Annotated in this window: 115 protein-coding genes, 3 tRNA genes and 1 pseudogene (1 of these 119 cut by a window edge); 67 read left to right on the top strand and 52 right to left on the bottom strand. The window is 68.6% G+C overall.

Annotated elements, in window-relative coordinates; translation table 11 throughout:
- Positions 1-284, top strand: partial view of an acyl-CoA dehydrogenase family protein gene (locus J7E89_RS01770; RefSeq protein WP_214967360.1) — the 3' end only. Its footprint begins 850 nt before the window's first position; only the last 284 of its 1,134 coding nucleotides appear in the window; the start codon falls outside the window, past its left edge; the stop codon is at positions 282-284.
- 2 nt (positions 285-286) lie between these two features.
- Here the strand turns inward: J7E89_RS01770 and J7E89_RS01765 are convergent, their stop codons facing one another.
- The 5 genes from J7E89_RS01765 to J7E89_RS01745 form a co-directional block, all read right to left on the bottom strand.
- Complete coding sequence (locus tag J7E89_RS01765) at positions 287-631, bottom strand: rhodanese-like domain-containing protein (protein ID WP_214967358.1); 345 nt, start codon at positions 629-631, stop codon at positions 287-289.
- A gap of 40 nt (positions 632-671) precedes the next feature.
- Positions 672-1,571 (bottom strand): J domain-containing protein, encoded by a 900-nt coding sequence (locus tag J7E89_RS01760; protein WP_214967356.1) that lies wholly within the window; start codon positions 1,569-1,571, stop codon positions 672-674.
- 34 nt (positions 1,572-1,605) lie between these two features.
- The gene (locus J7E89_RS01755; protein ID WP_214967353.1) at positions 1,606-3,030 is read right to left on the bottom strand and encodes a DUF2252 domain-containing protein; all 1,425 of its coding nucleotides are present in this window, start codon (positions 3,028-3,030) and stop codon (positions 1,606-1,608) included.
- Positions 3,031-3,165: 135 nt separating this feature from the next.
- Positions 3,166-4,227: a hypothetical protein gene (locus J7E89_RS01750; protein WP_214967351.1), complete on the bottom strand. Its 1,062-nt coding sequence runs from the start codon at positions 4,225-4,227 to the stop codon at positions 3,166-3,168.
- An 88-nt stretch (positions 4,228-4,315) separates the two neighbouring features.
- Positions 4,316-4,398, bottom strand: a tRNA-Leu gene (locus J7E89_RS01745).
- Between the two features lie 414 nt (positions 4,399-4,812).
- Between J7E89_RS01745 and J7E89_RS01740 the strand changes: the two genes are divergently transcribed.
- From J7E89_RS01740 to J7E89_RS01710, 7 genes are all read left to right on the top strand, one after another.
- Positions 4,813-5,688 (top strand): DUF3662 and FHA domain-containing protein, encoded by an 876-nt coding sequence (locus J7E89_RS01740; RefSeq protein ID WP_214967349.1) that lies wholly within the window; start codon positions 4,813-4,815, stop codon positions 5,686-5,688.
- 10 nt (positions 5,689-5,698) lie between these two features.
- On the top strand, positions 5,699-6,208 hold the full coding sequence (locus J7E89_RS01735; protein WP_028810660.1) for an FHA domain-containing protein: 510 nt from the start codon (positions 5,699-5,701) through the stop codon (positions 6,206-6,208).
- Positions 6,209-6,336: 128 nt separating this feature from the next.
- Positions 6,337-7,854 carry a Stp1/IreP family PP2C-type Ser/Thr phosphatase gene (locus tag J7E89_RS01730; protein ID WP_214967559.1) on the top strand — a complete coding sequence of 506 codons (1,518 nt, stop codon included), beginning with the start codon at positions 6,337-6,339 and terminating at the stop codon, positions 7,852-7,854.
- Positions 7,855-7,876: 22 nt separating this feature from the next.
- On the top strand, positions 7,877-9,292 hold the full coding sequence (locus J7E89_RS01725) for an FtsW/RodA/SpoVE family cell cycle protein (protein WP_214967347.1): 1,416 nt from the start codon (positions 7,877-7,879) through the stop codon (positions 9,290-9,292).
- Positions 9,289-10,749: a penicillin-binding protein 2 gene (locus J7E89_RS01720; protein ID WP_214967345.1), complete on the top strand. Its 1,461-nt coding sequence runs from the start codon at positions 9,289-9,291 to the stop codon at positions 10,747-10,749. Before J7E89_RS01725 ends, J7E89_RS01720 begins: the two co-directional genes overlap by 4 nt.
- A 168-nt stretch (positions 10,750-10,917) precedes the next feature.
- Positions 10,918-12,951, top strand: a complete 2,034-nt coding sequence (gene pknB / locus J7E89_RS01715; protein ID WP_214967343.1) for a Stk1 family PASTA domain-containing Ser/Thr kinase — start codon at positions 10,918-10,920, stop codon at positions 12,949-12,951.
- 199 nt (positions 12,952-13,150) lie between these two features.
- A complete protein-coding gene (locus J7E89_RS01710; RefSeq protein WP_214967341.1) occupies positions 13,151-14,179 on the top strand; it encodes a restriction endonuclease in 1,029 nt (342 codons plus the stop codon).
- Positions 14,180-14,255: 76 nt separating this feature from the next.
- Here the strand turns inward: J7E89_RS01710 and J7E89_RS01705 are convergent, their stop codons facing one another.
- The 6 genes from J7E89_RS01705 to J7E89_RS01680 are packed head-to-tail and all read right to left on the bottom strand — an operon-like array spanning position 14,256 to position 18,766.
- On the bottom strand, positions 14,256-14,999 hold the full coding sequence (locus J7E89_RS01705; RefSeq protein ID WP_214967339.1) for a class E sortase: 744 nt from the start codon (positions 14,997-14,999) through the stop codon (positions 14,256-14,258).
- A 52-nt stretch (positions 15,000-15,051) separates the two neighbouring features.
- Entirely contained in the window at positions 15,052-16,422 is a 1,371-nt protein-coding gene (locus J7E89_RS01700) for a class E sortase (RefSeq protein WP_214967337.1), read from the bottom strand.
- Positions 16,419-17,057 (bottom strand): aminodeoxychorismate/anthranilate synthase component II, encoded by a 639-nt coding sequence (locus J7E89_RS01695; RefSeq protein WP_214967334.1) that lies wholly within the window; start codon positions 17,055-17,057, stop codon positions 16,419-16,421. The genes J7E89_RS01700 and J7E89_RS01695 overlap by 4 nt, the downstream gene beginning before the upstream one ends.
- Positions 17,054-17,224 carry a hypothetical protein gene (locus J7E89_RS01690; RefSeq protein WP_214967332.1) on the bottom strand — a complete coding sequence of 57 codons (171 nt, stop codon included), beginning with the start codon at positions 17,222-17,224 and terminating at the stop codon, positions 17,054-17,056. The genes J7E89_RS01695 and J7E89_RS01690 overlap by 4 nt, the downstream gene beginning before the upstream one ends.
- A gap of 58 nt (positions 17,225-17,282) precedes the next feature.
- The gene (locus tag J7E89_RS01685; RefSeq protein WP_214967330.1) at positions 17,283-17,978 is read right to left on the bottom strand and encodes a class E sortase; all 696 of its coding nucleotides are present in this window, start codon (positions 17,976-17,978) and stop codon (positions 17,283-17,285) included.
- Positions 17,979-17,998: 20 nt separating this feature from the next.
- A complete protein-coding gene (locus J7E89_RS01680) occupies positions 17,999-18,766 on the bottom strand; it encodes a DUF881 domain-containing protein (RefSeq protein WP_214967328.1) in 768 nt (255 codons plus the stop codon).
- Positions 18,767-18,908: 142 nt separating this feature from the next.
- Between J7E89_RS01680 and crgA the strand changes: the two genes are divergently transcribed.
- The gene (gene crgA, locus J7E89_RS01675) at positions 18,909-19,169 is read left to right on the top strand and encodes a cell division protein CrgA (RefSeq protein WP_214967326.1); all 261 of its coding nucleotides are present in this window, start codon (positions 18,909-18,911) and stop codon (positions 19,167-19,169) included.
- Between the two features lie 300 nt (positions 19,170-19,469).
- Here crgA and J7E89_RS01670 read toward each other — a convergent pair whose 3' ends face one another.
- Positions 19,470-20,318, bottom strand: a complete 849-nt coding sequence (locus J7E89_RS01670; protein WP_214967325.1) for a rhomboid family intramembrane serine protease — start codon at positions 20,316-20,318, stop codon at positions 19,470-19,472.
- Between the two features lie 126 nt (positions 20,319-20,444).
- Positions 20,445-20,972: a peptidylprolyl isomerase gene (locus tag J7E89_RS01665; protein ID WP_214967322.1), complete on the bottom strand. Its 528-nt coding sequence runs from the start codon at positions 20,970-20,972 to the stop codon at positions 20,445-20,447.
- Between the two features lie 243 nt (positions 20,973-21,215).
- On the opposite strand from J7E89_RS01665, the gene J7E89_RS01660 reads away from it, so the two are divergent.
- From J7E89_RS01660 to J7E89_RS01650, 3 genes are all read left to right on the top strand, one after another.
- Positions 21,216-21,926 (top strand): DUF5324 family protein, encoded by a 711-nt coding sequence (locus J7E89_RS01660; RefSeq protein WP_214967320.1) that lies wholly within the window; start codon positions 21,216-21,218, stop codon positions 21,924-21,926.
- Between the two features lie 163 nt (positions 21,927-22,089).
- Positions 22,090-23,829, top strand: coding sequence for a sensor histidine kinase (locus J7E89_RS01655; RefSeq protein ID WP_214967557.1), 1,740 nt, complete (start codon positions 22,090-22,092; stop codon positions 23,827-23,829).
- A 27-nt stretch (positions 23,830-23,856) separates the two neighbouring features.
- Entirely contained in the window at positions 23,857-24,516 is a 660-nt protein-coding gene (locus J7E89_RS01650) for a response regulator transcription factor (protein ID WP_214967318.1), read from the top strand.
- 369 nt (positions 24,517-24,885) lie between these two features.
- Here the strand turns inward: J7E89_RS01650 and J7E89_RS01645 are convergent, their stop codons facing one another.
- Positions 24,886-25,692 (bottom strand): NTP transferase domain-containing protein, encoded by an 807-nt coding sequence (locus J7E89_RS01645; RefSeq protein ID WP_214967316.1) that lies wholly within the window; start codon positions 25,690-25,692, stop codon positions 24,886-24,888.
- Between the two features lie 77 nt (positions 25,693-25,769).
- On the opposite strand from J7E89_RS01645, the gene J7E89_RS01640 reads away from it, so the two are divergent.
- Positions 25,770-26,198 carry an NUDIX domain-containing protein gene (locus tag J7E89_RS01640; RefSeq protein ID WP_251059954.1) on the top strand — a complete coding sequence of 143 codons (429 nt, stop codon included), beginning with the start codon at positions 25,770-25,772 and terminating at the stop codon, positions 26,196-26,198.
- Here J7E89_RS01640 and J7E89_RS01635 read toward each other — a convergent pair.
- Positions 26,193-28,016: a hypothetical protein gene (locus J7E89_RS01635; RefSeq protein WP_214967314.1), complete on the bottom strand. Its 1,824-nt coding sequence runs from the start codon at positions 28,014-28,016 to the stop codon at positions 26,193-26,195. The two genes, J7E89_RS01640 and J7E89_RS01635, sit on opposite strands and share 6 nt — an antisense overlap.
- 103 nt (positions 28,017-28,119) lie before the next feature.
- Positions 28,120-28,557, bottom strand: coding sequence for a pyridoxamine 5'-phosphate oxidase family protein (locus tag J7E89_RS01630; RefSeq protein ID WP_214967312.1), 438 nt, complete (start codon positions 28,555-28,557; stop codon positions 28,120-28,122).
- A 672-nt stretch (positions 28,558-29,229) separates the two neighbouring features.
- On the opposite strand from J7E89_RS01630, the gene J7E89_RS01625 reads away from it, so the two are divergent.
- The 4 genes from J7E89_RS01625 (at position 29,230) to J7E89_RS01610 (ending at position 32,813) form a co-directional block, all read left to right on the top strand.
- Complete coding sequence (locus J7E89_RS01625; RefSeq protein WP_214967310.1) at positions 29,230-29,808, top strand: hypothetical protein; 579 nt, start codon at positions 29,230-29,232, stop codon at positions 29,806-29,808.
- 3 nt (positions 29,809-29,811) lie between these two features.
- Positions 29,812-30,927: an MAB_1171c family putative transporter gene (locus J7E89_RS01620; protein WP_214967308.1), complete on the top strand. Its 1,116-nt coding sequence runs from the start codon at positions 29,812-29,814 to the stop codon at positions 30,925-30,927.
- A gap of 23 nt (positions 30,928-30,950) precedes the next feature.
- Positions 30,951-32,138, top strand: a complete 1,188-nt coding sequence (locus J7E89_RS01615) for an amidohydrolase family protein (RefSeq protein ID WP_214967305.1) — start codon at positions 30,951-30,953, stop codon at positions 32,136-32,138.
- Positions 32,139-32,258: 120 nt separating this feature from the next.
- A complete protein-coding gene (locus J7E89_RS01610; RefSeq protein ID WP_214967303.1) occupies positions 32,259-32,813 on the top strand; it encodes a hypothetical protein in 555 nt (184 codons plus the stop codon).
- A gap of 40 nt (positions 32,814-32,853) precedes the next feature.
- Here J7E89_RS01610 and J7E89_RS01605 read toward each other — a convergent pair whose 3' ends face one another.
- Positions 32,854-33,690 (bottom strand): helix-turn-helix transcriptional regulator, encoded by an 837-nt coding sequence (locus J7E89_RS01605; protein WP_308315294.1) that lies wholly within the window; start codon positions 33,688-33,690, stop codon positions 32,854-32,856.
- Positions 33,691-34,065: 375 nt separating this feature from the next.
- Here J7E89_RS01605 and J7E89_RS01600 point away from each other — a divergent pair, with 375 nt between their 5' ends.
- The 22 genes from J7E89_RS01600 to J7E89_RS01495 all read left to right on the top strand — a co-directional run bounded on the left by J7E89_RS01600 (position 34,066) and on the right by J7E89_RS01495 (position 51,307).
- Entirely contained in the window at positions 34,066-34,380 is a 315-nt protein-coding gene (locus tag J7E89_RS01600; protein WP_251059953.1) for a transcriptional regulator, read from the top strand.
- Entirely contained in the window at positions 34,377-34,754 is a 378-nt protein-coding gene (locus J7E89_RS01595; RefSeq protein ID WP_308315293.1) for a helix-turn-helix domain-containing protein, read from the top strand. Before J7E89_RS01600 ends, J7E89_RS01595 begins: the two co-directional genes overlap by 4 nt.
- A 57-nt stretch (positions 34,755-34,811) precedes the next feature.
- Positions 34,812-35,393 carry a WhiB family transcriptional regulator gene (locus J7E89_RS01590; RefSeq protein ID WP_214967300.1) on the top strand — a complete coding sequence of 194 codons (582 nt, stop codon included), beginning with the start codon at positions 34,812-34,814 and terminating at the stop codon, positions 35,391-35,393.
- A gap of 62 nt (positions 35,394-35,455) precedes the next feature.
- Positions 35,456-35,815 carry a hypothetical protein gene (locus J7E89_RS01585; RefSeq protein ID WP_214967297.1) on the top strand — a complete coding sequence of 120 codons (360 nt, stop codon included), beginning with the start codon at positions 35,456-35,458 and terminating at the stop codon, positions 35,813-35,815.
- Positions 35,815-36,678: a hypothetical protein gene (locus J7E89_RS01580; protein ID WP_214967295.1), complete on the top strand. Its 864-nt coding sequence runs from the start codon at positions 35,815-35,817 to the stop codon at positions 36,676-36,678. Before J7E89_RS01585 ends, J7E89_RS01580 begins: the two co-directional genes overlap by 1 nt.
- Positions 36,679-36,680: 2 nt before the next feature.
- Entirely contained in the window at positions 36,681-37,409 is a 729-nt protein-coding gene (locus tag J7E89_RS01575) for an ATP-binding protein (RefSeq protein ID WP_251059952.1), read from the top strand.
- Positions 37,406-37,756 (top strand): DUF4326 domain-containing protein, encoded by a 351-nt coding sequence (locus J7E89_RS01570; protein ID WP_308315292.1) that lies wholly within the window; start codon positions 37,406-37,408, stop codon positions 37,754-37,756. Before J7E89_RS01575 ends, J7E89_RS01570 begins: the two co-directional genes overlap by 4 nt.
- Positions 37,756-38,175, top strand: coding sequence for a DUF6195 family protein (locus J7E89_RS01565; RefSeq protein ID WP_214967293.1), 420 nt, complete (start codon positions 37,756-37,758; stop codon positions 38,173-38,175). The genes J7E89_RS01570 and J7E89_RS01565 overlap by 1 nt, the downstream gene beginning before the upstream one ends.
- On the top strand, positions 38,175-39,293 hold the full coding sequence (locus J7E89_RS01560) for a DUF2637 domain-containing protein (RefSeq protein ID WP_251059951.1): 1,119 nt from the start codon (positions 38,175-38,177) through the stop codon (positions 39,291-39,293). Before J7E89_RS01565 ends, J7E89_RS01560 begins: the two co-directional genes overlap by 1 nt.
- An 83-nt stretch (positions 39,294-39,376) precedes the next feature.
- Positions 39,377-39,928 carry a hypothetical protein gene (locus J7E89_RS01555; RefSeq protein WP_251059950.1) on the top strand — a complete coding sequence of 184 codons (552 nt, stop codon included), beginning with the start codon at positions 39,377-39,379 and terminating at the stop codon, positions 39,926-39,928.
- A gap of 778 nt (positions 39,929-40,706) precedes the next feature.
- On the top strand, positions 40,707-40,970 hold the full coding sequence (locus J7E89_RS40470; protein WP_251059949.1) for a hypothetical protein: 264 nt from the start codon (positions 40,707-40,709) through the stop codon (positions 40,968-40,970).
- A 10-nt stretch (positions 40,971-40,980) separates the two neighbouring features.
- Positions 40,981-41,958 carry a bifunctional lytic transglycosylase/C40 family peptidase gene (locus tag J7E89_RS01545; protein WP_214967286.1) on the top strand — a complete coding sequence of 326 codons (978 nt, stop codon included), beginning with the start codon at positions 40,981-40,983 and terminating at the stop codon, positions 41,956-41,958.
- 50 nt (positions 41,959-42,008) lie between these two features.
- Entirely contained in the window at positions 42,009-42,347 is a 339-nt protein-coding gene (locus tag J7E89_RS01540; protein ID WP_214967284.1) for a hypothetical protein, read from the top strand.
- A gap of 3 nt (positions 42,348-42,350) precedes the next feature.
- Entirely contained in the window at positions 42,351-43,661 is a 1,311-nt protein-coding gene (locus J7E89_RS01535; protein ID WP_251059948.1) for a hypothetical protein, read from the top strand.
- The gene (locus tag J7E89_RS01530; protein WP_251059947.1) at positions 43,642-45,273 is read left to right on the top strand and encodes a hypothetical protein; all 1,632 of its coding nucleotides are present in this window, start codon (positions 43,642-43,644) and stop codon (positions 45,271-45,273) included. The genes J7E89_RS01535 and J7E89_RS01530 overlap by 20 nt, the downstream gene beginning before the upstream one ends.
- Positions 45,274-45,279: 6 nt before the next feature.
- Positions 45,280-46,806, top strand: coding sequence for an SCO6880 family protein (locus tag J7E89_RS01525; protein ID WP_251059946.1), 1,527 nt, complete (start codon positions 45,280-45,282; stop codon positions 46,804-46,806).
- Positions 46,803-48,239, top strand: coding sequence for an ATP-binding protein (locus tag J7E89_RS01520; RefSeq protein ID WP_214967282.1), 1,437 nt, complete (start codon positions 46,803-46,805; stop codon positions 48,237-48,239). Before J7E89_RS01525 ends, J7E89_RS01520 begins: the two co-directional genes overlap by 4 nt.
- Positions 48,236-48,622 (top strand): DUF6238 family protein, encoded by a 387-nt coding sequence (locus tag J7E89_RS01515; RefSeq protein WP_214967279.1) that lies wholly within the window; start codon positions 48,236-48,238, stop codon positions 48,620-48,622. The genes J7E89_RS01520 and J7E89_RS01515 overlap by 4 nt, the downstream gene beginning before the upstream one ends.
- Positions 48,622-48,885 carry a hypothetical protein gene (locus J7E89_RS01510; protein WP_214967276.1) on the top strand — a complete coding sequence of 88 codons (264 nt, stop codon included), beginning with the start codon at positions 48,622-48,624 and terminating at the stop codon, positions 48,883-48,885. The genes J7E89_RS01515 and J7E89_RS01510 overlap by 1 nt, the downstream gene beginning before the upstream one ends.
- Positions 48,886-48,924: 39 nt before the next feature.
- Positions 48,925-50,373, top strand: coding sequence for a type IV secretory system conjugative DNA transfer family protein (locus tag J7E89_RS01505; protein WP_214967273.1), 1,449 nt, complete (start codon positions 48,925-48,927; stop codon positions 50,371-50,373).
- Positions 50,370-50,873 (top strand): hypothetical protein, encoded by a 504-nt coding sequence (locus J7E89_RS01500; protein WP_214967270.1) that lies wholly within the window; start codon positions 50,370-50,372, stop codon positions 50,871-50,873. Before J7E89_RS01505 ends, J7E89_RS01500 begins: the two co-directional genes overlap by 4 nt.
- Positions 50,870-51,307, top strand: a complete 438-nt coding sequence (locus J7E89_RS01495) for a hypothetical protein (protein WP_214967269.1) — start codon at positions 50,870-50,872, stop codon at positions 51,305-51,307. The genes J7E89_RS01500 and J7E89_RS01495 overlap by 4 nt, the downstream gene beginning before the upstream one ends.
- 124 nt (positions 51,308-51,431) lie before the next feature.
- Here the strand turns inward: J7E89_RS01495 and J7E89_RS01490 are convergent, their stop codons facing one another.
- Positions 51,432-52,064, bottom strand: coding sequence for an HAD-IA family hydrolase (locus tag J7E89_RS01490; RefSeq protein ID WP_214967266.1), 633 nt, complete (start codon positions 52,062-52,064; stop codon positions 51,432-51,434).
- 174 nt (positions 52,065-52,238) lie between these two features.
- On the opposite strand from J7E89_RS01490, the gene J7E89_RS01485 reads away from it, so the two are divergent.
- The 13 genes from J7E89_RS01485 (at position 52,239) to J7E89_RS01425 (ending at position 64,222) form a co-directional block, all read left to right on the top strand.
- A complete protein-coding gene (locus tag J7E89_RS01485; RefSeq protein ID WP_214967264.1) occupies positions 52,239-53,459 on the top strand; it encodes a helix-turn-helix domain-containing protein in 1,221 nt (406 codons plus the stop codon).
- Between the two features lie 81 nt (positions 53,460-53,540).
- The gene (locus tag J7E89_RS01480) at positions 53,541-53,789 is read left to right on the top strand and encodes a hypothetical protein (protein WP_214967262.1); all 249 of its coding nucleotides are present in this window, start codon (positions 53,541-53,543) and stop codon (positions 53,787-53,789) included.
- A gap of 184 nt (positions 53,790-53,973) precedes the next feature.
- A complete protein-coding gene (locus J7E89_RS01475) occupies positions 53,974-54,441 on the top strand; it encodes an ATP-binding protein (RefSeq protein WP_214967260.1) in 468 nt (155 codons plus the stop codon).
- A complete protein-coding gene (locus J7E89_RS01470) occupies positions 54,441-54,956 on the top strand; it encodes a hypothetical protein (RefSeq protein ID WP_214967258.1) in 516 nt (171 codons plus the stop codon). Before J7E89_RS01475 ends, J7E89_RS01470 begins: the two co-directional genes overlap by 1 nt.
- On the top strand, positions 54,950-55,414 hold the full coding sequence (locus J7E89_RS01465) for a DUF6302 family protein (RefSeq protein WP_214967256.1): 465 nt from the start codon (positions 54,950-54,952) through the stop codon (positions 55,412-55,414). The genes J7E89_RS01470 and J7E89_RS01465 overlap by 7 nt, the downstream gene beginning before the upstream one ends.
- 53 nt (positions 55,415-55,467) lie before the next feature.
- Positions 55,468-55,671, top strand: coding sequence for a DUF5999 family protein (locus J7E89_RS01460; RefSeq protein ID WP_214967253.1), 204 nt, complete (start codon positions 55,468-55,470; stop codon positions 55,669-55,671).
- Entirely contained in the window at positions 55,668-56,315 is a 648-nt protein-coding gene (locus tag J7E89_RS01455; RefSeq protein ID WP_251059945.1) for a hypothetical protein, read from the top strand. Before J7E89_RS01460 ends, J7E89_RS01455 begins: the two co-directional genes overlap by 4 nt.
- Positions 56,316-56,518: 203 nt before the next feature.
- Complete coding sequence (gene fxlM, locus J7E89_RS01450) at positions 56,519-57,757, top strand: methyltransferase, FxLD system (protein ID WP_214967251.1); 1,239 nt, start codon at positions 56,519-56,521, stop codon at positions 57,755-57,757.
- Positions 57,758-57,807: 50 nt separating this feature from the next.
- A complete protein-coding gene (fxlA, locus tag J7E89_RS01445; protein ID WP_214967249.1) occupies positions 57,808-58,014 on the top strand; it encodes an FxLD family lanthipeptide in 207 nt (68 codons plus the stop codon).
- 94 nt (positions 58,015-58,108) lie between these two features.
- Positions 58,109-61,174, top strand: coding sequence for a lantibiotic dehydratase (locus J7E89_RS01440; RefSeq protein WP_214967246.1), 3,066 nt, complete (start codon positions 58,109-58,111; stop codon positions 61,172-61,174).
- Positions 61,171-62,400 carry a lanthionine synthetase C family protein gene (locus tag J7E89_RS01435; protein ID WP_214967245.1) on the top strand — a complete coding sequence of 410 codons (1,230 nt, stop codon included), beginning with the start codon at positions 61,171-61,173 and terminating at the stop codon, positions 62,398-62,400. The genes J7E89_RS01440 and J7E89_RS01435 overlap by 4 nt, the downstream gene beginning before the upstream one ends.
- A 2-nt stretch (positions 62,401-62,402) precedes the next feature.
- Complete coding sequence (locus J7E89_RS01430) at positions 62,403-63,371, top strand: thiopeptide-type bacteriocin biosynthesis protein (RefSeq protein WP_308315291.1); 969 nt, start codon at positions 62,403-62,405, stop codon at positions 63,369-63,371.
- Between the two features lie 500 nt (positions 63,372-63,871).
- On the top strand, positions 63,872-64,222 hold the full coding sequence (locus J7E89_RS01425; protein WP_214967240.1) for a hypothetical protein: 351 nt from the start codon (positions 63,872-63,874) through the stop codon (positions 64,220-64,222).
- Here J7E89_RS01425 and mobF read toward each other — a convergent pair.
- From mobF to J7E89_RS01325, 20 genes are all read right to left on the bottom strand, one after another.
- Complete coding sequence (gene mobF / locus J7E89_RS01420; protein ID WP_251059944.1) at positions 64,201-68,634, bottom strand: MobF family relaxase; 4,434 nt, start codon at positions 68,632-68,634, stop codon at positions 64,201-64,203. The genes J7E89_RS01425 and mobF overlap by 22 nt on opposite strands.
- Positions 68,635-69,287: 653 nt before the next feature.
- Positions 69,288-69,464, bottom strand: coding sequence for a hypothetical protein (locus tag J7E89_RS01415; protein ID WP_214967237.1), 177 nt, complete (start codon positions 69,462-69,464; stop codon positions 69,288-69,290).
- Positions 69,465-69,467: 3 nt separating this feature from the next.
- Positions 69,468-70,118, bottom strand: a complete 651-nt coding sequence (locus tag J7E89_RS01410; RefSeq protein ID WP_308315290.1) for a hypothetical protein — start codon at positions 70,116-70,118, stop codon at positions 69,468-69,470.
- Between the two features lie 44 nt (positions 70,119-70,162).
- Positions 70,163-70,441 (bottom strand): DUF6211 family protein, encoded by a 279-nt coding sequence (locus J7E89_RS01405; protein WP_214967232.1) that lies wholly within the window; start codon positions 70,439-70,441, stop codon positions 70,163-70,165.
- Positions 70,442-70,640: 199 nt separating this feature from the next.
- Positions 70,641-71,249 carry a DUF6349 family protein gene (locus tag J7E89_RS01400; RefSeq protein ID WP_214967229.1) on the bottom strand — a complete coding sequence of 203 codons (609 nt, stop codon included), beginning with the start codon at positions 71,247-71,249 and terminating at the stop codon, positions 70,641-70,643.
- Positions 71,246-71,644, bottom strand: a complete 399-nt coding sequence (locus J7E89_RS01395) for a DUF6181 family protein (protein ID WP_214967228.1) — start codon at positions 71,642-71,644, stop codon at positions 71,246-71,248. Before J7E89_RS01395 ends, J7E89_RS01400 begins: the two co-directional genes overlap by 4 nt.
- A gap of 44 nt (positions 71,645-71,688) precedes the next feature.
- A complete protein-coding gene (locus J7E89_RS41710) occupies positions 71,689-72,114 on the bottom strand; it encodes a DUF6197 family protein (RefSeq protein WP_214967226.1) in 426 nt (141 codons plus the stop codon).
- 62 nt (positions 72,115-72,176) lie between these two features.
- Complete coding sequence (locus tag J7E89_RS01385) at positions 72,177-72,827, bottom strand: hypothetical protein (RefSeq protein WP_214967223.1); 651 nt, start codon at positions 72,825-72,827, stop codon at positions 72,177-72,179.
- Positions 72,828-72,901: 74 nt separating this feature from the next.
- The gene (locus J7E89_RS01380; protein WP_214967221.1) at positions 72,902-74,296 is read right to left on the bottom strand and encodes a DUF3560 domain-containing protein; all 1,395 of its coding nucleotides are present in this window, start codon (positions 74,294-74,296) and stop codon (positions 72,902-72,904) included.
- A gap of 333 nt (positions 74,297-74,629) precedes the next feature.
- Positions 74,630-75,064 carry a DUF6409 family protein gene (locus J7E89_RS01375; RefSeq protein WP_214967220.1) on the bottom strand — a complete coding sequence of 145 codons (435 nt, stop codon included), beginning with the start codon at positions 75,062-75,064 and terminating at the stop codon, positions 74,630-74,632.
- A 107-nt stretch (positions 75,065-75,171) separates the two neighbouring features.
- Positions 75,172-76,062 carry a hypothetical protein gene (locus tag J7E89_RS01370; RefSeq protein WP_214967219.1) on the bottom strand — a complete coding sequence of 297 codons (891 nt, stop codon included), beginning with the start codon at positions 76,060-76,062 and terminating at the stop codon, positions 75,172-75,174.
- Between the two features lie 122 nt (positions 76,063-76,184).
- Positions 76,185-76,544: a hypothetical protein gene (locus tag J7E89_RS01365; protein ID WP_214967218.1), complete on the bottom strand. Its 360-nt coding sequence runs from the start codon at positions 76,542-76,544 to the stop codon at positions 76,185-76,187.
- 60 nt (positions 76,545-76,604) lie between these two features.
- Complete coding sequence (locus J7E89_RS01360; RefSeq protein ID WP_214967215.1) at positions 76,605-77,237, bottom strand: hypothetical protein; 633 nt, start codon at positions 77,235-77,237, stop codon at positions 76,605-76,607.
- An 808-nt stretch (positions 77,238-78,045) separates the two neighbouring features.
- Positions 78,046-79,155 (bottom strand): hypothetical protein, encoded by a 1,110-nt coding sequence (locus J7E89_RS01355; protein WP_214967213.1) that lies wholly within the window; start codon positions 79,153-79,155, stop codon positions 78,046-78,048.
- Positions 79,156-79,531: 376 nt separating this feature from the next.
- Positions 79,532-80,749: a hypothetical protein gene (locus tag J7E89_RS01350; protein WP_251059943.1), complete on the bottom strand. Its 1,218-nt coding sequence runs from the start codon at positions 80,747-80,749 to the stop codon at positions 79,532-79,534.
- 135 nt (positions 80,750-80,884) lie between these two features.
- Positions 80,885-81,307 (bottom strand): hypothetical protein, encoded by a 423-nt coding sequence (locus J7E89_RS01345; RefSeq protein WP_214967210.1) that lies wholly within the window; start codon positions 81,305-81,307, stop codon positions 80,885-80,887.
- Positions 81,308-81,374: 67 nt separating this feature from the next.
- The gene (locus J7E89_RS01340) at positions 81,375-83,147 is read right to left on the bottom strand and encodes a ParB N-terminal domain-containing protein (protein WP_214967208.1); all 1,773 of its coding nucleotides are present in this window, start codon (positions 83,145-83,147) and stop codon (positions 81,375-81,377) included.
- Positions 83,148-83,240: 93 nt separating this feature from the next.
- Positions 83,241-83,705 (bottom strand): DUF6197 family protein, encoded by a 465-nt coding sequence (locus tag J7E89_RS01335; protein ID WP_214967206.1) that lies wholly within the window; start codon positions 83,703-83,705, stop codon positions 83,241-83,243.
- A gap of 30 nt (positions 83,706-83,735) precedes the next feature.
- A complete protein-coding gene (locus tag J7E89_RS01330) occupies positions 83,736-83,978 on the bottom strand; it encodes a hypothetical protein (RefSeq protein ID WP_214967204.1) in 243 nt (80 codons plus the stop codon).
- A gap of 67 nt (positions 83,979-84,045) precedes the next feature.
- On the bottom strand, positions 84,046-84,774 hold the full coding sequence (locus tag J7E89_RS01325; RefSeq protein WP_251059970.1) for a DUF2786 domain-containing protein: 729 nt from the start codon (positions 84,772-84,774) through the stop codon (positions 84,046-84,048).
- A gap of 549 nt (positions 84,775-85,323) precedes the next feature.
- On the opposite strand from J7E89_RS01325, the gene J7E89_RS01320 reads away from it, so the two are divergent.
- The 3 genes from J7E89_RS01320 (at position 85,324) to J7E89_RS01310 (ending at position 86,759) form a co-directional block, all read left to right on the top strand.
- On the top strand, positions 85,324-85,773 hold the full coding sequence (locus tag J7E89_RS01320) for a hypothetical protein (RefSeq protein ID WP_214967199.1): 450 nt from the start codon (positions 85,324-85,326) through the stop codon (positions 85,771-85,773).
- Positions 85,774-85,873: 100 nt separating this feature from the next.
- Positions 85,874-86,398 carry an HNH endonuclease gene (locus J7E89_RS01315; RefSeq protein ID WP_214967197.1) on the top strand — a complete coding sequence of 175 codons (525 nt, stop codon included), beginning with the start codon at positions 85,874-85,876 and terminating at the stop codon, positions 86,396-86,398.
- 40 nt (positions 86,399-86,438) lie between these two features.
- Positions 86,439-86,759 carry a hypothetical protein gene (locus J7E89_RS01310; protein WP_214967194.1) on the top strand — a complete coding sequence of 107 codons (321 nt, stop codon included), beginning with the start codon at positions 86,439-86,441 and terminating at the stop codon, positions 86,757-86,759.
- 120 nt (positions 86,760-86,879) lie between these two features.
- Here the strand turns inward: J7E89_RS01310 and J7E89_RS01305 are convergent, their stop codons facing one another.
- Positions 86,880-88,745 carry a site-specific integrase gene (locus J7E89_RS01305; protein ID WP_251059941.1) on the bottom strand — a complete coding sequence of 622 codons (1,866 nt, stop codon included), beginning with the start codon at positions 88,743-88,745 and terminating at the stop codon, positions 86,880-86,882.
- 103 nt (positions 88,746-88,848) lie between these two features.
- Positions 88,849-88,921, bottom strand: a tRNA-Ala gene (locus J7E89_RS01300).
- A 161-nt stretch (positions 88,922-89,082) separates the two neighbouring features.
- Between J7E89_RS01300 and J7E89_RS01295 the strand changes: the two genes are divergently transcribed.
- A complete protein-coding gene (locus J7E89_RS01295; RefSeq protein ID WP_214967192.1) occupies positions 89,083-89,631 on the top strand; it encodes a DNA-binding protein in 549 nt (182 codons plus the stop codon).
- 31 nt (positions 89,632-89,662) lie between these two features.
- On the top strand, positions 89,663-91,054 hold the full coding sequence (locus tag J7E89_RS01290) for a serine/threonine-protein kinase (protein ID WP_214967190.1): 1,392 nt from the start codon (positions 89,663-89,665) through the stop codon (positions 91,052-91,054).
- Between the two features lie 51 nt (positions 91,055-91,105).
- On the opposite strand, the gene J7E89_RS01285 is transcribed toward J7E89_RS01290, so the two are convergent.
- Positions 91,106-92,467 carry a hypothetical protein gene (locus tag J7E89_RS01285; RefSeq protein ID WP_374196771.1) on the bottom strand — a complete coding sequence of 454 codons (1,362 nt, stop codon included), beginning with the start codon at positions 92,465-92,467 and terminating at the stop codon, positions 91,106-91,108.
- Positions 92,464-92,862, bottom strand: a complete 399-nt coding sequence (locus tag J7E89_RS01280; protein WP_214967184.1) for a hypothetical protein — start codon at positions 92,860-92,862, stop codon at positions 92,464-92,466. Before J7E89_RS01280 ends, J7E89_RS01285 begins: the two co-directional genes overlap by 4 nt.
- On the opposite strand from J7E89_RS01280, the pseudogene J7E89_RS01275 reads away from it, so the two are divergent.
- A pseudogene (locus J7E89_RS01275) lies at positions 92,858-93,127 on the top strand (hypothetical protein); the annotation flags it as partial. The gene J7E89_RS01280 and the pseudogene J7E89_RS01275 sit on opposite strands and share 5 nt — an antisense overlap.
- Before the next feature lie 431 nt (positions 93,128-93,558).
- Here J7E89_RS01275 and J7E89_RS01270 read toward each other — a convergent pair.
- From J7E89_RS01270 to dnaA, 10 genes are all read right to left on the bottom strand, one after another.
- Positions 93,559-93,693 carry a DLW-39 family protein gene (locus tag J7E89_RS01270; RefSeq protein ID WP_003958712.1) on the bottom strand — a complete coding sequence of 45 codons (135 nt, stop codon included), beginning with the start codon at positions 93,691-93,693 and terminating at the stop codon, positions 93,559-93,561.
- Positions 93,694-93,864: 171 nt separating this feature from the next.
- Positions 93,865-93,938: transfer RNA gene (locus tag J7E89_RS01265), tRNA-Ile, on the bottom strand.
- A gap of 61 nt (positions 93,939-93,999) precedes the next feature.
- Complete coding sequence (locus tag J7E89_RS01260; RefSeq protein WP_214967180.1) at positions 94,000-94,629, bottom strand: DUF3566 domain-containing protein; 630 nt, start codon at positions 94,627-94,629, stop codon at positions 94,000-94,002.
- A 93-nt stretch (positions 94,630-94,722) separates the two neighbouring features.
- A complete protein-coding gene (gyrA, locus tag J7E89_RS01255; protein WP_214967178.1) occupies positions 94,723-97,377 on the bottom strand; it encodes a DNA gyrase subunit A in 2,655 nt (884 codons plus the stop codon).
- A gap of 55 nt (positions 97,378-97,432) precedes the next feature.
- Complete coding sequence (gyrB, locus tag J7E89_RS01250) at positions 97,433-99,505, bottom strand: DNA topoisomerase (ATP-hydrolyzing) subunit B (RefSeq protein ID WP_214967176.1); 2,073 nt, start codon at positions 99,503-99,505, stop codon at positions 97,433-97,435.
- A 270-nt stretch (positions 99,506-99,775) separates the two neighbouring features.
- A complete protein-coding gene (locus J7E89_RS01245; protein ID WP_214967174.1) occupies positions 99,776-100,360 on the bottom strand; it encodes a DUF721 domain-containing protein in 585 nt (194 codons plus the stop codon).
- Positions 100,357-101,487 (bottom strand): DNA replication/repair protein RecF, encoded by a 1,131-nt coding sequence (gene recF / locus J7E89_RS01240; protein WP_214967172.1) that lies wholly within the window; start codon positions 101,485-101,487, stop codon positions 100,357-100,359. Before recF ends, J7E89_RS01245 begins: the two co-directional genes overlap by 4 nt.
- Before the next feature lie 34 nt (positions 101,488-101,521).
- Complete coding sequence (gene gnd, locus J7E89_RS01235) at positions 101,522-102,400, bottom strand: phosphogluconate dehydrogenase (NAD(+)-dependent, decarboxylating) (protein ID WP_214967171.1); 879 nt, start codon at positions 102,398-102,400, stop codon at positions 101,522-101,524.
- 106 nt (positions 102,401-102,506) lie between these two features.
- Complete coding sequence (gene dnaN / locus J7E89_RS01230; protein WP_214967169.1) at positions 102,507-103,637, bottom strand: DNA polymerase III subunit beta; 1,131 nt, start codon at positions 103,635-103,637, stop codon at positions 102,507-102,509.
- A gap of 840 nt (positions 103,638-104,477) precedes the next feature.
- Complete coding sequence (gene dnaA, locus J7E89_RS01225; protein ID WP_214967166.1) at positions 104,478-106,214, bottom strand: chromosomal replication initiator protein DnaA; 1,737 nt, start codon at positions 106,212-106,214, stop codon at positions 104,478-104,480.
- 366 nt (positions 106,215-106,580) lie between these two features.
- On the opposite strand from dnaA, the gene rpmH reads away from it, so the two are divergent.
- The 9 genes from rpmH (at position 106,581) to J7E89_RS01180 (ending at position 113,392) form a co-directional block, all read left to right on the top strand.
- Complete coding sequence (gene rpmH, locus J7E89_RS01220; protein ID WP_078606731.1) at positions 106,581-106,718, top strand: 50S ribosomal protein L34; 138 nt, start codon at positions 106,581-106,583, stop codon at positions 106,716-106,718.
- Between the two features lie 18 nt (positions 106,719-106,736).
- Positions 106,737-107,108 (top strand): ribonuclease P protein component, encoded by a 372-nt coding sequence (rnpA, locus tag J7E89_RS01215; RefSeq protein WP_214967164.1) that lies wholly within the window; start codon positions 106,737-106,739, stop codon positions 107,106-107,108.
- Positions 107,105-107,446 carry a membrane protein insertion efficiency factor YidD gene (gene yidD, locus J7E89_RS01210; protein WP_214967162.1) on the top strand — a complete coding sequence of 114 codons (342 nt, stop codon included), beginning with the start codon at positions 107,105-107,107 and terminating at the stop codon, positions 107,444-107,446. Before rnpA ends, yidD begins: the two co-directional genes overlap by 4 nt.
- A gap of 3 nt (positions 107,447-107,449) precedes the next feature.
- Complete coding sequence (gene yidC / locus J7E89_RS01205; protein WP_214967160.1) at positions 107,450-108,685, top strand: membrane protein insertase YidC; 1,236 nt, start codon at positions 107,450-107,452, stop codon at positions 108,683-108,685.
- Between the two features lie 16 nt (positions 108,686-108,701).
- Positions 108,702-109,214: a R3H domain-containing nucleic acid-binding protein gene (locus J7E89_RS01200; RefSeq protein ID WP_214967158.1), complete on the top strand. Its 513-nt coding sequence runs from the start codon at positions 108,702-108,704 to the stop codon at positions 109,212-109,214.
- Between the two features lie 106 nt (positions 109,215-109,320).
- On the top strand, positions 109,321-110,037 hold the full coding sequence (gene rsmG / locus J7E89_RS01195; protein WP_214967155.1) for a 16S rRNA (guanine(527)-N(7))-methyltransferase RsmG: 717 nt from the start codon (positions 109,321-109,323) through the stop codon (positions 110,035-110,037).
- A 253-nt stretch (positions 110,038-110,290) separates the two neighbouring features.
- A complete protein-coding gene (locus J7E89_RS01190; RefSeq protein WP_214967529.1) occupies positions 110,291-111,367 on the top strand; it encodes a ParA family protein in 1,077 nt (358 codons plus the stop codon).
- Positions 111,364-112,467, top strand: a complete 1,104-nt coding sequence (locus J7E89_RS01185) for a ParB/RepB/Spo0J family partition protein (RefSeq protein ID WP_214967153.1) — start codon at positions 111,364-111,366, stop codon at positions 112,465-112,467. Before J7E89_RS01190 ends, J7E89_RS01185 begins: the two co-directional genes overlap by 4 nt.
- Before the next feature lie 307 nt (positions 112,468-112,774).
- The gene (locus tag J7E89_RS01180) at positions 112,775-113,392 is read left to right on the top strand and encodes a GNAT family N-acetyltransferase (RefSeq protein WP_214967151.1); all 618 of its coding nucleotides are present in this window, start codon (positions 112,775-112,777) and stop codon (positions 113,390-113,392) included.
- Positions 113,393-113,446 lie beyond the last annotated feature (54 nt).

The raw sequence follows: 113,446 nt of genomic DNA, 5'->3' as shown, positions 1-113,446 counted from the left end.
CCATGGAAGTCACCCTCTGGCAGGCCGCCTGGCGGCTGTCCACGGGATCGCACGGCGCCCTGCCCGTGACGGGCGATGTGGCGGTGGCCAAGATCTGGGCGTCCGACGGTGTACGCCGCGTCGTGCAGACCGCGCAGCATCTGCACGGCGGTTTCGGCGCGGACACCGACTATCCCCTGCACCGCTACCACGCGTGGGCCAAGCAGATCGAGCTCTCACTCGGCCCGGCCGCCGCGCACGAAGAGGCACTGGGCGACCTCCTGGCCGCCCACACCCTCAGCTGAGATCAGAGAACGAAGGCCGGGCTTCCGCCGTCGGTGACCATCGGGCGTCCGGCGCCGTCCCAGGCGAGCATCCCGCCGTCGACGTTCACCGCGTCCACACCCTGCTGCACCAGGTACTGCGTGACCTGCGCGGACCGGCCACCGACCCGGCACATCACGTGCACCCGCCGACCGTCCTCCACCGCTTCGGTGAGCTCACCGAAGCGGCTCACGAAGTCGCTCATCGGAATGTGCAGCGCGCCCTCGACGTGACCGGCTGCCCACTCGTTGTCCTCCCGTACGTCCATCACGAGGCCGTCGGCCGGCACCGCCGCGGCATCGACCGAGGGAAGCGGGGCGAAATTCATGGGTCATGCCTTCTTTCGTACGTACACAGTGTCCGGCAACCTACTGCACCAGTTTCGCCAGATCCGCCTCGCGCTCGGAGACCCGCGCGAGCAGTTGCTCGGCGATCTCCTCCAGCAGCCGGTCCGGGTCCTCGGGTGCCATCCGCAGCATCGACCCGATGGCGCTGTCCTCCAGCTCCTGGGCGATCACCGACAGCAGTTCCTTGCGCCGCGAGAGCCACTCCAGCCGGGCGTACAGCTCGTCACGCTCGGGCTGCTGCTCCTCGGGCACCGGCCCCGCGGCCCACTCCTGCGCGAGCGCGCGCAGCTGGTCCACATCACCGCGCCCGTACGCGGCATTGACCCGCGTAATAAACTCGTCCCTGCGGCCCCGCTCCGCATCGTCCTGCGCCAGGTCCGGGTGCGCCTTACGGGCCAGCTCCCGGTAGAGCTTGCGCGCCTCCTCGGTCGGCCTGACCCGCTTCGGCGGCTGCACGGTCTGCTCGGTGAGCATCGCCGACGCCTCGGGCGAAAGGCCGTCCGAGTCCATCCAGTCGTGAAACAGCTCCTCGACGCCGGGCATCGGCATGACGACGGCCCGCGCCTCGTCCGCCTTGCGGATGTCTTCCGGATCGCCGGTACGGGCGGCCGTGGCCTCCGCGATCTGGGCGTCCAGTTCGTCCAGGCGCGCGTACATCGGTCCGAGCTTCTGGTGATGGAGCCGGGAGAAGTTCTCCACCTCGACCCGGAAGGTCTCCACCGCGATCTCGAACTCGATCAGTGCCTGCTCGGCGGCGCGCACGGCCCGCTCCAGCCTGGCCTCGGGCCGCTCCGGAGCCTCGGCGGTCTGCGGCTCGCCAGCCTCACGTCCGGCCTCGCGCCCGGCGTCATGCCCGGCCGCGTGCGGGTCCTGCGCGTCATCGTTCCGGGTCGTCGGCTCCCCGTGAGCTTCCTGAGTCACCCGCCCAGCGTACGGGCGGCGGGGCCACCCGTGCTCATACCCCTGCCTCGGCGGCTATTCGCCCGTCCTTGACCGCCGCCACCAGATCGGCGTGATCCGCTTCCGTACGGTCCGCGTACGCCACCGCGAAACGCGCCACCGCCTCGTCGAACTCCTCGTTCTTCCCGCAGTACCCGGCGACCAGCCGGGGGTCGACGCTGTGCGCGTGGGCCCGTGCCAGCAGCGCCCCGGTCATCCGCCCGTAGTCGTCCAGCTGGCCGGGTTCGAGCGCCGCCGGATCCACGCTGCCCTTGCGGTTCCTGAACTGCCGTACCTGGAACGGCCGCCCTTCCACCTCGGCCCAGCCCAGCAGGTTGTCGCTGACCACCTGCATCCGCTTCTGCCCGAGCACCACCCGTCGCCCCTCGTGCCCGGCCACCGGCGCCTCGAAGCCGGCGAGAGGCAGGTAGGGCGCCAGCGCCGAGGCGCGCGCCTCCTTCACCTGGAGCACCAGCGGCTCGCCCCGGTGGTCGAGCAGCAGCACCACATACGACCGCGTCCCGACGCTGCCGGTGCCGACCACCCGGAACGCCACATCGTGGATCGCGTACCGCGCGAGCAGCGGCAGCCGGTCCTCGGGAAGCGTCTTGAGATACCCGCCCAGCGCCGAAGCGACCGCGGCCGCCTCCACGTCCGTCACCCGCCGCAGCACCGGCAGTGCGTCCACGAAGCGCCGTGTCCCGCCGGGCCCCTCGGCCGTCGCCCTGGCGGCGAAGCGGGCGCTGGTGTTGTTACGGGCCTTCTCCGCGACCCGCTCCAGCGTGCCGAGCAGGTCCCGCGCGTCCGTGTGCGAGACGAGCTCCTCGTCGGCGATCGCGTTCCACGCGTCCAGCACCGGCATCCTGGCCAGCAGCCGCATCGTCCGCCGGTACGCCCCGACCGCGTCGAAAGCCGCCTGCCGGCAGATGTCCTCGTCGGCCCCCGTCTGGCGCCCCGCCAGCACCAGTGACGCCGCGAGCCGCTTGACGTCCCACTCCCACGGGCCGACGACGGTCTCGTCGAAGTCGTTCAGGTCGATGACCAGTCGGCCGCGCGCATCGCCGTACAGGCCGAAGTTCGCCGCATGCGCGTCACCGCATATCTGTGCGCCCAGCCCCGTGACGGGCGTACCCACCAGGTCGTGCGCCATCAGTCCGGCCGCGCCCCGCAGGAAGGCGAAGGGGGAGGCGGCCATACGCCCGACCCGTATCGGGGTCAGCTCCGGCACCCGGCCGCGGCTGGACTCCTCGACCGCCCGCACCGCGTCGGGCCGCCGCACCGAGAGCACGAGCGAATCGTGCGAGGCCCTGGGCACCCGCGACCGCAACGCCTTGCCCTCGTCCTTGGGAGACGCGCTGGGCGATCCCTGCGCCGTACAGCGCGCGAAACCGGGCACCTCCGGAATACGCCCCCGGGACAGCACCGTCTCGTCCTCGGCCATGGTGCGCCGCCTTCCCCGCCCTCGCACAGCACCGGCTGCCGGCCGCAGCCGCCAACATCAACTGCTCACGACCGTACCGCCGCCCTCCGACACCCGTCTCACCCTGTGGACAACCAACCGAGGAGGACCGATGACCTACCGCATTGTGACGACCATCGCCGTCCCCACGGGCCCGTCCGTCCCGATCGTGCGTACGTCGGAATCCCGCCCAGAGTCCACCCGCGCCAACCGCGCCAGCCGCTCCAGCCCCGCCGCATCCGGCTGCAGCCGCCCCCGCTCGAAGACGACCAGGCTCACCAGCGTCCCCTCAGGCACTCGGAGCCGCATCTCCCGGTACTGCGCGTACGTCACCGCGTCGCACCCGGAGTACCAGCCGAACTCCGGCTCGTACCCCGTCACCACCAGACACGGCCGCCCCTGCGCCGCCGCCCCGATCTCCCGCGCGACCGGCACCGTCGACGAGGCCAGCCGCGTCGGCCCCGGCATGGCCCCGGCCACGACCTGCGCACGCACCAGCAGGAAGACAACGACCAGCACAAGCCCCGTCGCCCCGATGTCATTGAGGTACTCCGGCACCCGGCGCAAGAACCCCAGCCCGCTCAGCAGCACCAGCACGACCACCACCGCACGCCGCCGCGAAGTCCAGGCGGCCGCCACGAGGTACGTCACCGTCAGCGTCCCCAGCACCAGCACGAGCCCCACCGCACGCAGCGCCCCCACACCGCCGCCCACACTCCCACCAGCACCGCCACCCGCACCACCATCGCCGTACAGCCACAGAGCGAGCGCCCCCAGCGCCGGAAGCCCCACCGGCCGGTAGACGCCCCAGCCGGCGTCCGGCGTCCCGTCCGCCCAGGAGCGCGCCTTGTTCGCGTACACCGCTTCCTCATGACCGAGGTACGGCTCGAAATCCTGCAGCCCCGCCCACACCCCGGCGGCCAGCGCCAACACCCCCACGGCGTACGCCCAGGAAGGCACCCGCCGCAACGCTTCCACAGCCCGCCGCCAGGGCCGGGGTATTCGCTCCCCCCACAGCGGCCGCGATATCAGCCACGCGGGCGCCGCGACGAGCAGATACGGCCACGGCTGCCACCCCGGCAGCCATCCCCCGAACCCCGCCACCAGCAGCACCTGCTGCGCACCGGCGAGCACCGTGAACACCACGGCCACGACACCGGCGGCCTTCCTGCGGCTCACCCCGAGATCCCCCACCCCGAACAGAACCCAAAACAGAAACGGACCCCATCGCGTAAACGATGAGGCCCGGATCATGGGTCAAACTAAGTGCGCGAGGGGGGATTTGAACCCCCACGTCCCTAAGGACACTGGCACCTGAAGCCAGCGCGTCTGCCGTTCCGCCACTCGCGCATGAGTGGTGCCGTTCGAATCTCTCACTGGTTTGTGCGAGCGCCTGACGACATGCAGAAGATTAGCACGGTGGCCAGGGTGGATTCACACCCGTTGTTCGGGGGGACCCGAGGAAGGGAACCAGGTGGGGAACGACGCGGCATCGAGGTGGCAACGGGGCGGGGAGCGACGTGGGCAATGACGTGGGCAGGACGAAGGGAACGAGCAAGAGAACGATCAAGGGAACGCCGCCGCCCGTGACCCACTCCTCCAGAGTGCCCACCGAGTGCGGGACACTGTCAGCAGGCCACCTCTACGATCCCTGTGAGAGGTGACACTCATCCACTGTGCAGACAAGGGGAACCAGCCGATTTCCCGACGCGTGGATACGATCAGTAAGCAGTACCAGGACGACAACGACGGAGGAGGTGCCCCATGGGAGTCCTGAAGCGTTTCGAGCAGCGACTCGAAGGTCTGGTCAACGGCACCTTCGCCAAGGTCTTCAAGTCCGAGGTCCAGCCCGTCGAGATCGCCGGCGCCCTCCAACGCGAGTGCGACAACAACGCCACGATCTGGAACCGCGAGCGGACCGTCGTCCCCAACGACTTCATCGTCGAGCTCTCCACCCCGGACTACGAGCGCCTCAGCCCGTACTCCGGCCAGCTCGGCGACGAGCTCTCCGGCCTGGTCCGCGACTACGCCAAGCAGCAGCGCTACACCTTCATGGGCCCCATCAAGGTCCACCTGGAGAAGGCCGAAGACCTCGACACCGGTCTCTACCGCGTACGCAGCCGCACCCTCGCTTCGAGTACGTCGCAGGCCGCCCCGCCACAGAGCCCGGCCCCCGGCCGGCACACCCCCGCACCCGCCGCACCCCGCGGCGGCGGCTACGGCTACCCGCCGTCGGCCGCCCCCGGAGCGCCCCCCATGCCCGCGGTCCCGCCACCCGGCGCGAGGCCCGCAGGACCGGCAGCCGCGTCCGCAGACCGCAGACCGGCCGCCGCGGGCGCCGGCCCCATGCCCGGCGCACAGACGCGGCGCTGGATCGAGATCAATGGCACACGCCATCAGATGTCCCGCCCGACGCTGGTGCTGGGCCGCAGCACCGAAGCAGACGTGCGGATCGACGACCCCGGCGTATCGCGCCGGCACTGTGAGATCCGGACCGGAACGCCCCCGACGATCCAGGATCTCGGGTCTACCAACGGGATCGTGGTAGACGGACAGCACACCACCCGCGCTACGCTCCGCGACGGCTCGCGGATCGTCGTGGGCAGCACGACCATCGTTTATCGGCAAGCCGAAGGGTGAAGCGGGGGCAATGTCAGAGCTGACCCTGACGGTCATGCGGCTAGGTTTCCTGGCCGTTCTGTGGCTGTTTGTGATTGTGGCCGTCCAGGTCATCCGCAGCGATCTGTTCGGTACGCGGGTAACGCAGCGCGGCTCACGCCGCACCGCGTCCGCCGACGCCAGACCGCAGCAGGCCGGACGCCAGCAACAGGCTGCGGCACCGCCGCAGCAGCGCCAGCGCCGCGGCGCCCCCACAAAGCTGGTGGTGTCCGAAGGCACACTCACCGGCACGACGGTGGCCCTCCAGGGGCAGACCGTCACGCTGGGGCGGGCGCACGATTCGACGATCGTGCTGGACGACGACTACGCGTCCAGCCGTCATGCCAGGATCTACCCGGACCGTGACGGCCAGTGGATCGTCGAGGATCTCGGGTCCACCAACGGCACGTATCTCGACCGGACCCGACTCACCACCCCGACCCCCATTCCGCTGGGCGCGCCGATCCGCATCGGCAAGACCGTCATCGAGCTGCGGAAGTAGTGCCACGTCATGATTGAGCGCGAGCGGAGCGAGCGAGCCGCGGCGGTCCCGACAGCGGATCCCCGATGGCTCCCGACCGGAGGGTGGGCACCGTGCGGATGTACCCGGAGCCGACGGGCGAGGTGCGCATGAGTCTGTCACTGCGCTTCGCCGCCGGATCGCACAAAGGCATGATCCGGGAAGGCAACGAGGACTCCGGTTACGCCGGCCCACGCCTTCTCGCCATCGCCGACGGCATGGGGGGACAGGCCGCGGGCGAAGTGGCGAGCTCCGAGGTCATTTCGACCCTGGTCACGCTCGACGACGACGTACCCGGCTCGGACATCCTCACCTCGCTCGGCACTGCCGTGCAGCGTGCCAACGACCAGCTGCGCATGATGGTCGAGGAAGACCCCCAGCTGGAGGGCATGGGCACCACGCTCACCGCCCTCCTGTGGACCGGTCAACGCCTCGGTCTCGTGCACGTCGGCGACTCACGGGCGTACCTGCTCCGTGACGGCGTACTCACGCAGATCACGCAGGACCACACCTGGGTGCAGCGCCTCGTCGACGAGGGCCGCATCACCGAGGAAGAAGCCACCACCCACCCGCAGCGCTCCCTGCTGATGCGCGCGCTGGGCAGCGGCGACCACGTCGAACCCGACCTCTCCATCCGTGAGGTCCGGGCCGGCGACCGCTACCTGATCTGCTCCGACGGCCTGTCCGGCGTCGTCTCCCACCAGACGATGGAAGAGACGCTCGCCAGCTACCACGGCCCGCAGGAGACCGTGCAGGAGCTCATCCAGCTCGCCCTGCGCGGCGGCGGACCCGACAACATCACCTGCATCGTCGCGGACGTCCTCGACGTCGACGGCAACGACACCCTGGCCGGGCAGCTCAACGACACCCCGGTCGTCGTCGGCGCGGTCGCCGAGAACCAGCTCCAGGCCAACGACGGCGGCGCGATGCAGACCCCCGCGGGCCGCGCGGCCGGCCTCGGCCGGCCCGTTCCCCCGCAGTCTGCACCGGGAGGGGCTTTCGGTCCTCCCGGCAGCGGTGACAACGGCGGTTACGGAGCGGCCCCCGACGGCGCCTTCGGTGCGTACAGCGACGAGGACTTCGTCAAGCCGCGCGCCGGCCGCAGGTGGCTCAAAAGATCGCTCTACCTGGTGCTCGCCCTCGCCGTCGTGGGCGGCGGTCTGTACGGCGGCTACCGCTGGACCCAGACCCAGTACTACGTCGGCGCCAACGACGAGCACGTCGCGCTCTACCGGGGCATCAGCCAGGACCTCGCCTGGGTCTCCCTCTCGGAAATCGAGAAGGACCACCCCGAGATCGAACTCAAGTACCTCCCGCCCTACCAGCGCAAGCAGGTCGAGGCGACCATCACCGAGGGCAGCCTCGCCGACGCACGCGAGAAGGTCGCCGAACTCGGCACCCAAGCCTCCGCGTGCAAGAAGGACGAGGAGCGCCGCAAGGCAGAGCGCGAAAACCGCGAGAAAGCAGCGAGTACGGGCGAGGGCGAGGCGGGCGGCACGACCGGCTCCGGCGCCACGACCCAGACCGCCAAGACCCAGAAACTGCCGACGGCTACAGCTTCACCCACTCCTGGCCCCAGCCTCTCCGAGGAAGAGCAGAAGCTCGTCTCGCAGTGCGGTAAGCCGTAAAGCCGTAGGGGGCCTTACCACCATGAGCGTTGTCACCAACACGACCACCATCGGCGCGATCGAAGCGCCGAGCCGGCGCAACACCGAGCTCGCCATGCTCGCGTTCGCCGTCATCATCCCGGTCTTCGCGTACGCCAACGTCGGCCTCGCCAAGGACGGCAGCCTGCCCGCGGGCATGCTCGGCTACGGCATCGGGCTCAGCCTCCTCGCGGGCGTCGCGCACCTGATGGTGCGCAAATTCGCGCCGTACGCCGACCCGCTGATGCTGCCACTGGCCACCCTCCTCAACGGGCTCGGGCTGGTCCTGATCTGGCGGCTCGACCTGGAGCCGTCCATCACCACGCCGGCGCTGGGCGGCGCGATGGCGCCCAAGCAGATGATGTGGTCGGCGGTCGGCGTCGCGCTGTTCCTGTGCGTCCTGCTGTTCCTCAAGGACCACCGCGTACTCCAGCGCTACACGTACATCTCGATGGTCGTGGCCCTCGTGCTGCTGATCCTGCCGATGTTCTTCCCCGGCGTGAACGGCGCGAAGATCTGGATCACCATCCCCGGCCTCGGATCACTCCAGCCAGGCGAATTCGCGAAAATCATCATCGCGATCTTCTTCGCCGGCTACCTCATGGTGAAACGCGACGCACTCGCCCTCGCCAGCCGCCGCTTCATGGGCATGTACCTGCCCCGCGGCCGCGACCTCGGACCGATCCTCGCCATCTGGGCCCTCAGCCTGATGATCCTGATCTTCGAAACCGACCTGGGCACCTCGCTGCTCTTCTTCGGCCTCTTCGTGATCATGCTGTACGTCGCCACCGAACGCACCAGCTGGGTCGTCTTCGGCCTCACCCTCAGCGCCGCCGGCGCCGTCGGCGTCGCCTCCTTCGCCAGCCACGTACAGACCCGCGTCGACAACTGGCTCAACCCCCTCGCGACGGTCTGCAACGCCGCCGGCGAGTGCGGCCTCGTCACCGAGACCGCCCAGTCCGTATACGCCTTCGGCTCCGGCGGCCTCTTCGGCTCCGGACTCGGCCAGGGCTACTCCAAGCTCATCGGCGGCATCGCCCCCAAGAGCGACTACATCCTCGCCACCGTCGGCGAGGAAATGGGCCTCACCGGCCTCATGGCGATCATCCTGCTGTACGGCCTGCTCATCGAGCGCGGCGTACGCACCGCCCTCGCCGCCCGCGACCCCTTCGGCAAGCTCCTCGCCATCGGCCTCTCCGGCGCCTTCGCCCTCCAGGTCTTCGTCGTCGCCGGCGGCGTCACCGGCGTCATCCCGCTGACCGGCATGACCATGCCGTTCCTCGCACAGGGCGGTTCCTCCGTCATCGCGAACTGGGCGCTCATCGCCATCCTGCTGCGCATCAGTGACACCGCACGCAGGCCCGCACCCGCCCCCGCACCTACCTCCGACGCCGAGATGACCCAGGTGGTCCGCCCGTGAACAAGCCCCTGCGCCGGGTCGCGATCTTCTGCGGCCTGCTCGTCCTCGCCCTGCTCGTACGCGTCAACTGGATCCAGTACGTCAAGGCCGACGAGCTCACCAAGGACACCAAGAACCGCCGCGTCCTGATCGACCGCTACGCCCACAAGCGCGGCGACATCGTCGTGGACGGCAAGGCGATCACCGGGTCCGTCGAGGCCAAGAACGGCGACCTCAAGTACAAGCGGACCTACAAGGACGGCGCCATGTGGGCCCCCGTCACCGGCTTCGCCTCCCAGGTCTACGGCGCCACCCAGCTCGAGAGCATCGAGGACGACGTCCTCACCGGCACCGACGACCGGCTGTTCTTCGACCGGACGCTCTCCATGTTCACCGGCGACAAGAGGCAGGGCGGCAACGTCCTCACCACCCTCAACGGTGACGCCCAGCGCGCCGCGTACAACGGCCTCAAGGGCAAGAAGGGCGCCGTCGCCGCTCTCGACCCGCGCACCGGCAAGATCCTCGCGCTGGCCAGCGCGCCGTCGTACGACCCGTCGACCATCGCCGGCATGGGCGACGGCAAGGCGTGGGAGAAGATCGACAAGAAGCTCAACCCCGACGACCCCTCGCTCAACCGCGCGCTGCGCCAGACCTACCCGCCGGGCTCCACGTTCAAGGCGGTCACGGCCGCAGCGGCCCTGGAACACGGCCTGTACGACAACATCGACGAGAAGACCAAGTCGCCGCTGCCGTGGAGGCTGCCGCTGTCCACCAAGAACCTGGTGAACGACGGCAACCACCCCTGCGAGAACGCCACTCTGCGCGTCGCCCTCCAGTGGTCCTGCAACACCGTCTTCGGCAAGATCGGCGCCGACCTCGGCAACGAAAAGATGCTGGAGACCGCGGAGAAGTTCGGCTTCAACGAGGAACAGTTCGTCCCGGTGCGCGCCAACGCGAGCGTGTTCTCCAAGGACATGGACAAGGCCGGGACCGCACTGTCCTCCATCGGCCAGTTCAACACCGCCGCCACCCCCCTGCAGATGGCCATGGTGACCGCCGCCATCGCCAATGACGGCCGGCTGATGAAGCCGTACATGATCGACCGGCTCACCGACCCCAACCTGGACCTCCTGGAGAAGACGAGCCCCGAGGAGATGAGCCAGCCGCTCTCTCCCGAGAACGCTCAGAAGCTCCAGGAAATGATGGAGACGGTCGTCAAGGAGGGCACCGGCACCAGGGCCCAGATCCAGGGCGCCACCGTCGGCGGCAAGACCGGCACCGCTCAGCACGGCGTCGACAACAGTGAGAAGCCGTACGCCTGGTTCATCTCGTACGCCAAGACCGACAAGGGCTCACCCGTCGCGGTCGCCGTCGTCGTCGAGGACGACAACGCGAACCGTGAGGACATCTCCGGCGGCGGCCTCGCGGCTCCCATCGCGAAGGACGTGATGCAGGCTGTGCTCGACAGGGAGAAGTGACGCCGGTCACCCGAAGGCCGCGTACGCCCACGTCGCGATACCGGTCGGGTATCAGCTGACAGTCACGGGAGGATCGGATACGGCCCGCCCGGTACCGTATGCGCGGACAGCACACCGCCGGACCACACACAGGTGCGGTCGGGACAGACGGAGAGGGCTGGATTAGCTATGGAAGAGCCGCGTCGCCTCGGCGGCCGGTACGAGCTGGGCTCGGTGCTCGGCCGTGGTGGCATGGCCGAGGTCTACATCGCGCACGACACCCGGCTCGGCCGCACCGTCGCCGTGAAGACGCTGCGGGTGGATCTCGCCCGCGACCCGTCCTTCCAGGCCCGGTTCCGCCGCGAGGCCCAGTCCGCGGCCTCGCTGAACCACCCGGCGATCGTCGCGGTCTACGACACCGGCGAGGACTACGTCGACAACGTCTCCATCCCGTACATCGTGATGGAGTACGTCGACGGGTCGACCCTGCGTGAGCTTCTGCACTCGGGCCGCAAGCTGCTGCCCGAGCGCACCCTGGAAATGACCGTAGGCATCCTCCAGGCGCTCGAGTACTCGCACCGCGCCCAGATCGTCCACCGCGACATCAAGCCGGCGAACGTCATGCTGACGCGCACCGGCCAGGTCAAGGTCATGGACTTCGGCATCGCCCGCGCCATGGGCGACTCCGGCATGACCATGACGCAGACCGCCGCGGTCATCGGCACCGCCCAGTACCTCTCCCCGGAGCAGGCCAAGGGCGAGCAGGTCGACGCCCGCTCCGACCTCTACTCCACCGGCTGCCTGCTCTACGAGCTGCTGACCGTACGGCCGCCCTTCATCGGGGACTCCCCGGTCGCGGTCGCCTACCAGCACGTACGGGAAGAACCGCAGCCCCCGTCGAACTTCGACCCCGAGATCACGCCCGAAATGGACGCCATTGTCCTGAAGGCGCTGACCAAGGACCCCGACTACCGCTACCAGTCCGCCGACGAGATGCGCGCCGACATCGAGGCCTGCCTCGACGGCCAGCCCGTCGCGGCCACCTCCGCGCTCGGCGCGGTCGGCTACGGCGGCTACGGCGGCCACGGCGACGACCAGCCCACCACGGCAATGCGCCCGGCCGACGCGGGCGGCGCCCCGACGTCGATGCTCCCGCCGGTCAACCCGGACAACGGCGGCTACGGCTACGACGACCGCCCGGACCGCCGCAGGCAGCAGAAGAAGAGCAACACCTCGACGATCTTGCTCGTCCTCGCGGGCATCCTCGTCCTCGTCGGCGCGATCCTGATCGGCAAGTCACTCTTCGGCGGCGAAAGCGACAAGGGCACCCGCACAGTGCCGCTCCTGGTCGGCGAGACACTCGCCAAGGCGAAGGGTCTCGGCACAAACGCCGACCTCACGGTCCAGGTCGGAGAGCGCAAGGAGTGCGAGGGGCAGCCGAAGGGCAAGATCTGCAGCCAGTCCCCGGACAGCGGCCAGGAGGTCAAGGTGGGCGACACCATCACCGTCGTGGTCTCCACGGGCGCTCCGAAGATCGAAGTCCCCGACGTCATGGACCAGACAAGGGACCGGGCCACCAAGAACCTCGAAGACAAGGGCTTCGACGTCGACACCAAGCAGGTCGAGTCGGAGAAGGAACCCGGCACGGTCGTCGACCAGGACCCGGAGGGCGGCACAAAGGCGGAGAAGGGCGAGACGGTCACCATCTCCATCGCCAAATCCACCAAGGCCGATGTCCCGCCGGTCGTCGGCCAGACCTTCGAAGCGGCCCAGAAGCAGCTCACGGACCTCGGCTTCCAGGTCACCCGCGTCGACGAGGAATCGGCCCAGCCCCCGAACACGGTCATCAAGCAGGACCCCGTGGGCAACAGCCAGACCGACAAGGGCGGCACCATCACCCTGACCGTCGCGAAGGCCGCCGCCCAGGAACAGGTCGCGGTGCCGCCCGTGACCGGCCAGAAGGTCAAGGACGCCCGCAAGGCGATCGAGGACGCCGGCCTGACCGTCGGCACGATCACCGAGCCGCAGGACGACGAGGCCATCGTCGTCCTCGCCCAGCCCGCTGTCGGCCAGCAGGCCCCCAAGGGCACCGCGGTCAACCTGACCACCGTGGCCGGCGGCGGCGGTGACGGCGGAGGCGACAACGGGGGCAACAACGGCGGCAACGACGCCGGCGGCCTCTTCGGCGGCGGCTTCGGCCGCAACGGCGGGGACGGCGACTAGCCCCCGGGTGCAGCACGCGGAAGGGCCGTGGACTTCGAAAGAAGTCCACGGCCCTTCTTGCTTGCCCCGGGCGCGCAGCGCAGCACCGTACATAGCTGCGAAAACCGTGTGTGTCTTCATATATACAGACTCGTTGAGCAGGTCACCACTGAGTTGCTGCAAGCAACTCAGTCAGGACAGCGAGAAAAGGGGCAGGAACATGCTCAACGAAACCGTTCTTCTGGAGTCGAAGGCACTGCGCGCAACCGTGGCCAGCCGGACCGAAGCTCTCGACAAAGTCAAAGCACTCTCCCTACTGCCGGACGGCATGCACGTCACCACAGCGATGGTCGCTGCCTACTTCGCGGTAACGGTGAAAACACTCGAGTCTGTGGTGGAGGACCACCGAGAGGAACTGGGCGACAGCGGCTACCACGTTCTGACCGGCTCACGACTGACCCTCTTTAAGGGGGCCTGTGGGATCCAGTCACGATCCAAAGCTCTCGCGCCGTTCCCCCGCCGGGCTGTTCTCAATGTCGCCATGCTCCTCCGCGACAGCGAAACCGCACGTCAGGTGCGTACGTACCTCCTCGACGCCGAATACATCGCCCGCACGCAGCCTGTGGATAACTTTGTCCCCACAGCCCCCGAGCCCCTCGACGACCGCATCGACCGACGCATCACCCACATCCTCGGCAAGTCCGTCGTCCCCATGTTCAACGCCCTCATCGAATGCTCGGGCGAGCAGCGCAAAGAGCTCATCTCCCTCCGCGACGACGTGCAGCGCATCGAGCGGAAGCTCGTCCAGCACGACGTACGGCTGGTAAGGCTGGAGCGGGTCCAGGGGCAGCGCGGCCTCGCCGGGGTGATGGCCTCCATCGACGGCATGAACTGGCGGGAGTTCGAGGAGCACGTGGCCCAGCTGCTCCGCCGCGACGGCTGCACCGACGTCGAGATCCACGGCGGAAGCGGCGACCGCGGGGCGGACATCAGCGGTCGTACGGCCGACGGGCGCCGGTTCGTCGTGCAGTGCAAGCACTGGGCTCCGTACCGCTCCGTGTGGAGCGGAGAGATGCAGAAGTTCGTCGGCACCAAGACCCTGCACCAGGCGGACGTGGCCGTGTACGCCGCGACCTGCCCGTTCTCACCCGAGTCCCTCGCCATCGCCGCCCAGGCCGGCGTCACCGCCGTACACAGGGGGCTGCTGGAGACCTGGAGCGCGGGCGCGACCCTGGAAGTTCTGCGCTAGCAGCCAGAGCAGTCAGCAAAAAGGGCCCGAAGTCGCAAATCGTAGTTGCGGCTTCGGGCCCAGCTCATGTGTCACGCTAGCGCAGCTCCGCCGGGGGCGTGCGGTCTCTGTCGACCTTTTCCGTACGCTCCAGCTCGCCCCACACGATGTACCGGTACTTCGACGTGTAGACCGGCGTGCACGTCGTCAGCGTGATGTAGCGGCCGGGCTTCTTCTTGCCCGACTCCTTCGGGACCGGCTTCAGTACGTCCACGTTGTACTTCGAGGTCTCGGGGAGCTTCGCGTACACCTTGTAGACGTACCAGGTGTCCTTCGTCTCGAAGACGACCGCGTCCCCGTCCTTCAGCTTGTCGATGTTGTGGAACTTCGCACCGTGCCCGTCCCGGTGCGCCGCCAGTGAGAAGTTGCCCTCCTTGGCCGACGGCAGCGCCGACTTGACCGGGTCCGTGTAGTAACCGGCGACACCGCGGTTGAGGCCCTTGGCGTCGGTGCCCTTCCTGACCAGGACCTCGCCGTTCTTCATCGCGGGTACGTGCAGGAAGCCGATGCCGTCCTTCGTGTCGAGGGCACCGGGGCCACCCGCCCACCGGTCACGCACCTCGTTGCCCTGCTTGTCCGCGTCGCGGTCGGCCAGCACGTTCGTCCACCACAGCGAGTAGACGACGAAGAGGCCGAGGATCAGGCCCGCCGTGATCAGCAGCTCTCCGAAGACGCTGACCGCGCCCGCGATACGTCCGCGCCTGCGCCGCCCCACCGCCGGTGCCGACGCGGGCACGGGCGTGCCGCTCTGCTCGTCCTGCTCGGTCGTCCTGGCTGCCACCGCACCCGTCCCCGTCCTGAGTCTCTGTACATCGCGTCCGGCCGGCTCGGTCTCAGCCGACGAGCGCGTCGGGTTGCCCCTTACTGCGCGGCCGTTCGTCGACCATCTTGCCCCACACGATCATTCGGTACGTACTCGTGAACTCCGGCGTGCAGGTCGTCAGCGTGATGTACCTGCCGGGCCTGGTGAACCCGGAGCCCGGCGGCACCGGCGCGATCACGCCCACGTTCGACGGCGGGGTCTGCGGCAGGATGCTCGCCATCTCGTAGGTGTAGTACGTGTCCTGCGTTTCGACGACGATCGGGTCGCCCGGTTTGAGCTGGTTGATGTACCGGAACGGTTCGCCGTGGGTGTTGCGGTGCCCCGCGACCGCGAAGTTGCCCTGCTTGTCCGACGGCATCGCCGTCTTGAGCTTGCCCTCCGCGTAGTGGCCCACCATGCCGTTGTCGAGGACCCGCGCCTTGTTGATGCCCTCGGCGATCGGGACGACGACGTCCAGCTTGGGGATGTGCATGATGGCGAACCCCTGCCCGGGCTCGAACGCCCCGGGCTTGCGCCCCTTGTCCCAGCCGTCCTGGATCTTCTCCGTCTCGTTGCCCGCGAACCAACCGGAACGGACATTGGTCCACCACAGCTGGTACGTGACGAACAGCAGCATCAGCACGCCGAGCGTGATGAACATTTCCCCGAAGAAACGGCTGGCGACGACGGCCGGGCTGTCCTTGGCGGCGCGGGCGGCGCGCCTGGCCTCAAGGCGGGTGCGCGGCGCCTCGGCGGCGCTTCTCTCGGGCTCAGTGACCTTGCCGCGGGTTCCCTGCCCCTTGGCCTTGGCGGCTCTGCGGCGCTCCGCGCGGCCACCGGTGACCGGAACGGGCCGCGTGACCGGTCCCGGCTCGGCATCGGCATCGGCCATGCGCCGCGTGTCGTCCGTCCGCAGGGCCACGGTCTCGTCGTCGAACACCGGCTCGGGGGCCGCTACGGGCCGCTGGCCGCCGTACAAGCCCTCGGGGTGCCCTGGGGAGTCGCACTGACCCTGAGGCTGCTGGAGGGGCTGCTGGGGCTCTTGGACGGCCTGTACGGGCTCTTGTACGGGCTCGGAGTACGGGGCGTACTGCTGGTGGAGGTACTGCGGCTGCCCGTACGCCGGATCCGGCTGCCGCGCGGCCTGCGGCACAGTCCCCGACCGGAACCACGGCGAAGTGGCTCCCGAGTCAGGGCCGGGGCCGGGGCCCGGGGCAGTGCCAGTGCCAGGACCAGGGACCGGGTCCGCGGCCGATGCCGGCCGCTCCTGCCCCGGCAGCGGATCGTTCAGCGGATCCGCGAGCTGCTCCACCGCCGCCTCGAACGCGCCTGCCGCCCCGTACGCACCCTGCCCGTACGGGGCTTCCCGGCCGGCGTCGTGTTCGGGGCGGAGCGCCGTCACGCGGCGGCCTTGCCCACCACCGGCGCGAGCCCGGCCGATCGCTCCACCGCTCCCGGATCGCCGCACCGCGCCAGCCAGTTGGCCAGCATCAGATGCCCGTGTTCGGTCAGCACCGACTCGGGGTGGAACTGCACACCCTCGACCGGCAGATCCCGGTGACGCAGCCCCATGATGATCCCGTCGGCCGTCCGCGCCGTGACCTCCAGCTCGGCGGGCAACGCCTCCGGCTCGGCGGCCAGCGAGTGGTAGCGCGTCGCCGTGAAGGGCGACGGCAGCCCGGCGAAAACGCCGACGCCCGTGTGCGTCACGGGGGACGTCTTGCCGTGCAGCAACTCGGGGGCCCGGCCCACCACACCGCCGTACGCCACCGCCATCGACTGCATACCCAGGCAGACACCGAAGACCGGCACACCCGTCGCGGCGCAGTGCCGCACCATGTCGACGCACACGCCCGCCTGTTCGGGGGCGCCCGGGCCCGGCGAGAGCAGTACGCCGTCGAAGCCGTCCTGCGCGTGGCTCAGCTCCACCTCGTCGTTGCGCAGCACCTCGCACTCGGCCCCGAGCTGGTAGAGGTACTGGACCAGGTTGAAGACGAAGCTGTCGTAGTTGTCGACGACCAGGATCCGCGCGCTCACTGGCCCTCCTCCCCGGCGACCGTCACATCGTTGAACGGAAGCAGCGGCTCCGCCCACGGGAAGACGTACTGGAACAGTGCGTAGACGACCGCCAGGATCAGTACGAGCGAGATCATCGCCCGCACCCATACGTTGCCCGGCAGATGCCGCCAGATCCAGCCGTACATGCTGTCCCTTCCGTTCGGTCGAAACCCAGAGTAAAGGGCGACGGCGAGCGCTCGTGGGTCAGCCGCTCAAAGCGCGCGGCTTGCCGTCCTCCACGGGCTGCGTCGCGTCGAGGTGCGCCCACACGATCAGCCGGTGGCTGCTGCCCCACTCCGGCTCGCACGTGGTGAGCGTCAGATAGCGCCCGGGACCGTCGAAACCAGCCTTCCGGGGAACGTCGTCGATCACACCGACGTCGCTCGGTACCGTCCGGTGCGGCCTGCTGTCGATGCGGTACGTGAACCAGGTCGCCCCGTCCGTCAGCACCACCGCGTCACCGGGCCGCAGCTTCGGAAAATCCCTGAAGGGATCACCGTACGTACGGCGGTGACCGGCGACGGAGAAGTTTCCCGTCTCGCCGAGCCGCGCGGTCCCCTCGTAGTGCCCGAGGCCCTTCCGCAGGGTCTTTGTCCGCGTGCCCTCAAGGACCGGCCAGTCCCAGTCCTTGCCGAGGCGCGGCACGTACATCACGGCGAAGGGGCGGCCCGGCTCGTACGCCTCGTGGGCGGGCGGGGCAGGCTCGGCGGCCGGAGTCGAGGTGGGGCCCGGAAGCGGGCTCTGCGCCCACGTGTCCTGGAGCGTTTCGATCTGCCCGTCGCTCGCGCCGGCGGCCTTGATCCCGGTCCAGAACATCACGTACACGACGAAGAGCACGATCAAAGTGCCGACGGTGATGCACAGTTCGCTGAAGGTCCGCACGATCAGTCGCACCGGCATCGGTACGCCTCCCCCAGGGGCTACTTCACAGGCTTCGCGTAGTGGAGATCCACTGTGCCCGAGTAGCCGGGAAGAGTCATCGCCTCGTGTTCGTCGACTTTCCATCCGAGGCCGTACGCCTTCACGTACAGCTGGTAGTTCTGGAGCGCCGTGGAGGCCGTCAGCGCGCGCTGCAGCTCCTCCTGATCACCGATCGCCGTCACTTTGTACGGCGGCGAGTAGACGCGGCCCTGGAGGATCAGGGTGTTGCCGACGCAGCGCACCGCGCTGGTGGAGATCAGGCGCTGGTCCATGACCCTGATGCCCTTGGCGCCGCCCTGCCAGAGGGCGTTGACGACCGCCTGGAGGTCCTGCTGGTGGATGACCAGGTCGTTGGGCTGCGGCTCGGGGTAGCCGGGGTTGGCCGTGGCGTTCGGCGGGGCGTCGTCGAGGGTGACGGTGAGACCGGGGCCGGCGAGCTTCTTGGTGCCGGCGGCCGCCTCCAGCGCCTTCAGCTTCGCGTCCTCGGCCTGCGTACTGCTGTCGCCGCGCCGCGCGAGCGCGTCGACGTCTTCGCGTACGGACGCCGTCGACTCGTCCAGTTCCTTGTTCTTGTGGCTGCGCTGATCAATAAGGTCGGAGAGCTTCAACAGCGAGGCATCCGTACGGATATTGGTGCCCTTGGCAGTATTGAAGCTGGTGACGAAGATGAGCCCGGCCAGCGCGAAAACTCCCGCCGTCAGCAATCTGACCGGCCGCAGGGCGGGGCGCCGGGCAGGTTCCGTGGGAGAGTCGGCAGAATTGCTCAACGTACCCTTATCTCCTTCGACGCCTCGGAAGCACTACGCTAACGGACGCCCGGGGGAGGGCAGTGTTCCCCTTCGCTCCCGCACCGGGCACCAGCCACAGTTCCCTGCGCGGTAACGCAGCGCATCGACAGGAGAGTCCCTCGTGCCGAAGTCACGTATCCGCAAGAAGTCAGACTTCACGCCGCCGCCGGCGCCTTCGAAGCAGGCGACGAGCATCAAGCTGACGAACCGCAGCTGGGTGGCTCCGGTGATGTTGGCGCTCTTCCTCATCGGGCTCGCCTGGATCGTCGTCTTCTACGTGACCGAGGGCGATCTGCCGATCCAGAGCTTCGACAACTGGAACATCGTCGTCGGCTTCGGCTTCATCGCAGCGGGCTTCGGCGTCTCCACCCAGTGGAAGTAGGCAGAGCAGGGGCCAAGTAGGCCCTGTCCCGCCTGGGCGGCGCAAGCCTTGACCAGAGGTTATCCACAGCGTTGTCCACACGGTGGGGAAAGGTCAGACGATCTGTGGATAACTCACAGGGTGTTGACGCCGGTGTGACTGCCTGAGCCTTCCGAGACGTACGGCGTGCCCCTTGTCCTACTTGGGAAAAACCCAGACCAGGGAGAAGGGGCACAGCCGTTCCCATCTCTCCCGTCTGAATGCACAAGGTTCGCCGCCCGCTGTGGACAACTGGAAACGCGCAACCGACGACACGGGCGCTCAGGTGAGCATTGCGGTTCTCGCCACGACAAGGCCGGCGGTTACGAGCAGCACCAGCCCGCAGGTGCCGTACTGCACCAGCGTCCGGTGCTCGCGCGGGGCGTGCACCATGGCGGCCGCGACGACGGTGCCGGCGACGAGACCGCCGACGTGCGCCTGCCAGGCGATGATGCCGGTGAAGGTGAACGTAATGATCAGGTTCAGCGCGAGGACGATCAGGACGGGCTTCATGTCGTAGTTCATGCGGCGCACCAGGACGGCGGTCGCGCCGAGAAGCCCGAAGACGGCGCCGGAGGCGCCGAGCGAGGCCTGTGAGGGATCGGCGATGAGGTACGTGAGCGCGCTGCCGGCCAGGCCGGAGATCAGGTAGAGCGCGAGGAAGCGGGCCCGGCCGAGCGCCGCCTCCAGTGGGCCTCCGAGCCACCACAGGCTCAGCATGTTGAACGTGATGTGCCAGACCTCCTGGTGCAGGAACATCGAGGTGAAGAGCCGGTAGTACTCTCCGATCGCGACGCCTTCGACGGGCACGTACGGGTTGGGCCGCCACGCGCCGACCAGCGCGAGATCAAGGACGAGCCCTTCGCGGGCCTGCACGGCGATGAACAGCGCCACGTTGATGACCAGCAGGATCTTGGTGACCAGCCGGGGGTCGGCGGCGATCGTGCCCCCCGCGAGCGTGCGCGGCTGGTTCGGGGCCGGGGCGCGGCCCGTACCGGAGCCTTCGCGGACACATTCGGGGCACTGGAAGCCCACCGACGCGCTGATCATGCACTCGGGGCAGATCGGGCGCTCGCAGCGCGTGCAGCGGATGGCCGTCTCACGGCCCGGGTGCCGGTAGCAGTGATCCATCGGTCCTTCCCCAGTGTCCCTAGGTGTGCCTCTTGGCGGTACAGCTGTGCTGCTCAGTGCAACGCCCCGCCTATCCAGTACGGATGGACGGGGCGGTTTGGTTCCCGGCGGACGGCCGGGGCCTCTTCAGCGGCTCTCGACGACGACCGACTCGATGACCACGTCGGTGACCGGACGGGCGGTGCGCGGATTGGTCTGCGTACCCGCGATGGCGTCCACGACCTTCTGGCTCGCGGGGTCGGTGACCTCGCCGAAGATGGTGTGCTTGCCCGTCAGCCACATCGTCGGCGACACGGTGATGAAGAACTGCGAGCCGTTCGTGGCCGGGCCGGCGTTCGCCATCGCCAGCAGGTAGGGCCGGTCGAAGGCGAGGTCGGGGTGGAACTCGTCCTTGAACTCGTAGCCGGGGCCGCCGGTGCCGTTCCCCAGCGGGTCGCCGCCCTGGATCATGAAGTCGCGGATCACACGGTGGAAGACAGTGCCGTCGTACAGCCGGTCCGTGGTCTTGTGCCCCGTTTCCGGGTTCGTCCACTCCCGAGCACCCTGTGCCAGTTCGACGAAGTTCTTGACCGTCTTCGGCGCGTGGTTCGGCAGAAGCCGGATCTGAATGTCGCCCCGGCTGGTCTTCAGGGTGGCGTAAAGCTGCTCGGCCACGTGCTGCCTTCCTTGAGTGTTCACTGACGTGTCCCGATCCTCGCACGGAGGGTTTGGGACGAGTAGCCGCCGAACCGGCACGCGGGGCGGCGAACCGTGGCACTGTCGTGCGCAGAGTTTGCCCCGAGTCGCCGCCCATGACCCGGATGCCCGCTCGCACGTGCCGTGATGGCCTTCGGCGGGCATGATTTCGAAATGGGTGGACAGGCGATAAACCGAACCGCCACCAAGGAGGAGGATCCAGTGACCCGCATCGACAGCGTGCGCGCCGCATCCGAATCGGCGAAGGAAAGCGTGCTGCACGCCGCGGAAGTGGTGGCGCCCTACGCCGGTACGGCCAAGGAACAGGCCACGCAATATGCGCACGACGCCCGCGTACGGCTCGCGCCGAAGGTGTCGCAGGCCAAGCGCCAGGCTCGTGTCCAGTACGGGGCGCATGTGGCGCCGCGCATAGAGCAAGCCCGTTCGCACGTACCGCCGAAGGTGGACGTGGCCGCACACCGGGCTGCTGTACGCACCCGGCACGCGGCCCGGCAGGCGGCCGACTACACCGTTCCGCGCGTAGAGCACGCGATGGCGGCCGCTCAGCCCGTGCGCGAGGCGGCAGCCGCGCGCAGTGCGGCCGCCGTGGCCGCCCTGCGCGGACAGATCACGGCGAAGGACATCCGCAAGCTCGCCAGGAAGCACGAGCGGCGGGCCAAGGCCGGCCGGCTGGCCAAGGGCGTCGCGCTCGTCGGCGTGCTGGCGGGCGGCGCCTTCGCGGCGTGGAAGTGGTGGGACAAGCAGGCCAACCCGGACTGGCTGGTCGAGCCCCCTGCCGCCACCGAGGTCTCCGACCGTGCGCCGCTGACCTCGGTCGACGGCAGCGGTCAGGCGGTGCTCGACCCGGACGTCCAGGCGAAGCAGGCCGAGGCCGAAGCCGAGGCGGCGGAGCGCGACCGGAAGAACGACTGACAGTCCGACGACGATTGCTGACAGGTACCCACGGGTGCCTGGAGACCTCCGGGTCTCCAGGCACCCGTTTTCTTGTCGCCGCCTGTTCTCTTTCGTAGCGGCCCGGAGCGACGAAAGTGGGCCGTACCCGCCGCAGGGATCTGCTTAGAGTGCGGCCGTGGACATGCCATCGAAGATCAGGGCCGGACGGCAGTGGCTGGCGGGCCCCGATCCCTGGTCCGGGCGCCGGATCGCGGGCGAGGCCGTACTCGCCGCGGTCCTGGCGCTGCTGGCGGCCGGGGCCCAGCAGCTGATGGGCAGCACCGGACTGGTGCAGTTCGCCACCGCGCTCGCCGTCGCCGTGCTGTCGCTGCTGCGCCGCCGGCTGCCCGCGAGTGTGCTGGTGATCTCGGGCGGCGCGGCGGGCGTGCTGGCCGGCTTCGGGCCGCTGCTGATGGTGTCGGGGTGGTCGGCGGGGCGCCGGATCCCCGGGGCCGGGCGGGCGCTGGCGGCGTTCACCACGTCGTACGCCCTGTCCGTCAGCATCGGGGTCGCCGCCGAGTGGCCGCGGTACTCCCCGCTGGCACTGATCCTGTTCAGCACCCTCTACTTCCTGGCGACCACCGTCGTACCGGGACTTGCCAGCCGCTACTGGACCCAGCGCCGCACCCTGCTGCACGCCCTGCAGACCCACAACGCCCAACTGCTGCGCGAGCGCGCCATGGTGGCAGGCCAGGCGCGGCTGCGCGAACGGCAGCGGATCGCCCAGGACATGCACGACAGCCTGGGCCACCAGCTGGCGCTGATCTCCGTTCACACGGGCGCCCTGGAGGTCGACCCGGCGCTGACCGACCGTCAGCGCGAGGGCGTTGGCGTACTGCGGAACGCTTCGGTGGCCGCGATGCACGAACTGCGCGAGGTCGTCGGCATCCTGCGGGACGGGGTGGAGCGGGACGACGCGGCCACCGCCACCGTTGCTCCGCCCGGTGAGGATCCACACCCGGCGGCGCGCGGCGCCGCGGGCATCGAGGGCCTGGTGGAGGCGGCGCGGGCGGCCGGCAACGCGGTGGAGCTGCGGTGTACGGGCGGGCGGCGGCCACTGGCCGCGGCCGCCGATCACGCGGCGTACAGGATCGTGCAGGAGGCGCTGACCAACGCGTACAAGCACGCGCCGGGCGCCGCGATCACCGTCGAGCTGCGGTACGAACCGGACTCGCTGATCGTCGAGATCGCGAACGGCCCCGCCCCGGCGGACCCCGGTGACGTCGTCAGCGGCGGGCAGGGCCTGACCGGCCTGCGCGAGCGGGCCCGGCTGGTGGGCGGCATGGTCCACGCCGGGCGTACGGACGGCGGTGGGTTCCGGGTCGCGGGCGTCCTGCCGTACGGCGCCGACGGCCTCCCGCCGGCCACCGGCGCAGCGCCTTCCGCAGCGCCTTTGGTCGATGTGGAGGACGACTTCCGGCAGCAGTCTCCCTGGGTCCCGGTCGGCGACGGTGGTCCGGTCGTGGACTGGACCGTTGTGCAGAGGGAGCTGGCGATGAGCGGTGGGCGCGGGGGCAGGGCAAGCGGGGTCGTACTGGGCTGCGGGATCGCGGTGGTGGCAGCGGTGCTGCTGGTGATCGTGGGCGGCTTCGGGCTGTTTTTCCTCGTGGGATCGATGGACAAAGGCATGATCGAGCCGAGCGTGTACGAGGCGGTGAAGGTCGGCACAGCGGAGAGCGAGGTCCGCGACCGCCTGCCGGACGGTGATTCCTTCATGACGTCCGGCCTTGAGGACAGCGGGCCCGCGCAGCCGGAGGGGTCCGACTGCCTGGTCCTCGCCTCCTCGGAGTACGGCGACAGCCTGACGCAGGAGCCGGTGTTCCGCTTCTGCTTCAGGGACGGCAAGCTCATCGAGAAGAAGTCGTACGACGTCGAGCAGTAGATGCGCGGCAACTGTGGGGGGACAAGCATGACGGTTGCGCACGTCAGGGTCGTGATCGCCGATGACGAGCCCCTCATCCGGGCGGGCATCCGGATGATCCTCACCTCGGACCGGGCCATCGAGGTCGTGGCGGAGGCGGCGAACGGCCGCGAGGCCGTCGAGCTGGCGCGCGTCCACGCGCCGGACGTGGTGCTGCTCGACCTTCAGATGCCGGTGATGGACGGGCTCACCGCCCTCGCGGAACTGGGCAGGGCGGTGCCCGGGGCGCGCGTGATCGTACTGACGACGTTCGGCGAACGGGAGAGCGTCCTGCGCGCCCTGGAGAGCGGCGGCGCGGGCTTCCTGCTGAAGGACTCCGCACCGGCCGAGCTGATCCGTGCGGTACGGGCCGCCGCGGCCGGGGACGCCTACCTGTCGCCGGGGGCGACCCGGCACGTCGTGGAACAGCTCGCCTCGGGGCGGGCGCCGGCCCGCGCCGAGCGGGCGCGGCAGCTGGTCACGGCGCTGAGCGCGCGGGAGCGGGACGTCCTCGCGCTGCTCGGCGAGGGCCTGTCGAACGCGGACGCGGGCAAGCGGCTCCACATGAGCGAGGCCACGGTCAAGACGTACGTGAGCCGGATCCTCGCGAAGCTGGGCTGCGAGAACCGCGTACAGGCGGCGCTGCTCGCCCGCGACGCCGCGCTGTGAACCAAAAAATGTCCCTCTGACCTGCGGAAACAGGTCAGAGGGACATGTGCGTTGTGGAGCCTAGGAGATTCGAACCCAAAATCGTTATCGCTCTGACCTGCGGAAACGCCGGAGAACCGGGACATTAGGCCCTGTTTCCATCCTCCTGCATCCTGCTCTATCTGCCTCGATCCGGCTCCCGTGTTGACGCGTCAACACGGGACCGACACACGTTGCTGAAGGAAATCTCCGACCTCGATCAAACCCCTTCCCGCCTTGCCAGACTGCCGATACGCGTTCCGACCCACACCCCTTGCGCCAGCAAAGCGGTGACGGTGGCCCACGAGCGGCCTCGTTGGCGTCAGCACCGGTCCCTGCCCACCTCTGTGGTCAGTTGCCCGGCACCAGTTCTCTCGTCGGACTCGGTACGCCGAGATCCGTCAAGGGCTTCGTATTGGTTACCACATCAACGCGATGCGATCTCGCGTACGAGGCCAAGGCCAACGAAAGCTTCGGCTCGCTGCTCGTGCTCTGAGCGACTACCGCCAGGTAGCGCAGCAGCCTCGGCGTCACTCTCATCCGGCCTTGAAGGAGTCGGAGGTTGGCGATGCCGCACTCCGCCTCCAGGCGGATCGTCTCGTCTCGGTCGGGTTTCTCGACCAGCCCCACCATCCTCTGCACCGGCCCCTCGCCAGTACAGACGATCACTCCGTGGCTGCTTGCCGCGCTGGCGTCGAACGGTGCCGCCAGAACCGCCGGAATGGCCGACGGAGTCGCTGTGACGAGGGCGGACAGCGCTGTATGGGTCGGGTCGACGTTGTCAGCAAAGACCACGTAGAACTCCCCCGTGCGCATGTGTTCGGAACCGTTCAACACGGACGTGACATCGGCGTATCGGCCGTGTTGGGCGATGAAGTCGACTTGCAGATGGTCGGCGGCTCGGGGCTGCACCGGAAGCTGGTTCGTGAGGCTCTGATAGCGGGCCAAAGCCCCTGGAGCAAGGACCTGGCGGGTCCAGTCGATCAGCGGCGTGTAGTACGGGTGGTGGACTACTACGGCGCGATCGCTCCCGATGGCGGCGGCCTCGTCCACGATGTGCGCGAGGCCCGGCCGGCCGCAGACAGGCCGGAGCTCCTTGGGCAGGTACGGTGACCAACTGCCTACGCGGGTGCCCAATCCACCAGCGGCGATCACCACAGGTGGCACGACGGAGGTTGACGGCCGATTCATCGGTGTCCCCTTCGGGCCGGTCCGCCGAGCGATAGCGTCGGCAGATGCATACACGTGTGACGGGCATCGCCATTGAGGACGACAAGATCTTGGTGCTCAACCAGGACACCGACGGCCCCAGGACTTGGTCCCTGCCCGGCGGCAAGGTCGAGGACGGCGAGGCTCTGGAAGAGGCGCTGATCAGAGAGATGCGGGAGGAAACCGGCGCCGAGGTTGAAGTGGGCCGGTTGCTGTATCTGTGCGACAACACGAGTGCTCACGTCGTTCACATCACCTTCGAGGCCCGCATCGTGGGCGGGGAGATCGGAGCAGTCAAGGAGGGTGCGGACACGCGGCCGATCCGAGGCGTCGAGTTCGTGGCGCTGGACGACCTGCCCGACCGAGGCTTCAGTGACGTGTTCGTGAAGCTCTGCCGGGACGGGTTCCCGGGCGCGGGTTCGTACATGGGGCCGAAGTCCGCGATCGGCCTATAGGCCCAGCGAACTGATCAGCAGCCGGTCGAGTCCGCCTGGCGTGGTCCGGGCGGACTCGTTGACGGCGTCGACCCACTGATTGAGCAGGTGCGCCAGCTCCCAAGCTCCGAGCCGGGCGGCATCGGTGGTTTGGGGGTCGCGCACCAAGCGAACCCCAACGCCTCGTGAGGAGCCCAGCAGGTAGCGCGAGCGGACGGCTGACACCGCATCTTCGGTGCTCGGAGTGTTCCAGGCCGCGCCGAACAAGTACCGCTGCAAGGGCTGGGCTTCAGGCAGCGCAGGGCCATCGCCACACCAGATCTGAACGTTGCCGATCAGGTGGTGAATCTCCCGGTCGCCAAGGCCGGGTTCCATCACAGGACAGCTGTCGCCCACGGCATAGCCGCTGTTGTACGCCCGCGCGCCCTTCGTGGCGTCCAAGGCTTCGGCCCGGCTGGGCAACCGCGCTCCGAACCATGCTGCCGCGACGGCCGCCCCGATCCAGGTGACCCAGTACGCAGGATGGGACTCGTATCCGCGGCTGACCCGCCAGCGCCGATCGACCGGGTCGTAGTGGAGGCGTCCACCACGTTCGTGGGGCATCGGGCAGACCAGGAGATTGGTGCCGAGCCGGGAGTTCACCGCACCGCCCGCGTGCAGCATGGTCAGCAGCTCGGCCATTTCCGCGTTGGTGACCAGCAGATTGCGCCACTGGGCTCGCCCTACCGGCCTGTAAGCCGGCTTGGCCGTCCGCTGGGGAGCAAGTTGGGTGCGGACGCGGTGGCTGGGCCGGAGCACGGGTTCGTGCACCTCGTACTGATCGTCACCAGCTAGCCACTGGGTGACGATCTCGGTCACTTCGGGGTCGAGCTGTTGGCGGGCCTGGGCGACGGTCTTCTCTACCGCAGTGCTGACGAGGTCCACCACACCGGGGACCAACTCGGCGACTAAGGTCTCCTTGCGTCCGATGGTGGCGAAGGTGGTGTCCGTCGCAGCTGTGGCGTCAGCAGCGTTAGGCGACTCACCGGCCGGTTCCGGCATTTCGATACCGAGGAACTGGGTGAGACCCGCTTCTGTGCGTACAGGATCGCTGACGTGCTGTTCGTACGGGATGACCAGGCGAGGGCGGCGGGACGGCTCGGCTCCGTCGAAGAGGGCGCGGGCGAGCAGCAGGGAGTTCACGACGATCAGCCGCCCCAAAGCGGTGGCCGGATCGGGGTCGTCCTGCGGAAGGAGCGGGGCGAAGACCGTACGCCACCTCGGGGCGCGGGCCGTCGCGGCAACCTGGGCGTAGCGGTCGCCGTAGCGCCATCGGTCCCAGAGCCGACCTCGGGCGAATGAGGAAGCGATTCCGATGGGTGCCCGGGTGAGGATGACGGCCGGCGAATCAGGCAGCATCCCCAAGACGGTGTCCGTGGCGAAGAAGAGGTTCGTCTCCTTGACCAAGTGCCGTGGTTCCCCGTGCAGGTCGCTGAGCGCGCCGAGGAGATGGTGCCAGCCCAAGCCAGTGAGTCCGGTTCCCTGAAGGCTTGGCGGTACGCGGTTTCCAGGCGACAGCGGGTGTTCGCGGCCGAGCTGTTGGCGAAAAGGCTCGTTGTGCTGCGGCATCGCCCCGCGCAACGAGTCGGACAGCCAGTTCGATCCGACCCTCTCGAAGATGCCGAGGGCCAGCGCTGGCGGCGAAGCTGGCCCTCCGTCCTGCTCCTTCAGGTGGGCGGCCAGGCGCGCGACGATGCTGTGGATAGTGCCGTCGGGCAGAGCCGCGCTCAACGCGGGGTGTGGCTTCGCGGGCGGTAAGGGTGCCGCGCCGGGTTCCGTCTGTTCGTGACTTGTTGTCATGACCCGCAAACGTAGAGCCACTTCGGGCGGCCACCCCTGAGGAAAACTCAGGGCTGAGTAACGCTCAGGGTCTGCATATGCCTATGTCGTGGGTCGCTTAACGCTACGCAGCGGCTTGGCCTGTCTGAGGTCGGGCGCCCAAGGTCTGACCCAGTGCCCGTTCGACCGAGATCAGGATGACCACCCGCTCGGGGTCCGGGGCCGGCGTACGGCCGTATCGCTTTCCGTAACGGGCAACCGCGTCTTCGACCACAGTCTCGTCGGTGCACACCTCCGCGACCCCTTCGAGCGTGGCCCACCGGCCGCCGTCGACCTGGCACACGGCTACGCGGGCTTCGCCCCCGCTCGCGAGAATGTTGGCCACTTTACGACTCGATTTGCGGGTGATAACTCGGGCCACGCCAGCGGTGGCATCCACCGTCACACCGACCGGCACAACATGCGGTCGCCCATTGGGCCGCAGCGTGGTCAATGTGCACAGGTGGTACTCGTTCCAGAACTCCAGGTAGCTGTCCGACTGGGCGGATATCGCGTTCGACATGGCTGAAAGCGTAAACGCCGCAGTTGCCCGAACTGCCCCAGAGTGACCGCCACCACACCCCTTCCGATCAGCCATTTTGTCCACTTCGCGGGCGTTTGCGAGAGTGCTGGCCCTACCTAAAGTCTCAGGTTGATAACGGAGTCACCCATCGACTCGCGAAAATTGATCCGTTCACGCCAGACCGTAAAGCCGCAGTTCAAAGCCCCGTACGCGTTTCAACAAGGTTGATTTAGGACGCTTTGACTGGCCGAAGTTACCTGCCGCCTACACGAATCGATCATGCTTTTTAGGCCATGTCTTGTCTGAAGCGTCACGTACTGTCCAAAGAGGTTCCCGGGAGCTCCACGGGGCAGCCCCGCTCGGGTGTCAGGGTGCGTTCGCGGACGTGACATCCGAGCAGATGGCGAGCCCTGGATGTCTAACATCCCTCCCCCTGCGAGGGGGTTTAGTGGGGCGCGGGTGCAGCCGACTGCGGTCGTTTCCGGCGCCGGGAACCGGACGTCATCGTCATGGGCGCGGTGTCGCCCGGCTCGGGGAGCCATCACAGCCGGTTGGAGGGATTACTCAGTGTGGTCGGATAAGAGTGGTCGAGACGCGGCGGAGCCCAAGGTTCCCGCTCAAGGAGGAGCCCGCCGACGCCTTGGGCGCTGGCGTACAGCCGCGGCCCGAACGGTGGAGAAGGATCTGCACCGGCTGATTCGGCGTGAGCTGCAAGATCTCGGGGTCACTCCCCCGCTCGACGTTCACGACCTCTGCGAGAAGCTGAGCCGACGGCGCGGGCGCCCTCTGTTTCTGCGCGCAGCTCCGCTGCCCAAGCCCGGCCCCTCGGGCATGTGGGCGGAGTACGACACCTACGACGTGATCTTGTACCAGCAGGAGACGACCGACCTGCACCAGGACGGGATCATCCTGCACGAGGTCGGGCACATCCTCGTGGCGGAGAACGAGAAGGCAGCCGAGGACTCCGCCCGCGGGGTGGAGACAGACACGCCCGATACCGCCCCTGATGAAGACGCGGCGGCCGTCGACGTGGAGGGGTGGGCCACCCTGCTGCCGGTCTTCGGGACCGAGGCGGTCAAGCGTGTCGCCCAGCGTTGCTCGTACGACGACGGCGAGGAGTGCTCCGTCGAACTCGTGGCGACGATCATCCTGGAGTGGGCGGCCCTGCTCGCAAACTCCACTCCTCCGGCTGATGATCCCGCCCTGCGCCGGGTCGAGGCGGCTCTTGGCGACCGGCGAGGATGGCTGTAACTCGTGGAACTCCTGCTCCTGGGGCTCCTGGCCGCACTGGTCTGGAAGCTCTACCAGTGGAAGCGAAGCCCGCATGACGCATCTCTTCGCTCGGTCACCCTCTGCCTGCTCTGCGCTGCGCTCTCGTACCCCGTAGCGATGCCCGGCGGCGCGTCCGGAGTCGACACCGTCGCCGGCCACGGGACGGCGAAGCTGATCCAGAACGTCCTGTTGCTCCTGACGGTCTACTTCCTCATGTGCTTCTACCTCTACTCCGCCGCTGACGAAGAAGCGGGGCGTCGGCGGGCACGCAGGGAAGCCGTGCTCGTCGGGGTCGTCGCAGTCGCGATCACCGTGGCTGCGCTGTCGGTGCCGCACGAGGTCTTCGCCGGCAGCTTCAGCACAGCCGACATGACGATTCCCCAGATCGCCTTCTTCTACGGCGGCGCTGGCCTCTACCTCATGTATGCCCTCGGCATGGCGTTTCGGTGGACTCGCCGATACGCCCGCATGTCCCGACGCCCACACTCCACCGGGCTCTGGATGACCGCCGTCGGTCTGGGAGCGATGGCCGTAGCGTGCGCGATTCGAGCCGTCATCGTCGCCGTTCGCTCAGCAGACGTGGACGTGCCACATCTCCTTATGGCGGCCGTGGCCTTCCTCTTGGTCGCATCAATCCTGCTGTTCGCCGCGGGTGTCACCTACTCCGGAGCCCGAGCGCGAATCTCCTCCCTACGACTCTGGCTTCAACACCGGCGTGATCACCGTCGCCTCTCGCCTCTGTGGGAGTTGTTGGCGGAGGCGTATCCGGACAACGTGCTGAGGCCGGCATCCTCTGCTGCACTGGACCGATGGCGGGCCCGTGGCGTGCACCGGCGCTACCACCGCCGCATCGTGGAGTGCCGCGACGGCCTGGTGGACATCAGCCCGTACCTGCTGGACGAGGGTGACGACAGCACAGTCCTCAACATCGACTCCGCCGAGCTCGCCGCCCGGCTCCGCCGGGCCTCCGCTCGGATCGAGAAGGGGGTCCCCGCGCCCCGCCGCGCCGTCCCGCTTGCGATGGCGCTGGGGAGCGACCGCGAGTCGGATGTGAAACAACTGATTGCGGTATCCGACGAACTGCGCGCAGCCGCATGACCTCGCAAGATCAAGGAGTCACGATGCTGATTACCGGTGGACGAGTGCTCGTCGACTCGGGGACCTACCTGGAAGACGGTGCCGTTCTCATCGAGGGCGACTCGATCTCTGCCGTCGGGCCGCGCAAGGAGATCGAAGAGCGGGCCGGGGCCGACGTGCCTCGATTCGAGTTCGGCGGAACCGTGCTGCCGGGGCTCATCGACGCTCACGTTCACCTGGCCTTCGATGGCGGGCCTGACCCGGTGTCCACCCTCCAGGGCTCGACGGATGAAGCCCTGTTCGAGGACATGCGGCGGCGCAGCGAACAGCTCCTGCGCAGTGGCGTTACCACCGTCCGCGATCTCGGCGACCGCGGCGGACTGGCGCTTCGTCTGGCTGCGGAAATCAGCGATCGGCGTACACCAGGACCGAGGATCGTCTCCGCAGGCACCCCGGCCACCACCGTGGGCGGGCACTGCCACTTCCTCGGCGGCGAAGTCTCCGGCGAGACCGAGATCCGCGAGCTCGTACGGCGCAACCTCGCGGCCGGGGCAGGCGTCATCAAGGCGATGGTCACCGGCGGCGGTCTCACGAAGGACGGCCCCAGGAGCCACCAGTCGCAGTTCACGGCGGAGGAACTGGCCGCCCTTGTGGAGGAAGCCCACAAAGCGGGCGTGCCTGTCGCGGCCCACGCGCACGGTGCCGACGGCATCGCCTCAGCCGTAGAGGCCGGCGTCGACACCATCGAGCACTGCACTTGGATGTCGAGCGATGGCCTGGACTTCCGGCCCGACGTGGTTCAGCAGATCATCGCGAAGGACATCACCGTCTGCCCGGCCGTAAGCCCGCACTGGCAGATGCTCCCGCGCTTCTTCGGCGAGGAGCGCGCCAACGCGATGTTCGACCTGGTGCGGCAGATGGCCGACGCCGGAGTCCGCCTGATCGCGGGGACAGATGCAGGCGTGCAGCGTGCTGGCTTCGACGGGCTTGCTCAGGCCCTGTCGTTCTACTCGCACCTGGGTCTGTCGAACGCCTCGATCATCGACATGGCGACGTCGCAAGCGGCTGCTGCCCTGGGCCTGGGCGGGATCACGGGGAAGGTCGCTCCCGGCTACCGAGCGGATCTCCTCCTGGTGGACGGTGACCCGCTCGCGGATCTCTCCGCACTGAGCGGAGTCCAAACCGTGTTCGCCTCCGGTCTGCGCCACGAACCGAACAGCACGGGACAGTAAGAGCCTCACCCTGGTGCCCCGTTTCCTGACCCTCGCGGGTCCGGGGAACAGGGCACCAGTGCCGCTTCAGGAACAGTTGGTGATTCGATGCATACTAGGGCGGCTTGTACCGTAGACGGCATGTCTGTGGATATTCGTACTGTATTGCGTAAGCAGGGGGATGAGCTGCGGCGCTTTCGCCGGAACCTGTTCTCTACGGAGCCGGCTGATAGCGGCCTGGCCTCTGTCCTGCCCGAAGACGTGCTGGAGCAGTTGCGGGCGGAGGGAAGGACGGTGCCGCACCGCTTCGGACCGGTGCGCTCGGTGACCGACCGGCATGCTGTCCTCACTATCGTCGGGGACATCATCGACCAGGCCGTACTCCTGGACCGTCCTGGCCGGGAAGGGGCTGTGCTGACACTGTCGGTCGCCGCGCGGCACAAGCAGCTCGGCACTCGCCAGGCAGTTGACCCGGGGGAGGCGCGGGCCTGGGTGGAGGCGATCGTGGGCCCCAAGTGGCTGCCGCACTTCTACTCTGCTGGGGCCCTGAGCGGCTCCACTGCGGGCGAGACCTCGCCATCGAGGCCGTTGACGACGCAGTACTTCTACCTGTTCCTCGGCGCGGACGGTGTCCCGCACGCCGAGCCAGAACATCAGCTCGGCGTGCAGTTGACCCCGCTCACCCAAACGCCCTGACGATCACCAGAGTCCAGGGCGAACGTCGCCTGATGCGGCACTAGTTGTTGGTGCTTGGACCAGCCTTCTTGTCCAGCTCGCTGGCGAGGTCGTTCAGGATCGAGAGGACATCGGCCGGCAGGCCCTCGGCGTTCATTCCGCGGGCTCGAACTCGGCCCACCTTGCCCTGCTTGGCCGCCGACATGAGGCGGAGCCCTTCGTAGACCTGGCGGGCGACGGACTCGTTCGGCTCGAAGTACAGCTTCGAGACGTCGAAGAACTTGGCCAGACCTTCGAGGACCACGGGCACCGGTGCGTCGTCTCCGCCCGTCCGCAGGGCCTCGATGTCCTCGGCTGAGGTGACCTGGGAGCCCGCGTAGGCGTTCACCGAGTCCGCGATCTCCTGATCACCCGGAGCGGTTCGGCCCGGGTAGGAGCGTTCCAGCAAGAGAGTGATCTTCTCCGCCAGCGTCTCCGGCACCTTCTCGGCCTCGGCAGTCTCCTCGTCAGCCTCTCCGAAAGACCGGTCCTGGGCGCGCTTCAGCTCGTCCTCGGTCACCCCGTATGCAGCCGCCAGGAGAGGGACGTACCGGTCCTTGAGACGGCGGACACCCCCTTCGGCTCCAGCCACCGGCCCGTCGCTCTTGGTACCGATGACCGTCCGCGTCTCGTACCGGTAGAGGCCGGCGTCGCATCGCAGGTCAATCAGATCGGGCAAGCCGTCGCGCGGGAACAGGTCGTCCAGATCCCGGTTCAGCACCCTGGCCAGAGCAGGCAACTTCTCCTGATCGGGTGTCGTCGCTCCCGACTCCCACCCCGCCACGGTCGAATCCGCAGCACCAAGAGCGGACGCCACGTCGGCCTGCGACACGTCCGCGGCTCGACGTACCGCGCGCACACGTTCTCTGTCGAAACGGCGAGCTGGCATCGGACCTCGTTTTTGTGGTGAACCGAGGAAACCTCGGGCTGTTGACTTTTTATGCGAACCAAGATAGCTTCATCTTAGCGAAAAACGAGGGGGTTCGCACCCCTCTCAGCCTTCGCCCACCTGCGGTTCCCATCGTGGTCCGACTTGGTGGAGAGGGGATACCGCGCATCAACCGGGCGCGGTCCTTCCCCTCAAAACGCCATCGGCGCCCGAGAGTTCGCACCTCTCGGACGCCAGACAGCTCGTGATCCGCGGCCCCCGACAAGGGCGCTGGTCACTCGCACGGCCACTCCGTGTCCTTTCGCACGGCACGACGGAGCGGCGTACCACATAAAGGAGTGTCGCATGTCCCCTACTACGGACTGCAACCCGAAGGTGGAGATCCCTTCGGGCCCGGCCGAACGGCTGGCAGCGCAACTGTCGTCCATGCTGCCGGAAGCCGCTGTCGTACAGGTGCGCCTTCAGGGGCCTCGGACCCTGTGGCCTCATCTCGGGCTGACCGCCGTGAACGCCCGTGGACGGACACTTCGTGTCCCTCGGGCGAAGGCGCTCACCATCGCCCGGTGGATCATCCGCTCGTTCCCCCAGGCCGGATGGGCGGCCTCCGGCGGGCATGCCTTCGACCTGCGGACCGCTGAACTGCGCGGGCTGGAAGCGTGACGGCGGCCGTGGCACCGGTGCATGCGGGCCCGGCCGTGGACGTGCAGGGACTCGCGGCCGTCGTCGGCCTCCTGGCCCAGGCCGGCGGCTTGGACGCCCTGTTGGGCAGTCAGGCTACGGACTCCCGCGACAAGCGTCTGCACATCGGGTACAGCGAAGCCGCTGAGCGGCTGAACATTCCGGAAAAGTGGCTCCGCGAGCACATATCGACGCTCCCACACCGGAAGTTCGGGAAGTTCGTTCAGTTCGCGGAGGACGACCTCCACGCGATTTCCGATATGCACTTCGTCAGCCCTGCTGCAAAGACCCAGAGGGATGACGAGTCGGCACTGATGGTGCTTCAGCCTTCTAAGCGCTCTCGTAAGCGTTCCTAATCTCCTTTCGCGCCCGATTGCAACAATCCGCGGCGCTGCGAACATCGCGAGATACAAATGAGCACTGACATATCCAGCCTCATCGAGGCTGCGCACCAGGGAAACTGGCTGCCCCTCATAGAGGAGTCGAAGAAGGCTCCGGGTAAGCACTGGGCCGAATTTGCCCGGTGCGCGAACCAGGACATCAACATGTTCGTCCCTCTCGCAGACGGTCCCCGGGAAGACCCTGACTCGGTGAAAGCCAAGTTGGGAATCTTCCTCAACCGTCCTCGCAACCTCTGCGCGTCATGCCCGTTGGCCGTCGCTGCCCGGTGCCTGGTGGAATCCCTCAAGGATGACGACGAGTACGGAATCCGGGGCGGTCTCCTGGCTTCTGAGCGTTCAGAGCTGCGGCGTGCGTGGAAAGACCGGGACAGCAAGAAAGCCGTAGAAGGCGCGCTTAGAGGGTGCACCGCGGCCTTGACCAAGCCCGCCCGGGATGCCGTGATTGCGCGCTTCGCCACTGATCCCTCACTGGACGCTGCCATCGTCGCTCGCGGGCTTGGCGTGACGCACGAGTATCTGCTGAAACTCGCCCGTCGCTACCGAAAGTCTCAGGCCGGGCAGGGCACGCCCCCTCTCCGCGTCGTCGCCGCCTGACTCCGCTCCCGAAGAAACGATTCTTCCGCACGGCGGACCCTGCGTTCACGGGAGTTCTCCCCATGCTTCAGAACAGCCCCTCCGGATTTCAGCGCACGGCTACCAGTGCCGAGATCCGAGAAATTGCACCTACGGCCGTACTCGTACGGGTGTATCCCGTACGCCGGTCTGTTACCCACCTCTTCGAATCGGATTTTTACCGCATGCTCATCGACCGCAGGACCGAAGAGGAAGTGGCGCGCATGGTCAGGCGCGGTTTCGGCAGGATCGCCGACTGGCGTCGCGCCCACGATTTCTATCTCCCTACCGAAACGCTCTATCTCACCCCGGAGCCGCATCAGAACGGCTACGTCCCGGAGGATGACCAGTCTTTTGGACTTTCCCTCAGCCGTCGCATAGCCATAGGCAGCGGTGAGCGCTGATGAGTGACATAGCGACCGAACTGATTTGGTCACGGTCAAAGTCGTGCAGGGGCTCGCGCCTCGTCATGCTGGCGCTGGCCCGTAAGGCGGACGACGACGGCAAGGCGACGCTGACTCTGGATGAGATATCCACGCTTACCCGTCTTACGCCGCGCTCGATAACGAAATGCCTCGGAGAGCTGGCGAAGCTCGGGGAACTCAGCCACGAGCGTGGAGGGGGTGCTTCCAACCCCAACACCTACTCCATATTGCTGTGCAGCGGGACCGCTGAGGAAAGCGCCAGTTCCGGGAAGGAACTTCCTACTCTCCGCCCTGACGAGTCAGAAGTGGGAGAGAAGGTCCAGGAAGTTCCTTCCCAGAACGCGGCCGTGGAAGTCGGAAGTGGGAACTTTCAGCACGTAGATTCGGAAGTTTCTTCCTCGCGCGTACGTGGTGGTAATACTCCCTACGGGAGTATTACCACCACCACAGAGCAAGCTAGCTTGCTGGGGTCGCGCCGAGAGAACAGCGCTGTCCAGCAGGACTCGGTAAAGGTTCCGGACGGAGCCAAGGGCCTGGTAACAGCCATAACAAGCGCTGGAATGCTCGTTGGCTGGCGACTGACCGAATCGGAATGGGATCGGGTAACAGCTCTCGCAGCACGTTGGGGAAATGAACGGCTGGTCGAGATGGTGGCGCGGCGATGGAACGCCGACCGCCCGCCACAGTCCGCCCGCTATCTGCTGCGCATCTGGGCGGATCTGCCCTCGCACGCTCCCGCCGCAGCCTCCCAGGGGAATGTCGTGCCGTTGCGTCGGCAGTCCGGAGGCTGGGTTCCCTTTCAGAACACCGCTGCCCCCAGCGCTTACCAGAACGGATTTTGATCATGGCCGAGCCGGAACGCGCGGGCAGCGCCAGGTCGATGCGCGCAATGGAACGAATACTCGCTGCGAAAGGACTTCAGGCCGTGCCGGACGCCGACCCCGCCGACGAGGCACCGGAAGAGAACCCCGGAGACCGCGAGTGGCACTGCCGGGCTCGCGCCGACTACGCCCTGAGCCGCTGGCAGAGGGCAACCCCTCCCCGGTTCCGTGACGCGGAAGCCACGCTGCCGGAGGTCATCGGCTGGGCCGACCGGGCACTCAAGGACAACGCCGGGGCTGGCGCTCTGCTCCTCACCGGCCTCACGGGGACGGGTAAGACGCACCAGGCATACGGGGCCTTGCGGAGGATCGCGGCCGGCGGGCCGGACCGGTTCGAGCTGATCGCCGTGAACTCGGCGGACATGTACGGCAACCTGCGCCCTTCACAGGTCATGGGCGCCGCAGAACACGAGCTTCAACGGCTCAGCCGGGTTCAGTACCTGTTCCTTGATGATCTCGGTACGGCGAAGGGCTCGGAATGGACCGAAGAGGTCACGTACCGGCTGATCAACTACAGGTACAACCACTGCTTGCCGACGATCATCACGTCCAACCTGCCCGCCCGCGATGAGAACGGGCCGGACCTGACCGACTTCGTCGGGGCCCGCGTGGCGAGCCGTCTGGCCGAGATGGTCACGACCCTCGTGCCGATGATCGGCGCCGACCGGCGCCGTGGCGGGAGGGCGGCATGATGCCCGTCCGCCTCCGCGGAGCGCCCCGCGACGCCGCAGCACTGTCCACAGCCTGTGCATACGTCGGACCGCGCAGCCGGTACGCGAACCCGTTCACGGCCGGGGCTCGGTCCCCGCTCGGTCCCCCGATGGACGCTGCGGAGTCGGTGGACCTCTTCGCAGCCACGCTCCGGGGCCCGGTCGGACGCCACTACGCCGCTCGCTTCGCCCGAGCGCTGCGCGGGCTCAACCTGATGTGCACATGCCCTCTTGACGCTCCGTGCCACGCGGACGTTCTTCTCCGCCTCGCCAATGAGCCCGGCGACGGCACCGCACCCCGCACTACCGATCTTCTGGAAGGCCCCTGATGAGTCACCCGATCATGTTCGCTGCGGCCAAGCACCTCACCACCGCAGAGGAGCGGCGCAAGACCGCTCGGGAGGCCGCGTTCCGCACCTGGGGTCCGCGGTCGATCACCGCAGCGTCCAAGTTCGCGCGCACCCTCCTGGGGGACGCGGCAGTCACGCTCGATTGGGAGGTGCTGGGACTCCTCAGCTTTGAGGAACACCTGCAAGCCTTCGCATCGCTTGACACGACTGGGGGTCAGCACCTGGAGCTGTACTACACCGATCAGGGCGGCACGGAACGAATCTCGCTGCGGGTGTCGTGCGTGAGCTGCCCGAGTCAGCACGTGCACGAGGTCACCTCGTTGGAACAGCTCGGACAGCTCCTCTCGCAGACCCCGGCCTGGCAGGACATCAGCCCGCGCGACGGGGGCAACCACTGATGTCACACACGCACATAGACACGGCGGCAGGAACCGCACGGCAGGAGGGCTACAGCCTGCGCGGAATGACGGCCTGGGACCGCAGTGCAATCATCCTGCTCGGCGCGGCCGGCTTCGCCTTCTCGTACGACGCACTGCGTCAGATCGCCCTCGCGATCCACGCCAGGGAGACCTTGTCCTACCTGTTCCCGGTGTTCATCGACGGGTTCATTGCCTACGGCGTGCGGGCGATCGTGCTCCTTCGGCACCAGCGGTTCGGCGCGCGGCTCTACGCCTGGTTCTTGTTCCTCGCGGCGACCGGGGCGAGCCTCGGCGCGAACGCTCTGCACGCCATCACGCTGAACGATTCTCCGCAGGCCGGACGGTCCGCGCTGCACCTCACGGACAGCGTCGTGGGTGTGCTGTCGATGCTCGCGCCCCTCGCGCTGGCGGGATCGGTCCACCTCTACATCCTGATGGCGCGGACGGCTGAGCGGGCGGTCCCGGACGGGGCTGACTCTGGTCCCGGACCGGTCCGCGAGACGTCGCCGATGCTCGAACGCGTCGCAGTCCAGCAGCGTCCTCGTCCGCTGGAAGCACCGGCGCCGATGCCTCCACTGCCGTTGACAAACGCTCCGTCCGCGCCGCAGGCCGCCGCCGCAGCAACCGTTGACCTGCGGAAAGCCGAGCCCCAGCCCGACGAAGAAGAACGTACGGAGGACACCGCGGCCCACCCGTCCGCCGAAGCGGACGGAGAAGAGGCGGAGGGCAAGAGCGCGGACGGACCGGACGGCGGACCTGCGGACCACACGCCAACCACAGCACTTCCGGAGGACACGGAACCCTCCGCGCCCACGGCGGTCCGCACCTGGACGGACGGAGAAAAACCGTCCGTCCCGGACGACGCGGAATGCCCACAAGACCGGGAGGCGGACGACGACTGGTTGGCGGAGCTGCTGCCGATCGCGCGAGCGGCTACCGAGCGAGCCGGACGGACCAGTCGCGAGGTTGTAGGGGACGCCGTCCGCAAGCATCAGGCGATCAGCAACGACCGGCTTGGTGTGCTGCTGGCCCGGCTGAAGGAAGAGGACGACGAGGGGGCAAGGACACCCGTCGCTGCCTCCAGCGCCCTCTGGTGATGTCATCTCATGACGGGCCCGGGGCCTGTGTGGCTCGCGCCGTACAGGCCCTGGCCGGTCAGCTTGATCAGGAAGGAATGACGATGTGGTCTCGCCGACGCGACCGGGCTGAGGACGCCGCCCGCGCCGATGCCGTACAGGCAGCGCCCGCCCTCGCGGTTCACCTCCAGGGCGGGGGCAGTCTTGTGCCGGTCCAGGCGGACGGTCTTGCCCTTGCGGCCGGTGAGGTCGCCTTCGCGGACGTGGCGTGCTCCGCCGCCCGCTTCTACGGGACAGGGGTCGACTACCCGACCTCGGCGAGCGGGTATTTCGAGGACCACCCGACCTTCGGCCGGCGGTGGGTGAGCAACGGTCGTCTCGACGCCCGTCGGCGGCAGGAAGCGGAGGACGCCGCCCGTCCGCAGTGGCGCGATCACACCGCCGCCCGAGTGGTGCTCACGTCGGCCGGGGTACGGCTCCTGCCGGTGGGGGCTCGTGAGTGGATGCCGTTCGACCACGTCCTCCTGACCGGAGTCGCCGCTGAACCGCCCGCCGTCGTGCTCTCGTACAGCACGTGCGCGCCCCTGCTCCTCACCGGCCCGGCCGCACCGTGGCTCGGCGTGGCCATCGAGCACCTGCACCACGCGTCCTCATAGGGCCGCAAACCCTCTCCGCCGCGAAAGCCGGAACTTAATTCCAGGAATTAAGTTCCGGCTTTTTCCGTGATTCGAGTTGTCCGCGGACCCCTGCAATGATTCAGGCACGGCCAACGCCACAAGGCATTCCCCGGCCGTAGAGATCCATTGGCGATCTCCCCCGAATCACGCAAGGGACTGATGACCTTGATATGAGTTACGCACCCCGCAGCTCAACCCTCTCGCAGATGCAAAACGCGATCGAACTCTTTCACATATGAGACAGGCAGATAGAGCTACACGCTCCGGCCTGCTTCTCAATTTCTCCGGCATTCGCCGGTAAAGCCCGCAGGAGGAATCCCCCTCCCTCCTGCGAAGGAGCGGCGTGGCCCCAGCCCCCGCAGGGCCGCGCCGCTCGCACTTCCGAAATCTCTTGCACCAAGGTTGTGGTCCCCGCATGCCTCGATCCACCCGTTTCATACCTATATCAGCCGTAATAGGGGTTGCTGGTTCCCTGGCCCTCCTGTCGACCGGCTGCTCCAGCTCTAGTGGCACTTCCGCGGCCTCGACCGCGTCCGCGCAGCCGCACTCCGTCTCGGCGGGCATCCCCGACACGGCCCCGCCGCACAGCAGCGCTACCGCCTCCCCGGCATCTACCGCGCTCCCGGCAGACGTTGAGCGGACGGCGCGGGCCTTCGCTACGGCTTACGCGGAACACGACGCCCGCGACGGCGCCGACAGCTCGTACGCGGATGCCGGCGTTCGGGCCGCCCGACTCGCCTCGGGAGAACTCGCGGGCGTGCTCGCCCAGAAGCGGCCGAGCCAGGATGCCGCCTGGGCCGCCCTGCGGGCCGAGAAGGCCCGGCAGACGGCCAAGATCACGGAAGCCGTCGTACCCGACGGTGCACCTGCCGTAACGGCCTCCTCCGCCCTCGTCCGCGTGAGTTACACCCTCACGACCACCCCGAAGTCCGGCCACGCGAGCAGCAGTAGCGAACAGCTCGCGCTCCGCCTGGAGCACACCGCCAAGGGCTGGCGCGTCACCGCCTTGCCCTGGGCGTGACGGGGCCACGATGAACAAGGGCACGCAAGCTGGCCTGGGACTCGTCACGGCCGGGCTCATCACCGGTGTCGCCATGCTGACCACGTTCGGAGGGGCTGACAGCGCCTCCGCGCAGGAAACCGGCCCTGGTGGCGGCATCAAGACGGACGCGCCCGTACCGGGCTGGGTACGCGAGCTGATCAACAAGCACGCGGGCGAGTGCCCGCAGGTCACAGCCTCGCTGCTGGCGGCTCAGCTCTACACCGAAAGCAACTTCAACTCCGGCGCGACGTCGCCCGTCGGCGCCCTCGGCATCGCTCAATTTATGCCGGGGACCTGGGCTCAGCACGGCAAGGACGGCGACGGCGACGGGGTCAAGGACATCCGGAACCCGGCCGACGCCATCGCCGCGCAGGCCGCGTACGACTGCACCTTGGCCAAAGAGGTCAAGAAGGTGCCGGGCGACTCGACGGACAACATGTTGGCCGCGTACAACGCGGGCGGCGGCGCGGTGATCAAGTACGGCGGCATCCCGCCGTACCCCGAGACCCGCGACTACGTGCGCAACATCCGTGCGCTGGCCTCGAAATGGGCCGACGCCGTCAGCCCCGACGCACCTGCCGGCAAGGGCGCTGCTCGCGCGATCACCGCCGCGAAGACAGCTCTGGGCACCTGGTACCGGTGGGGCGGCAGCTGCGTCATGCCGTACGAGGGCGTGGGCGGCTGCGACTGCTCCTCGCTCACCAAGATGGCCTGGTCAGCGGCGGGAGTGAACTTGCCGCGCACCACGTACGACCAAGTCCACGCAGGGACCGCCGTCAAGGCCGTCTCCCAGCTCGCCCCGGGTGACCTGCTGTTCAGCGTCCCCGGAAGCGCCGGACCTGAGCACGTCGGCATGTACATCGGCGGCGGCCAGGTAATCGACGCCCCGCACACCGGGGCTCAGGTGCGGATCAAGCCGCTCAGCTACTGGAAACCGCAGATCATCGCGATGCGGCACGTCGGCTAATCACGCCAAAACATCCCAAACCATCCCTCACAGCACCAAGGGGCTGAACCATGCACAACCTCCTTTCTGCCGCTGCCGATCCCTCCCTGCACACCACCCTCGCCGCCGGAGTCGACGTCGTGTCCGGCGTGAAGCCCGACTGGGGCCCCTTCGGCAAGCTCGGCGGCACGGCGAAGGTGATCCTCGGCGTCATCGCCGCCGTCGTCCTTGTCGTCGGGGCGGGCGCGTTCCTCGCCGGTGTCGGAAAGTCGAAGGGCTGGTTCGGTGAGGGCCACTCCACGATGGACAGCTCGCGCGGCAAGGGCATGATGGTCGGCGGCCTGACCTGCGTCTTCCTCGTCGCCTCCTTCGGCACCATCTTCGCCATCACGTACGGCATGGGTGTGTGACCCATGCCTTTCCGATCCCGGAGGAACGTTTCCTCCTCGAAGGCCAACGGAGCGCGCCGCCCGTCGGCCAAGTTCTGGGGCATCGCGGTCGGCGGCGCGGCAGTGGTCACCGCGGCCGGGGTGGTCGTCAGCATGACGACGGGCACCCCTCCGGCCACGGCCCCCTCCGCGTCAGCACCGGCCCAATCGGCTCCGCAGACGAGCGGCGAAGGCGTGCGCGAGCTGCACGGCGTCCCCGTCGGCTACCCGCACACTCGATCCGGCGCCAAGGCAGCGGCAGCCAACTTCACGACGGTCAGCGGGAGTTCTCGGTTCCTCACGGACAAGGACGCGCGGCACCGTGCGGTGGCAGTCATGGCGGCCAAGGGCACGGCCGGAGCGGCGGTGAAGAAGGCCGACCACGCGGCCGAGGACGCGGTCGGCTCCCTGCGGGGCGACACCTCCAAGGTCTCCGCCAAGAAGACCGTCGCGCGTACCGGTGTCCTCTCGGCTCACGTCCTGGGCTTCGACGCCCACGACGCGATGGTGCGGCTGTGGACCACGACGGTTCGCGGCAGCGCGGCCGGACACGCGACGCCGAAGACGGGTTTCCAGTCGGTGACGGTCACGCTCACCTGGGAGGCCAATGACTGGAAGCTGAAGGACAGTTCGGCCTCGACGGGATTGGTCGCTCCGATCGACGTGCGGCAGGCGTCCAACGTTTCGGGCGACTTCTCGGACTACGTTCCGGCCGCTGCAGAAGACCCCGTGCTGAGCGGCACCGAAGACCGGAGTGGATTCCCGGCCCCATACGGGCGCGACGAGCGCGGCGCGCGTGCCGCCGCTGTCAGCGCCACCATGCTCTACGGCGACCCTCGCTTCTTCACCGATGAGGACTGGCGGCACCGGATGCTGGCGGCCACCGCCGCGTCGAGCGTGCTGCACTCGGTCACCTCGGACACCGACTCGACGGCTCGTCTGGTCATGGAGAACCGTGGGGTCGGCGCCGACGGGACGACCGCTGACGGCAGCGAACTGATCACGCGGACCGCGGCGCTCGCCACTCGTTCGATCTCGTACTCCGACCAGGCCGCGAGCATCGAGCTGTGGACCGCGTCGGTGGGCGGCGTCGCAGGGAACGACGAGACGCAGCGCCCGCAGGTGGCCTTCCTGCGCATGACCGTGGATCTGGTCTGGGAGGACGGCACCTGGAAGACGACGGCCGTCACGCCGTCCGAACCGCTCGTGCCGTCGCCGCCGGCCATGCAGGAGGCGGACCCGGCCGACAGCTTCGCGGACGTGGGAGGTGCCAGCAATGCGCCTGCGACTGCGTGACGACGCCCCCGGCCTGCTGACCATCGAGCGGGGAGCCCCGGGCCGCTGGCGCCGCCGCCTTCAGGCGGTGGCCATGATCAACGTGGTCATCGGGTTCGTGTTCGTGCCCTCGGCGGTGGCCAACCCCTTCTGCTACATCCCGATGGTCTGCGAGGCGAAGGCGGCCGTGGACTTCGTCAAGGACCCGCTGGGGTTCTTGTTGCAGAAGCTCACCGAGGCGAACATCTGGTTCCTGCGCAAGATGCTGGAGCTGATCCAGAACACCACGAAGATCGACCTGACGAGCCCCGGCTTCCTGAAGCAGTACGCGATCATTTTCGCGGCCTCCAGCCTGCTCACCGTGGCTCTTTGGCTGGTCGCCGTGGCCAAGCGGGCGGTCCGCGGAGTTGCCCTGACCACCGCCGTGTCCGAGGCAATCGGCTTCCTGCTCCTTCAGTTCGTGGTCAACGCCATGACGCCGGGCGCCATCGCACTGCTGATGAAGGCCATTGACGAAGTCACGGCCATCTTCGAGCCGTACGCGACATCGAACTTCAAGCCGTTCCTGGAGAACATCCTCAAGGTCATGGCAGCCAACCCCACCGAGGGCGTGGGACAGCTGCTGGTGGTCAACCTCATCATGATGTGCGGCGCCCTGCTGATGTGGATCGAGCTCCTGATCCGCAGCGCGGCCATCTACGTGGCCGTCGCGCTCGGGCCGATCGTCAACGCCGGGCTGGTCGACCGCGACCTGTGGGGCAAGTCGAAGAAGTGGTTCGGCGCCATCTTTGCCATCGGCCTGAGTAAACCGATCTTGTTCGCCCTGCTCGGCCTCGGCGGCGCGATCCTCAGCGACACCTCGGGGAGCATGTCCGACGCGGTCTCCAAGACCCTGGTCGGCGCGTTGATCCTCCTGCTCGCCGTCTTCGCGTCCGCCACCCTCTACAAGTGGGTGCCCGCCTTCGGCGACGAGATGGCCAGCCTCCACCACGACCGCAAGAGTGCACAGTCCTCCGGCCCGGCCGCTGCAATCGACGGCCCCGCCCAGCACGCGAACAGGGCGATGGGCGCGCGTGTCCAGGACAGCTTGGTCGGCGGTTCCAAGACCGCTGGCGCCAAGACCGCTGGCGCCAAGATGGGCGGTGGAACCGCTGTGGCCGGGCCGATCGCGGCCGGGGCCGCCGTTGCCAAGGCCGGCGTCGACATGGCGAAGAACAAGGCCACCAGCTCCCCGGGCGCGCAGGGCACCGACGCCGCAGGCGGCGGCAAGCCCGAACAGCCCGAAGGCCAGCAGGGCGGCGACGACACCGCCGGTACGTCCGGGGCACCGGCCGCTGCTCGTCCCCAGGGAGCGACCTCCGACCCGGTCGTCAGCTCTTCTCCGGACTGGTCCTCGGCCGGTGGCCACGCCTCGGCCGGGCGCCCGCCCGGAGCCAGCGGGGCGCCGAGCACGGCACAGCCGCCCTCCTCGCCGTCAACCGGCACGGGCAGCTCGGGCCAGACGCCCCCCTCGTCTCCCTCTTCCGCATCAGGAACCACCTCGGGCTCCGGGCCCTCCGTCACGCCCCCGCCGCCGTCGCGGCCCTCGGGCGGCCAGGCACCCGGACGACCGAACCCCAGCAAGGATCAGTGACACCCCATGTCGACTCGTACGTATCAGTTCGGAAAGCACCGCCCGACCGGGTTGGTGGGCCGCCGCGACCTCGGCGAACAGGTCGTCCTCGGTGGCGGCGCCGTCACCGGCATCCTGTTCGGTTACCTCTTCAACGGCGTGACGGCCATCGCCGCGGCGTGCTTGGTCCTGCCGATCCTGCTGGCCCTGGTCATTGTGTACGCCCCGTACCGGCCCAAGGGCACGTCCCAGCGGCGCACGCTCTACCGCTGGTGGCGGATCAACCGCTACCACCGCAAGGCACTCCGCCGCACGGGCGGCGTGTGGGTGTCCCCGGCTGTTGAGGCCGGCGTACGCCGAAACGGCACCCCGCCGGATGCCGCCCTGGTGGAGCCGGAAGGCGTCACTGGCATGACGTGGGTCCCGGTCACGGTCCGCGGGCAGCAGGCTGTTGTGGTCCTCCAGCCGGAGGCCGGATGCGTCACAGCCACTCTGGAGATCGCCTCGCCCGGCCTCGGCGGCAAGGAAGTCGGCGAGCAGATCGTCGCCCTGGAGCGCTGGGGCGAACTCCTCGACGCCTTCGGGAACGTCGAAGAACACCCGGTGAAGCGCATCCAGGTTCTGGCCCGGCAGATGAAGTCGGACCCCTACGCCCATCAGCGTTACATCGCGCAGCGCGACGAGTCGGCCGCGACGACGGACGCCCCGCAGTGGCTGAAGGACTCGTACGACGTACTGGCCAACGCCGTCTCCACCAGCGCCGAGGAACACCGCTACTACATCACCATCCACGCCCGGTTCACCCGCGACCTGGCGGCCGAGGGCGCCGCCCGCGGTACCGGTGACGAAGGGATCGCCGCTGCCATGGCCGCGTACCTGGATGAGCTGTGGTCCCGCGCGGAGGACGCCGACCTCTCGGTGATCGCGCCCCTGGACGAAGGCCGGATGACCGCGTTCATCCGCAACTCCTACGACCCTGACCACGCCATCTGGGACACCGACCTCCGGCAGGCGCACGCCTTCCCCCGCAATGTCGACGTCCGCGACGGCGCCCACGTTGCCACCCGCGCGGCAGGCTCCACGGATAGCTGGTACCACGCCACGGCCGCGGTCGTCGGATGGCCCACGACCCCCGTCGGCCCCGACTTCCTCTCGCCTCTGCTGATCGGGATGCCCGACGTCATCCGCACCATCTCGATTACGCAGCAGCTCGAACCCAACGACAAGGCCGTGGAACGGATGCTCGCGGAGGACACGAACAACCAGGCCGAGATCGACCGCGACCGTAAGCGCGGCAAGAACATCGACCCGCGCGACCAGATCGCCGCCAGCGCTACCGGTTCACGCGGCATGACCCTGGCCTCCTCCGGCGCGGCCGGCTCCGCCGTCGTCGGCTACATCACCATCTCCTCGCGTAGCGCCGAAGAGCTGGAGCGCACCAAGCGCACCACCGCCTCCCGCGCCCGCAACGCGCACCTGCGGATCGAATGGCTCGACCTCGAACACGCCCGCGCCTTCGCCACGACCCTGCCCCTCGCCGGAGGCATCAAGTGACAGACCTCCTCGACCTCGCCCCGCTGTCGCCTATGCACGAGACGGTGCGCCGTCCCCTCTACACCGAGACGACCACCAGCCAGGCCCTGTACCTGCCGATCGCCCCGCCGACCCTCGGCACGGCGGGCGCGATCATCGGCCGGGAGCTGTACTCGGGCAAGGCGTTCATCTACTGCCCGTTCTCGGCGTTCGGTGACGGCCTGCCCGGCGGCAACATGATCGTCATGGGGGACACCGGCCGGGGGAAGTCGGCCCTGACCAAGACGTATGCGGCCCGGCAGATCCGCCTCGGGCGTCAGGTCGTCGTCCTCGACACCAAGGAGCAGAAGGAGCGCGAGGAGGGCGAGTGGGCCGCGCTCGGCCGCTCGCTGACCGGCAAGGCCCCGGTGAAGTTCGCGCCCGGCGGCGGCCGTGGTGCCTCGTGCATCAACCCGATGGACCCGGCCATCGCGGGCAAGCGGCAAGTCGAGCTGGTGCGCACAATCGTTGAACTCGGGCTTGGTAAGGCCCTGGACGAGTTCGCCGGCTCTGCCCTGCGGATCGCGATCCGCAGGGCCCACCAGCGGGCGGGAGAACTCGGCCGCACCCCGGTCCTGGCCGATGTCGCCGCCGCGCTGCGGTCCCCGGAAGAGTCCGACGCGACGGCCAAGAAGCGTACGCAGGAAGAACTCCTCGGTGACGGCCTGGAGGCGTCCTACGTCCTGGACCGGCTGTGCGGCAGCGAACAGGACTCGACCGGCGACCTGACGGGCATGCTCGACGGCCCGACCAGCCTGGGCGTGGATCTCGACGCCGACATGATCGTTTTCGACCTGACCAAGGTCCCGTCCGGCGGCGTCGCTATGACCATCCTCGTCGCCGTGATCTCGGTCTTCCTCGAAGAGGTCTGGCTGCGCCCGCTGTGCGAATGCGGGACGGAGCCGGGGCAGCACAACCGCATCGTGGTCGACGCGAACTCCGGGGCCTGGGAGCTGGGGCCGAACCCCGGCTCCGGCTGCCGCCGCTACACGCAGCGCAAGCGCATCCTCGTCTGCGAGGAAGCCTGGCACATCCTCGGAACCCCCCAACTCGCATCGCTCCTTGAGAAGTTCCTGAAATTCGCGCGGGGATACGGGCTGAGCTGCATCTTCATCGTCCATCACCTGTCCGACATTGACGACAGCCCAGAGACCCAAGCGGCGTTGAAGATGGCCGACACCATCGTGATCTACAGCCAGAAGAAGGCGGAGGCGGAGGCGACGGTGGCCCGGCTGGGTCTGCCGTCCTGGACTGCCGAGCACATCATGCGCCTGCGTCGCGGGATCGCACTGTGGAAGGTCGGCGAGGTGATCTACCCCGGCGTCCAGCACCTCTTGGTGGAGGCCGAGCAGCACCTGTGCTTCTCCTCCGGCTCGATGACTGACCTGACCAGCACCTCCCCGGACGCCGAATGAGCGGACACCGCCTCCTCTCCGCTGCCGACCCCTTCCACGCAGATTCGGAACAAGCCCTCATCATGACCGTCACCACCGACCACACCACGCTTCCCGCCGATGAACGCGCGGTGCGACAGGACATCGACCAGTTGCACGCCGAAGCGCTCGACCTCGCCCGGCGCATGAAGGAACTGGCCCTCGTGCTGGACCACGGCGACTACTCCGCCGCTGGAGGTCGCGTACGTACGGCCGTCGCCCACATCTGGCGAGCCGCCGAGGACCTGCACAGCGCTTTCCACACTGCGCCCCCGCGCTGTGCCGGTCCCGACGCGTCGATGTCGCGGCTGTGCGGCCGGCGAATGCGCTACCTGGCGGCCCGCGTCGCCCGGAGGGCCGAGTAATGGACATCATGCCCGGCGGCATTTCCCTTGCCCTGTACGCCGTGACGGCCGTGTGCGCGGTAACCCTGGTGACGCTCTGGTTCTTGCTGAACCGCGGACGGCGCAACGCCGGATTCGCGAGCAAGGGACAACTCAAGCGCCAGATGTCGGCCAAAGCAGTCTTGAAGGCCACCGAGATCCGGCCCTCCCTCACCAGCGACGACAGCCACCCCCGCCGCGCAGCTGAGGTGAGCTTCGCGAAGGACCACGCCGCCGCTCGCTGACCCTCTCTCCTTGTCGCCCACCTCGCTCCGGAGTACGTCATGCCCCACCCCCTCGATCCTCACGATTTCGGCTACTCGCTGGGTACCTCGCAGCGCCCGAAGGGCGTCGATCTCTGGTCCCGCGCCGACAAGGCATGCCGGGTCATCGGCCCGATGGGCAGCGGAAAGACGATGAGGTTCTTCGCCCCGCTCGTCCGCAACTGGGCCGGGCCGGTCCTGGCCACCTCGACCAAGCCCGACTTGGTCGAACTCACCCTCGACGCGCGGCAGCGGGACGGCCGGCCCGTCGCGGTCTTCGACCCGCAGAACATCGCTCCGAGCCTGCCGAAGTTCCGGTGGACGCCGATCAACGGCGCAGCCGACACGGAGGTGGCGATGATGCGTGGGAAGGCGTTCGTCGCGGGCTCGCGCACCCCCAACGGTGCGGCACAATCCAGCGAGGGCAGCGCCTTCTACAAGGGGCAGGCTTCCAAGATCCTCGCTGCTTTCTTCCACGCCGCCGCCCTCGACGGCGCCTCCCTCGACTGGGTGCTGCGGTGGGCGCGCAAGCTGACCGACCCGGCCCCCCTCGGCATCCTCAACGCCCACCCGGGCGCTGGCCCCGGCTGGGCGGACATGCTCCGCACGGCCACCACCGGCGACAGCCGCACCGTCGGCAACACCGCCTCGACCCTCGACGCGGCCCTCGAACCCTTCATGCACCAGTCGGTGATCAACGCCCTCCAGGGAGACGGAGAGAACCCCACGGACTTCGGCGCGTTCCTCGACGCCGGGGGCACCCTCTACCTCCTCGGCAAGGACAGCGAGGTGAACAGCGTCGCTCCGCTGACCACCGCGATAGCCGAAGACCTTCTGGATCTCGCGGAGGCGCACGCTCTCGCGTCCCCGGCCGGGCGGCTCGACCCCGCTCTCCTCGCGGCCTTGGACGAGGCGCCGAACATCGCGCCTATCCCCTCCCTCCGCCAACGCGTCGCCGACGGCCGGGGTCGTGGCATCACGGTCGTCTACGGCCTCCAGGCGTGGGCGTCGGCTCGTGCTCGCTTCGGCGAGGACACCGCCAAGGAGCTGGCGGCCTTCACCAACAACGTCATCGTCCTGCCCGGGGACAAGGACCCCGACTTCCTGAAGGACATGTCCGACCTGTGCGGTCAGGTCGAGCGAGAGCGCACGACGAAGACCACGTCCGGTGGGGACCGCGGTGGCCACTCGACGGCCTCGCACATGGCGCTCGAACCCGTCCTTCGAGGAGACGAGATCAGGGGTCTGCCCGCCGGGCACGCTCTGGTCCTCGCGGACAACCTCCCGCCGATCGTCACCCGGCTCGACGGCATGTGGACCTGGGATTCCTGGTCCGAGATCGAGGGTCACGTCCGTGACCTTCGAGCCGCCAACGAAGCCGAGCGGACCCGGCGGGCCACCGAGAGGAAGAACCAGGCCACGGCCCACGCGGCGGCGTGGGCCGGACGTGAAGGAGCGGCTGCCGCATGACCGAGACCCTGACCCGTTTCGAGCCCTTCCCCGAGCCGCCCGCACTGATCCTGGAGTACATCGCGGAGCGGAGTACGGAGGAGTCCGTGGCCGCCGACGGTCCCGCCCCGTGGGACCTCGGCGCCCTGTCCGCCGAGTTGATCGAGCCGATGCCGGCGTGGCTCGATTCCGTGTGCCGCTGGCTGAACCGGACGTACGCCTGGCAGCCACAGGACGTGATCCCGCCCTGCTGGGCGAAGCACGAGGGCCTGGCATACGAGATCGCTGCCCTGGCTTTCGCCAGGGGAGACGCGTATATGGAGGCGGGCTCGTCCGTGATCTGGCACGAGCAGTACGACCGCTTCCTCACCCGAATGAACAAGACGTTGGGTAAGGCAGGCGACGAATGCCGCGTCGGCAAGCACGACGACCGTCCGGCGCGTTTCCAGCTCGCGGCCTGGCCCACGGCCAAGACCGAGGAGACGGAATCTGCGGGACGAGTCGAGGAGATGGCCGGATGATGACGGACCCGAACATGGTCTTCTCGACGGACCCTCGTCACGGACTGGTGGCGCGAAGCGGATGGGAGCAGGAGGAAGCACGGACCGTGCTCCGTGATCTCGGTTGGGAGTGGGCGGAGGAACTGCACGCCCTCGTCCCACCGGACGACGTGCCGGAGGCCGACGCCGGCCTTCAGGCAGTGGAGGAACTGCACCTGCACGGGCACCGGACCGGGTACGCCGTGGGGCCTTACGGCACGATGCGGTTGACCCTAGATCGCGCCGAGCAGGTGTTCACGAAGGTCGCCGCTCGGGAGCCTGGTGAGGTCACCCCCGAAGTGGGCGCGAAAGATGATCAGCCTGAAAGAGCGGAGACCAGGCGGCCTACGTACGGGGGCGTATCCGCTTCAGAAGGGCCGGGTGAACCCGACGGGCCCGAATCCCCAGCAATCTAGAACGCCCTCCAGCAAGAGCCCATACCTGTCCTTCAGCGTTCGAGGAGCCCTAGGGGTTCCTCGAACGCTGCTGCCGTTCGTTGGTCGGCGTGACGTCCCCGGCGAGCTGTTTGTCTCTGTTCGTTCAGGCGGGGGCGGGGTCGAGGAGAAGCGAGTCGAGGATGGCAGCTGTGCCGGTGGGATCGGTCGTGTGGTGCACGGTGCGGATGCCCAGGGTCTCGGCGGGCGGCAGGTTCTCCGCGTGGTCATCAACGAAGACGCACTCGGGACCGGTCAGGTCTAGGGCGTCAAGCGCACGCTGATAGATGAGCGGCGACGGCTTCCGTACGCCCTCCAGCTCCGACAAGATCACGGCATCGAAGAAGTCCGTCCACATGCCCTTGTCCTCGTACGGGTTGTAGGGCTCGATCCCGAACGAGTTGCTGAGCATGGCCACCTTGATCCCTGCCGCCCGAGCGCGCTTCGCGGCGGCGACGATCTGAGGCTCGGGGTGGAGGTTGGCCAGAGCGCGCCGCATCAGGTCGGTGGAGTCGATACCGAGGATGCCGCCGATGACACGGTTCCAGTCCTCCTGGGTTGCCTCACCGACCTCCAGTGCTGCGTAGATCGCGACGCCGTCGGGATGCTCATTCAGCGCAGCGAAATAAGCGCCTGGAGTCAATCCCTCCGTCCTCTCGAACGCCTGCCCGTTCAGTCGCATCCGAGTGGTGAGCACACCACCGAAGTCGAGGATCAGACCACGGAATGGGGCTGGCAAAGCGGCCTCCTTGCCGATCTTTCATACGTGTACGCGGTCCCCCGGCCGCAGGGCGACAGGGGGACCGTTGAGTGCCCTCCCCAGAGGGAGAGACCCCCAGTATCGCCTCTTCCCGAAGCACGTGGGCCTACGCTTGACACGAGTGCCCTGTCCACTACGGCGAACGGTCAACCCATGGTGTATGACGGAGAGTTGTTCAGCATCGGCCAACGGATCAAGTGGTGGCGTGAGCGCCGGGGCTTGTCCCAAAGGATGCTGGGAGACCTAATCGGCAGGTCAGAGAACTGGGTCTACAAGATCGAGAATGATCGGATGCCCCTGGATCGGCTTCCGATCCTGATCGCCCTGAGTAAGCAGCTGCGATGCAGTCTGGAGGACCTGACGGGCGGTTACGTGTCCGGAATCGTTACGGCGGGCACGGAGCACGAGCATGTTCCGCTCATCCGACAGGCCCTGTCGCTGCCCGCCTCCCTCCTTCCGCAGCGGATCGGGTCGGTCACCTCCGACGACTTCGAGTCGTCGGTTACGGACGCCTGGAAGGTCTACGAGACGCAGGCTGATGACCGGTACCGCGACGTCGGCGAGCGGCTGCCCACCCTGCTGCGGCAGGGACACGCCGCTCTGCGCGACGCCTCGCCTGAGCAGGAGGGCACTGTCCTCCGGCAGCTCATCAGCCTCTATGGCCTGCACCAGATCTGGCTTCGTCGCGTCGGTGAACCGACCCTCGCCCGCATTGCGGCGGACCGCAGCCTCTCCCTCGCGGACAACGCCGGTGACCCGGCCCTCCTTGCGGCTGCGGCCTGGAGCCTGGCCTGCGTCCTCACTTCCGCTGGAGATGTGGAAGACAGCTACGAACTCGTCCAGCAGACCATCGCCCAGTGCCGGCCGCATGACGACTCCGACCCTGAGCACTGGTCCGCGTACGGCGCGCTGCATCTGCAAGGTGCTGTAGCCGCCGTGCGCGCTACAAAGGGCCCGAGGGCGTGGGACCTGTACAACGGAGCGAAGCGGGCCGTGGACCGGGTCGGCGCAGACCTCAACCACTGGCACACGTGCTTCGGGCCGACCAACTTCGCCATGCACGAGGTACACCTGAAGGCGGAGGAGGGCGATACCAGCGAAGCGCTCCGCGCCGCCGATCACGTCCTCGTCAACGAAGAGGTCCCGCTCGAACGTCGGACCCGGTACCTGATCGAGGTAATGAACCTCAACCGCATCCAGCGAGACGACTACGCGACGGTGCACATTCTCGGCAAGCTGCTGAAGCAGTCTCCGGAGGAGATCGTGTTCTCTCCCCTGGTCAGGGAGGCGGTGGCCGACCTGTTGAAGCGCGAGAAGCCGATGTGGCGCGACGACCTGCGTGCGGTAGCGAAGCACATCGGGCTCGCCGCGTAGGCATATGCCAACCCTGAGCGTTACTCAGCCCTGATTTTTTCTCAGGGGTGGGGCTCCGAAGTGGCCCTACGTTTACGGGTCATGACGACAAGTCACGCTCAGACGGAAGCTGGCGCGGCGCCCTTACCGCCCGCCAAGCGCCACCTCCGCCTTGCTCGTGAGGCCGAGGTCGCGCACACGGAGGCCGGTCGTTTCGCGGTCCCCCTCGACCTGCACGAGGGGGCCGCGGAGCCCGCGACCATTCCGCTGGTCCTGACGGCCGATGAAGCGGTTGCTTTGCACGGCAGGCTTGGCGCCCTCTTCCCGTTCGCGGAAGGGGACAACCGATGACCGCACGAACCCCCGCAGATCGTGAGCGCCGCCGCAACCTCGCGGACGCTTCGATCACACCGTTGCCCCCTTTTGCCGGACTGCTCCGGCACGTCCCGGGCCAGCAGCGCCGGACGGGCCCGCTCGCTTCCCTTGACAACCGGGCCGCCCCTGCAAACGGGGCTTCACAGATCGGGACGGAGCGGTGATCGGCCCGGCGTCGCAGCGCCCGTCCGCAACTCGTACCGGCGGCCTGGTGGAGGAGCGCTTCCCCATCACCAAGCACTCCCCGGGCGAGCGCCCCCCTCCCGTAGACGAGTCCCGCGTCCGCGCCATGAGGCTCGTGACCCGCGAACGTCTCACCTCCCGCGGTCTGACCTGCGTCGCCGACGACGCGACACTCGTTGTCTCTGAGCTGATCACTAACGCCATCGTGCACAGCGGTGGCAGGCAAATCCGGCTGACCCTCGACGTGTGCGATGGCGTCCTACGCATCCGTGTCCATGACGGCGTGGCCGGACCTCGCCCCACTGCTCAGTGCCCCGAGGACGACGACGAGCACGGTCGCGGCCTGGTGCTCGTGCGGGAGATCGCCCGCAGCAGACAGGGCGCGTGGGGTGTCAGCGACAACGGCGCCACCACGTGGTGCGAGCTGAGTTTGGTGGCGTGCTGATGACGAACACCGCATTACGCGAGGAGACGACGAGCCCGGAGACCATGCCGGTCCGCGTCAAGGACCCGACGGTCCCCACGAACCCTTGGATTCCTCCACACGGTGAGGAGGAGGCCCGGCGGTACCTGAGCGCAGTGCGCGAGTGGGCAAGCGTGGATTGGAACGAGGTGTACGACGACCTCGACACCATCCTGCACGGCGAGGAAGAGATCAGCCACCACGCCGCGGGCCCGTCCGGCGGAGCACCATTACCCAACTACAACAACGATGCCCTTACTCAGCGCTTCCTCATGGCGCTCAAGCTGCTTGTAGCCCGCGCCTTGCGAGACAAAGCCGACGAGAAGCACCCGGACATCGCCGCTCTGATCGGTCAGGCCTGCACGCTGCGTGCCGAGGTAGTGGCCGGCGACGCGGGACAGACCATCGGACTCGTTCGGAAGCTGGCGCGGCTCACCCTCGATCTCGCCGAGCTTCTGGAAGAGGCCGGGATCGTCAGGGGGCTGGTTGAGTGCTGACGACCACCAAGGCTTCGGCGCGTTCGTTCGGCCCTTCCCTCTGCCCTGCCGAGGAGGCGTACGACTTCGAGCACTTCCGGGACCGCCTTGCCCGGCCCGAGGTCCTTGCTCACGCTGTCGCGGTACGCGTCTTCCGGGCACCACTGCTTGCCGTGCCGGTCGGCGGCCCGCGTCGCGGCGGATACATGTCCTTCGATCTGCTGTCCCTGGCAATAGGGGCACGCGACCTTCTCACGAACCGGCGGGGGTTTCCGGACCTCCGCGTCCGATGGTCGCCGTACCGCGATACCTGCCACACCGTCGAGTGGGGCGATCCCGCTCCCGAGTGGTGGGAGGACGACGCGGTCTTCGGCCGCTTCTACGGCTACAGCGAGTCCGCCATCACCTCGTTCGTACGTGAACGCCCACAGACACCCTCTTCGGCAACCTCCACTCCGTGTTCCCCCACGGCTTCGTAGTCGCCGAAGAGGGCCCGACTTCCCCGCACTGCCTTGAGAGGACGACGAGTACGATGTGCCAGCACACCCCGCCGTGTCCCACGGCCGAGGCTTCCGACCGAGAGGCCGCCCGCCCCACGGCGGCCCACCCTGAACAGGGCTGGAGCCTGCTGTGCAACGGGGTGCTGCTCTTCGAGGACACCGGCGAGCTGTTGCCGGACGGCCAGATCGTCGCTCCACACCGGCCGCTCGCGCTCGCCGCCGGGAGCACCGCGTGACCACCGCTCCCGAGGCCGTCGTGCCCTACATCACCGCCCGGGAGGGTGAAGAGGCCGACTCGTTCCTCAACCTGCGTATGGGCCGCGGGCCGGACGGCCGGCCGCGTCTCCGATACGTGGATGAGCTGCCGCCGGACCGGGACCTCAAGGACGTGCTCTGGGCCCGCTACTCCATGTCGCTCGACACCTTTGGGCAGCCCTGCGGGACACCACGGTGGCGGATGGTTCACCCGCACCGTCAACGCGTGACGATGGCGCTGCTGCGGTGCCAGGTATGCACCGTCCAGTTGAAGCGCACCGACGGCATCCTCTTCCTGGAAACGGCGGGTGAAGAGGGCTACGACGGTCCAGTGAAGACCGCGCAGCCGCCGGTCTGTCTGGAGCACGCCCGGATGGCGGCAGGCCGGTGCCCACGGTTCAGGGCAAGGGGCCACGTAGCGCTTCTCGCCACCCGTTTCCCGCTGTACGGCGTGATCGGCCACGCGTACCAGTGGAGCGCGAACGGCCTACAGGCCCTCTCGGACATGGACTCCCCCATCCCTTACCGCCATCCCCAGATCGGCATGTTCCTGGCCTCCCAGCTCGTACGGGAACTGCGGGAGTACAAGGTCGTCAACCTGGACGATCTTGTGCCCGCCGCCTAGACGGCCGCCCGGCTCTCCTGAGTGGTACAGACAGGACCGCCGGGCGGCTCACCACCGGCGCCGGACCTTCGCGCGCCGTCCAGCACGAACCCGCCAACCTTCGGCGGTCCGACGAGAACGGAGAGCTTTCGCCGATAGCCTCCCGGCCCCCGGCACGCGTGCCGGCCTACCCGCCCCCGAACACGAACGACCGAAGGAAGTCCATGACGAACACGACCGTCGAGCCCGACGAGGCGACCCGCCTGCGGAACAAGGTGGTGGACGAGCTCTGCGCGGACGGCAACATCTCCTCCCCGGAGATCGAAGCGGTGATGCGCAAGGTGCCCCGGCACGAGTTCACCCCCGCCGACACGCCGCTGGACAAGGCGTACGACACGTACGCCGCCGTGATCACCAAGACGGACGAGCACGGCGTACAGCTCAGCTCCGTCTCCGCGCCGCAGATCCAGGCCATGATGCTGGAGCAGGCCCAGGTGAAGCCCGGGATGCGGGTCCTGGAGATCGGCTCGGGCGGGCTGAACGCGGCCTACCTCGCCGAACTCGTCGGTGAGGACGGTGAAGTCGTGACCGTGGACATCGACCCCGTCGTCACCGATCGCGCGCGACGGCTCCTGGACAAGCACGGCTACGGCCGGGTGCACGTCGTCACCGCGGACGCCGCCGAGCCCATCCCGGATCTCGGTGAGGTCGACGTCGTCATGGTGACAGCTGGGGCCTGGGACGTCTCCCCGGCCTGGACCGCGCAGCTCAAGCAGGGCGGCCGGCTCGTCGTCCCTTTGCGGATGCGGGGCTTGACCCGGTCGGTCGCCTTCACCCAGGTCAAGGGCGAGCACGGCCCCTACCTGGAGAGCGAGTCGGCGCGGATCTGCGGCTTCGTCCCGATGCAGGGCTCGAACGCCCACCGGGAAGAACTCCTCCTCGTCAACGGCACCCCGGAGATCGGGCTCAAGTTCGATGACGGCCTGCCTGCCGACCCGCACCGGCTCGACAACGCCGTCACGTTTCCGCGCCACGAACTGTGGACCGGCGTCACCGTCCGCATCCAGGAACTCATCGACACCCTCCAGATGGCGATGGCGATCAGCCTGCCGGGCTTCTGCACGATGGCCGTCGATGAGAACACGGACACGGGCCTGGTCGCCCCGGTGAACAAGCGGTTCGCCCTCGCGGCCGTCGAGGACGACACCTTCGCCTACCTCGTCACCCGCCGCACCGAGGACAACAAGCACCTGGAGTACGGCGTGCACGCCCTCGGCCCGCACGCGGAGCAGTTCGCCGACAGGATCGCCGACGTGCTCCGCGACTGGGAGGCCAACCGGCGCGGCGGCCCCAGCCCGGTCATCCGGGTCTATCCGGCCAGCACTCCCGATGACCAGATCCCGGCCGACCGGGTCATCGACAAGGTGCACAGCCGGATCTCGCTCTCCTGGCCCTCGGCGTAACACCGGGAGCCAGGTCGTCCCGCACCACCCCAACAAGAGGAAGGCACATCATGACGAGCGCCACTCTCGCCCCGCCCCCGGTCGCGCCCGCCCCGCTGGCGGGCCTGGACGACGACGACTTCGCGCCCCTGGACGTGAAGGTCGTCGTCGCCGAGCACTCGTACGGCCATCTCATGTGCTCCACGGGCGACGGCTGCGGCACCACCTGCGCGACCGGTGCCTCCGCCTGCGGTTCCTTCACGGAGGACCCGGCCTGATCCAGGCCGCCCCCTCACCTGTGGGCCGGGCGAAGCGCTTCGCCCGGCCCACAGGCCCCTCTCCCCTCCCCGCGCCGCCTCATGGAAGGGCCTCATGGCTTCCCGAGCAGCCGCCGGATACCAGTGGCAAGGCGTTGCGATGTTGCGCGCCACCACCAGCCCCGGGCCGGCAGACATCCCCCGTACCCTCGACCTGGACAACGTGGCCGTCACCCGCGGATGGCTGAACCGCATCTGGCAGCGCGAGGACTTCCGCAGCGCGCTGGAGCTGGCCACCCCCGTCCTGTCCGACGCCATCGAGGCCGTCGTCCGGGGCCGGCAGACTGAGCCCCGTCACGTCCGCCGCACCGCGCTGTCGACGGTTTCCTATCTCCTGCGGTGGCAGCACCGGCCGACCCCGCTCGGCCTGTTCGCCGGCATCGCCCCGGTGTCCGTCGGGCCCCGGGCGAGTGCGCGGTGGCGCGACAAGCACCGCGCGATGATCCGGCCGGACGCCGAATGGGTCACCGACATGGTTCTCCGGCTCCAGCGCACCCCCGCGTTGCTGAAGCGGTTACCTCTCGTCGCCAACAACGCCGCCCGCGCCCGCGGTGACCGGCTCGTGGCGCCGGGCCCGCCCTCCGACGGTCACGCCGTCCTCTTGGCCCCGGTCGAGATATCCGTCCGCAACGCCCGGCCGGTGGCCGCCGCCATGGACGCGGCCCGCACCCCCATCCCTTACGGCGACCTCCACGGCCACCTGCGCGACCGCTTCCCGCAGGCCACACCGGAGAAGATCGACGCCCTTCTCACCAGCCTGGTCGAGCAGCAGTTCCTCATCACCAGCCTCTGGGCGCCCATGACCACCGTGGACGGCTTTCAGCACCTGTGCCGCGAACTGGACCGGCACCAGGCGGACGACGTCCCCGAGGTGCGGGACCTGGTCCACGCGCTGTACGCGCTGCGCGACGACGTGTCTGCCCACCAGCCGACGCTTTCCGACACCAGCGTGAGCGCCGTCGCCGCGCGGATGCGCGCCCTCACCACCGTCACCCCGACCCCACTGCTCATTGACACCGCCCTCGACTGCGAGACCCAGCTCCCGCAGTCCGTGATCGCGGAAGTGCAAGCAGCCGTGTCGGCCCTCTACCGGACCACCCCGCAGCCCTACGGCTACCAGCACTGGCGCGACTACCACCGCCGCTTCCGGGCCCGGTACGGCGTCGGGGCCCTGGTGCCGGTGATGGACCTGGTCGCCGACAGCGGCCTTGGCCTGCCCGCCGGATACGTCGGCTCCGAACGTGGCGCCGCCCTGAAGGTGCGCACCGACCGCGATGAACTGCTGCTCGCGCTGATGCAGCAAGTCCTCCTGGACGGCCGCGATGAACTGCGGCTGACGGACGACATGGTCGACGCCTTGGAGAAGGCCGCCGGAGAGGACGAGCGGCTGTTCGTACCCCGGGTGGAGGCCGCCTTCGAAGTCCACTCACCCAGCACCCGGGCACTGTCCAGCGGCACCTTCGATGTCCTCCTCACCGCAGTCCCCCGCCCCGGCAGCAGCATGGCCGGCCGGTTCGCCCACGTCCTGCCGCCCGAGCATCAGGACGCGCTCGCCGCCACGTACCACGGGGCGCCGGACGCCCTCACGGCGCAGCTCGTGTTCCCGCCGCGCCGCCACCGCAACGAGAACGTCACCCGTACGCCGCGGCTGCTGCCGCACGTCATCGAGCTGTCCGGCCACCAGGAGACGGACGAGACGACGATCCCTCTCGCTGACATCGCCGTCACCGCGGACCCGCGCAGCTTCCACCTCGTGCAGCTCTCCACCGGCCGGCGCATCGACGTGCGGGTTCTGCACGCCCTGGAAGGCGGGACACAGACACCACCACTGGCCCGGTTCCTCGCCGAAGTGGCCAACGGGCGGTACGCCGCCTACAAGCCGTTCGACTTCGGCGCCGGCGCTCGGCTCCCGTTCCTCCCGCGCGTGCGCTACCGCCGCACCATCCTCACGCAGGCCCGATGGTTGCTGATGGCCGCCGACCTGCCCGGCCGCAAAGCCTCGACCGAGGAGTGGGAGAGCGCCTTCACCGCCTGGCGGGACCGGCTGCGGGCCCCCATGCAGGTCGCCATCATCGAGTACGACCAGCGCCTCCCCCTCGACCTGTCCCATCCGGTCCACCGCCGGGCCCTACGCGCCCACCTCGACAACGCCCGGCGTCTTGAGCTGCGCGAAGTCCCGGACGCAGACGCCCACGGCTGGATCGGACGGGCACACGAGATCTGGCTCTCCCTGGGCCGGTTGCAGCTGGACACCGCCGATGTGCCACGGCCGCGCCCCGCCGCCCCGCCCACCCCCGGGCGGCACCTTCCGGGCGCCGGTGACGTCCTGCTCGCGCAGCTCCACGCCCACCCGCGCCGCTACGACGAGATCCTGAGCCGCCACCTGCCCAGCCTCCTCGCCGCGTTCGGCGACAGCCCGCCGGTCTGGTGGTTCACCCGGCGCCGGGAGATGGCCCGCCCGGACGCCGACCAGCACCTCGACCTCACGCTGCACCTGCCGCCGGACGCATACGGGGCCGCCGCCCAACACGTTCGTACCTGGGCGGACAGCCTGCACGGGACCGGTCTGGCGGCCGGGCTCGTCCTGGCTCCCTACCAGCCGCAGACCGGGCGCTTCGGCAGCGAGACAGCCATGGACGCCGCGCACCAGGTGTTCGCCGCAGACTCCGCCGCCGCCCTCGCGCAGATCCAGCTCACCGAGCGCACTGACGCCTTCGCCCCGCAGGCCATCGCCGCGGCCAGCGCCCTGCACCTCGTCACCCCCCTGGCGCCGAACGACGCGGCGGCCGAGGAGTGGTTGGTGCGCAAACTCCCCCAGAGCACGGGACGACTGAACCGGGCCCTGCGTACCCAGGTGCTCGAACTCGCCGCGCCGAACGGCGCCTCCGCGCTCGCGGCCCTCCCCGGCGGCCCTGCGGTCGCCGAAGCATGGCGGGCCCGCGCCGCCGCCGTGGACACCTACCGGAACGCCTTGACCGGCCAGCGTGATCCCCTCGGTGTCGCCCGGTCTCTCCTGCACCAGCACCACGTCCGGGCCCTGGGCGTCGACCCGCGCGCCGAGGAGACCACGATCCGGCTCGTACGAACCGCGGCCCTCCAGCACAGGATGGCCGCCCGATGACCGCGCCGGCCGCCACCACCGCGACGATCCTGGAGCAGTACACCGCCCACCTCGCACAACCCGCTCCGCCGCCCCCGGACAAGCCTTGGGCGGTGCAGTCCCTCGCCGACGGCGCCGCCGGAATCAGCCTGCTGCACATCGAGATGGCCAGCCGTCACGGCGGCTCCTGGCGCCCCGCCCACCGATGGATCACCGCCGCAGCAGCCGGGCACATCAGCGCGGCCGACACCGCCGGACTGTTCCTCGGCGCCCCGGCCATCGGCTTCGTCCTCACCACCGTCCCGCCGTCCTTCCAGCACCTGTACGAACCGGCGCGCCGGACCCTGCACCAGCACATCACCGACCTGACCCACCGCCGCGTGGACGCCGCTCTCACCCGCATCCGCAAGGGCGACCTGCCCACGTTCGCCGAGTACGACCTGTTCTACGGCCTCACCGGCATCGGGGCGTACCTCCTGCGGACCGACCCCGAAGGGCTCCCCCTGGAACGGGTCCTGAAGTACCTCGTTGCTTTGACCCGCCCCCTTGTCCCCGACGGCCGCGGCCTGCCGGGCTGGTGGGTCCGCCACGACCCGGCCCGTGGCGAGTCCCCCCACTTCCCGGGCGGCCACGGCAACTTCGGTGCAGCCCACGGCATCACCGGTCCACTCCTCCTGCTGGCCCAGGCCATGCGCCGCGGCATCGCCGTCAGCGGCCACCGCGAAGCCATCTGGAGCATCTGCGAACACCTCGACGCCTGGTGCCAGCTCAGTCCCTCCGGTCCCTGGTGGCCCGAGCACATCTCGCGCCGCGATCTCGACCTCGGGCGCCCGCACCACGACGCTCCCACCCGGCCGAGCTGGTGCTACGGAACCACGGGCATCGCACGGGCCGGGCAACTCGCCGGGCTCGCCTTGCGTGCCCCCGACGTCCAGGCGTTCTACGAGGACGCCCTGTACCGCGCCCTGACCGACCCCGAACAGCTCGCCCACGTCACCGACTCGGGTCTGTGCCACGGTTGGGCAGGCATCTACCAGACCACAACCCGCGCCGCTGCCGATGCCCGCGACCCCCGCCTTCAGGCCCTCCCGAAGCGCCTCGGCGACACCCTCGCAGCGAACGCCCAGCCGGACCTTCCCGAGTCCGGCCTGATCAACGGCGACGCCGGTACCGCGCTCGCCCTCACCACCTACGCCTCACAGCAGGCCCCGATCTCCGGATGGGACGCATGTCTCTTGATCAACTGATCTTGACGGAGCCGACCTCGATCCAGCGCGCGGTCTCCGCTGCCCTCACCGGCCTGCCGATCCCCGAGGTCGCAGCCCAGTACGCGATGGAACCGACGATCCTGTCCGACGCCGTGGCGGTCTACGACCAAGCCGGCCGGGAGGCCCTGGCCCGCCACGCCGCCGCCACCGACTGGTGGCAGGTGTACCTCCACTTCACCGACTGGACGAACGCCGACACCACCTTCACCACGCACGTGCTCCCCGTGCTTCGGGAGGCAGAGGCTGCGGGGCTCATGGGCGGCTGGTGGTACACCCGCAAGCACCCGTGCTGGCGCCTGCGCCTTCGTCTACAGCCCGAGGCCGGAACCAAACTGACCCTCGGCGACGGCTTCGACCGTCTCGTCTCCGACGGGCATCTGCAACGGTGGTGGCCGGGGATCTACGAGCCGGAGACCGCAGCGTTCGGGGGCACGGTCAGCATGACGGCCGCGCACGCGCTGTTCGTCACCGACAGCCGAGAGGCGCAGCAACTAAGGCAGCGCGGGGACCTAGCCGTGGGACCGCGGGAGCTGTCCGTTCTCCTCTGCACGATCATGATGCGCGCCGCGGGCCTGGAGTGGTACGAGCAAGGGGACGTGTGGCACCGCGTCATCACGGAAGAGCACCGATCGGCCGTCAGCGACGTCCCGGCAGACCGGCTCGACGCCCGCGCGCAGGAGATCCGGCCGCTGCTCTTCGCCGACAGTGATGTCCTGCTGCGCCCCGGCGGGCTGTTGGAACCCGTCGCCGAGTGGGCCGCCGCCTTCCGCAGCACGGGGCAGGAACTCCGCCGTGCCGTACAGGACGGGACGCTCGACCGGGGGCTGAGGCAGGTGCTCAGCTATCACGTGATCTTTCACTGGAACCGGCTTGGGCTGTCCATGCGGGGACAGAGCGTCTTGGCCTGGGCAGCGAGGGCGGCAATCCTGCACCAGGAAAGCGGGACATAGGTCGGCCGCGAGCCGTGTGAACCGCAGGGGGCCACTAGCTGGAGGCCCAGGCGAAGCGACCCATAGTCGTGCGAGATAGGACTTGCCATGACCGTTCCATCGCGGCACAAGCAATGGGTGAGCCTCGGATTGCTGTTCGGGGGACACCCACAGAGCTTCGAGCTCCCGCCGCCCGTCTCTGGGCCTCCGCCCACCACCCAGGTAACCGCCGATGAGCGGGAGGCCACGGAGGTGATGCGTGCGGCCGGCTACGAGCCGAAGGGGCCTTACCCCGGTGCCCGATCGATGCCTTGGCCGAGCGAGTGCACCGACTGCGGGGCGTCCCGTAAACCCTCGCTCCAGGACATCGAGCGCGGTGTCCGGTGCAAGCATGTCCGGCGCAGGCCCGCCGCCTCCGGCGCATGAGGCGGGCCCGTACACCCGAGGTGTACCAGTTGTTTCAGTGCAAGTTGTGCCCGAACAAGGGGACAGACCGGGAGATCCGAGGTGTCGGCGCGCGGATGGCTGCATATCGGGTGTGCAGCTCGTGTGACTTCTGGCTGATGTGCCTGGGGTACGCGATGCTCGGCGACCAAGACCCGGACGGCCGTCGTGCCCTTCGGATCGACGGCGTCCATTACCTGTCCTGGACCGAGGAGCAGGGGTTCCCGCCGGAGATCGGCTACGCAGGGGGCGGGGAAAACCGCTACGTCCTGCTGGACGATCCGACAGGCACTGTGCACGTGACACGCCGGCTCTGGCTCATGGGCACCATCCCCGACGTGTTCCGCGTCCGGATGCCTGACAACGCGGCCTTCGCTCCGCCGACCGAGGCAGTTTCAGGCACCTTCTACACGGGCGGTGCGTCCTGAGCGCTGTCCGGCGGTGGGCCGGGCTGTGTGTAGTCCATCGCGGTTCGGTTGGCGTACGAGGACTCGGGGGTCGGAGATGACGGTGCTACGGACTCATCGGCTTCGACGTGCTGACCCCCGCGCTGGGCTCGCAGGCTCGCCTCCTTCTGAAGGCCGGACACTCGATGGTCCGCGCCGCGAGCAGTGCTGCGAGCCTTGATGGCCTCGGCCCGAAGCTGCCTGGCTGCCTCGTTGTCCTTGGCCTTGGCCCGCCGAAGCAGCGCGGCCTTCTCCTGTTGAGGCATGCCCGCTTCCGTAAGCACAGCTTCGTGTTCACTGACGGGTCCGGCCTGCCCGGCAACTTCCTGGAGCCGCGTATTCATCTGCTCCAGCTCCTGTCCGGTCTCCTCACGGGTACGAAGTAGTGCCTTGCGGTCCGCCTCAACCGCAGCACGCTCGTCGCCGCGGAGCGCCGAGCGCCCGAAACGGCCCGTCGCGGCCAGCTGCTGTTCGAGATCTTCGATACCGGCCTGCGTGCCGTTCAGTCGGGCGGTGCGTTCAGCGATCGTGCCGTCCAGCGCTCGGACTTCGCGAATGGCCACGGCCCGTTCGGCAACGTCCTGATGACGGCGTTGGAGCGCGAGCGAGTTGGGGCCTGATCCGGCAGCAGCCTCCCGTTCGGCACGATCGGCGGCGGCCTCCGCCTTCTCGGCCGCCGTGCCGGTGGCGCGCGCTGCCGTGACCGCCTTGCGCGCGGCGTCGCGCAGGGCTGAATTACTGAGGTGGGCGTACGGACGCTCAGCCGTCGGCGCGGCTTCAGGAGGAGTGGTCAGCTCCTCGTGGCGCCCGGCCGTGGCGGGAGTAGATCGGGCCTCGGGCTCTGCGGCTTCTCCGGGGGCGTCCGCATCATGCAGTTCTCCCGCACCAGGGCCGCGCGGGATCGGCAGATCCTCTACGGCCTGGCGGACGTGGGCGGGGACCGCGTTCTTCGGGAGTTCGGTGAGGATCATGCGCTCCTCGGTGCCGTTCTCGATCTCGCGGATGAGGCCCGCGACAGCACGGTCAAGCTGCTCCTGCTCGGTGACTGCGTCGCCGCTGCGGGCGCGGTCGGCGTCGGTCTCGTAGACCGAGAGCGGCAGGAAGAGGTGGGACTCCTTCTTGTCGCGGCTCATCATCGTGTAGAGCGCGTTCGCCTGGGCTCCGGGGCCGTAGACCAAGGCCTCTTGGACGCTGAGCCCCTGCGACTTGTGGCCAGTGATCGCGTATCCGAGGCTGAGTCCGCCCTGCGCGATGTAGTCGGCGTCAACCCATTCGGCAACGTCACGGTGGCCGTCGGCGGTCTTCTCGCGCCACTCGACCAGCACCCGGCGTTCCTCGTCCACGGCGCGCACGATTCCGCGGTAGCCGTTCAGGACGTCTTCGCTCGCGCCTCGGCTCTTCTTCCCCCGGTAGTCGTTGATCCGAAGGAGGACCTGGTCACCGACGGACAGGGTCAGCTCGCCACCGCCGGGCAGCGCGTAGACGTGCTCGGGACCGGTGAGGTCGCCGTTCTCCTTCCGCAGGGCGCGGGCCCCGACGTTCAGTTCCTCCACGATCTCGTTGGTCGCGGCGAGCATGAGGAGCTGCTGCACGGCGGTGTGGTCGTCGGTGTGCGCGGCGCGCTTGTCGGCCCAGATGGTGAGCATCGCCGCGAGGGTGGCGTCCCTGTCCGCGAGGGCGTGCACGCGGCCGGTTCCGGCGAAGGTACGGAGGGCTTCCACGCGATTGTCGTCGCGCCACAGCTCCAGGGCCCGGCGCTCGACCATGTCCTTCTGCCGGAAGTTCTCGTTGAGGCTGAGTCCGCCGACGATGTGGTGCACGGCGGCGAAACTGCCGCCGATGCCGGGCGAGTGGAGTTGCTTGGGGTCACCGATGCCGACGACCTTCGTGCCGGTTTCCGCGGCGTGGGTGAGGAGTTCGGCGATGTCGCGGTCATCGCACATCGCGGCTTCGTCCACGACCAACACGTCCACGCCGGTGAGGCCGGGGCCACCGGCACGGATGCCGGTGAGCCACGACGCGAGGGTGCGGGACTCGATGCCCGCCTCGGCCCGCAAGTTCGCGGCGGCGACGGCGGCTGTACTCGCGCCGGCGATGACGAGACCGTGGGCCTCCCACGCCTGCCGGGCGGTGTCCATGATCGTGGTCTTGCCCGATCCCGCGATGCCCACCACGGCGTCGATTCCGTGCCCGGCCGTAAGCAGCCGTTCGAGGACGGCACGCTGTTCGTCGGAGAACGCGAAGGTGCCACCGTGCTGGGCCTCGACGGTGGACAAGGTCATGTCGACCGTGTCGTTGCTGACGACGGCGGCCTGAGTGCCGAGCCGGTTCGTTGCCTCGGAGACGATCAGAGCTTCCGCCGCCACGACATCCGCCGTGGTGTACCGGTCGGCGTGCGTGAAGTGCTGGGCACCCTTCGGGTTGAGCTGGACCGCGTACCCGACGTGCCGGAGGACGGAAGCGGTGAGCTGTTCGGCTTCCGCAGCGTCCGCGACGCCGTACGGGAGGGCGTCCAGCACGGCGGCGATGGCGGCGGCGTGGGTGAACTCCTTGGAGTGGCTGGTCAGGCCGGTCTTGGGGTCGAAGACCTGGGCGCACAGCTCGTCCAGAGACGGGTTCTGGTCCGCTCGGTCCTGCTCCATCGCGCTGGCTGCGATGGCGTCGGGGTCGTCACCGGCAGCGCGGCCTTCGGCCTGCCAGTAGGCGCGCAGTACGTCGTCCTCGACTCCGGCGGCCTCGCCGTTCTTCGCCGCCTTGGACGCGGTGGAGGCGGCGGTGCGCTCCCGGGTCGTGGCGCTGTCGTAGTCGATGCCGAGTTTCGTCAGCAGGTCCCGGACCTGGCTGTCGCGCTTGCTGAAGAGCTTGATGGTGGACTCGGGGATCGCTGCGATCTCCCACGCGCCGGTCCGCTCCTCTCGGCGGAAGCTGATGCCGAACGTGTCGGTCAGCTCCCGGCGGATGCGGGCGTTCATAAGGGACTGGGTCGCGCGGGTGTGCCGGTGGAGGTCGCGGCCCCCGCTGGCCATCGTGGACCACTTGCCGTCGTTGCCCTTGACCATGTTGGCCAGGGTGAAGTGCAGGTGGAAGTGGGGGTCACCGTACGGGGCGCCGTCCACAGGGCGGGCGGCGCGGTGGACCATCATCCAGCCGGAGAACCCGCTCGTCGTCACGGTCTCCGCTTCGTCGCCGTCGCCGTGGTGACCGCGCATGGCGTACGCCGTCCACCGTTCCAGGGCGCCGATGGACTCCCGGCCGGCGGCCGTGTAGATGCCCTCGACCTGGGCGGCGATCTCCTCGGGCGCGTAGGCGAGGAAAGCGGACTGCGACTTCGCCAAGTCCAAGGTGACGTCGGCACCGAAGTTGCCGACCTGCACGCGGCCTTCGAGGAGAGCGGCCTTGATCTCCTCGGCGTCCCACACGTCCTCGGGCGCGAGTCCCGCTGCCTTGGCCATCGCGACGGCTTCACGCACGTCCATCGGTAGATCCCGAAGACGACGTGCACCTTCGCCCTCGGTCTGGACGTACCGGCGTTTCATGGACGCGGCGTCGAACAGGTCGGCGGGCTGCTGTCCGGTCTCGGTGGCGCGGACCTCGACCGCGCGCAGGAGCGCACGGGCGTCCAAGTGGCCGCCCGCCTCGGCGGCCACGGCCTTCTCCACCACGTCCTCGCCGTAGAGGTCGACGGCGTCGATGCCGACGGCGTCGGCGAGCTTCAGCACCGTCGAGACGGGGACGCGGTGCGACTCCCCGAACCGCTTGAGCTGGCTCTCCATCCGGCGGAAGGCGTCCTGCTTACGCTTGGAGTCCAGCAGCGAGGCGGGGTTCACGCTGCGTTCGGCGGCGGCGCGGCGGATGGCGCGGGCCAGTGGGGCGGCGGGGAGCTTGGCGGCCGGCGCGATGGCCAGCTTGGGTTCCACGAGGGTCTGCCCGGCCCGGGGGTCTTCGCCGTGCATGAGGCGCCGGGCGGCCGGGAACTGCTCGGGGGCGAGGACGCTGCCGGGGGTGATGTCGAACTCGGTGAGACCGTTTCCGATCCAGACCAGGGGGCGTTCGCTGGCGTCCAGGTGGTAGTCCACCTGTCCGTCGGCGGGCCGTGGGGGAAGGGCCTGTTCGCCGTAGAGGTCGCGGGCGTCGAGCCCGGCTGCGGCGGCGACTTCGACGGCGTCGAACCCGGTGAACCGCGCCGTGCCCTTGCTGCGGAGGAGTCCGCGGGCGCGGAAGAAGGCGCGCTTGGCCTCGCGGTTGGCGAGAAGGGAGGCGACGGGGGCACCGGCGGCTTCGGCCTTGGCCTCGATGGCGGCGACGAGAGGGGCCGCGTCGACCGCTACGGACTTCCCGCATCCGTGGCCGCCGGTAAGGCGGTACTCAACCTGCTCGTCGGACGGGCCGATCATGGTCACCCACCCCATCGGCCCGCTCACCCCCCGCTCTCATCCGGTCAGATTCGGTCGTCTTGGCTGATTGTATCGTCACGAAGTGACGATACCTTGGTCCTCTAAATTCAAGATCATGATCAACGAGAGGGGATCTCGGGCACTCGGATCGGCCTCGTCGTTCCTCCGGATCAGGCTCCTGGAGCCTGATGTCCTGTTGGACTGTTACCTCTGCGAGAGGTGCGCGGGATGGAGTGCCGTACGCGCTGAGGCGGTACGGCACTCCGACGTCGCTGCGGTACCTACGCGCCGCTGAGTCGTTGGTCCGCGCATGGAGCGGACCCCGAGTCCGGCGGCTCCTCGCCCGTTCGCCGAGTTGTCGGCCCCGTGCTGGATGGCCTCGGACTCCCCGGCGTACGGGCGCGACGCTGAGGGCCGGTTCGGGCCGGGACGTGAGACTCCGCCCCTGCACCCGAGCGATCGGCCGGAGGGCAAAACGGGCTCCCAGCCGGCGGAGGGCTCGTAGCCTCTGATCCGTCGCCTGCTGTCGCGTCGAGCGGTCTTGGTTGGGCCCTGCCCCGACCCGCCAGTGCCTGGTGACATGACGAAGGTCCCCGCTCCGACCTGGAGCGGGGACCTTCGTCATGTTCGCCGTGTGGCTTCTCGGCCGACAGCTATGTGTTCAGGGGCCATTCGCCGAACGGCACCGGTGCCTGACCATGGGCTTGGCGCACGGCTTCCTCCGTGCCGCACGTGGTGCAGATGAAGACATCGCGGTCGGCGGTCAGCCGGGAACGCGCGGGTCGTTCACCAAGCGGGCCGCCGCAGCGCGGGCAGCGGGTGTCGGGCACGGGTCACTCCTCGGGGTGCTCGCGGGCGGACTTGAGGATCAGATTCCAGGTCGGGCGGGAGTAGGTCTTTTCCGTCTGCCCCTGGAGAGCGGGGATCAGATCGGCGTTCTTCGCCCCGGGGTTGGCCGCGATGGCCTGCCGGGCGAGGGTCAGCCGCTCGTCTCCCTGGTAGGGGTAGGCCAGTCCGCGGCGGCCGGTAGGCCGTCCGCCGGCGTGCCCGCGGCCCTTGCGGTCCGCGAGGTACTGCCACAGCCTCCAGCGCTTCCACTTCGGCCGGTCCCGGGTCGGAAGCTTGTCCCAGTCGTCGGGGTCGGGCCACCCTTCGGGCGGGTTCTTGACGTAGTGGGAGACGGTGGCGGAGTCGGCGAACCCGCAGACCTTCGCGGCTTCGGCCGGGCCGACCATCTCTTCGGGGTCACCGTCGAGCTTCGGCGGGTTGGTGGTGTTCGCGGCGGCGCGCTGCCGCTGAAGCTCGTGGTGCCACGTCGCCCATTCGTCGCCGTCCCAGTGCATGACGCCGTCAATGGTCTTCGCGGGCGGGTGCCCGTTGTTCTCCCGGTCGGTCCAGAGGTTCTGAAGCGTGGGCTCACTGATGCCGTGAACCTTGCGCAGGCCCGCGCGTGAGTAGAGCGTGCGGCCGGTCTTGGGGGACACGGTCGCCTCCTGTTCTTGGTCGGGGTCGTGCCCGCTCGGCGCGGTCACTGGATGTCGTCCGGGTCCGGGGCCGGCGCCCACGTACGGCTGCCCGCCGGTTCGAGCCGGGTGAGGGTGGCTATGTCGGCCAGGGGGACGGCGGCGGCCCAGTCGGCACGGTCGGGGTGGTCGACGGGGAGGTTGAGCACGAGGTGTCGGCCTGTCGGGGGGAAGTCCTCGACGATGACGAAGGTGTCGGCGGGGTCGGCTCCGATGCTGTTACCCCTCGTGAGCTGGGCGGTGTCGCCGGGCTGGGGACAGTCGGGGTGTCGGTCACATAGCATGGTGAGGTTCTTTCTGGTGAGAGAACACTGACGGCCAGCGCCTTGTTGCCCTTGTGCGCTGGCCGTCGTCTGTTGTCTGGGTGCGTGGCGTCCTGTGGGACGCGCGGCCGGTCGGAGGTTGCCCGCTCCGCTGACGGCGGAGTAATTAAACCACCTTTGGGTTGAGCGGGTGGCGCCCTGCTCCGGAGGACGGCGGCCATCAGAAGAGGGCGTCCTGATCGGCGGGGTGTCGGGCCCGGTCGCGCGGCGGCCGGGTGACACGGAGTTCGTAGCGGGGGCGTCCCGCGTGCGGCGGAGCGTGGGCTTCGCGGCGGTACCGGCGCCAGGCCACGACGGGGGCGCCCTGGTTCACCCATCCCGCCGGGTACTGGGAGATGAGCTGAGCCCAGCGGCTTCGGCTCTGCGGAACGACCCATCTGTCCTCGACCTTGGTGATGGGCGGCAGTGTCTGCCAGCCGGGGAACGCGTGGTCGTGGGCGTCCTCCACTGCCTCGTTGTCACCGTCGCCGAACCCGTCGCCGGAGTGCACGGGGCCTTCCCACTCGCACGCGAGACACCCGCCCCGAAATTCCTGCTCGTCTCCCCGGCGGCCGGTCGGCCGGCTGCGGGAGAGAAGGGTTGGGGTGTGGTGTGCGGGCGGGTCCAGGTCGTGGCCGAGGTCGCAGTACGCGCCGCCGGGGTGTCCGGGCTGGATGTGCCACGCCTGATCGGCGCTCTCGGGGCGGTGGCGTGTCCGCGCGTTGCGCACTCGCCAGTAGTACGTCTGCCGTGCCCGTGCTCCGTTCGGCTCGGCGACGGTGGCGGTCACGACTTCCTGCTTCCGGCGGCGAGCACTTCGCGGAGTGGGTCAGCGAGCACGGCCTGTTCGTCGGGGGCGTCGAGGAACCGGGGCCCGTACGCGCGGCGTACCGCGCGGCGGGCGTCCCGGTGGCGGTCGAGCTCCGGGTAGTACGGCGACCGGTCGAGCACGTCATAGCCGTGCTGGGTGAGCACGTCGGCGATGAGCGACCGGACCCGTACGGGGTCGAGGGCGGAGAGTTCGGTTTCTCCTGGGGCCGCGAGGAGTACGCGGATCAGCTCGGTCGCGCTGAGCCGGGGGTGGAGGGGAACGCTGAGTCGGTGGACGCCGTCCCGGCTGGGGGTGGCGGCTCCTCGGCGGCTCGGCGTCCTGGTGGTGCTGCGGTCTTCTGTCGTCTCGTCCATCGTGCTGGCCTTCGTTGACTCGGGGTGCTGGCGGGCGGCGGGGGTCAGAACAGGGCGTGTTCGGCGCGGGCGGCGGCGGTACGAAACGCGCGGGCGGCGTCGGCGGCGGTGCGGCCGGGCTCGGCGCTCCACCGGTCGATGACCTCTCGGTGCCGGGCCTTGGCGGCGGGGTCGTCGGTGTCGACGGGGTGACCTGTGAGGGTTTCCGCGAGGATGGCGAACGCCTGGTCGCGGGCGCGGTCGATGCGGTCCCAGTCGTACGTCCGGCCGGCGGCTCCCCGCCCGTGGCCGGCGGCGACTTGAAGGGCGCCGCGCGGCCAGCACGGCAACGTGGCCGTACGGCCGGGACCGGCGAACAGACGCGGTCCCTGGTGGAAGCCGACGTGTTCGATGTGGCGAGCGGCCCATTCCAGGATCGCGGCCGGGGTGTCCACGATGACGATGCTCTCGGGGGTGTGGCGGGTCGGCACGGTGCTGTCCTTCGGGGGTGCGGGGGGCGGCGGCGCGCTGCCGCCGCCCCTCGGTCGGGCTGCTAGTGGTAGGCGGGGATCAACCGGCGGACCTCGTCCTCTCCGATGCACCCGCCCTTGTGACGGCGCGCGCTCGGCGGCTCCCCGTTGCGCCCGCGCAAGTGCGACCAGAACTTCGGGCCTTCCCAGTCACACAGTTGGCAGCAGAGGTACCAGTGGTTATCGCTGCCGGGGAACCCGGTGAGGACTGCCCGCCAGTGGTGGGCCGCGAGTCCCGCGAACGCGATCTGCGCGCCCTCGGTGTTGCGATCGTTGACCGGCATCCGCGGGTGGAGGAGGGGCACCGGCCCGCACAACGGCGTGGGGGCCTCGGCGAGCACCTGATCCAGGGGAACCGAACCAATCCGACCGGCGGCGTACTCCTCCGCGAGATGGGCGGCGGCCATGTCGGTGCCGGGTGTCCCCTTGGGCGGGCGGCGGAGGTTGCGTTCGCCCTCGGTGGTGAGGACGAGCCAGTCTCGGTGCCACCTGTATGCGCGGCCGATGACCTGGTCTTCGCCCACGATCACGGGGTATCGGCACTGGATGTCGGGGGAACCGACGCGGTACGTCGGGATGGTGGTGGTGCTGGCGGTCGCGGGGACGATGAGCCTGCCCGCCCCGGTGTCGGGAACGGTGACGGTCGCGGGTCGTTCGAGGAGTTGCGTGGTCATGGTGGTGCCCTGTTCTGGTGAGAGAGGGGCCCGCCTCCGGCGGGCTCGGCCGCCGGAGGCGGGCGGGGACGTGGTTACGCGGCCTCGGCGGGGGCCTGCGCGGCGGGGGTCCACTCGCGGCGCGCGGTGACGCCCAAGTCCGACAGGACCGCGTCGAGACTCCCGTTGTCCGGCGTCCATTCCCAGTCGGCACCTTCGACGCCGGGCCGGTCGGTCCAGGTGAGCATGTACGAGCGGCCGGAGGTGCGACGGTCACCGCACACGGCCTGCGCCTCGCGGCGGGTCATCGCCCACAAGGCGCGCTTGCGGGAGCGGCGGGAGTTCTTCGAGGCGATCAGCACCAGCGCCATGCCGTCCTGCCAGCTCATGCCTGCCGCGGGGGCCGCCACGGATGTCGGCTTCTCCGCCGGTACCGGCTCCACGGTCGGCGTGGACTGCTCGGCCTGCTCCTGCTGTTCGGCGGCCTCAGCCTGGGGCGGCGGCTGCATCTCGTCGGCGCTCTTGCGCCCCGATACGTCGTCGTAGGGAGCGGTCCAGGTCCAGTCATCGTGCCGGTTGCCGGTGGCGCGGACGATGCGCTTGCCGGTGCCGTTGTGGATGTGCGGGATGGTCACCGACTTCGGGTTGACCCGCAGGACCTCGTACCAGGTGCCTCGGTAGAGAACGAAGTCTCCGCGGGTGAAGTCGGTCTTCGACCAGACCTTGAAGCCTTCGGCCTCGGCGTCCTTGATGACCTGCTCCCAGTGCGCAATCTCCTCGGTCAGCTCCTGGTGCTCGATCTCCAGCTCCGGGTCTGCCGGGCTCCGGGAAAAGCCCTTGGCTGATTCGCCGCGCTGCCACTTCTCGACCGCGCGGAGGTCGGCCCGCAGCTTGTCGAGACGGCGGAGCGTGCGGCCGGGGTTCTTCTTGAACTGCTGGTAGTTCGCGGCGGCTTGCGCGCGGCCGGTCCAGTGGTCGGCGCGGTCGCTCTCACCGATGCTCTTGCGCATCGAGTCGTCCATCCGCGCGTGATCACGGCGGGCCCGGCCCTCGGAGTGGTGTCCACGGAGGATCGGTTGCCCCCCGGCGAACCGCTCGGATATCTCGTGGCTCTTCTTCCACGCAGACTCGGAGCTCCGGGCGGCGCTGGCGGCGTACCCGCCGAACCGCTCCGCCCGGCCTTCCGCCTTCTCCTCCCGGTCCTCCTCGGCCTCGCCGAAGCTCCGGCGGTCGGCGTTGTCGATGGTCAGCGTGACCTCAAAGTCCGCGTCTCGGAGTCGCTGTGCGAGGAGTTCGAGGGAGGGGGTGTAGGTGGCGTGGTCGCGGCTGTGGGGGAGGTACCAGCAGTCAAGGTTTCGGCTCCAGCGGAAGGGCTGGCGCTGGGTGCGGCCGTACTCGCGGAGTCGCAGAATCTCGGCTGATCCGTCGCCCCGGCTGGTCCCCTCGATCAGGGTTCCTTCTCGGCGGGTGTGGGTGATCTCGATAGTCACTGAACTGGTCTTTCGTGGTGAGAGTTTGTGGTCCGTCCGCAGGGCGGACCGTGCGTTGGCAGCGGCGCTGCACCACCGGCGCGGGCCGTGAGGGACGATCGGCTCGCGGGTCGTCGCGCCTGCGCGGCGACAGGGGCTGTCGCGCCCCCGCGGGGCGCGTCCGCTGCGGTCCGGTGCCCGTCGTCGGTCGGCGGAGCCGCCTGCGGCGGAGTCGGCCGGCGGCGGTGAACGCACCGGACCTGTCCTGCCGCCCCGAAGGGGTGTCCGCTTGGCAGTGCTCGGGCCTGCCGGTCCGGAGGTGTTGCCCTCCCCCGGACCGGCGGGACCCTGGTGTCAGCTGCGGTGGAGCGTGTGCCGGGCGGCCGGGTCGGCGTCGGCCAGTCCGGCCCGCTCGCGCCATGCCTGGCGGACGGCGACGCGGAGCGCGTCCCCGTCGTCGTAGGCGAACCGGCCCCGGCGCAGGCTGCGGACGATGTCGCGGAACGTGTCCTGGTGCATCGTGGTCAGCGTGTCGTCAAGCGGGGTCAGCTCGTGCGGGAACATCGCCTGGACACTGTCGCCCGGCTGCGGGGCACCGAGGGTGAAGTACCAGACCACGGACATGGTGGCCTCGTCCGCGAACTCCGGGCCGCCGAACGGGCCGACCACGACGGCGGGCCGGGTGTCGAGCTGGTGGCCCCGGAACCAGGGTCCGGCAATCACGAGCGTCGCGGTGGGGAAGTCCTGGACGGTGGGCTTCTGGTCGGTGGTGAGCATGTCGTGTCCCATCTGGTGAGAGAGTCCGCCGGGGCCGGTCGGCCCCGGCGGGGGTGTCGGTCGGGGGGTTGCCCTCCCCCTTCCGACACCATTAATTAAACCATGTTCTTGGGTCTGGGTCAACCGGTCACGGCAAGTTCGCGGCGGCGCTCGGCGGCAGTCCTGACGTCGCGGGCGATGGCGCGGCCGGTCTCGATGGCGCGGACGGCGGACTCGTGCACCGGGGGCTTCTTGTCCTGGGTGATGATGCCCGCGAGCGGCGGCATGACGGCGGGGCCCGGAGTGATTCCGAGGATGAGCGCGGCGACGTGGGCGGCTGAGGCGACTTCGGCGGCGTGCTGACCGGGAAGGGGGGCGTCCGCCTCGGCGATGCGTCGCCACGCGTGGCCGTACAGGAGGATGCGGACGGCGTTGTCCGGGGCCTCCTGGGTGAAGTCGAATCCCCCGGCCTGCTCGGGGTCCTCGTGGTACTGGTCGCGGTACTGGTTCACCAGGACATCGCGGATGACCTCGGCGGCGAGCGGGGCGGCGGCGGGCGGCTCGTAGGCGTCGCCGTCGGTCTGGCTGATGTCGAAAACCGGCCCGGCCTTGAACCCTGACACCTTGCGCGCCTCACCCCCGGCGGTCTCGTCGGTGACCTCGCGCCGCCCGCCGTCGGCGGCTGCGGCCGTGGCCTCCTGGCCCTCCTCGGGCCGCCGCTTGATCGGCGTCCAGATGCGGAGAGAGGTGGAGCCCTTGACCGGGAAGCGTCCGACCTTTCGCCAGTCTCCGGAGCTGAGTACGTGGGAGGCGTTGGGGTGCTGGGCGGCGACGGCGATGCAGTTGGTAGGGCTGCGGTCGTCGCGGTCCGTGTGGGTGAGGTTCGCGGCCGTGCGCATGACGGCGGTCCAGAAGTCTTCGCTGGCGACCATCGCGCCGTACGCGCGGTCCATGACGGCTTCGAGTTCACCGCGCATCTTGGCGGAGTAGGCCCGGCGCTCTTCGTCGGTCATCTTCGGCTTACGGGGCATTTCGCGGTCCTCCTGGTGAGAGATCGTCCGGGGCCGGCTGGCCTCACGGTGTCGGTCGGGGGGTTGCCCTCCCCCTTCCGACATCACTAATTAAACCATGTTCTTGGGTGATCGGCAACCCTTTAAATCCAGCACAACCCTGCTTCGTTGCTCACGGCGCGGTATGCGGCTATGACCTCGTCCTCTATTCGCGTCCAGCGTTCGAGGATATAGGGGGCGGTCTTTTTATCGCTGGCCGCACGCGTGGCCCTGCGCCACTCAATGGCGATTTTGAGCGTGCGGAGTTGGGAACGGGTCAGTTCCCATCGGCCGGAGTCCGGGAGTTGATCGCCGTAGGCCATCGCTACGGCGTTGTTGATGTGCTCGGTTCCGGACCACACATTCTGTGCGGCCTGGAGCGCAAGGGCGCGTTTGAGGGTGCACCGGAGGTGCGGGGCCTGCACGGTCCATTGCGGCTCGATGATGAATATGTCGGCGCTCATCCTGGGCCTTTCTGGGGGGGCGGCGCGCTGAGGGAGCGCGCCGCCGTAACGCACGGGGTATTAGAGGGCGTATCCGTCGACGTATTCGCCGCGTTCCCCCTCGGGGGTCTCGACGTGGGGAAGGAATCGGCTCACCGCGAATACGACGGCGTCGGCGATGATCCGGGGCGCGTCGTTGAGTACGAGACTCACCGTGTCGCCGTCCAGTCCGATACGCACTTCGCCCGGCTCAAGGTTCATGTAGACAAAGGCGGTTGTGCCGTCGATTCGGGTTCGCGCTCCGGGAAGTCGCTCGGAAAGGTCGCGGGCGGCTTCTTCGACGTCCCGGCGCATCTTGGCCTGTGCACGGTTGTGCTCCGTCACCCGCTCGTGAACTGCGCGGTGCGCGGGGATGAGGTCGGCGGCGATCCGGGCCGCGATTTCCGCCGGGTCATCGGTCATGGCGACTCGGACGGTGTCACGCTCGCCCCTGCGGAAGGGGTAGTCAGTGGTGGAGAAGACGCCTCGGATGTGCAGGTGGCCGGGGTCGTCGTACCGCTCGGAGAGGTGGAGCTGTCGGCCGTCGAGGTGCGTGAAGGTGGCGGCGTGATCCAGCTCCTTGACGCCGTGGCGCGCGGGCTGCGGTCGCCAGTTCCCGCCGAGTTCGAGGGCGATCGGGTGGGCCAGCTCCGCAACGGTGAGAGGCGTGTTCATCGTTCGTTCTCCTGGTGAGAGAGGTTGTCGGTGGCCGGTCGGCCTGCCGTGTGCCGGTCGGGGGTTGCCCTCCCCTTCCGACATCACTAATTAAACCACGTTCTAGGGGTTGAGTCAACCCGGATAGGGGCTCTGACCTGCTCTTTTTCGCCCCCACCTCCCGCACCCGCTCGGCCGGGCCCGGCCACAACGGGCCTGGGCGGGGTTCCCTCCTCGGTCGGACAGCTCCGCCGTATCAGGGTTCCGGGCGCGGTGTCCTGGCTCGCGTAGCGACCGCGCAGCGGCTCGGCCTGGACTCCGTGCCCGGGTTCCTGATACGCCCCCTGGGTGTCTGGCCGAGGAGGGAACCCCGCCTTCACCCGCACCACAACGCTCCCGCACCCGACCAACCAGCCCCCACCCCCTCCGAGGAGGACCCGCCGGAGGCAGCCCTTCGCCCTGGCCGGCACCCAACCAACCCGTCGCAGGTGTTCCGGATTCGGGGCAGTTCAGGGGGTGGATCGGTCGTGGCGTGCGCCATGCAGTGCCGCCCACCCCGCCGACCGCTGCCCTCGCCAGTGTGGATGGAACAGTACGGTCGCTCACAGGTGGATCAGCCTTCTGCGCAGCGCAGTACACGGGCACACGGCGAGCTGCTGATAGGTGGCGCGCCACTCGTCTTGGGCTCGGTCGAGATCAGGGGGAGTCGTCCGTCGCATATCCAAATTCCATCATGTGTTCGATTTTGCAGTCACGTCGATCTTCGAGAGACCCCCACCCGGAAGGTAGAGCGGCATCCGGTCGGCCTGGCGACCGGCGACCCTTGCGGTCACCACAAGGCGCCCTGCACGGCGGTGTGCCAGTGGAGGGCCCGGATGATCCGGACGACCGGGCTCGCGGCGGGACCGGCTGCGGGGCGCGGAGTGTCCGTGCCGGGGCAGTAGCCGCCCTCGTCCTCCCATCGGTCGACGGCGTCGCGCTCGGCGCGGGCCCGCTGTTCGGTGATCGTGACCGGCTTCCGGTACAGCTTCCGCGCGCTGGAATCGAGCGGCGGGAGCACGCGGGCGGCGGCCTTCTGGTCGTCGCGGCGCTTGTGGCGCCGCCGGACCCGGACGAACCGTGCCTCGTAGGCAGCCTGGTCGCTGTCGTGAAGCCCGGCGGGATGGAGACGAGTCAGCTCAAGGGCGACTTGCCCCATCGGGCTGGGGGTCAGTACGCGGGTGCCGTCGTCCTGACGGACGGCGAGGAGGAACCGTGCGGTGAACAGGGCCTCGCTCCGCTCGCGGCTGATCCGCCGGCCACCGTTCCACACTCCGCAACGTGCTGCCTGCCGGGCCCGGCCGTCGCGCCAGTAGAGGCGCCCGGACTCGGCGGCCTCCAGCACACGGACGTGTCCGGCCGTCCAACCGAGTCCGGCAACGTGTCCTTCGGCGAGATACCAGTTCCTCGCCGCTTGGTCCCGGTTGTCCGCGTCCATGCCGGTGGCCGCGCGCTCCTCGGCCTCCTGCTCGGCTTCTTCCCGGCGGCGTTCACCCTCCCGCTCGGCGTACTCGGCAGCCGTCAGCTTCCGCTCCAGCTCGGCCCGCAGGTCGGCGGCCGTCGTCTCGACTCCGGCGGCCGACTGCGCCCGAACAGCGTGGTCGACGGCCGCACGGGCGCAGTACAAGGGAGCACTGCTCGGCATGGTGGGGTCGTCGGCGTACTGCTCGGCGCGGTCGGCGTGACCCTCGGCTTCGACGGCATCCTTCTGAGCCGCGTGCATGGCCGCCTCCAGGGGGGCGGCGGCTCCGGATCGGCTGCGGCACACGGCGGTCATGGCGTCGTCGGCTGCGGTGACGGCGAGGATCGCGGCCTGCCTGGCGACCTGGATACAGGTCTGCGGAGATGGGTTTCCTGTGTGGGCAACCTGATGACGGGCGGCGGGCGCGTTCTCGGGCATGGGGTGTTCCTCGGGATCTCGGTGGTGCGGTCGGCGGCGCGCCGTTCCGACGTCGGGGAGGTGCCGCCCGTCATCGTGCGGAGCGCGATGGAGAGTGCCGTCGTGCCCGCAGGGCACGCCCGTTGGCCCGGCGTCCGGACGGGACGGGAGGGCCGCCCGCGGCCCGGACGTTCCGGCCGGCTGCGAGCCGGGCCGGGCTGAGCCGTCCCGCAGGGACGCCCTTCGTACGGGGCCCGGTGACCGGGGCCGGCCGCCGACGCGGGTGGCCCGGTCGGTGGTGGGCGCTGCGTGGGGTGGGCGGCTCGATGCCGCCCACCCCACGGCCCGGCGGCCGGGGTCCGGCCGGGCGGTGGCTCCCACCCGGCCGGGGCTACTGCTACGCGGCGACCGGTTCGCGTGCGGCGACGCGGCACCGGGTGAGTACGGTCTGTGCGGTCTCGCCGTAGATGCTGTGGTCCTTGACCGTGCCGGTCAGCTCGACCTCGTCGCCCTGGTCGGGGACGGTCCCGGCGCTGCTGAACCAGACGAACACGTTGCCCTGCGGGTCCTGGAACTTCACCAGTCGGCGGCGCTGGGTCTGGTAGCCGTACGTCCGGCCCTCCAGCTCGATCACGGTGGTGACGGTGGCGTTGGTGGTGATGCGCTCGCCCACGGTGCCCTGCGGCTTGCTGTTCTGGGCGGCCTGCTCGGCGGCCTCCTTCTCCTGGTCGCGGTACCAACCCGCGATGGCGGACACCAGCGTCGGCAGGTGGCGCGGGTCGACCGTTTCCGCCTTGGCGAGCTGGCCCACCTTGTGGCGGTATTCGGAGAGGCTGCCGTATCCCTGGACGGCCCATGCCCGGACGGCGGCGGCGGTGCTCGGCGCGTCGGGGTCGGCGTCGATGGCGGCCCGCCAGTCCATCGGGGCCTTGCGGTCGAAGAAGTACGCTTCGACGCCGTCGGCGGTCGGCTGGGTGTTCTTCCACTGCTCGGAGCGACTGTAGAAACGGCCTTCGGTCTTCACGATGGCGGCGGTCACCCGCAGGACCTCGCTCACCGGTACGCGGAGATCGGCCGGGATGCCGCCCTCTTCGCCGTCCCAGTCGGAGTCCTTCAGCGTGCCGAACCTCCACAACGCTTCCAACCCCTTGATCGGCAGCCCGGTGTACGGCTCGACGCACGTCGTGCCCAACTGCTTCATCTCGCCGTTCTCGTGGCGCGCGAGATAGGTAGCGGTGCGGTGGCGGGCGACGGCGCACCCGTGGCAGAAGTTCTCAATGGCGCGGTACTGGCGCGCGGCCTCGGCGTCCTGCTCGGGCAGACCGGGGAACAGGCTCGTGATCGTCTCGCCCTCCTCGTCGTGATCCAGGCGTGCGATGACGGTCCAGCCGTGGTGACGGGGGATGTCACCGGAGATCTTCACGGTGACGGTGGGACGCTTGCCGATCAGGCGGCCGTCGATGTCGTGGTAGTCGGCAAGGAACGGCGCGGAGATGTCGAGCGCGTACGCGCTGAGGGCGTGGACGGCGGCGCGGGCGTTGGTGGCCTCGACAAGCTGACGGACACGGGACTGAGCGGTCGCGGGGATAGAAAACCGCATGGCTGCGCTGGTCATCGTGGGTGCTCCTACTGGTGAGAGAGGAATCGCGGGCCCGGCCGGGCGGGTTGCCCTCCGCGTGCGGCCGGGGTCGGGCCGGATGGCGGCCCGTGGTGTCGGAGGGGGTGTGCCCTCCCCCTCCGACACCATTAATTAAACCATGTTTTGGGGTGTGGGGCAAGCGTCCCGGCCGGGGATATCGAGTGCGGCACGGTCGCGCAGGAATGCGGCGAAGATCGCGGCAACGTAGCTGTCGGCGGTGCCGTACGTGCGGCGGCAGTCCAGCGCTCCGATGCGCTCGCCTCGGTGGCGGACGGGGAACGGCTGGCCGGGGGCCGGGATGGCGAGCGCGTACAGTCCGCGCGGGGTGTCCACGCGCAGAACGACGGCGGCGGCCTGATGGTCATAGGCGGCGGACCAGCGGCGGGGCCCGATGCCGAACTCCGCGAGTCCGCCCGCGATGGCGCGGGCCTGCATGATGTCGGCGGTGGTGCCGGGGTCGGGCTCGGCGGGCGCGGGGACGCATCCGCAACCGTGGTCGTCGGCGTGGGTCTCGAACGAAGCTGTACGGGTCACTGTGGGGCTCCTGGGGCGGCCGGGGGCGGGAAGAGTTCCCGCCCCCGGCGTCGGGCGGCTGAGGTGGTTAGGCGGCGGCTTCGTCGTCGCTGGCCGGGTCGTCGGCGTCCTCGGCCTCCGGCTCGCCCGTCTCCTCGTCGGTGCCGGGCTCCTGCTCGGTCTCCGGCTCGCTGCCGGACGTGATCGCGCGGGGCTTCTTCTTCGACGGGTCGTAGGGCTCATCGCCCACGACCGACTGCTCAATGGGCGTGAGCGGGTATCCGAGGGACGCGAGCACCTGGAACCAGCGACCGGTGGGCGTCCGCGTCCACGGGGCGCGCTGGCTGTCCGTCCTCCACGCGGACCGGTTCGCGCACTTCTCCCGGACGGCGGCGATGGCGGCGAACTGGAGCTGCGGGGCCCTGCGGGGGTCCTTGGCGACGTGCCCGGCGAAGCTGCCCCGGTCCTTGGCCTGCTCGGTGTTGAGCCCCAGGAAGGCGGCCAGGATCTCGGTCGTCGGCTCCTTGTTCAGGTCATCACAGATCCCCCAACTACCGTCCAGAAGAGCGTTGTTCACGTGACCAATCAGGGTGTTGGTGGTGGTCTTCGGAAGGTTGCGCCGCTTGATCAGGTCGGTGATCCACTTCCGGCGCAGGGCCTCGGCCGCGTCCCAGTCGATGTTCCCCTTCTTGACGGCGGCGCGGGCGGCGCGCTCGGCCTCCACCTCGGCGGCGGTCTTTGTGCCGCCGGTGCCGCTGCTGCCCTCGGGCACCGTGTGCCCGTACAGGCCGGGGGCGGAGCAGTAGGGCTCGTACCGGTCTGCCCGCCGCTCGTCGAACACCCACACAAGCCCCTGACAGTCGGCGTGCTCCTCGGCGCTGATGCCGCGCAGTCGCCACACGGGCATGGCGCGCTCGGACAGCTCCTCGGCGTCCCGGATCTTCTGCCCGGCCGACTCCAGCTCGGCGCGGTGGGCCTCGGCCTTGGTCCGCTTGTCGCGCTTGGTGCGCTCGATGGCGATGGCCCAGTCAACGTCTCCCTCGTCGGCGGCGTCGTCGGCGGCGGCCTCGGTGATCGCGGCGAGCGCTTCGGCGTCGTCGGCGAACTCCGAGAGCGCGGCCAAGTGCTCGAACGTCCACTCATAGCTGCTCGCGCCGCTGACGGCGGCCGACAACTTCTCGTCGGACCGGACCTTGACCAGCGTCTTAACGTCCTTCTGCCGCACACCTGCGGCCTTGGCGATGCGGCCGACCTGCGCGCCCGCCTCGGCGGCGCTGAACATCGCCTGGTTCATCTCAGACGGGGTCAAGCTCTTGCGGTGCTGGGCGGTCGTGATCATGTCCAGGAACTGGCCCGCCGCGTCGCGGTCGTCGTCCTCCCACTCGTACGGGAGGTGAGTAAGGCCCGCGTCCGTCGCGGCGTGGTAGCGGCGGTTTCCGTCGTTGACCTGGAGGACTCCGCCGTCGAGTCGCTGGATCTTGACGGGGATGCGGCACCCCTCGGCGCGGAGCGATTCCACGAACGGCGCACTGACGTCCAGGTCTTCGCGGGCGTTCTTCGGGTGCGGGGTGAGCGCGTCGATCCGGATCACGGGGCGCGGGGTGACCGGAACGGTCTCCAGCCCTGCGGCGACGGCGGCGGCCAGCCGCTGGAACCCGTCGATGACCTGCGGCACGTCGCCGTGGGTCCGCACGACGTACAGCGGCTCCACGACGCCGTTGTCCTTCACGTCGGCCAGCAGATCGGCCGGGGCCTCGATCTCGCGGACGTTGCCGGGGTGCGCGGCGAGTTCGGCAACCGTGAGGGTCGGCCACGGGGCAGGGGTGGTCTGAACGCCGGCCTGGGTCTTGGTGTTCGTCATCGATCTTTCTCTTTCTGGTGAGAGTTCTTCGGGCCGCTCGGCCCGGTAACGGTGTCGGTCGGGGGGTTGCCCTCCCCCTTCCGACACCATTAATTAAACCATGTTCTTGAGAGTGGGGCAACCAGGGATGCTGTGATCGCCGTCACTCGGATGCAGCGCTGCGGCGGCGCGGATCATCGCGGCGGCCTCGACGGTAGTCCGCTCGGGATCGTCCCCCCAGCACCACAACAGGGTGCGCCGGTAGGCGTCCTCCGTGAGCCGCAGCTTTCGCCACCGGACGCCGGACACGGGACGACCGTTGACGTGGTTGCTCAGCACCACAAGGGAGTCGAACAGAGCGCGCTGGAAGATGTCCCACGGTTCACCGCGTACGGACCAGCGGGGCCGGACGGAGCGCACGCCGCGTTCCCACGCGTGCAGCACCGTGCACGGGGCGGTGTCGCCCATCCTGCCCGGCTGCCAGAGGTGGTCACCCTGGTAGAGCCCGACGCGTTCGATGTGGTCGGCGGCGGCCGTAAGGATGCGGGCGGGGGTGGCGTGCGGCTTCCGGGACGGCATCGTTTCCTCCTGGCGGTGGCTGGTGGGGGGTCAAGCGGTAGTGCGCTGGGCGGACTTGGCCGTGACGGTGCACTCGACGCAGTGACACGGCGTCTGCCACTGCCACCCGGCCGCGCAGATGATCGAGTAGGCAAGGGCGGCAGCTTCGCTGATCCGGCCGGTACCGGGCTCCTTCGGCGTGGCGGCGGCCCATACCTGGGGGTAGCTATAGGTCTGGAAGTAGTGGCGGCCGTTCTCGTCGGCCTTGTGGAATCGGGCCCACTCCATGTACATGCCGGGCTCCTCGTCGCGTGGGGCGGGGGCCGGGGCGGCGGGCTGCCGCCCCGGCAGGGATGGGCGGTCAGGCTGCAAGGGCTCCGGCCGTCTGGGCACCGATGCGGCGGGTGCCTCCGATGTCGGCGCGGTTTCCTGCGGCGGCTCCGTCGCCGTATCCGCTACCGCTGTACGAGCTGCGCGAGTGTCGGACGTGCGGGTGCTCCTCGCGGTAGGCGGCCTCCACCATCGCGTCGCGGTCGGCCAGCACGAGTTCACCGCTGCGGCCTGTGGCCGACGTTTCCTCGCTGGCGGCGGCGCGGGCGGCCTGCTCGATCGCCTTGAGCCGTTCTATGACGCGCTCGATGAACCCGATGGTCCACGAGTTGCGCCAGGCTCGTGCACTGCGAACGCCGTACGGGACAACCTGCGCGTTGAGCCCGCCGAGCATCTGGATCAGGAGAGAGGCGTAAAGGATCTCGGCGCGCTGGATGTCGGACTCGTGGCCGACGATGTGAACGCGGCGCACGCTGCCCCGCACGCCCATGTGCACGGCCTTGCAGCCGACGTTCTGAGCGATGAAGCAGATGAGGCGGACGCGGGACATGGACCACGGGTTGGGGAGGTCGATGTATCGCGCGGTGACCGCGTCCCGCGACGGCTCTCCGTCGCTCAGCATGGCCTCTTCGACGCCGTACTTCGCCATCATTTCGAATGCCCGCCTCCGGGCCAACTCCGCTTCCGCCTCCGGCGTACGGGGGTCCTCCGCCGTGGCGAGCAGGGCGCGGATGGTGGCGAGCTTTCCGGGGGCCTTCATAGTGCTCACGTTCGTTCTCCTGGTGAGAGAGGTTGTCGGCGGCCGGTCGGCCTGCCGTGTGCCGGTCGGGGGTTGCCCTCCCCTTCCGACATCACTAATTAAACCACGTTCTAGGGGTTGAGTCAACCCGGATAGGGGCTCTGACCTGGCCTTTTCTCACCGCCACCTTTACCCGCACCCGCTCGGCCGGGCCCGGCCACAACGGGCCTGGGCGGGGTTCCCTCCTCGGTCGGACAGCTCCGCCGTATCAGGGTTCCGGGCGCGGTGTCCTGGCTCGCGTAGCGACCGCGCAGCGGCTCGGCCTGGACTCCGTGTCCGGGTTCCTGATACGCCCCCTGGGTGTCTGGCCGAGGAGGGAACCCCGCCTTCACCCGCACCACAACGCTCCCGCACCCGACCAACCAGCCCCCACCCCCTCCGAGGAGGACCCGCCGGAGGCAGCCTTTCGCCCTGGCCGGCACCCAACGAACCCGTGGTTCGAGATGTCCGCGGACCTGTGCCTACGGTGCGCGGGATGAGCAGTGATTTCGAACAGAACTGGGGGCACGGGTGAGCACTACTTCGGCAGGACCGGTGAGCGCGGCGGACCTGCGGCGGCGGGTTCGCGCTGCTGAAGCGCTGAAGGCGAAGACGCGGGAGATGGCCGCCACGAACGCGTTGACCGCGCGTGAGGCCGCGGTGAAGGCGGCCAAGGCGAAGGAGGAGGCCGACGTCACCGCGCGGGAAGCTGCCGCTGTAGTTCTACGGCTGTTCGACAACGACGCCGAGTTGGTCTCGGAGCTTCTTGGTGTGCCGGCGGAGGAACTGGAGCGCGAGGCGAAGCCTGTTACCGCCGCTCGCGCGAAGGAGATCATCGAATCGCTGCGGGCCCACGCCGAGCGCCCCCGTCCCACCCGGGCCCGTAAGCCTCGGGCGGATGCGGCGGATGCGGCTTCCTCGACCTCGGGCATCCCGGCCCCGGTCGTCACTGCGGACGGTAGCCGGGCTGATGCCGCCTGAGAACGACCTCGGGCCCGGACTCTTCCCGCTCGCGGCGGTGAACGAGTCCGGGCCCGTTCACGTTGATGAGCAACTTACCCTCATAGGTGAACCAACGCCCGTGCGCATACCGGCTGTTGAGTGGTCGGTCTGGCTGGCCAACGAGTCCGTTCAAGCCCGGTACTGGGCAAAGGTCTACCGAACCTCGTCAACCGAGGACTGCTGGTTCTTCTTCGGCGGGATCTCCAGCACCGGCCATGCCAGCTTCAGGGCCGCGTCGCGGCCGGGCAGGACGCGACGCGGCACGGTGCCGGGCCACCTCTACGGGTACCAGCTCGCGCACGGTGTCATCCCTCGACTCGGCTGGGGAACCGACAGCCCGACCGTCTGCCACACCTGTGACAACCACTCCTGCCAGCAGCCGACTCACCTGCGGATGGGCACGGCGGCGGAGAACCGAGCCGAATGGCTGGCCCGCCGCAGAGACCCGGGAAGTCCCCTCGCCGACCTTCGCGGCCCGGCCGGACGCTCCCGTGCCATTGGTGCCGCCATCCGGGCCGGCAAGAACGGTGGGGAGTCCAAGGCAGAGATCGCGGCACGCGTCCGTGTAGCGATTGCAGCGGGCCGCCCCCTCAGCCTCTGGTGACGACCGACCGCCACCAGACCGATCCACCTTGGGAGAGAACGTGACACCCGCTGGACCGCACCGCGCCCTCGTGTACGTGCTGAACGGGCGCTGGCGCCTGATCGTGGCACCGCTTGCCTCCGAGGAACGGGAGGTCCGTATCGAGGACCCCAACCCTGTGCGGCAACTCGTCGTCCGTGATCTGGGGCCGGCGGACTCGGGCTTCGCCCCCGCGTCGTTCGGACATCGCCTGATCGAGAACGGGTTCATCATCGACCCGTCCGAACGGGCCAAGCCGGGCACCGTCAACGGCTGGTCGCGGACCGACGACCCCGACCGGTGGCAGACGGTCTGCTACCCGACCTCGGAAGCCGTGGGCTGAAGCCACGGACGGTTTCCCGCTGCGGAGCACACGCAAATTCGGCCCGCTCCTCGCGAGGAGCGGGCCGAATTTGCGTGATGAAGGACATACTCCTTCGAGTGACCGGATGGAGTTTCCGGGCTACGCCTGCGCGCTCGTGAGGTCGGCGTCCGGATGCTTGGCGCACACCTCCAGGGCCTCCACCCGGGCCTGCTCAAAGGCCCGGGACACGGCAGACTTGTTGATTCCCCGTGCGTGCGCCTCCGTGTTGCCCTGGGGGCGGAACTCGGTCCGGAACTCGGCGGCCCGCGTGGTGAAGCCGTCGTGCTCGAACTCCCACGCCCACCGGCTACTCACCGGAAGCGGCTCGTACGTCAGGGTGCCGTCGGCCTCGTACGAGGCCAAGGCGTAGTGCACGAACTGCCGCTCCGGCATCCGGGACCAGACGGAGCCGCCGCCGGTCCATCGCTCACGCTCCTCTGGGCCGAGGGCTCCGCGGCGGGCGATCCGCTCCTCTGGCCAACCGTCTGCCCGCATAGTCGCGATCTCTTCCTCGTGGTCGTCGTTCCACTGGTCGGCGACGTCCTGCGCGTGCTCGCGGTCCGCAAATGGCACCTCCCGGCCGCCCAGCGTGATGACGAATACCGGGTCGTTCTCGTGCTCGGCATCGTCCTGCGGCATGTCGCTGGCGTCCTTCCAGGTTTCCTGGGCCAGTCCGGAGAGCTGGCGAGGGACGTGGGGGAGTCCGTCTGTAGCGGCGGCCAGGCCGGAGCCTTCCAGGAAGCCGGGCAGCGGCGCGGTGGGGTCCATGGCCCATTCAATGGCGGCCATGACCTCGTCGTCCAAGGCATCCAGGAGGTGACCGTACCGGTCGACGGTGGTGGTGATGGACTCGTGCCCAAGACGTCCTTGGATGGCCGGAAGCGGCACCTTCGCGGCAATCAGCCACGATGCGTGGGAGTGACGGAGGTCGTGGATGCGCGGTCGCTTGATGAGGCCGTACTTCTCCGCAGCCAGCTCGATCGCGGGCAGCCAGCGCAAGCGCCGGAACGTGCCGGGGTCCCACTTGCCCCCCTCGGGACCAGTGAATATGAGGGCATTGGGAGCCAGGCCCTTGGATCGGCGTCGCAGCATCCGATCAAGCTTGTGAGTGATGACGACGGTCCGTCGCGCCTTACGGGTCTTCGGGGGGCCGAGGATGGACTTACCGTCCTCGTCCTTCTTCCAGGCCCTCTGAACACGGATGGCGGGCCGGCCATTACGCCGCCGAAGGTCGCGGGGCTGAAGTGCCGTTGCCTCGCCCCACCGAAAGCCGGTCTCCGCGATGGCCTCGCCGAGATCCTTGGCATCGTCGCTGAGGCATTCGTAGATCCAGGCCCATTCCTCGCGTTCGAGGAAGACCATCTCTTCTTCGTCTTCAGCGCCGTCGAGTCGCGGGAGACGAGTCTTCGCGCACGGATTCGAGGCCCGCAGCGACGGCTCAGCGTCCACCGCCGACTGAAGGATCGAGAAGAGCAAGCCGTGCTCGTTCTGGATGGTCTTAGGCCGGTACTTCGTTCGAGGCTTCCGGTCTGAAGGGTCGAGCGGAGCGAGCCGTCCGGCCTCCAGGTCGTTGACCCAGTCCTGCACCATCTCTCGGAGGATGGTGCCCTCACCGTCCTCTACGGAGTAGGGGCCGAACCAGGGCGTCATGTTGGCACGTATTCGTGTCTTGTACTTGCTGCGCGTGTCGCCCTGGATGCCGGTCAGACGGTCCACGTAGGCGAGCGCGAATGCCTCGAACATCGTGTCCGGCCGGCGCTGGTCAGCGATGAACCCCTGCCCTCGCACCCAGCCGGGCGGCCACTGCTGACCGTGCCCGTTCACCAGATCCCTGAATCGCTCGGCGGCCTTCTCATCACTGAAGACCTCCGATTCCTGCTTGGCGCTCCGCGCGCCGCCAGCCCTCCACAGCACGGTGAAGCTCGCCGTTCCGTCCCTTTTAGGACGGGTCTTGATTGATGCCATGGGGGGACCGTACGACAGGGCGGTGTTGACACGGTGTTGACGTTATAAACACGGAGAGGGTCCCTGACCTGCGTTTCCGCAGGTCAGGGACCCTCTGATCATGTGGAGCCTAGGAGATTCGAACTCCTGACATCTGCCTTGCAAAGGCAGCGCTCTACCAACTGAGCTAAGGCCCCGCGAACGGGTGGCGACGACCGGCCGGAACGTACCGTGGCCACCGCCGCAGAACAGAGTACCGGGTGTCCCCCCTGTTCCTGCAAAAGGATTGGGACTCCCGGTCCGCGACCACGCTCCGTAAGATGCTCGGCGAGGTTCGCAAGCGCGAAGGGGAGACGCAATGGATGCAGCGCAGCAAGAGGCGACGGCCAGAGCCAGAGAGCTTCAGCGCAGTTGGTACGGGGAGCCGCTGGGGGCGCTCTTTCGTCGGCTGATCGACGATCTGGGCCTGAATCAGGCCAGACTCGCCGCCGTGCTCGGTCTGTCCGCGCCCATGCTGTCCCAGCTGATGAGCGGCCAGCGCGCCAAGATCGGCAACCCGGCCGTGGTCCAGCGTGTCCAGGCTCTGCAGGATCTGGCCGGGCAGGTCGCCGACGGCAGCGTCAGCGCCGCCGAGGCCACCGACCGGATGGAAGAGATCAAAAAATCCCAGGGCGGCTCCGTGCTCAGCAACACCAGCCAGACCACAGCCAGTTCCGGAGCGCCGACCGTGCGGCGCGTGGTGCGTGAGATCCAGTCACTGCTGCGCTCGGTGGCGGCGGCCGGCGACATCATAGATGCGGCGGACACGCTCGCCCCGACCCATCCCGAACTGGCAGAGTTCCTCCGGGTGTACGGCGCCGGGCGCACCGCGTACGCGGTCGCCCACTACGAGGCGCACCAGAGCTGAAGCAAGCGGACCGGGGAGCGGGCGCAGCGCAATGGGTGAGATCTTCGCTGGTCGGTACGAGCTGATCGACCCGATCGGACGCGGTGGGGTAGGCGCGGTCTGGCGGGCGTGGGACCACCGGCGCCGCCGGTATGTGGCCGCCAAGGTGCTCCAGCAGAGCGACGCGCACACGCTGCTGCGTTTCGTGCGCGAGCAGGCCCTGCGCATCGACCACCCCCATGTCCTCGCCCCGGCCAGCTGGGCCGCGGACGACGACAAGGTGCTGTTCACCATGGACCTGGTGAGCGGCGGTTCGCTGGCGCATGTCATCGGGGACTACGGCCCACTGCCGCCCCGCTTCGTGTGCACCCTTCTCGACCAGCTCCTCTCCGGTCTCACGGCGGTCCACGCGGAAGGTGTCGTGCACCGCGACATCAAGCCGGCCAACATCCTGCTGGAAGCCACCGGCACCGGGCGTCCGCATCTGCGGCTGTCCGACTTCGGTATCTCGATGCGCAAGGGCGAGCCCCGCCTCACCGAGACCAACTATGTGGTGGGTACGCCGGGTTATTTCGCGCCCGAGCAGATGATGGGAGCGGAGCCGGACTTCCCCGCTGACCTGTTCGCGGTCGGCCTGGTCGCCCTCTACCTGGTGCAGGGTCAGAAGCCCGACTCCCAGGCCTTGGTGGAGCACTTCGCGACGTACGGCACACCGGGCGCCCCGCAGGGCATCCCGGAGCCGCTGTGGCAGGTCATCGCCGGGATGCTGCAGCCGGACCCGCAGGCGAGGTTCCGTACGGCGACGGGCGCGCGCAAGGCGCTGACCGCCGCCGTCGAGATGCTGCCCGAGCCGGGCACCGGTGAGGAGCCGGTGGAGGTCTTCGACCAGATCGGTCCGCTCCCGCCGGGCTTCGGCCCGGACGGGCCCGAAGCACGGCCCGCCCGCGGCCCCCAGGGCCATGCGGGTCCCCGGGGCCAGGTAGTGGAGGGCGGCGGCCAGAGCGGCTCCGAGAGTGGCGGCCGACAGGCGCAGCCCGTACAGCAGCAGCCGTCGCCCATGTCGCAGACGGGCAGCTTCCACCTGGCACCACCGCCGCAGCAGCCCCCGCTGCCGCACCCGGCGCAGCCCTCCACGCCGCCCACCGCGGCCCCCGCACCCGCTCCCCTGCACGCGCATGCGACCTCCCTCCTCTCCGGCGCGGCGCAGAACCCCTCTCAGGGCCCCACGGCCGCGGGGCAGTACGAACAAGCCCTTACTCGTCCATACACCGCCCAAGGCCCGGAGGTTCCACTTCCGCCGGCTTCTCCGGTCCCGCGAGGCGCCCACGCCCCCGTACAGGCCCCGCACAAACGGCCGGGACCGCCCCCGAAGGTGACGGTCCCGGTGCTGCTGCTGGCGCTGGCCTGTTTCGCGGTGGGCATCTGGGCACTGACCCAGAGCTGACCCAGAGCTGAGTTGGAGCCGCCGCCCAGGAGTTCTCCCCGGGCCGGCGGCCTACCAGGCGGCAGGCGGCCCGTACTGCGTAGGCGCCCCACTGTCATGGCCGGGACCCACACCGGTCCCGGACTCCGCCCCCGGATCCACCACCGCGCGCCGCCTGGCGACAAGCGTCCACACCCCGAGCCCGAGCACCAGCACGGTGCCCGCCCCGATCCCGGCCGCCGCGACGAGCCGCATCGTGTCGCTCTTCGCCGCCGCGGGCGTGCTCAGCCCGTTCTCCGCCGCGTTCATGTCGTCGTCGGTGACCTGGAAGTCACCGGGGGCCCCGGCATAGGCGGGCGCGCTCTTCGCGGCGCCCTTGACGTTCAGCCGCAGGGAGAGCCCCAGCGGCTTCGCCCCGAACTCGTCCTTCACCTGAGGACTCAGACTTACCCTCAGGTAGTACCAGCCCGCGAACCGCATCCCGTTGACGTCCTCGGACGAGTCGAAGCGGTTCTCGTACGCCACCGGCGGCAGCGGATCCAGCGCCGACGACTTCGGCTCGCCGTCGTACGAAATGTCGCTCGCGCTGTCGACAAACCCCCGCGCCGGGTTGAACAGCGCCATCGTCAGCGCGCTCGACACGTATCCGTCGCCGGCCGTGCTCCCGAGGTCCGCACTGGCGAACAGCTGCTGCCCCCAGTCGACCGGCACCTTGTAGAACAGCGTCTCGCCCGGCGTGATCCTGTCCCGCCACTCGCCCTGCTCCAGAGCGGTCGCACCGTAGAAACTCGTCCCGCCCCTGCGGTCCCGGGCCTCACCGCCAGGCGTCGCGGGCGAGCTGCTGGGCCAGCTCTCCGGAGCCGCTGTCGCCCCGCCCGCCTTCACCCCGGGCTCCGTCAGATGCCGGATCTCCAGCTCCCACGGCTCACTCGACGAGGTGGCCGCACTGGTCCGCTCGATCAGCACGTAGTACCTGTCCGCGCTCTGACAGGAAGTGCTGTCCTTCTCCATGGTCCGGTGCGCGTACGTCCCGATCGGCCGCGCGTACTCCGCCGAGCTGAATCGCGCGGTGTTGTAGCTGCACGAAGAGCCGTCACGGTCCTGCAACGTCACCTTCAGCTCGTCGGCGTACCCGACCTTCGTCCCCAACTCCGGAACGGCCGTCGCCGACACATAGGCGTTCGACTTCGCGTCGAGCTCCACGCGGTAGTAGAGCTTGCCGCCCGGCTTGATCGAGTCCCGGTACGTCCCGCCCGGCTTCAGCTCCCCGGCATCGGTCGTGGTCACCGCTCCCCTGAGCGTCGTCGCCGACGGCTCGAAGGTGTACGGGCTGGGCTCACCCGCCGCCCACGCCTGCGCCGGCAGCGCCGCCACCACGCACAGCGCCGCCACCACGGCCGGCACCACCCTGCCCCTGCTGCGCTGCATCCTCACGCGCCACCCCTTGTCGTCTCCTTGGCCGCCGCCCCGCGCCGCATCGCCGCGAACACGGCGAACCCGAGCCCCGCGGCCAGGACGAGAGCGCCGCCCGCCGCCGCGGCGGTCGCGGTGCCGGTCCATCCTGCCCCGCCGGCCCCAGTGCTGTCTGCGCGGGCCGCCGTATCACCGTCGTTGTCCGCTTTGTTGTCCGACTTCGCGAGTACGGGCGCATCGTGCTGCGGGCCTGCCAGTTCGTCACCGACGACATCGACGCGCAGGACGACACCGATCGCTGGCTTCTCGGCGAACGTGGCGGCCTGCGGGCCGAGCGACACCGCGATGTAGTAGTAACCCGCGCTGCGCACCGGGACGACCTGCCCTCCCGTCTCCCACCGGTTCGTCCAGGCCACCGGCACGGTCCCGGAGTCTGGCCTGCGGGTGTACGGCGCCGACCGCGCCTCGGGGTGCTCCGACACCCGGCTGGTGCGGCCCGTACAGCCGCTGGAGGGACGCGATGGTGCGAGTGCGAGCGAGGCACCCGCTCTCGCGCCCGGCCAGTACACCGACACCATCGGGCCCGGCGAGACCCGCTGGTACGCCCTGCGGCTCGACGCGAAGTCGGCGGCGGACCTCGCCGTGACCACCGTGCCGCAGCCGGGCGTCAAGGCCGCCTTCGCAGCGCCGTGGCGTCGTTGAACCCCGTGCCGCCCTCGACGTCCTTCGGGTCCCCCATGGGCGGCACGGCGTCCTTGCCCGCCTCGCCGTTCTGCCCCCGCCATCCGCCCGCACAGGCGCCTCCTTCTGCGCCGCCGCCGAGCCGGGCGACGGTCCCGCCGTCAGGGCGAGCGGTGTCCCGCCGATGAGCGCGGCCGCTGTCCGGCGGCTCAGTCGTACCCTCACCCGTTCCCCCCTCAAAGAGATCCCTCTTCTTTGCTCTCGCAAGCTATTGATTTGCTTAGGTGAACACAAGAAGGATCTCGTCACGGTCCAGCAACAACAGACCGCAACCCGTTCGGCCGCCCCCGCAAAGCACCGCCGTGCCGCCCCCGGACAGCACGAAGCCCCGGCCGCTGAGCGACCGGGGCCAGTGTTCGGACTACTGGGTCTCACACACCCGAACCTGCGGGCACGGAGTCAGTCGCCTCCGTCCACAGATCCTGCTCGGCGCGATCCGCCTGGATCTGGCGGTACACGAGGAGCCCGCCGATGGCGGCCAGTGCGACCAGGAGAAGCTTCTTCACCGCGCGACCTCGTCTTTCCTTGACGTAGGAGACTTCTGGCGCCCGACTATACACACCGACCGATACCGATCGGTGACCTAGATACCCACCCAACTGACGCGCGCCACACAGCGAAAGCCCCCGGAAATGCCAAAAGCCCCCAGGCTGATCGCCTGGGGGCCTTCGCGCGAGTGGGGCTAACAGGATTTGAACCTGTGGCCTCATCCTTATCAGGGATGCGCTCTAACCAACTGAGCTATAGCCCCGCGCTGCCCCTGAAGATTAGCGCACCTCGGGGGCAGTACCAAAATCGGTTCCGCCGGCTTTCTACTCGTCCTCGGCGAGCGTCAGCTCGACGCCTCCGACGAAGCCCGCCGACAGGTTGTAGATGAAAGCGCCCAACGTCGCCAGCGCCGTGGCCAGCACCACATCGATCATCGCGATGACCGACGTGAAGATCAGCACCCGCGGCAACGACAGGAAGGACTGCAGGTCGAAGCCGTTGTTCTCGTTGGAACCCGTCGCCTCGCTGATCGTCCCGCCCACCGTGGAGAAGACGCCCATCGCGTCCAGCACCATCCACAGCACCGCCGCCGCCACCACCGTGCAGATGCCCAGCGCGATGGAAAGCAGGAAGCTCACCTTCATCACCGACCACGGGTCGGCCTTCGCCACCCGCAGCCGCGCCTTGCGCGTACGCGGCGTCGTACGCGCACCCGTCCGCGGCAAACGCACCGCGGCGACACCCGGCTGCTGCCCGGGCCGCTGCGCGGCGCCCTGCGTCCCTGCCGTACCGCCACCACCCTGCGTACCACCACCCGCAGGAGACGGATACGCCTGCGGCGGGTGATACGGCTGCGCCGACTGGCCCTGCCCCTGCGGCTCACGCTCACTGGGCAGCGGCCCGCTCGCGTAGCCGTCGTAACTCTGCGGCTGAGGCCCCCGCGTATCGGTCACAGTCCCCCCCTGGGAGTCCGCGGCAGAGCCACGGGCACCGGGTGCTCCAGATTCGGAAGCGGCCGCTCCGGCGCCCGTGGCTCCACTCACGCTTTACTCCTCATGCTCCCCGGCCGAAGGCGCTGCGCCCTCGGCGGATGAAGGCTCGGCGCCCTCGACGGATTCGGCAACCTCGACCACGTCGCCTTCGACCGCATCGGCGTCGGCCCCTTCGGGACCTTCCACCTCTTCGGCCTCGCGACCGGCCTCGGCGTTACGAGCGATACCTACGACGGCATCGCGCTTGCCCAGGTTGATCAGCTGGACGCCCATGGTGTCACGGCCCGTCTCCCTGACTTCGTTGACTCGCGTACGAATCACACCACCGCCGAGCGTGATGGCAAGGATCTCGTCCGTCCCCTCCACCACCAGCGCGCCGACCAGCGAACCCCGGTCCTCCACAATCTTGGCGGCCTTGATACCCAGACCACCGCGACCCTGAACCCGGTACTCGTCGACAGGGGTCCGCTTCGCGTACCCACCATCGGTGGCGGTGAACACGAACGTACCGGCCCGCACGACATTCATCGAGAGCAGCTCGTCCCCTTCGCGGAAACTCATGCCCTTCACACCCGAAGTCGCACGACCCATCGGCCGCAGCGCGTCATCGGTAGCCGTGAACCGGATCGACTGCGCCTTGCGGCTGACCAGAAGCAGATCGTCCTCGGCCGACACCAGCTCCGCACCGATCAGCTCGTCGTCGCTGCCGTCCGCGGTCTCCCGCAGATTGATCGCGATGACACCACCCGAACGCGGGGAGTCGTAGTCCTTCAGCGACGTCTTCTTCACCAGGCCACCCTTCGTGGCCAGGATCAGATACGGCGCCGCGTTGTAATCACGGATCGCCAGGATCTGCGCGATCTGCTCGTCCGGCTGGAAAGCGAGCAGGTTCGCGACATGCTGGCCCCGCGCGTCCCGGCCGGCGTCCGGCAGCTCGTACGCCTTCGCCCGGTACACCCGGCCCTTGTTCGTGAAGAACAGCAGCCAATGGTGCGTCGTCGACACGAAGAAGTGGTCGACGATGTCGTCTTCCTTCAGCTTCGTACCGCGCACGCCCTTGCCGCCGCGCTTCTGCGACCGGTAGTCGTCCGTCTTCGTACGCTTCACATAGCCGCCACGCGTGATCGTGACGACGATGTCCTCCTCGGCGATCAGGTCCTCGATGGACATGTCACCGTCGAAGGGCACCAGCTTGGAACGCCGGTCATCGCCGAACTTGTCGACGATCGCCGCCAGTTCCTCGCTGATGATCTGCCGCTGACGCTCCGGCGAAGCGAGAATCGCGTTGTACTCGTTGATCTTCGCCTGCAGCTCGTCGTGCTCCGCGACGATCTTCTGACGCTCCAGCGCCGCCAGCCGGCGAAGCTGCATCTCCAGGATCGCGTTCGCCTGGATCTCGTCGATCTCCAGCAGGCCCATCAGGCCCTCACGCGCCACATCGACCGTCTGGCTGCGCCGGATCAGCGCGATGACCTCGTCGATCGCGTCCAGCGCCTTGAGCAGACCGCGCAGGATGTGCGCCCGCTCCTCCGCCTTGCGCAGGCGGAAGCGCGTACGCCGGACGATGACCTCGATCTGGTGCGTGACCCAGTGCCGGATGAAGGCGTCCAGCGACAGCGTGCGCGGCACGCCGTCCACCAGCGCCAGCATGTTCGCGCCGAAGTTCGTCTGCAGATCGGTGTGCTTGTAGAGGTTGTTCAGGACAACCTTGGCGACAGCGTCCCGCTTCAGGACAATGACCAGACGCTGACCGGTCCGCGAAGACGTTTCGTCACGGACATCCGCGATGCCGCCGACCTTGGCGTCCTTCACCAGGTCGGCGATCTTCTGCGCCAGGTTGTCCGGGTTGGTCTGGTACGGAAGCTCCGTGACCACCAGGCACTGACGGTTCTGGATCTCCTCGACCGCCACCACCGCGCGCATCGTGATCGAGCCACGGCCCGTCCGGTACGCCTCCTCGATGCCCTTACGGCCCACCACCAGCGCACCGGTCGGGAAGTCGGGGCCCTTGATGCGCTCCATCAGCGCGTCCAGGAGCTCCTCGTGACCCGCCTCGGGGTTCTCCAGGAACCACTGCGCACCGGCCGCCACCTCCCGCAGGTTGTGCGGCGGGATGTTGGTGGCCATACCGACCGCGATACCCGCCGAACCGTTGATCAGCAGGTTCGGGAAGCGCGCCGGCAAAACCGTCGGCTCCTGGTTACGGCCGTCGTAGTTGTCCTGGAAATCGACGGTCTCCTCGTCGATGTCCCGGACCATCTCCATGGCCAGCGGCATCATCTTGCACTCGGTGTACCGCATCGCCGCGGCCGGGTCGTTGCCGGGAGAGCCGAAGTTGCCGTTGGAGTCCACCAGCGGCATCCGCATCGACCAGTGCTGCGCCAGGCGCACCAGGGCGTCGTAGATCGAGGAGTCGCCGTGCGGGTGGTAGGTACCCATGACGTCACCGACGACACGGGCGCACTTGTAGAAGCCCTTCTCGGGCCGGTAACCGCCGTCGTACATCGCGTACAGCACGCGGCGGTGTACGGGCTTCAGACCGTCCCGTACGTCGGGCAGCGCACGCGACACGATGACGGACATCGCGTAGTCGAGGTAGGAGCGCTGCATCTCCGTCTCGAGCCCCACGGGCTCGACACGCATGCCCACACCCTCGACGGGCGGCACCTCTTCGGGCGTCACCGGGACAGGAATGTTCTCGTCGGCCATTGCTGGTCAAAATCCTTTCGAGCTGCGGCTGCGGCTGGTGGCTTGCACGGCCGACTCAGATGTCGAGGAAGCGGACGTCCTTGGCGTTGCGCTGGATGAACGAGCGCCGCGCCTCGACGTCCTCACCCATCAGCACCGAGAACAGGTCGTCGGCCTGCGCCGCGTCGTCCAGGGTCACCTGGCCGAGAACCCGGTGGTCCACGTCCATCGTGGTGATGCGCAGCTCCTCGGCGTTCATCTCACCGAGACCCTTGAAGCGCTGGATCGAGTCATCCCTGATCCGCTTGCCGTTCTGCTTGCCGAGCTCGACGAGCGCGTCGCGCTCACGGTCCGAGTAGGCGTACTCGAAGTCGTCCCGGCCCCACTTGATCTTGAACAGCGGCGGGCGCGACAGGTACACGTGCCCCGCCTCGACCAGCGGCCGCATGAAGCGGAACAGGAACGTCAGCAGCAGCGTGTTGATGTGCTGACCGTCGACGTCGGCGTCCGCCATCAGAATGATCTTGTGATAGCGGAGCTTCTCGATGTCGAAGTCCTCATGCACACCGGTACCGAACGCCGAGATCAACGCCTGGACCTCGGTGTTCTGAAGGATCTTGTCGATCCGCGCCTTCTCGACGTTCAGGATCTTTCCCCGGATCGGCAGGATGGCCTGGTACATCGGGTTACGACCGGACTTCGCCGAACCACCGGCGGAGTCACCCTCGACGATGAAGATCTCGCACTTCGTCGGGTCGTTCGACTGGCAGTCACTGAGCTTGCCCGGCAGCGACGCCGACTCCAGCAGACCCTTACGACGCGTCAGGTCACGCGCCTTACGGGCCGCGACGCGCGCCGTGGCCGCCTGGATCGCCTTGCGGATGATGTCCGCGGCCTCGTTCGGATTGCGGTCGAACCAGTCGTTGAGGTGCTCGTGCACGACCTTCTGTACGAAGGTCTTCGCCTCCGTGTTGCCCAGCTTGGTCTTCGTCTGGCCCTCGAACTGCGGCTCGCCCAGCTTCACCGAGATGATCGCCGTCAGACCCTCGCGGATGTCCTCACCGGCGAGGTTGTCGTCCTTCTCGCGCAGGAACTTCTTCTCGCGCGCGTAACGGTTCACCAGACCCGTCATCGCCGCACGGAAGCCCTCCTCGTGCGTACCGCCCTCATGCGTGTGGATCGTGTTCGCGAAGGAGTACACACTCTCCGTGTACTGCGAGTTCCACTGCATCGCGATCTCGACCGAGAGCAGGCGCTCCTTGTCCTCGGCCTCGACATCGATGATCGTCGGGTGAATCATCTCGCCCTTGCGCGAGTTCAGATACTTCACGAAGTCGACGATGCCGCCCTCGTAGTGGTACGTCACGCTCCGGGCCTGCGGCTCGGCGGCAGCGTCGACGTCCGGGTCGTCCGCGCCCACCGTCGCCTTCGCCGAATCACGCTCGTCCGTCAGCTTCAGCGTCAGACCCTTGTTGAGGAACGCCATCTCCTGGAAACGCCGCGACAGCGTCTCGAAGGAGTAGTCGGTCGTCTCAAAAACGTCCGGGTCCGCCCAGAACGTGACAGAAGTACCCGACTCGTCCGTGGCCTCATTACGGGCCAGCGGCGCCGTCGGCACACCGAGCTTGTACTCCTGCGTCCAGCGGTAACCGTCGCGCTTTACCTCGACAGCCACCCGCGACGACAGCGCGTTCACGACGGACACACCCACGCCGTGCAGACCACCGGAGACGGAATAACCCCCGCCGCCGAACTTGCCGCCCGCATGCAGAACGGTCAGCACGACCTCGACGGCCGGCTTCCCCTCCGACGGGACGATGTCGACCGGGATACCACGGCCGTTGTCGACGACGCGCACGCCGCCGTCAGCCAGGATCGTCACGTCGATAGTGTCCGCGTGACCAGCCATGGCCTCGTCGACAGAGTTGTCGACGACCTCTTGCACAAGGTGATGAAGACCACGCTCACCGGTCGAGCCGATGTACATACCGGGCCGCTTGCGGACCGCGTCCAGGCCCTCGAGCACGGTGATCGCGCTGGCGTCATAGGCCGCCGAGACGGCACCCTCGCCGCCCGCGACGACAGTGGAAGGAATGTTCTCGTTGGGGTCGCCGGAATCGGCCACGAAGCGCCCTTTCTGGCACAGCACGAGCCGAAACCCCGACAAACGGGACCGGCCGCGTCGTTCTGTATAAGTCGACGTGTCCCGCAAGCGGGCGGGATTGTGCACCAGTCTACCGGTAGCGCAGACACTCATGGGGGTTTGCCGGTACCTGAGTACCCATGTGCCGTCCTGAACCGGCGCCGTCCGACTCCCCATATCCGGGAAGGGGCCCCAAGAGGCTCACACGGGCATTCAGCGCTTCGGACTGTCAACCACCCACTACCGTGACGGACGCCTCACGCGCACACCCACACCTCAGCCGTACGTATCCCCCGGACCCGTACTCCCCGGAGCCCGCAAAGCACCAAAACGACGCGGCGGACCACCCGGCCCCCAAATCTTGATCAACCGCACCGTGTCCCGGCCAAGATCAGCATTCAGCCGCGTCAACAGCTCCCGCTGCATCAACCGCAACTGCGTCGCCCACGCCGTCGAATCACACTGCACCGTGAGAACCCGCTCATCCTCGTCATACCGCTGCGGCACACAGTGATTCGCCAGATCCCCACCCACAATCTCCGGCCACCGGCCCATCACACCGCCGACCGCCATCGGCATCTCCCAGCCACGCTCCGTCTTCAACCGATCCAACGCAGCACCCAACGCCAACGGATCACGACCATCAGCACCCGACCCCGACCGCACCCCACCACCACGCCTGACCTGCTTCTTCTGCTGCGCCGCAGCACCCCGCGCCCGCGCCTGCTCCTTCGCCGCACGCAACGCCACCCGCGCCAAATCCACACCCGCCGACTCACGCGCCTCCGGCGCCGCCGCCTGCCCGGGCACCTTCGGCGACTCCTGCGGCAACTCCCCGCCCGCACCACTCAATCCACTCATACCCGCGCCACCTCGCCACCGGACACCACATACCTCGACCCCGCCAGCACCCCCGGCACATCGTCATCCACCGCAGCCGTCACCAGCACCTGCTCACCCGGCGCCACCAACTCCGCCAACCGCTCCCGCCGCCGCGCGTCCAGCTCCGCGAAAACGTCATCAAGAACCAGCACCGGCTCATTACCCTCGGACCGCAGCAGATCGTACGAAGCCAGCCGCAGCGACAACGCGAACGACCACGACTCCCCATGGCTGGCATAACCCTTCGCCGGCAACTGCCCCAGCTTCAACACAAGATCATCCCGATGCGGACCGACCAACGTCACACCCCGCTCGATCTCCTGCTTCCGCGCATCAGCCAACGCCGCGATCAACAGCCCGTACAACTCCTCACGCGACCGCACCGCACCAACACCCTCACCGACCGAACTCCGGTACTCCAACAACACCGGACCCCCGCCCGGCGCCAGCTGCTCATACGCCTTGTCCGTCATCGGCTGCAACGTCGCGATCAGATCCAGCCGCTGCGCCAACAGCTCCGCACCCACCTGAGCCAGATGCTGATCCCACACATCCAGCGTCGACATGTCCATCGACCGGCCACCGTGCCTGCGCGCCATCGCCGCCGACTTCAACAACGTGTTCCGCTGCTTCAGCACCCGCTCGTAGTCCGACCGCACACGCGACATCCGCGGCGACCGCGCCGTGATCAACTCATCCAGGAAACGGCGCCGCTCACCCGGATCACCCTTCACCAGCGCCAAATCCTCCGGCGCGAACAGCACCGTCCGTACGATCCCCAGCACATCCCGCGGCCTGACCTGCGACGACCTGTTGATACGCGCCCGATTCGCCCGGCCCGGATTCAGCTCCAGCTCCACCAGCTGCTGCCGCTCGCCCTGCGTCACAGCCGCCCGGATCACCGCCCGCTCCGCGCCCATCCGCACCAGCGGCGCATCGGACGAGACCCGGTGACTGCCGAGCGACGCGAGATAGCCGACCGCCTCGACAAGATTCGTCTTCCCCTGCCCGTTCGCCCCCACGAACACGGAAACGCCCGGATCGAGAGGGACCTCGACCCGGGCGTACGAGCGGAAGTCGGCCAGCGACAGATGCGTGACGTGCATGGCGTGCGCCGACCTTCTCCCAGCTCTGAACTGCTTACTTCTTCGACTCGACCGCGTGACCACCGAACTGGTTGCGCAGGGCGGCGATCATCTTCATCTGCGGGGAGTCGTCCTGACGCGAAGCGAACCGCGCGAACAGCGACGCCGTGATCGCGGGCAGCGGCACCGCGTTGTCGATCGCGGCCTCGACCGTCCAGCGGCCCTCACCCGAGTCGGCCGCGTATCCCCGCAGGCCCTCCAGGTGCTCGTCGTCGTCCAGCGCGTTGACCGCCAGATCCAGCAGCCAGGAACGGATGACCGTCCCCTCCTGCCAGGACCGGAAGACCTCACGCACATCCGTGACGGAGTCGACCTTCTCCAGCAGCTCCCAGCCCTCGGCGTACGCCTGCATCATGGCGTACTCGATGCCGTTGTGAACCATCTTCGCGAAGTGGCCGGCACCGACCTTGCCCGCGTGCACCGAACCGAAGTCACCCTCGGGCTTCAGCGCGTCGAAGATCGGCTGGACCTTCGCCACGTTCTCGGCGTCGCCGCCGTACATCAGCGCGTAGCCGTTCTCCAGGCCCCAGACACCACCCGAGACACCACAGTCGACGAAACCGATGCCCTTGAGGCCCAGCTCCACCGCGTGCTTCTCGTCGTCCGTCCAACGGGAGTTCCCGCCGTCCACGACCACGTCGCCCGGCTCCAGCAGCTCGGCCAGCTCGTCCACGGTGGACTGCGTCGCCGCACCCGCCGGGACCATCACCCACACCACCCGCGGGCCCTTGAGCTTGGCCACAAGCTCCTCAAGGCTGTGGACATCGGCGACGTCCGGGTTGCGGTCGTAACCGATGACGGTGTGGCCTGCGCGGCGGATGCGCTCACGCATGTTGCCGCCCATCTTGCCGAGGCCGACGAGACCGAGCTCCATCAGAGATTCCTTAAGCGTTGAGGCGAGATTCGTACCCAGGGCCGAGCCTACGCCCGGCCCGCGGGACCATCGGCCGAGCCATCAGCCGAGCCATCAGCCCCAGCCGTCAGCCCGAGAGCCGCACCGGCATGATCAGGTACTTGTACGCCTCGTTCGCCTCGGCATCCACCGCCGGCCTGCCACTGAGCAGCGCCGGCTTCGTGGACGTCGTGAAGGACAACTGGGCGACCGGCGAGTCGATCGCACTCAAGCCATCGAGCAGGAAAGTCGGGTTGAAGGCGATCGAGATGTCGTCGCCGTCGAGGTTCGCGTCGACCCGCTCCACAGCCTGTGCGTCGTCGCTCGAACCCGCCTCAAGGATCAGCACGCCCTGCTCGAAGCTGAGCCGCACCGGGGTGTTCCGCTCCGCGACCAGCGCCACACGCTTGACGGCCTCGACGAACGGGGCGGTCTCGATGACGGCGATCGAGTTGAACTCGGTCGGGAACAGCGTCCGGTACTTCGGCAGGTCGCCCTCGAGCAGTCGCGTGGTCGTACGCCGGCCCGCGCCCTCGAAACCGATCAGGCCCTCACCCGCGCCAGAGCTGGAGAGCGCGATGGTGACCGTGTCACCGCTGGTCAGCGACTTGGCGGTGTCCAGCAGCGTCTTGGCGGGCACCAGTGCGACAGCCGACGCCTCCGGGTCCTCCGGCTTCCACATGAACTCGCGGACCGCGAAGCGGTAACGGTCAGTGGAGGCCAGCGTGACCCGGTCGCCCTCGATCTCGATGCGTACGCCGGTGAGCACGGGCAGCGTGTCGTCGCGGCCCGCGGCGATGGCCACCTGGGCAGCGGCGGAAGCGAAGACCTCACCGGGAACGGTGCCGGTCGCGGTCGGCATCTGCGGCAGCGCCGGGTACTCCTCCACAGGCAGCGTGTGGAGTGTGAACCGCGAGGAGCCGCAGACCACGGTCGCCCGTACACCGTCTGTGGAGATCTCCACCGGACGGTTCGGCAGGGCGCGGCAGATGTCGGCGAGGAGCCGGCCGGAGACGAGAACGGTGCCGTCCTCCTCCACGTCCGCCTCGACCGAGACGCGGGCCGAGACCTCGTAGTCGAAGCCGGAGAGGCTCAGCGCGCCGTCCTCGGCCTTCAGAAGAAGGCCCGCGAGAACGGGGACCGGCGGACGGGCCGGAAGGCTGCGAGCCGTCCAGGCCACCGCCTCCGCGAGTACATCGCGCTCAACCCGGATCTTCACCGGAACCGCCTCCTGCTTGTTGCTGGCTCGCCCTGCTGGCCGTCGTGGTCTGGGGTCGTCTGGCTGTGTTGCCGGGGACCAGTCTGACGCACGGCACCGACAGTCGGTGCGGCTCGGGGTCAAGTCGTGGCGAGAGGCGCCGAGGGCTCCGGGCCGAAGTTGTGCACAGGCCCTTCTTCCAAGCGAATTCCGAGCTAACTCTAAGTGGGAGTAGTAGTAGGGCCTGTGGAAACGGTGGATAACCCTGTTTTCGCAGGTCAGCACCACTTTTTTGTCCACCGCGCCTGTGGGCGGAGCCGGTGGACAACTCGGTGTTTCTGTGGACGCGCGAAAGTTACACACACTCGGTGCACAGGCAGGGGTGACTTCTCCCCAGCGCTGTCCCCAGCTTTACCCACGTTCCCCACAGCCCAACCGACCTCCTTGGTGTGACCGCTTTCACTCGCCCCGGTGAGAGCGCGTGTTTCGTTGCCGAACAGTGGACAGAGGTGTGGATTAGCTGTGCACAAGCTGGTCCAGCCTGTGGGCCGCCGGTGGACAACCAAGATCGCTCCCTGTGGACAGTTTTTCTGTCCACAGCCTGTGGATGAAGGTTGACCACAAATCCCCAACCACCTGACCTGGGCTGATGAAGTCTCAGGAACCGCGCCTGTGGACCCAGTCTGGACAACTTTTGAGTCCCCAGGGTGTGGACGGAACATCCTGCCCTGTTCTGTGGAGAAGAGAGCCCTGCGGGCAGGTATTCGAACACCCCGAGGGCGCGGAACGACCGCGGAACGACGAAAGGCGCCCCGGGAGTTCGTCCCTGGGCGCCCTTCGGAGGGTCTCGCGGGTGCCGCGTCAGCCGTTCTTGATGCGGTTGGTGAGCTCGGTGACCTGGTTGTAGATGGACCGGCGTTCCGCCATCAGCGCGCGGATCTTGCGGTCGGCGTGCATCACGGTCGTATGGTCACGGCCGCCGAACTGCGCGCCGATCTTCGGCAGCGAGAGGTCCGTGAGCTCCCGGCACAGGTACATCGCGATCTGCCGGGCCGTCACCAGCACGCGGCTGCGGGACGACCCGCAGAGGTCCTCCACCGTCAGTCCGAAGTAGTCGGCGGTCGCCGCCATGATCGCGCCGGCGGTGATCTCCGGAGACGCGTCCTCGCCTCCGGGGATCAGGTCCTTGAGCACGATCTCGGTGAGGCCGAGGTCGACCGGCTGCCGGTTGAGCGACGCGAAGGCCGTCACCCGGATCAGCGCACCCTCCAGCTCGCGGATGTTGCGCGAGATACGGGAGGCGATGAACTCCAGCACCTCGGGCGGGGCGTTCAGCTGCTCCTGGACCGCCTTCTTGCGGAGGATCGCGATGCGCGTCTCCAGCTCGGGCGGCTGTACGTCGGTGGTCAGGCCCCACTCGAAGCGGTTGCGCAGCCGGTCCTCCAGGGTCACCAGCTGCTTGGGCGGCCGGTCCGAGGACAGCACGATCTGCTTGTTGGCGTTGTGGAGCGTATTGAAGGTGTGGAAGAACTCCTCCTGTGTCGACTCCTTGCTCGCGAGGAACTGGATGTCGTCGACGAGCAGGATGTCCACGTCGCGGTAGCGCTTGCGGAACGCGTCGCCCTTGCCGTCGCGGATGGAGTTGATGAACTCGTTGGTGAACTCCTCGGAGCTCACGTAGCGCACGCGCGTGCCGGGGTAGAGGCTCCGGGCGTAGTGCCCGATCGCATGCAGCAGGTGCGTCTTGCCAAGGCCCGACTCTCCGTAGATGAAGAGGGGGTTGTACGCCTTCGCCGGCGCTTCGGCCACGGCGACGGCGGCCGCGTGCGCGAAGCGGTTGGACGAGCCGATGACGAAGGTGTCGAAGAGGTACTTCGGGTTCAGCCGGGCGTGCGGCTCGCCGGGGCCCGGGGTGGAGGCCTGTGCGGCCAGGGGGCCGGGGGCGCCGCCGCCGGGCTGCATCGAGGAGCCGGGGCCGCCGCGGTGCGGGGCGGACTGGTCCTGGTGGTCGCGGCGCTCGGGGCGTTCGTGACGCGGCGGCTGGTCGTAGTGCGGCTGCTCGTACTGCTGGTGCTCGGGCGCCTGCTGCCGGTAGTCGTGCTGCGGGGGGCGGGAGGCGTACGGGTCGCGTTCCTGGAATCCGCCGAGCCGGGGCTGCTGCCAGCCGTGGTCCTCCTGCGGGCGGGGCCAGGCGCCCTGCTCGTGGCGGGGCTGGCGGTAGTCGGGGTATGCGGGCCTGGCGGTCGGCAGGTCGTCGGCCGGCGGCCGGTGTCCGTAGGTGTCGTACGACTCGTGCTGGGGCTGCTGCTGGGGGGCGGGCTCCGCGGCGGAGTCGTCGACGGTGATCGCGATCCGGATGGGGCGCCCGCACTCGCGGCTCAGCGTCTCGCTGATGAGCGGCGCGAGTCGGCCTTCGAGGACGCGCTTGCCCCATTCATTGGGGACGGCGAGCAGCGCGGTGTCGGCGACCAGGGCGAGCGGCTGGCAGCGCTCGATCCACTGCTTGTCCTTGGGTTCGATGCCCTGCTGGCCCTCTCCGAGGAGATACTCCAGCACTCGTGGCCACACTGCGGCAAGATCGGCAGGTACGTCAGCCACAGGGCACGCTCTCTCACAGGTCCCACGAATGTGTGGTTCTTGGGACGGGATGGGACGGACAGGCAAGGACACAACGGATAAGAATCCAAGTTCATGCACGGTAGTCGCGGGCCCTCACGTGCATCAAGTTGTTGTCCACAGCCTGTGCATAGTGGACCCTGGAGACGGGTCGGTTTGACCGGATGGCGTAGCCGCGCGTACCGTGACCAGGTCGAGTTGTCGATGGCTGCTGCCGCCTGCCTCCGATGGGCAATGATCACGGTCTGTGATCGTGAAGCGGTGCACACGGGCGTTGCGAGCTTCCTCGTGGGCGCACGGTGACAGCCAGGCGATGCCCCGCCACCACACCACTTCTGGAGCCCCCGAGTGAGCAAGCGCACCTTCCAGCCGAACAACCGTCGTCGCGCCAAGACCCACGGTTTCCGTCTCCGCATGCGGACGCGTGCCGGTCGCGCCATCCTGGCGACTCGCCGTGGCAAGGGCCGCACGCGCCTTTCCGCCTGATCACCTACAGGTCATGACGTGCTGCCTACCGAGAATCGGCTGAGGCGGCGCGAGGATTTCGCGACCGCGGTACGCCGAGGACGCCGGGCCGGACGCCCGCTCCTCGTCGTCCACCTACGCAGTGGTTCAACGGACCCGCACGCGCCTGGGGAGAGCGTTCCCCAGCCGCGTGCGGGTTTCGTCGTCAGCAAAGCCGTTGGCAATGCTGTCGTACGGAATGTGGTGAAGCGCAGGCTTCGCCACCTGGTCCGGGACCGTCTGTCGGAGCTGCCCCCCGGTAGCCTGGTTGTCGTACGGGCACTGCCCGGAGCAGGCGATGCCGACCATGCACAGCTGGCCCGAGACCTGGATGCCGCACTTGAGCGGCTGCTGGGAGGGGGCGCGCGATGAAGTACCCGTTGCTGGCTCTGATCAAGCTGTACCAGTGGACGATCAGTCCGTTGCTCGGGCCTGTCTGCCGGTACTACCCGTCGTGCTCCCACTACGGGTTTACGGCCATCGACCGGCACGGTGCGGTGAAGGGCACGGCCCTGACCGCCTGGCGCATTCTGCGGTGCAATCCGTGGTCGCCGGGTGGTGTGGACCATGTTCCGCCGCGTACTCGTCCGCGTTGGCACGAAGCGCTGCGTAATGCGTGGAGCGGCAACCGCGGCAGCAAGGGCGGGCAGCACTCCGCCGCTGAGATCAACCCGGCAGCAGAGCCCTCGCCCAATGCTCAAGGAGCCTGATTAGTGGACACGATTGCCAGTCTGTTCAGCTTTATCACCACCCCAGTTTCCTGGGTCATCGTCCAGTTCCACACGATGTACGGGGCGGTCTTCGGGCCTGACACAGGCTGGGCCTGGGGTCTGTCCATCGTGTCCCTTGTAGTGCTGATCCGGATCTGTCTGATCCCGCTGTTCGTCAAGCAGATCAAGTCGACGCGTGGCATGCAGGCGCTCCAGCCTGAGATGAAGAAGATCCAGGAGCGCTACAAGAACGACAAGCAGCGTCAGTCCGAAGAGATGATGAAGCTGTACAAGGAGACGGGTACCAACCCGTTGTCCTCGTGCCTTCCCATCCTGGCGCAGTCGCCGTTCTTCTTCGCCCTGTACCACGTGCTGAGCAAGATCTCCTCGGGTGACGAGATCGGCGTTCTCAACAAGGACCTGGTCAACAGCGCCCGTGAGGCCCACATCTTCGGCGCCCCGATCGCGGCGAAGTTCATGGACAGCACGGAGAAGGTCGATGCCCTGCAGGCATCGCTGACCGATGTGCGCATCGTCACAGCGCTCATGATCGTCCTGATGTCGGCGTCGCAGTTCTACACGCAGCGCCAGCTGATGACGAAGAACGTCGACCTGACGGTCAAGACGCCGTTCATGCAGCAGCAGAAGATGCTGATGTACATCTTCCCGGTCATGTTCGCCGTGATGGGTATCAACTTCCCCGTCGGTGTCCTCGTCTACTGGCTGACCACCAACGTGTGGACCATGGGTCAGCAGATGTACGTGATCCACGGGAACCCGACTCCGGGCAGTAAGGCGCAGGCTCAGCTGCTGGAGCGTATGCAGAAGTCGATCGTCAAGCACGGCAAGGTGCGCAGCCGTCGCGAGCGCAACGTCATCAAGCAGATCGCTGCCAAGGGCCGTGAGCGCAACGAGGCCGAGCGCAAGTTCGTCAAGGGCCTTGGTCTGGCGCGGCTGACCGTTCAGCCTGACGGCACTGTGGCGAAGGGTGAGCCCGAGGTCGAGGCCGAGGACGGTACGACGTCGGAGTCCGGCGCGAAGCGGCAGCAGCCCAAGCGTCTGACGAAGGCGCAGCGTCAGGCCGGCACCGAACCTGCGGCGAAGACGTCGCTGCAGAAGGATGAGCCGCAGGACGACAAGCCCAAGACGGCCGGCAAGCCTGCTTCCGGTTCCGCACGCCAAGCCAAGTCCGGGCAGCGCAAGGGCCAGCAGCGGCCCAAGCACCCGTCCAAGAAGTAATAAAGGAGTCCATCCCGTGACGGAAGGCACCACCTCCGCGGCCGCTGAGGGTGGCGACACCCTGACCCGCCTCGAGCAGGAAGGGGAAATCGCGGCCGATTACCTCGAGGGCCTGCTCGACATCACCGACCTCGACGGCGACATCGACATGGATGTCGAGGCCGACCGGGCCGCGGTCTCGATCATCAGCGACGCGGGCAGCCGTGATCTGCAGAAGCTCGTGGGCCGGGACGGTGAGGTGCTGGAGGCGCTTCAGGAGCTGACGCGTCTCGCTGTGCACCGTGAGACCGGGGACCGGAGCCGGCTGATGCTGGACATCGCGGGTTTCCGGGCCAAGCGGCGTGAGGAGCTCTCCGCGCTCGGGGCCAAGGCCGCGGACGAGGTGAAGAGCACCGGTGAGCCGGTGAACCTGGAGCCGATGACGCCGTTCGAGCGCAAGGTCGTGCATGACGCGATCGCGGCGGCGGGTCTGCGCAGTGAGTCCGAGGGCGAAGAGCCGGAGCGCTTCGTCGTCGTTCTTCCGGCCTGATCGGCCTGTTTGTCTGTCGGCCCCGTCTGTTCGCAGGCGGGGCCGATCTTTGTCAGTCTGTTAGTCAGCCATCAGTTCGGTAGCGCGGTACGGAAGGACGGTCCCCGTGACGGAGGAAGCAGAGCTTCCCCAGGCGCCTGCAGAGGCACGGGCGGTATTCGGCGAGTTCTTTCCAGCGGCTGTCCGGTACGCGGAGCTCCTCGCGGACGCCGGCGTGAAGCGAGGCCTGATCGGTCCTCGTGAGGTGCCGCGGCTGTGGGAGCGGCACTTGCTGAACTGCGCGGTGCTCTCCGAGGTCGTCCCTGAAGGTGTCACGGTCTGCGATGTGGGTTCGGGTGCCGGGCTTCCGGGCATTCCGCTGGCGCTGGTGCGCCCGGATCTGAAGATCACGCTGCTGGAGCCGCTGCTGCGGCGTACGAACTTCCTTCAGGAGGTCGTCGAGCTGCTGGGTCTGGAGCATGTGACGGTGGTGCGCGGCCGGGCGGAGGAAGTGCTCGGGAAGCTGCCGCCGGTTCATGTGGTGACGGCGCGCGCTGTGGCGCCGCTGGACCGGCTGGCCGGGTGGGGGGTTCCCTTGCTGCGTCCGTACGGGGAGATGCTGGCGCTCAAGGGTGACACCGCCGAGGAGGAGCTGAAGAGCACCCGTTCCGCGCTGAGCAAGCTCGGTGTGGTGAAGACGGAGGTTCTTCAGGTCGGCGAGGGCGTCGTGGATCCGATGTCCACGGTGGTGCGTGTGGAGGTCGGGGAGAGTCCTGGTGGGGTGCGGTTCGCGGCCAAGCGGGCCAAGGCGGCTCGGCCGTCGCGCACGCGTCGGCGGCGATGATCTGCCCTGTCTATCAACGATGCTCCATACAAGCTTCCATACGTACGCATTTGGGAGCGTCGTGAGGGTGTAGGTGCGCCGCCGGTGCATCGTGTTTCACGTGAAACGTCGCTCTTTGCTGCATGGAATCATCAGTCGCGGTCGTGCGGCTGCCGCGCCGCGCGACCGCAGGCCCGTGAGGGGTACGGAGTTGTCCACACAGGTGGATTCCTCCACAGAAGAACGGGCCTCGCTGGTTCATGACCCCGAAAGCATGGCAGGCTCTGTGCATTGCGAGCCTGAAGTCGAGGAGAGTGAATCCGTGCGGTCCGACGCCAATATCGCGGGGCCGATGACCGATCCGGTCCCCGGCCCCCGAACCGAATCGGCGGGGGAGGATGTTTCACGTGAAACACCGCCCCCGATGGACGACACCCCTATCGGTCGTGCTGCCCAGCTGGCGGTAGAGGCTCTTGGCCGTGCAGGCGAGGGCCTGCCCCGGCCCGAGCAGACCCGCATCATGGTGGTGGCTAACCAGAAGGGCGGCGTCGGGAAGACCACATCGACGGTCAACCTTGCTGCTTCCCTCGCGTTGCACGGTGCGCGCGTCCTGGTGATTGACCTCGACCCGCAGGGCAACGCTTCTACGGCGCTGGGCATCGACCACCACGCCGAGGTTCCCTCGATCTATGACGTCCTGGTGGACAGCAGACCGCTTTCCGAGGTGGTCCAGCCGGTCCCGGACGTCGAAGGTCTCTTCTGCGCACCGGCCACCATCGATCTCGCCGGTGCGGAGATCGAGCTGGTGTCGCTGGTGGCGCGGGAGAGCCGCTTGCAGCGGGCGATCCAGGCGTACGAGCAGCCGCTGGATTACATCCTCATCGACTGCCCGCCCTCCCTGGGCCTGCTGACCGTCAATGCGATGGTCGCCGGCGCCGAGGTGCTGATCCCCATTCAGTGCGAGTACTACGCGCTCGAAGGGCTGGGTCAGCTTCTTCGGAACGTCGATCTGGTGCGGGGGCATCTCAACCCGGACCTGCATGTGTCGACGATCCTGCTGACCATGTACGACGGAAGGACCCGGCTCGCCTCTCAGGTGGCCGACGAAGTGCGTACCCACTTCGCCAAGGAAGTGCTCAGGACGAGCATCCCGCGGTCCGTGCGTATCTCCGAAGCACCGAGCTACGGGCAGACAGTACTCACCTATGACCCGGGATCCAGTGGATCGCTTTCGTACCTCGAAGCGGCCCGCGAGATCGCGTTGCGGGGCGTCGGGGTGCACTATGACCCGCAGCATGCCCACCCGGGCAGCCAGAACAGCCAGCAGAGCATGTCGGAGGGGATCCAGTGAGTGAGCGACGTAGAGGGTTGGGGCGTGGGCTCGGTGCGCTGATCCCTGCCGCTTCGCAGGAGAAGCCGAGTTCGCCCGTAGGGACGGCCTCGACATCCCCCGGGGCCGTGCCGGTGCTGACCGCGGAGCGGGGGGTGGCGGCCGCGAAGGTCACGTCGCTTCCAGCCGGGGCCGTTTCACGTGAAACGCACGCTCCCGGGCAGGTGCCGCAGCCGGGGCCGGCGGGACCCGATGAGGTGGCCGGGGTTCACTTTGCCGAGCTTCCGCTGGATTCCATCAAGCCGAACTCGCGTCAGCCGCGTGAGGTGTTCGATGAGGACGCGCTGGCGGAGCTGGTCACCTCCATCAAGGAGGTGGGGCTTCTTCAGCCCGTCGTCGTACGGCAGCTGGGGCCCGAGCGTTATGAGCTCATCATGGGCGAGCGCCGGTGGCGGGCCTGCCGGGAAGCGGGCCTGGAGAGGATTCCCGCGATCGTCCGTGCCACGGACGACGAGAAGCTTCTCCTCGACGCGCTGCTGGAGAACCTGCACAGGGCGCAGCTGAACCCGCTGGAAGAAGCGGCGGCGTACGACCAGCTGCTGAAGGACTTCAACTGCACGCACGACCAGCTGGCGGACCGGATCGGGCGTTCGCGTCCGCAGGTGTCCAACACGCTGCGCCTGCTGAGGCTGTCGCCGTCGGTGCAGCGCAGGGTCGCGGCGGGTGTGCTGTCCGCCGGGCATGCGCGGGCCCTGCTCGCGGTGGAGGACTCCGAGGAGCAGGATCGTCTGGCGCATCGCATCGTGGCCGAGGGGCTTTCGGTGCGTGCGGTCGAGGAGATCGTCACTCTGATGGGCTCACGTCCGCAGAGCACTCCGAAGGCGAAGGGGCCGCGTGCGGGTGGCCGCCTGTCGCCGGCGCTGTCCGATCTCGCTTCGAGGCTCTCGGACCGGTTCGAGACGCGGGTGAAGGTCGACCTGGGGCACAAGAAGGGGAAGATCGTCGTCGAGTTCGCGTCGATGGACGACCTGGAGCGGATCCTCGGGACGCTCGCACCCGGCGAGGGCCGGGTCCTTGGCAAGGGGCTCACGGAAGAGGGCGCGGAGGGCGGCGAGAGCTGACGGGTCGCCAAGGGCTGTTGCAGGGCGGGCCGTGTCCGGAGCAATCTGGAACACGACCCGCCCTTTGCTTTCTCACGGTGTCCGTTCGATCGCTGGGTGGATACGATGCGTTCTGGTATGGCGCATCCACCTTGGTTCACTTGAGAAGGAGGGCGGGGGCCATGCGATCGGTGAGCCGCAGCCAACTGGTGACAGCCGGGCTGAGTGTCGGAGCGGTCGGCGGGTTCGTCGGCAGTCTGCTCCGGGAACGGGGCGCGCTGGCTGCTGCCCGCGATGCGGCAGGCCAAGGAAGCGAGGAACATCCTTCATGGGGCGTCGGCTCGTACCGCTCACGCTGGACAATCTTCCGGACCTCCCCAAGCGTTGCCGGTCCTGCGTCTTCTGGGAGCTTGATCCGGTCAGTGGAGAAGCAGCCGTAAAGGCTGGCACTCCGGAGCTGGAGAAGGAAGCCTGGATCTCGGCTGTCCTGCTGGAGTGGGGGTCGTGCGGGCGGGTCGTCTACGTCGACGAGGTTCCTGTGGGCTTCGTGCTGTACGCGCCGCCGGCTTACGTACCGCGCTCGACGGCATTCCCGACGAGCCCGGTGTCCCCGGATGCTGTGCAGTTGATGACCGCCTGGATCATGCCCAGTTATCAGGGGCAGGGGCTGGGGCGTGTCATGGTGCAGACCGTTGCCAAGGATTTGCTGCGACGCGGGTTCAAGGCCATCGAGGCTTTCGGCAACGCCCGCTGGACGGAGCCCGCTTGTCTGCTGCCCGCGGAACACCTGCTGTCGGTCGGCTTCAAGACCGTACGTCCGCATCCACTGCACCCTCGGCTGAGGCTGGAGCTGCGGACGACGCTTTCGTGGAAGGAAGACGTCGAGCTGGCTATCGACAGGCTGCTGGGGGCGGTTCAGAAGGAGCCGGTACTGCGGCCGCTGTGAGGCCTGGAAACGCGTGTGGGCTCATCCCCGTCAGGGATGAGCCCACACGCGTTT

The sequence above is a fragment of the Streptomyces sp. ISL-100 genome, from assembly GCF_018614615.1.
Classification (GTDB): Bacteria; Actinomycetota; Actinomycetes; order Streptomycetales; family Streptomycetaceae; genus Streptomyces.
Note: the sequence above shows the minus strand (reverse complement) of the source record. Positions and strands in the feature narration are given on the sequence as shown.

Bases quoted from the DNA above. Each gene is read 5' to 3' on its own strand.
- J7E89_RS01765 (WP_214967358.1), bottom strand. From the start codon at position 631: ATGAATTTCGCCCCGCTTCCCTCGGTCGATGCCGCGGCGGTGCCGGCC.
- J7E89_RS01755 (WP_214967353.1), bottom strand. From the start codon at position 3,030: ATGGCCGAGGACGAGACGGTGCTGTCCCGGGGGCGTATTCCGGAGGTG.
- J7E89_RS01740 (WP_214967349.1), top strand. From the start codon at position 4,813: ATGGGAGTCCTGAAGCGTTTCGAGCAGCGACTCGAAGGTCTGGTCAAC.
- J7E89_RS01735 (WP_028810660.1), top strand. From the start codon at position 5,699: ATGTCAGAGCTGACCCTGACGGTCATGCGGCTAGGTTTCCTGGCCGTT.
- J7E89_RS01730 (WP_214967559.1), top strand. From the start codon at position 6,337: ATGAGTCTGTCACTGCGCTTCGCCGCCGGATCGCACAAAGGCATGATC.
- J7E89_RS01725 (WP_214967347.1), top strand. From the start codon at position 7,877: ATGAGCGTTGTCACCAACACGACCACCATCGGCGCGATCGAAGCGCCG.
- pknB (WP_214967343.1), top strand. From the start codon at position 10,918: ATGGAAGAGCCGCGTCGCCTCGGCGGCCGGTACGAGCTGGGCTCGGTG.
- J7E89_RS01710 (WP_214967341.1), top strand. From the start codon at position 13,151: ATGCTCAACGAAACCGTTCTTCTGGAGTCGAAGGCACTGCGCGCAACC.
- J7E89_RS01690 (WP_214967332.1), bottom strand. From the start codon at position 17,224: ATGTACGGCTGGATCTGGCGGCATCTGCCGGGCAACGTATGGGTGCGG.
- J7E89_RS01685 (WP_214967330.1), bottom strand. From the start codon at position 17,978: ATGCCGGTGCGACTGATCGTGCGGACCTTCAGCGAACTGTGCATCACC.
- J7E89_RS01670 (WP_214967325.1), bottom strand. From the start codon at position 20,318: ATGGATCACTGCTACCGGCACCCGGGCCGTGAGACGGCCATCCGCTGC.
- J7E89_RS01655 (WP_214967557.1), top strand. From the start codon at position 22,090: ATGCCATCGAAGATCAGGGCCGGACGGCAGTGGCTGGCGGGCCCCGAT.
- J7E89_RS01650 (WP_214967318.1), top strand. From the start codon at position 23,857: ATGACGGTTGCGCACGTCAGGGTCGTGATCGCCGATGACGAGCCCCTC.
- J7E89_RS01640 (WP_251059954.1), top strand. From the start codon at position 25,770: ATGCATACACGTGTGACGGGCATCGCCATTGAGGACGACAAGATCTTG.
- J7E89_RS01635 (WP_214967314.1), bottom strand. From the start codon at position 28,016: ATGACAACAAGTCACGAACAGACGGAACCCGGCGCGGCACCCTTACCG.
- J7E89_RS01630 (WP_214967312.1), bottom strand. From the start codon at position 28,557: ATGTCGAACGCGATATCCGCCCAGTCGGACAGCTACCTGGAGTTCTGG.
- J7E89_RS01615 (WP_214967305.1), top strand. From the start codon at position 30,951: ATGCTGATTACCGGTGGACGAGTGCTCGTCGACTCGGGGACCTACCTG.
- J7E89_RS01610 (WP_214967303.1), top strand. From the start codon at position 32,259: ATGTCTGTGGATATTCGTACTGTATTGCGTAAGCAGGGGGATGAGCTG.
- J7E89_RS01600 (WP_251059953.1), top strand. From the start codon at position 34,066: ATGTCCCCTACTACGGACTGCAACCCGAAGGTGGAGATCCCTTCGGGC.
- J7E89_RS01590 (WP_214967300.1), top strand. From the start codon at position 34,812: ATGAGCACTGACATATCCAGCCTCATCGAGGCTGCGCACCAGGGAAAC.
- J7E89_RS01585 (WP_214967297.1), top strand. From the start codon at position 35,456: ATGCTTCAGAACAGCCCCTCCGGATTTCAGCGCACGGCTACCAGTGCC.
- J7E89_RS01580 (WP_214967295.1), top strand. From the start codon at position 35,815: ATGAGTGACATAGCGACCGAACTGATTTGGTCACGGTCAAAGTCGTGC.
- J7E89_RS01575 (WP_251059952.1), top strand. From the start codon at position 36,681: ATGGCCGAGCCGGAACGCGCGGGCAGCGCCAGGTCGATGCGCGCAATG.
- J7E89_RS01570 (WP_308315292.1), top strand. From the start codon at position 37,406: ATGATGCCCGTCCGCCTCCGCGGAGCGCCCCGCGACGCCGCAGCACTG.
- J7E89_RS01565 (WP_214967293.1), top strand. From the start codon at position 37,756: ATGAGTCACCCGATCATGTTCGCTGCGGCCAAGCACCTCACCACCGCA.
- J7E89_RS01560 (WP_251059951.1), top strand. From the start codon at position 38,175: ATGTCACACACGCACATAGACACGGCGGCAGGAACCGCACGGCAGGAG.
- J7E89_RS01555 (WP_251059950.1), top strand. From the start codon at position 39,377: ATGTGGTCTCGCCGACGCGACCGGGCTGAGGACGCCGCCCGCGCCGAT.
- J7E89_RS01545 (WP_214967286.1), top strand. From the start codon at position 40,981: ATGAACAAGGGCACGCAAGCTGGCCTGGGACTCGTCACGGCCGGGCTC.
- J7E89_RS01540 (WP_214967284.1), top strand. From the start codon at position 42,009: ATGCACAACCTCCTTTCTGCCGCTGCCGATCCCTCCCTGCACACCACC.
- J7E89_RS01535 (WP_251059948.1), top strand. From the start codon at position 42,351: ATGCCTTTCCGATCCCGGAGGAACGTTTCCTCCTCGAAGGCCAACGGA.
- J7E89_RS01530 (WP_251059947.1), top strand. From the start codon at position 43,642: ATGCGCCTGCGACTGCGTGACGACGCCCCCGGCCTGCTGACCATCGAG.
- J7E89_RS01525 (WP_251059946.1), top strand. From the start codon at position 45,280: ATGTCGACTCGTACGTATCAGTTCGGAAAGCACCGCCCGACCGGGTTG.
- J7E89_RS01515 (WP_214967279.1), top strand. From the start codon at position 48,236: ATGAGCGGACACCGCCTCCTCTCCGCTGCCGACCCCTTCCACGCAGAT.
- J7E89_RS01510 (WP_214967276.1), top strand. From the start codon at position 48,622: ATGGACATCATGCCCGGCGGCATTTCCCTTGCCCTGTACGCCGTGACG.
- J7E89_RS01505 (WP_214967273.1), top strand. From the start codon at position 48,925: ATGCCCCACCCCCTCGATCCTCACGATTTCGGCTACTCGCTGGGTACC.
- J7E89_RS01500 (WP_214967270.1), top strand. From the start codon at position 50,370: ATGACCGAGACCCTGACCCGTTTCGAGCCCTTCCCCGAGCCGCCCGCA.
- J7E89_RS01495 (WP_214967269.1), top strand. From the start codon at position 50,870: ATGATGACGGACCCGAACATGGTCTTCTCGACGGACCCTCGTCACGGA.
- J7E89_RS01485 (WP_214967264.1), top strand. From the start codon at position 52,239: ATGGTGTATGACGGAGAGTTGTTCAGCATCGGCCAACGGATCAAGTGG.
- J7E89_RS01480 (WP_214967262.1), top strand. From the start codon at position 53,541: ATGACGACAAGTCACGCTCAGACGGAAGCTGGCGCGGCGCCCTTACCG.
- J7E89_RS01470 (WP_214967258.1), top strand. From the start codon at position 54,441: ATGACGAACACCGCATTACGCGAGGAGACGACGAGCCCGGAGACCATG.
- J7E89_RS01460 (WP_214967253.1), top strand. From the start codon at position 55,468: ATGTGCCAGCACACCCCGCCGTGTCCCACGGCCGAGGCTTCCGACCGA.
- fxlM (WP_214967251.1), top strand. From the start codon at position 56,519: ATGACGAACACGACCGTCGAGCCCGACGAGGCGACCCGCCTGCGGAAC.
- fxlA (WP_214967249.1), top strand. From the start codon at position 57,808: ATGACGAGCGCCACTCTCGCCCCGCCCCCGGTCGCGCCCGCCCCGCTG.
- J7E89_RS01440 (WP_214967246.1), top strand. From the start codon at position 58,109: ATGGCTTCCCGAGCAGCCGCCGGATACCAGTGGCAAGGCGTTGCGATG.
- J7E89_RS01435 (WP_214967245.1), top strand. From the start codon at position 61,171: ATGACCGCGCCGGCCGCCACCACCGCGACGATCCTGGAGCAGTACACC.
- J7E89_RS01425 (WP_214967240.1), top strand. From the start codon at position 63,872: ATGGCTGCATATCGGGTGTGCAGCTCGTGTGACTTCTGGCTGATGTGC.
- mobF (WP_251059944.1), bottom strand. From the start codon at position 68,634: ATGATCGGCCCGTCCGACGAGCAGGTTGAGTACCGCCTTACCGGCGGC.
- J7E89_RS01405 (WP_214967232.1), bottom strand. From the start codon at position 70,441: ATGCTATGTGACCGACACCCCGACTGTCCCCAGCCCGGCGACACCGCC.
- J7E89_RS01395 (WP_214967228.1), bottom strand. From the start codon at position 71,644: ATGGACGAGACGACAGAAGACCGCAGCACCACCAGGACGCCGAGCCGC.
- J7E89_RS01385 (WP_214967223.1), bottom strand. From the start codon at position 72,827: ATGACCACGCAACTCCTCGAACGACCCGCGACCGTCACCGTTCCCGAC.
- J7E89_RS01375 (WP_214967220.1), bottom strand. From the start codon at position 75,064: ATGGGACACGACATGCTCACCACCGACCAGAAGCCCACCGTCCAGGAC.
- J7E89_RS01370 (WP_214967219.1), bottom strand. From the start codon at position 76,062: ATGCCCCGTAAGCCGAAGATGACCGACGAAGAGCGCCGGGCCTACTCC.
- J7E89_RS01365 (WP_214967218.1), bottom strand. From the start codon at position 76,544: ATGAGCGCCGACATATTCATCATCGAGCCGCAATGGACCGTGCAGGCC.
- J7E89_RS01360 (WP_214967215.1), bottom strand. From the start codon at position 77,237: ATGAACACGCCTCTCACCGTTGCGGAGCTGGCCCACCCGATCGCCCTC.
- J7E89_RS01355 (WP_214967213.1), bottom strand. From the start codon at position 79,155: ATGCCCGAGAACGCGCCCGCCGCCCGTCATCAGGTTGCCCACACAGGA.
- J7E89_RS01350 (WP_251059943.1), bottom strand. From the start codon at position 80,749: ATGACCAGCGCAGCCATGCGGTTTTCTATCCCCGCGACCGCTCAGTCC.
- J7E89_RS01340 (WP_214967208.1), bottom strand. From the start codon at position 83,147: ATGACGAACACCAAGACCCAGGCCGGCGTTCAGACCACCCCTGCCCCG.
- J7E89_RS01335 (WP_214967206.1), bottom strand. From the start codon at position 83,705: ATGCCGTCCCGGAAGCCGCACGCCACCCCCGCCCGCATCCTTACGGCC.
- J7E89_RS01330 (WP_214967204.1), bottom strand. From the start codon at position 83,978: ATGTACATGGAGTGGGCCCGATTCCACAAGGCCGACGAGAACGGCCGC.
- J7E89_RS01325 (WP_251059970.1), bottom strand. From the start codon at position 84,774: ATGAAGGCCCCCGGAAAGCTCGCCACCATCCGCGCCCTGCTCGCCACG.
- J7E89_RS01305 (WP_251059941.1), bottom strand. From the start codon at position 88,745: ATGGCATCAATCAAGACCCGTCCTAAAAGGGACGGAACGGCGAGCTTC.
- J7E89_RS01295 (WP_214967192.1), top strand. From the start codon at position 89,083: ATGGATGCAGCGCAGCAAGAGGCGACGGCCAGAGCCAGAGAGCTTCAG.
- J7E89_RS01290 (WP_214967190.1), top strand. From the start codon at position 89,663: ATGGGTGAGATCTTCGCTGGTCGGTACGAGCTGATCGACCCGATCGGA.
- gyrA (WP_214967178.1), bottom strand. From the start codon at position 97,377: ATGGCCGACGAGAACATTCCTGTCCCGGTGACGCCCGAAGAGGTGCCG.
- J7E89_RS01245 (WP_214967174.1), bottom strand. From the start codon at position 100,360: ATGAGTGGATTGAGTGGTGCGGGCGGGGAGTTGCCGCAGGAGTCGCCG.
- recF (WP_214967172.1), bottom strand. From the start codon at position 101,487: ATGCACGTCACGCATCTGTCGCTGGCCGACTTCCGCTCGTACGCCCGG.
- gnd (WP_214967171.1), bottom strand. From the start codon at position 102,400: ATGGAGCTCGGTCTCGTCGGCCTCGGCAAGATGGGCGGCAACATGCGT.
- yidD (WP_214967162.1), top strand. From the start codon at position 107,105: ATGAAGTACCCGTTGCTGGCTCTGATCAAGCTGTACCAGTGGACGATC.
- J7E89_RS01190 (WP_214967529.1), top strand. From the start codon at position 110,291: ATGGCAGGCTCTGTGCATTGCGAGCCTGAAGTCGAGGAGAGTGAATCC.
- J7E89_RS01180 (WP_214967151.1), top strand. From the start codon at position 112,775: ATGGGGCGTCGGCTCGTACCGCTCACGCTGGACAATCTTCCGGACCTC.